Source organism: Bacillus seohaeanensis, assembly GCF_042684945.1.
Classification (GTDB): domain Bacteria; phylum Bacillota; class Bacilli; order Bacillales; family Bacillaceae_B; genus Rossellomorea; species Rossellomorea seohaeanensis.
On sequence record NZ_JBHUMF010000028.1, the window covers coordinates 1 to 85,509 of the forward strand.

Annotated in this window: 77 protein-coding genes, 1 riboswitch and 1 other annotated feature; of the genes, 27 read left to right on the top strand and 50 right to left on the bottom strand. The window is 36.8% G+C overall.

The features are described 5' to 3' along the window. Positions 1-139: 139 nt before the first annotated feature. The 5 genes from ACFSUL_RS10850 to ACFSUL_RS10870 form a co-directional block, all read right to left on the bottom strand. Complete coding sequence (locus ACFSUL_RS10850) at positions 140-1,075, bottom strand: ABC transporter ATP-binding protein (RefSeq protein WP_377935284.1); 936 nt, start codon at positions 1,073-1,075, stop codon at positions 140-142. After that, positions 1,075-2,145, bottom strand: a complete 1,071-nt coding sequence (locus ACFSUL_RS10855) for an ABC transporter ATP-binding protein (RefSeq protein WP_377935286.1) — start codon at positions 2,143-2,145, stop codon at positions 1,075-1,077. Before ACFSUL_RS10855 ends, ACFSUL_RS10850 begins: the two co-directional genes overlap by 1 nt. An 18-nt stretch (positions 2,146-2,163) precedes the next feature. Further along, positions 2,164-3,183: an oligopeptide ABC transporter permease gene (gene opp3C / locus ACFSUL_RS10860; protein WP_377935288.1), complete on the bottom strand. Its 1,020-nt coding sequence runs from the start codon at positions 3,181-3,183 to the stop codon at positions 2,164-2,166. Next, positions 3,183-4,112, bottom strand: coding sequence for an oligopeptide ABC transporter permease (opp3b, locus tag ACFSUL_RS10865; RefSeq protein ID WP_377935290.1), 930 nt, complete (start codon positions 4,110-4,112; stop codon positions 3,183-3,185). The genes opp3C and opp3b overlap by 1 nt, the downstream gene beginning before the upstream one ends. Positions 4,113-4,288: 176 nt before the next feature. Beyond that, entirely contained in the window at positions 4,289-5,941 is a 1,653-nt protein-coding gene (locus ACFSUL_RS10870) for a peptide ABC transporter substrate-binding protein (RefSeq protein ID WP_377935292.1), read from the bottom strand. A gap of 493 nt (positions 5,942-6,434) precedes the next feature. Between ACFSUL_RS10870 and ACFSUL_RS10875 the strand changes: the two genes are divergently transcribed. Together ACFSUL_RS10875 and trpS are read left to right on the top strand one after the other, a co-directional pair. Then, positions 6,435-6,818: a DUF3899 domain-containing protein gene (locus ACFSUL_RS10875; protein ID WP_377935295.1), complete on the top strand. Its 384-nt coding sequence runs from the start codon at positions 6,435-6,437 to the stop codon at positions 6,816-6,818. Positions 6,819-6,863: 45 nt separating this feature from the next. After that, positions 6,864-7,102: a binding site (T-box leader), on the top strand. A 50-nt stretch (positions 7,103-7,152) separates the two neighbouring features. Further along, on the top strand, positions 7,153-8,148 hold the full coding sequence (gene trpS / locus ACFSUL_RS10880) for a tryptophan--tRNA ligase (RefSeq protein WP_377935297.1): 996 nt from the start codon (positions 7,153-7,155) through the stop codon (positions 8,146-8,148). A gap of 55 nt (positions 8,149-8,203) precedes the next feature. On the opposite strand, the gene ACFSUL_RS10885 is transcribed toward trpS, so the two are convergent. The 9 genes from ACFSUL_RS10885 to ACFSUL_RS10925 all read right to left on the bottom strand — a co-directional run bounded on the left by ACFSUL_RS10885 (position 8,204) and on the right by ACFSUL_RS10925 (position 16,385). Further along, positions 8,204-8,944, bottom strand: coding sequence for a YjbA family protein (locus ACFSUL_RS10885; protein WP_377935299.1), 741 nt, complete (start codon positions 8,942-8,944; stop codon positions 8,204-8,206). 220 nt (positions 8,945-9,164) lie between these two features. Continuing rightward, the gene (locus ACFSUL_RS10890) at positions 9,165-9,386 is read right to left on the bottom strand and encodes a hypothetical protein (RefSeq protein ID WP_071413128.1); all 222 of its coding nucleotides are present in this window, start codon (positions 9,384-9,386) and stop codon (positions 9,165-9,167) included. Positions 9,387-9,574: 188 nt separating this feature from the next. After that, entirely contained in the window at positions 9,575-10,336 is a 762-nt protein-coding gene (locus tag ACFSUL_RS10895; RefSeq protein WP_377935302.1) for a DUF2268 domain-containing protein, read from the bottom strand. A 137-nt stretch (positions 10,337-10,473) separates the two neighbouring features. After that, complete coding sequence (gene fabF / locus ACFSUL_RS10900; protein WP_377935304.1) at positions 10,474-11,709, bottom strand: beta-ketoacyl-ACP synthase II; 1,236 nt, start codon at positions 11,707-11,709, stop codon at positions 10,474-10,476. Positions 11,710-11,971: 262 nt separating this feature from the next. Continuing rightward, complete coding sequence (locus tag ACFSUL_RS10905; RefSeq protein ID WP_377935306.1) at positions 11,972-12,907, bottom strand: beta-ketoacyl-ACP synthase III; 936 nt, start codon at positions 12,905-12,907, stop codon at positions 11,972-11,974. Positions 12,908-13,171: 264 nt separating this feature from the next. After that, a complete protein-coding gene (locus ACFSUL_RS10910) occupies positions 13,172-13,363 on the bottom strand; it encodes a ComZ family protein (RefSeq protein WP_377935308.1) in 192 nt (63 codons plus the stop codon). A 218-nt stretch (positions 13,364-13,581) separates the two neighbouring features. Beyond that, the gene (locus ACFSUL_RS10915) at positions 13,582-14,568 is read right to left on the bottom strand and encodes a BMP family ABC transporter substrate-binding protein (RefSeq protein WP_377935310.1); all 987 of its coding nucleotides are present in this window, start codon (positions 14,566-14,568) and stop codon (positions 13,582-13,584) included. A 115-nt stretch (positions 14,569-14,683) separates the two neighbouring features. Continuing rightward, entirely contained in the window at positions 14,684-15,430 is a 747-nt protein-coding gene (locus ACFSUL_RS10920) for a hypothetical protein (protein ID WP_377935312.1), read from the bottom strand. Positions 15,431-15,641: 211 nt separating this feature from the next. Continuing rightward, complete coding sequence (locus tag ACFSUL_RS10925; protein ID WP_377935314.1) at positions 15,642-16,385, bottom strand: hydrolase; 744 nt, start codon at positions 16,383-16,385, stop codon at positions 15,642-15,644. 416 nt (positions 16,386-16,801) lie between these two features. On the opposite strand from ACFSUL_RS10925, the gene ACFSUL_RS10930 reads away from it, so the two are divergent. Beyond that, positions 16,802-16,987 carry a YjzD family protein gene (locus tag ACFSUL_RS10930; protein WP_071413136.1) on the top strand — a complete coding sequence of 62 codons (186 nt, stop codon included), beginning with the start codon at positions 16,802-16,804 and terminating at the stop codon, positions 16,985-16,987. Positions 16,988-17,041: 54 nt separating this feature from the next. On the opposite strand, the gene clpB is transcribed toward ACFSUL_RS10930, so the two are convergent. Further along, the gene (clpB, locus tag ACFSUL_RS10935) at positions 17,042-19,648 is read right to left on the bottom strand and encodes an ATP-dependent chaperone ClpB (protein ID WP_377935317.1); all 2,607 of its coding nucleotides are present in this window, start codon (positions 19,646-19,648) and stop codon (positions 17,042-17,044) included. 280 nt (positions 19,649-19,928) lie between these two features. Then, complete coding sequence (locus tag ACFSUL_RS10940; protein WP_071413138.1) at positions 19,929-20,108, bottom strand: YjzC family protein; 180 nt, start codon at positions 20,106-20,108, stop codon at positions 19,929-19,931. Between the two features lie 248 nt (positions 20,109-20,356). Between ACFSUL_RS10940 and ACFSUL_RS10945 the strand changes: the two genes are divergently transcribed. Next, complete coding sequence (locus ACFSUL_RS10945) at positions 20,357-21,175, top strand: undecaprenyl-diphosphate phosphatase (protein WP_377935319.1); 819 nt, start codon at positions 20,357-20,359, stop codon at positions 21,173-21,175. Between the two features lie 141 nt (positions 21,176-21,316). On the opposite strand, the gene ACFSUL_RS10950 is transcribed toward ACFSUL_RS10945, so the two are convergent. Both ACFSUL_RS10950 and ACFSUL_RS10955 read right to left on the bottom strand, forming a co-directional pair. Beyond that, positions 21,317-21,598, bottom strand: a complete 282-nt coding sequence (locus ACFSUL_RS10950) for a metal-sulfur cluster assembly factor (RefSeq protein ID WP_377935425.1) — start codon at positions 21,596-21,598, stop codon at positions 21,317-21,319. A 103-nt stretch (positions 21,599-21,701) separates the two neighbouring features. Next, positions 21,702-22,472 carry an alpha/beta fold hydrolase gene (locus ACFSUL_RS10955; RefSeq protein WP_377935321.1) on the bottom strand — a complete coding sequence of 257 codons (771 nt, stop codon included), beginning with the start codon at positions 22,470-22,472 and terminating at the stop codon, positions 21,702-21,704. A gap of 337 nt (positions 22,473-22,809) precedes the next feature. On the opposite strand from ACFSUL_RS10955, the gene ACFSUL_RS10960 reads away from it, so the two are divergent. From ACFSUL_RS10960 to ACFSUL_RS10970, 3 genes are all read left to right on the top strand, one after another. After that, positions 22,810-23,622, top strand: a complete 813-nt coding sequence (locus ACFSUL_RS10960; protein WP_377935323.1) for a Cof-type HAD-IIB family hydrolase — start codon at positions 22,810-22,812, stop codon at positions 23,620-23,622. Between the two features lie 106 nt (positions 23,623-23,728). Next, on the top strand, positions 23,729-23,887 hold the full coding sequence (locus ACFSUL_RS10965) for a hypothetical protein (protein ID WP_377935325.1): 159 nt from the start codon (positions 23,729-23,731) through the stop codon (positions 23,885-23,887). Between the two features lie 2 nt (positions 23,888-23,889). Then, positions 23,890-24,087 (top strand): DUF3813 domain-containing protein, encoded by a 198-nt coding sequence (locus ACFSUL_RS10970; RefSeq protein WP_377935327.1) that lies wholly within the window; start codon positions 23,890-23,892, stop codon positions 24,085-24,087. Positions 24,088-24,220: 133 nt separating this feature from the next. Here ACFSUL_RS10970 and ACFSUL_RS10975 read toward each other — a convergent pair whose 3' ends face one another. Beyond that, positions 24,221-25,063 (bottom strand): YitT family protein, encoded by an 843-nt coding sequence (locus ACFSUL_RS10975; RefSeq protein ID WP_377935427.1) that lies wholly within the window; start codon positions 25,061-25,063, stop codon positions 24,221-24,223. A gap of 246 nt (positions 25,064-25,309) precedes the next feature. Between ACFSUL_RS10975 and ACFSUL_RS10980 the strand changes: the two genes are divergently transcribed. The 5 genes from ACFSUL_RS10980 to ACFSUL_RS11000 all read left to right on the top strand — a co-directional run bounded on the left by ACFSUL_RS10980 (position 25,310) and on the right by ACFSUL_RS11000 (position 30,536). Continuing rightward, entirely contained in the window at positions 25,310-26,167 is an 858-nt protein-coding gene (locus ACFSUL_RS10980) for a DegV family protein (RefSeq protein WP_377935329.1), read from the top strand. A gap of 87 nt (positions 26,168-26,254) precedes the next feature. Next, the gene (locus tag ACFSUL_RS10985) at positions 26,255-26,386 is read left to right on the top strand and encodes a DUF3941 domain-containing protein (protein WP_377935331.1); all 132 of its coding nucleotides are present in this window, start codon (positions 26,255-26,257) and stop codon (positions 26,384-26,386) included. 293 nt (positions 26,387-26,679) lie between these two features. Beyond that, complete coding sequence (locus ACFSUL_RS10990) at positions 26,680-28,251, top strand: IS200/IS605 family accessory protein TnpB-related protein (RefSeq protein ID WP_377935333.1); 1,572 nt, start codon at positions 26,680-26,682, stop codon at positions 28,249-28,251. A 231-nt stretch (positions 28,252-28,482) separates the two neighbouring features. Next, positions 28,483-28,974 carry a YajQ family cyclic di-GMP-binding protein gene (locus ACFSUL_RS10995; protein WP_377935335.1) on the top strand — a complete coding sequence of 164 codons (492 nt, stop codon included), beginning with the start codon at positions 28,483-28,485 and terminating at the stop codon, positions 28,972-28,974. A 206-nt stretch (positions 28,975-29,180) separates the two neighbouring features. After that, positions 29,181-30,536, top strand: a complete 1,356-nt coding sequence (locus ACFSUL_RS11000) for a CoA-disulfide reductase (protein ID WP_377935337.1) — start codon at positions 29,181-29,183, stop codon at positions 30,534-30,536. 212 nt (positions 30,537-30,748) lie between these two features. On the opposite strand, the gene ACFSUL_RS11005 is transcribed toward ACFSUL_RS11000, so the two are convergent. The 3 genes from ACFSUL_RS11005 to ACFSUL_RS11015 form a co-directional block, all read right to left on the bottom strand. Continuing rightward, positions 30,749-31,471, bottom strand: a complete 723-nt coding sequence (locus ACFSUL_RS11005; RefSeq protein ID WP_377935339.1) for an amino acid ABC transporter ATP-binding protein — start codon at positions 31,469-31,471, stop codon at positions 30,749-30,751. Then, positions 31,468-32,154, bottom strand: a complete 687-nt coding sequence (locus tag ACFSUL_RS11010) for an amino acid ABC transporter permease (RefSeq protein WP_377935341.1) — start codon at positions 32,152-32,154, stop codon at positions 31,468-31,470. The genes ACFSUL_RS11005 and ACFSUL_RS11010 overlap by 4 nt, the downstream gene beginning before the upstream one ends. Before the next feature lie 138 nt (positions 32,155-32,292). Beyond that, complete coding sequence (locus ACFSUL_RS11015; RefSeq protein WP_377935344.1) at positions 32,293-33,069, bottom strand: ABC transporter substrate-binding protein; 777 nt, start codon at positions 33,067-33,069, stop codon at positions 32,293-32,295. Positions 33,070-33,150: 81 nt separating this feature from the next. After that, positions 33,151-33,328: riboswitch (Lysine riboswitch) on the bottom strand. 188 nt (positions 33,329-33,516) lie between these two features. Here ACFSUL_RS11015 and ACFSUL_RS11020 point away from each other — a divergent pair. Beyond that, positions 33,517-35,178, top strand: a complete 1,662-nt coding sequence (locus tag ACFSUL_RS11020; protein WP_377935346.1) for a M20/M25/M40 family metallo-hydrolase — start codon at positions 33,517-33,519, stop codon at positions 35,176-35,178. Positions 35,179-35,743: 565 nt separating this feature from the next. After that, positions 35,744-36,619, top strand: a complete 876-nt coding sequence (locus ACFSUL_RS11025) for an SDR family oxidoreductase (protein ID WP_377935348.1) — start codon at positions 35,744-35,746, stop codon at positions 36,617-36,619. Positions 36,620-36,833: 214 nt separating this feature from the next. Here ACFSUL_RS11025 and ACFSUL_RS11030 read toward each other — a convergent pair whose 3' ends face one another. Then, positions 36,834-38,381, bottom strand: coding sequence for an alpha-amylase family glycosyl hydrolase (locus ACFSUL_RS11030; protein WP_377935350.1), 1,548 nt, complete (start codon positions 38,379-38,381; stop codon positions 36,834-36,836). Between the two features lie 361 nt (positions 38,382-38,742). Here ACFSUL_RS11030 and ACFSUL_RS11035 point away from each other — a divergent pair, with 361 nt between their 5' ends. Continuing rightward, a complete protein-coding gene (locus ACFSUL_RS11035; protein ID WP_377935352.1) occupies positions 38,743-40,500 on the top strand; it encodes an alpha-glycosidase in 1,758 nt (585 codons plus the stop codon). A 126-nt stretch (positions 40,501-40,626) separates the two neighbouring features. Then, positions 40,627-41,994: an MATE family efflux transporter gene (locus ACFSUL_RS11040; protein ID WP_377935354.1), complete on the top strand. Its 1,368-nt coding sequence runs from the start codon at positions 40,627-40,629 to the stop codon at positions 41,992-41,994. Positions 41,995-42,168: 174 nt separating this feature from the next. On the opposite strand, the gene asnB is transcribed toward ACFSUL_RS11040, so the two are convergent. After that, the gene (gene asnB, locus ACFSUL_RS11045) at positions 42,169-44,019 is read right to left on the bottom strand and encodes an asparagine synthase (glutamine-hydrolyzing) (RefSeq protein WP_377935356.1); all 1,851 of its coding nucleotides are present in this window, start codon (positions 44,017-44,019) and stop codon (positions 42,169-42,171) included. 633 nt (positions 44,020-44,652) lie between these two features. On the opposite strand from asnB, the gene ACFSUL_RS11050 reads away from it, so the two are divergent. After that, positions 44,653-45,216, top strand: a complete 564-nt coding sequence (locus tag ACFSUL_RS11050; RefSeq protein WP_377935358.1) for a DUF2777 family protein — start codon at positions 44,653-44,655, stop codon at positions 45,214-45,216. 175 nt (positions 45,217-45,391) lie between these two features. On the opposite strand, the gene ACFSUL_RS11055 is transcribed toward ACFSUL_RS11050, so the two are convergent. The 5 genes from ACFSUL_RS11055 to ACFSUL_RS11075 form a co-directional block, all read right to left on the bottom strand. Then, entirely contained in the window at positions 45,392-45,538 is a 147-nt protein-coding gene (locus ACFSUL_RS11055; RefSeq protein WP_377935360.1) for a hypothetical protein, read from the bottom strand. A gap of 23 nt (positions 45,539-45,561) precedes the next feature. After that, positions 45,562-48,474, bottom strand: a complete 2,913-nt coding sequence (locus ACFSUL_RS11060) for an EAL domain-containing protein (protein ID WP_377935362.1) — start codon at positions 48,472-48,474, stop codon at positions 45,562-45,564. Positions 48,475-48,945: 471 nt separating this feature from the next. Next, on the bottom strand, positions 48,946-49,317 hold the full coding sequence (locus ACFSUL_RS11065; protein WP_377935364.1) for a YisL family protein: 372 nt from the start codon (positions 49,315-49,317) through the stop codon (positions 48,946-48,948). 84 nt (positions 49,318-49,401) lie between these two features. After that, positions 49,402-50,304 carry a fumarylacetoacetate hydrolase family protein gene (locus tag ACFSUL_RS11070; protein WP_377935369.1) on the bottom strand — a complete coding sequence of 301 codons (903 nt, stop codon included), beginning with the start codon at positions 50,302-50,304 and terminating at the stop codon, positions 49,402-49,404. 111 nt (positions 50,305-50,415) lie between these two features. Next, positions 50,416-51,603, bottom strand: coding sequence for a DUF418 domain-containing protein (locus ACFSUL_RS11075; RefSeq protein WP_377935371.1), 1,188 nt, complete (start codon positions 51,601-51,603; stop codon positions 50,416-50,418). Between the two features lie 173 nt (positions 51,604-51,776). Between ACFSUL_RS11075 and ACFSUL_RS11080 the strand changes: the two genes are divergently transcribed. From ACFSUL_RS11080 to ACFSUL_RS11105, 6 genes are all read left to right on the top strand, one after another. Next, positions 51,777-51,998, top strand: coding sequence for a spore germination protein (locus ACFSUL_RS11080; protein WP_071413161.1), 222 nt, complete (start codon positions 51,777-51,779; stop codon positions 51,996-51,998). 10 nt (positions 51,999-52,008) lie between these two features. Further along, positions 52,009-52,239: a spore germination protein GerPB gene (locus tag ACFSUL_RS11085; protein ID WP_377935374.1), complete on the top strand. Its 231-nt coding sequence runs from the start codon at positions 52,009-52,011 to the stop codon at positions 52,237-52,239. A 127-nt stretch (positions 52,240-52,366) separates the two neighbouring features. After that, positions 52,367-52,996: a spore germination protein GerPC gene (gene gerPC / locus ACFSUL_RS11090; protein ID WP_377935376.1), complete on the top strand. Its 630-nt coding sequence runs from the start codon at positions 52,367-52,369 to the stop codon at positions 52,994-52,996. After that, complete coding sequence (locus ACFSUL_RS11095; RefSeq protein WP_071413164.1) at positions 52,977-53,156, top strand: spore gernimation protein GerPD; 180 nt, start codon at positions 52,977-52,979, stop codon at positions 53,154-53,156. Before gerPC ends, ACFSUL_RS11095 begins: the two co-directional genes overlap by 20 nt. A gap of 4 nt (positions 53,157-53,160) precedes the next feature. Continuing rightward, on the top strand, positions 53,161-53,574 hold the full coding sequence (locus tag ACFSUL_RS11100; RefSeq protein ID WP_377935379.1) for a spore germination protein GerPE: 414 nt from the start codon (positions 53,161-53,163) through the stop codon (positions 53,572-53,574). A gap of 82 nt (positions 53,575-53,656) precedes the next feature. Next, complete coding sequence (locus ACFSUL_RS11105; RefSeq protein ID WP_071413166.1) at positions 53,657-53,875, top strand: spore germination protein; 219 nt, start codon at positions 53,657-53,659, stop codon at positions 53,873-53,875. A 208-nt stretch (positions 53,876-54,083) separates the two neighbouring features. Here the strand turns inward: ACFSUL_RS11105 and addA are convergent, their stop codons facing one another. Together addA and addB are read right to left on the bottom strand one after the other, a co-directional pair. Further along, positions 54,084-57,842: a helicase-exonuclease AddAB subunit AddA gene (gene addA / locus ACFSUL_RS11110; protein ID WP_377935382.1), complete on the bottom strand. Its 3,759-nt coding sequence runs from the start codon at positions 57,840-57,842 to the stop codon at positions 54,084-54,086. Further along, positions 57,835-61,320 (bottom strand): helicase-exonuclease AddAB subunit AddB, encoded by a 3,486-nt coding sequence (gene addB / locus ACFSUL_RS11115; RefSeq protein WP_377935384.1) that lies wholly within the window; start codon positions 61,318-61,320, stop codon positions 57,835-57,837. The genes addA and addB overlap by 8 nt, the downstream gene beginning before the upstream one ends. A 426-nt stretch (positions 61,321-61,746) precedes the next feature. On the opposite strand from addB, the gene ACFSUL_RS11120 reads away from it, so the two are divergent. Then, entirely contained in the window at positions 61,747-62,919 is a 1,173-nt protein-coding gene (locus tag ACFSUL_RS11120; protein ID WP_377935386.1) for an MFS transporter, read from the top strand. Between the two features lie 55 nt (positions 62,920-62,974). Here ACFSUL_RS11120 and ACFSUL_RS11125 read toward each other — a convergent pair whose 3' ends face one another. The 6 genes from ACFSUL_RS11125 to ACFSUL_RS11150 all read right to left on the bottom strand — a co-directional run bounded on the left by ACFSUL_RS11125 (position 62,975) and on the right by ACFSUL_RS11150 (position 68,371). Further along, positions 62,975-63,508 carry a GNAT family N-acetyltransferase gene (locus tag ACFSUL_RS11125; protein WP_377935388.1) on the bottom strand — a complete coding sequence of 178 codons (534 nt, stop codon included), beginning with the start codon at positions 63,506-63,508 and terminating at the stop codon, positions 62,975-62,977. Positions 63,509-63,644: 136 nt separating this feature from the next. Then, positions 63,645-63,971 (bottom strand): hypothetical protein, encoded by a 327-nt coding sequence (locus tag ACFSUL_RS11130; protein ID WP_377935429.1) that lies wholly within the window; start codon positions 63,969-63,971, stop codon positions 63,645-63,647. 183 nt (positions 63,972-64,154) lie between these two features. Then, entirely contained in the window at positions 64,155-64,715 is a 561-nt protein-coding gene (gene lepB, locus ACFSUL_RS11135) for a signal peptidase I (RefSeq protein ID WP_377935390.1), read from the bottom strand. Continuing rightward, positions 64,712-65,356: a TVP38/TMEM64 family protein gene (locus ACFSUL_RS11140; RefSeq protein WP_377935392.1), complete on the bottom strand. Its 645-nt coding sequence runs from the start codon at positions 65,354-65,356 to the stop codon at positions 64,712-64,714. The genes lepB and ACFSUL_RS11140 overlap by 4 nt, the downstream gene beginning before the upstream one ends. 273 nt (positions 65,357-65,629) lie before the next feature. After that, entirely contained in the window at positions 65,630-67,615 is a 1,986-nt protein-coding gene (locus tag ACFSUL_RS11145) for a S9 family peptidase (protein ID WP_377935394.1), read from the bottom strand. Between the two features lie 162 nt (positions 67,616-67,777). Next, entirely contained in the window at positions 67,778-68,371 is a 594-nt protein-coding gene (locus ACFSUL_RS11150; RefSeq protein WP_377935396.1) for a competence protein ComK, read from the bottom strand. A 269-nt stretch (positions 68,372-68,640) separates the two neighbouring features. Between ACFSUL_RS11150 and ACFSUL_RS11155 the strand changes: the two genes are divergently transcribed. Further along, positions 68,641-68,880 (top strand): IDEAL domain-containing protein, encoded by a 240-nt coding sequence (locus ACFSUL_RS11155; protein WP_377935398.1) that lies wholly within the window; start codon positions 68,641-68,643, stop codon positions 68,878-68,880. 144 nt (positions 68,881-69,024) lie between these two features. Here the strand turns inward: ACFSUL_RS11155 and ACFSUL_RS11160 are convergent, their stop codons facing one another. The 3 genes from ACFSUL_RS11160 to ACFSUL_RS11170 form a co-directional block, all read right to left on the bottom strand. Beyond that, a complete protein-coding gene (locus ACFSUL_RS11160; protein WP_377935400.1) occupies positions 69,025-70,308 on the bottom strand; it encodes a M48 family metallopeptidase in 1,284 nt (427 codons plus the stop codon). 274 nt (positions 70,309-70,582) lie between these two features. Beyond that, positions 70,583-70,873, bottom strand: coding sequence for an AzlD domain-containing protein (locus tag ACFSUL_RS11165; RefSeq protein WP_377935431.1), 291 nt, complete (start codon positions 70,871-70,873; stop codon positions 70,583-70,585). A gap of 10 nt (positions 70,874-70,883) precedes the next feature. After that, the gene (locus ACFSUL_RS11170; RefSeq protein WP_377935402.1) at positions 70,884-71,612 is read right to left on the bottom strand and encodes an AzlC family ABC transporter permease; all 729 of its coding nucleotides are present in this window, start codon (positions 71,610-71,612) and stop codon (positions 70,884-70,886) included. Between the two features lie 104 nt (positions 71,613-71,716). Here ACFSUL_RS11170 and ACFSUL_RS11175 point away from each other — a divergent pair, with 104 nt between their 5' ends. Then, entirely contained in the window at positions 71,717-72,274 is a 558-nt protein-coding gene (locus ACFSUL_RS11175; RefSeq protein WP_377935404.1) for a helix-turn-helix domain-containing protein, read from the top strand. Positions 72,275-72,379: 105 nt separating this feature from the next. On the opposite strand, the gene ACFSUL_RS11180 is transcribed toward ACFSUL_RS11175, so the two are convergent. The 4 genes from ACFSUL_RS11180 to ACFSUL_RS11195 all read right to left on the bottom strand — a co-directional run bounded on the left by ACFSUL_RS11180 (position 72,380) and on the right by ACFSUL_RS11195 (position 76,839). Next, positions 72,380-73,156: an enoyl-CoA hydratase-related protein gene (locus ACFSUL_RS11180; RefSeq protein WP_377935406.1), complete on the bottom strand. Its 777-nt coding sequence runs from the start codon at positions 73,154-73,156 to the stop codon at positions 72,380-72,382. 130 nt (positions 73,157-73,286) lie between these two features. Next, positions 73,287-74,840: a fatty acid--CoA ligase family protein gene (locus ACFSUL_RS11185; protein ID WP_377935408.1), complete on the bottom strand. Its 1,554-nt coding sequence runs from the start codon at positions 74,838-74,840 to the stop codon at positions 73,287-73,289. A 252-nt stretch (positions 74,841-75,092) separates the two neighbouring features. Beyond that, the gene (locus ACFSUL_RS11190; protein WP_377935410.1) at positions 75,093-76,079 is read right to left on the bottom strand and encodes a lipoate--protein ligase; all 987 of its coding nucleotides are present in this window, start codon (positions 76,077-76,079) and stop codon (positions 75,093-75,095) included. A gap of 25 nt (positions 76,080-76,104) precedes the next feature. Further along, positions 76,105-76,839: an MBL fold metallo-hydrolase gene (locus ACFSUL_RS11195; RefSeq protein WP_377935412.1), complete on the bottom strand. Its 735-nt coding sequence runs from the start codon at positions 76,837-76,839 to the stop codon at positions 76,105-76,107. A gap of 312 nt (positions 76,840-77,151) precedes the next feature. On the opposite strand from ACFSUL_RS11195, the gene yhfH reads away from it, so the two are divergent. Then, positions 77,152-77,286, top strand: a complete 135-nt coding sequence (gene yhfH, locus ACFSUL_RS11200; RefSeq protein ID WP_084778467.1) for a protein YhfH — start codon at positions 77,152-77,154, stop codon at positions 77,284-77,286. Between the two features lie 88 nt (positions 77,287-77,374). Here yhfH and ACFSUL_RS11205 read toward each other — a convergent pair whose 3' ends face one another. The 6 genes from ACFSUL_RS11205 to hemE form a co-directional block, all read right to left on the bottom strand. Then, positions 77,375-78,136, bottom strand: a complete 762-nt coding sequence (locus tag ACFSUL_RS11205; RefSeq protein ID WP_377935414.1) for a FixH family protein — start codon at positions 78,134-78,136, stop codon at positions 77,375-77,377. Positions 78,137-78,575: 439 nt separating this feature from the next. Beyond that, positions 78,576-80,771 (bottom strand): YhgE/Pip family protein, encoded by a 2,196-nt coding sequence (locus ACFSUL_RS11210; RefSeq protein WP_377935416.1) that lies wholly within the window; start codon positions 80,769-80,771, stop codon positions 78,576-78,578. Between the two features lie 109 nt (positions 80,772-80,880). Beyond that, positions 80,881-81,456 (bottom strand): TetR/AcrR family transcriptional regulator, encoded by a 576-nt coding sequence (locus tag ACFSUL_RS11215; protein ID WP_377935418.1) that lies wholly within the window; start codon positions 81,454-81,456, stop codon positions 80,881-80,883. Between the two features lie 111 nt (positions 81,457-81,567). After that, positions 81,568-82,992 carry a protoporphyrinogen oxidase gene (gene hemY, locus ACFSUL_RS11220; RefSeq protein ID WP_377935420.1) on the bottom strand — a complete coding sequence of 475 codons (1,425 nt, stop codon included), beginning with the start codon at positions 82,990-82,992 and terminating at the stop codon, positions 81,568-81,570. Between the two features lie 149 nt (positions 82,993-83,141). Continuing rightward, positions 83,142-84,077, bottom strand: coding sequence for a ferrochelatase (gene hemH / locus ACFSUL_RS11225; protein ID WP_071413187.1), 936 nt, complete (start codon positions 84,075-84,077; stop codon positions 83,142-83,144). 85 nt (positions 84,078-84,162) lie between these two features. Further along, complete coding sequence (gene hemE, locus ACFSUL_RS11230; protein WP_377935423.1) at positions 84,163-85,194, bottom strand: uroporphyrinogen decarboxylase; 1,032 nt, start codon at positions 85,192-85,194, stop codon at positions 84,163-84,165. Positions 85,195-85,509: the final 315 nt, after the last annotated feature.

Consider the following 85,509-nt stretch of genomic DNA (forward strand, 5'->3'; position numbering starts at 1 on the left):
GGGAAGGTTGCGTGTTTTATTTTGCCTTCTATTGTGTGTTAACCCCAACAAATATTATAGAGCCATATACTAACACTATCCCCCTTTGAAAATAAAAAAGGTTTTCCCAAAAAATTTCTTGGGAAAACCTTAAAGACTTTTAATGTTTATACTGCGCTTGATACTGCTTAAATTCCTTTTCCGAACAGTAAACAAAATGCCCTGGTGCAACTTCGCGCATTTCCAACTTCTCAGCTTCGGTGTAGTTATGAACTGCAGGGTCATATTCCTTTCTGCTGCGTGTACGCTCATACTCAGGATCTGGAAGTGGTATAGCAGAAAGCAATGACTGTGTATAAGGGTGAAGTGGATTTTTATAAAGTGCATCACTTGGTGCTAATTCGACTAATTTACCGAAATACATTACACCGATTCGATCACTAATGTATTTCACCATAGAAAGGTCATGGGCAATAAACAGATAAGTCAACCCTTTTTCTTTTTGTAATTCCTTCAAAAGGTTTACAACTTGAGCCTGAATGGAAACATCCAGTGCGGAAATAGGTTCGTCTGCGATAATGAATTCAGGGTCTACAGCTAACGCACGAGCAATACCTATACGCTGACGTTGTCCTCCTGAGAATTCATGAGGGAAACGATTAGCATGCTCTCGGTTAAGCCCTACCGTTTCTAGCAACTCATGAACTTTTTTTCGACGCTCGTCCTTAGAAGAAGCTAACCCGTGAATATCGATGCCTTCCGCAATGATATCTTCTACTTTCAAACGAGGGTTTAAAGATGCATACGGATCTTGGAAAATCATTTGCATTTTACGGTTGAATTTTTTTAATTCGGCTCTTGATTTCTTACCATGTACGTCATCTCCATCAAACAATACTTGACCATCAGTGGCATTATATAAACGGATAATAGTACGACCGGTTGTTGATTTACCACAACCAGATTCACCAACAAGTCCAAGTGTTTCTCCACGGTAAATGTCAAAAGACACTCCGTCTACTGCTTTAACCATGTTCGGTTTACCAGGGTTAAAATGTTGTTTTAAATTTTTTATTTCTAATAATTTTTCTGCCATTATACTTGTACCTCCTCAACTAGCACTGGCTCCTTAAAGTTAGAAGGCATCTTTCTTTGTCTTACTTTTACAGCTTCAGGTGGCTCAACTTTAGGTGCATTCGGATGTAATAACCAAGATCTAACAAAATGTGTATCAGAGATTTGATATGTTGGTGGCTCTTGTTCAAAGTCAATTTGCAATGCGTATTCACTTCGAAGCGCAAATGCATCCCCTTTTGGAGGATTTAACAAGTCAGGTGGCGTCCCTGGAATAGCCGTTAATTGTACCTCATCATTTGTTTCTAAAGTAGGCATCGAACCTAACAGCCCCCATGTATACGGGTGACGTGGATCATAAAAAATCTCGTCTACTGTTCCACTTTCCACAATTTGCCCACCATACATAACTGCAACTCGATCAGCAACATTTGCTACAACACCTAAATCATGAGTGATAAAGATAATAGATGTTTCAATCTTATTTTGTAAATCTTTCATTAACTCTAAAATTTGTGCTTGTATCGTAACGTCTAATGCCGTTGTTGGCTCATCTGCAATTAAAATTTTTGGATTACATGCAAGGGCAATCGCAATTACCACACGTTGGCGTTGACCGCCCGAAAATTGATGCGGGTATTGTTTAAACCTTGCTTCCGGATTCGGTAGTCCAACGAGCTTCATTAATTCAATTGCACGTTTTTTCGCATCTGCTTTGCTCATGTTTTGGTGCTTCACTAACGGTTCGATAATTTGATTTCCGACTGTCATCGTAGGGTTTAAAGATGTCATTGGATCCTGGAAGATCATTGAAATATCTTTCCCACGAATTTTTTGCATTTCTTTTTCGGAAGCTTTCGCTAAATCTTTACCTTCAAAGATCATCTCACCATGCTTAATGTAGCCTGGTGGGTTCGGGATTAATCTCATTAACGCTTTTGTTGTAACAGATTTACCTGAGCCAGATTCTCCAACAATCGCAAGGGTTTCCCCTTTTTCTAGGTGAAAATCTACGCCGCGAACAGCTTTGACTTCTCCTCCATACGTATCGAAGGAGACATGCAGGTTTTTTACATCTAATATTCTGGACATATCAAATTCCTCCTTCTATTACTTACGCATTTTCGGATCTAGTGCGTCACGTAGACCATCAGCCAATAAGTTAAAACTTAAGATTACTAATGAAATTACCACTGATGGAATCATCATCATATGAGGGAAAGATTGAATCGAACGATACCCTTCATTAACTAGTGACCCTAATGATGCTAGTGGCGGCTGAATTCCCAGTCCGATAAAGCTAAGGAATGCTTCGGTATAAATTGCACTTGGAACCGTAAACATTGTTGTAATGATAACAGGTCCCATAACATTTGGTAATAAATGTTTAAATATTAATCGATTATTCGTAGCACCTAGTGTCTGTGATGCCAATACATACTCCTGATTTTTTTGTTGAAGAATTTGTCCACGGACAATCCGCGCCATCGTTACCCATCCGGTTATTACCATCGCCATCGTTATTGAAAATATTCCCGGATCAAATACGAGGATAAAGAGAATAACAACAACTAAGTTTGGAATACCTACTAATATCTCGACAATCCGTTGCATAATATCATCTATTCGCCCGCCATAGAAACCAGAAATTCCTCCGTAGGCGATACCAATTAAGAAATCAATTACAGCGGCAAGAACCCCGATATATAGTGAGATTCGTGTACCTTGCCATGTACGTGTAAATAAATCACGACCTAAGTCATCCGTACCGAACCAGTAGTTTTCCTCAATTTTGCGAGATTCATATACGTCAAAACCATCGCCATCCTTACCATCAAACCAAGGTATAAAAGATAGAGTTTCAATTTTAGGTGGTAATTTTGCATGACGTATATTTTGATCACTGTAATCGCGACCAGTCATATAAGGACCAACGATTGCCATAAGAATTAAAATGACTAGCATAATAAGTCCAGCAATCGCACCTTTATTTTTCAATAATCTAATCCAAGCGTCTTTCCAGAAACTCAAACTTGGTTTTTGTATTTTTTCCGCTGCCTCTCCGTCTGATAATTTTCGTTGGAAGAGGTCAGGACTAAGTTGATCAAGTTGCTTTTTGTTTTTTTCCATTATTTCTTCCCTCCAGCCAGACGTATACGCGGATCAATAACGCCATAAAGGATGTCCACTAAGAAAATGACACCAATAAACAGAACACTAAAGAATAATGTAGTACCCATAATTACTGTATAGTCATTCGTGTTAATGGAAAGAACGAATTGTTCCCCTAAACCAGGTACAGCAAAGATTCTCTCAACAACGAGTGAACCAGTCATAACTGATACTGTCATAGGTCCCATGATTGTAATAATTGGAATCATCGCATTACGAACTGCGTGTTTGAATACAGTTGCTGTTTGTGATATCCCCTTCGCTTTTGCTAGAAGGATATAATCTGAGCCTAATACTTCAATCATCTCTGTACGCATGTAACGTGCAACCGTTGCAACAACACTTACTGTAAGAGCTAGTGTTGGAAGTATCGTATGCTTGAATTCTCCCCAAAGAGCTACTGGCAGCCATTCAAGCTGTACCCCAACTACATATTGTAAAAGAGCTGCAAATACAAAAGATGGAATCGAAATACCAAGTACCGCCAGCACTGTGGCTCCGTAGTCCGCCCATGTGTTATGTTTTAATGCTGCAACAATACCTAATAGAATACCTACAATTGTACCTAGAACCATAGCTTGGAAGCCAAGTTGTGCGGAAGGACCAATGCGGTCACCGATGATAGCTGTTACCGGTCGGTTATCGTATTGGAATGACAGACCCAAGTCACCTTGCACCAGGTTTGTCATATAATTTACGTATTGCACAGGGAGAGGGTCATTAAGACCGTATTTATCCAGAATAATTTGTTGTTGTTCTGGAGATAACCTTTCTTGATTAGTGAGAGGCGATCCAGGAAGGAGCTTCATCAGAAAGAAAGTGGCAGTTGCAATTAAAAGCAAAGTTATGATCATGTAAACAACACGTTGAATTGTATATTTGACCATTCTTTAGCCCCCCTTTTTTATCTTTTTTTATTCCAACAATTATATTATATCCGATTTCGACGAATTTTCAATAAATTTATTAAATTGTGACTTTTTTCGACAATCAGTGGAAAAGGAGAGTATATGCTCCTCGCATATACTCTCCTTTTGAAGATTTTCTTCACTTATTGCGATTATTACTCAATATGTGTCCATTTGTAGCTGAAATCAGCACCGAATGAATGACGGTATAAATCTTTTACATATTCTTGTTGAAGGAATGATTTACCTTGTTGGAACATAGGACTGATTGCTTGATCTTCTTCAAGTAAGATTCTTTCTGCTTCTACTAATGCATCCCAACGAGCTTGCTCATCACTAAGAAGTGTAGATTTTGCATCTTGAACTAACTTGTCAAATTCTTCGTTAGAGTAGTCCATTTGGTTATGAGATCCACCAGTTACAAACATGTCAATGAACGTCATTGGATCTGGATAATCTGGACCCCAACCAGCGTAAGACATATCGTAGTTACCTTTCGTTTCTAAATCAAGTTTTTGCTTGAATGGTTGTTGAGAAATAGAAACACTTAAGCCTTCTAAGTTAGTTTCTAGTTCTTCTTTTAAGAATTCTCCGATTTTCTTAGAGCTTTCAGAATCATAGTTTAATAGCTCAATTTCAAAAGTATCTTTTCCAAGTTCTTCTTTTGCCTTAGCCCAGTATTCTGCAGCTTTTTCAGGATCATAGCCACCGAATTCACCAGCAGTTTCACGGTATTCTGTTCCATCTGGACCAGTAACGAAATCTTTTGGTACTAAATAGTACGCAGGCATAGAACCATTGTTCAATAGTACATCAACTAAACCTTGTTTATCATAAGCAGCATCAATTGCTTTACGTGCATTTACATTCGCAAATAATTCATTCTTCTGGTTTAAACGTAGGAAGTATACAGATGTTTCTGCATTAGTCATGAAGTCTTCATCATCTTTGAATTTATCAACGAACTCTGCATTAAGACCTGCAAGATCTACTTTTCCAGTTTCATAAAGATTAACTCCAGTTGCTACATCTTTAACGATATTAAAGTTAATTTCTTTAAGTTGAACTGTTTCAGCATCCCAATAAGAATCATTTTTAGAAAGTTGGAAGCTTTGTTCATGTTTCCACTCTGAAAGCGTGAATGGACCATTGTAAATTAATGTATCTGCCTCAAGGCCGTATTGATCTCCTTGTGCTTCAACAAATTTTTGATTTTGTGGCATGAAAGTTCCGAAAGTTAGTAACCCTTTGAAGTAAGGAACAGTTGTTTCAAGTTGTACTTCTAATGTTTTGTCATCAATTGCTTTAACACCTAGCTCTTCTACCGGAAGCTCACCAGCGTTTATTTTTGCAGCATTTTTAAGATCATACATAATGTATGCATATTCTGCAGCAGTATCTGGATTTAATGCTTTTTGCCAAGCGTAAACGAAGTCGTGAGCAGTAACAGGATCTCCATTTGACCATTCTGCGTCACGAAGTTTAAATGTGTATGTTTTACCATCTTCACTGATTTCTGGCTCTTCTGCAGCCATACCAAGAACCGGCTCATCATTTTCACCTAAACGATAAAGTCCTTCAAATACGTTGTTCATTACGTTGAATGAAACGGCATCTGTTGCAAGAACCGTATCCATTGATGGAATCTCTGCAGACTCAGTAAGATTAAGTACTTGTTCTTTTTTCTCCTGCTTATCGCCAGAGTCTCCGCTATCTTCTTCACTAGAATCTTCTCCGCCACCACAAGCAGCTAAAAAGGTACTAAGTGCAAGAAGCAGCACTAGAAGAAATGAAAACTTTTTCTTCATGATGAAATTGCCCTCCTCTTATATCTCATATTTATTTATCTTCTAATTTTCAGAAGATTTGTTACTTATTATACAACAACCAGAAATTATTGCAATAAAAATTTAACAGATTTTTTTAAAATTAGTAGATTCAAAGAAATAACCCTGTCATACCAACGTTCACATTTAATATATAAGGAAGTTTAATCATTACAATTATTACATTTATTACATTCCACTTGTTTTTAACTAGGGTTTTTTATATTATTTTTAACAAAAATTTATTTATTAATATAATTTTTATTAAAAACTTAGTATATTTATACTGATGCTATTTAATTATTAGTATCCTCTTAATTGTTTGATAATTAGTTGAACTTACAAGTTTCCATAAAGGATAGAAATCAGTGCAGTCAGGAGTTAAATAGATTAATTTCTTGTATATATATAAATGAAAGTTGAATTTGTTTCGATAAATACGGTATACTTTTATCAAAAATGGTTAAGGAGATTTATGAAAACATCCAAGTATTCTTTACTATTAATAGGTTTATTATTACTCTTTTCGATCAGCGCTCCATTTTTCCAAAGCGAACCTTATCACATTGCCTTAGTTAATAATTTTTTCGCGGTAGGAATGCTCTTCCTATGCTTAGGTGCATTTTTGTTTATAATGGAACAAGGATTTTTTAATGGCATTTCCTACGCCTTTAAACGATTTCGGAAGAATACCAAAAAAGGTAAATATGTTTCACAATTTGATGATCTAGATGAAACAAAAGAAATTTATGAAGAATATAACGTAAAAAGAAGTTATTCCATTACAAAACCCCTTCTTCTTGTAGGCGGAGGAAGTTTTCTGCTATCTTTGGTAGTGTCTTTTCTCTTCTTTACTTGATTTACGTTCCACTTTTTATTATAATTTTTTTACCTAATAAGTTTATAAAATGTGATGATAAAGAGTAGTACATTCATGTTTGAATTGTAGAGAGCTTGTGGTTGCTGAAAACAAGTATTCAGCTGAATGGAATGGACTTTGGAGCTTTACGGATGAAATGAAAGTAGTTCGTAACGATTGCCTTTCGTTAAGGAGGCCCATGTAAATGCATGGACTAAAGTGGTCTATAGTTATATATAGACACTTAGGGTGGCACCGCGGATCCAAAACCATTCGTCCCTATTTTCATAGGGACGAATGGTTTTTTATTTTTATTTTTAGGAGGAAGTTTAAGATGAAGACAATTTTCAGTGGAATTCAACCAAGTGGAACGATTACACTTGGCAACTACATTGGAGCGATGAAACAGTTTGTAGAATTGCAAAAGGAATACAATTGTTATTTTTGTGTAGTAGATCAACATGCAATAACCGTTCCTCAGGACAAAATGGAACTGCGTAAAAACATTCGCAGTCTTGCGGCTCTTTATTTAGCAAGCGGGATTGACCCTGACAAATCAACTTTATTTATTCAGTCAGAAGTTCCTGCACATGCTCAAGCGGGCTGGATGTTACAATGTGTATCCTATATTGGGGAACTGGAAAGAATGACACAGTTCAAAGATAAATCGGAGGGGAAAGAAGCAGTTTCTGCCGGTTTATTAACATATCCACCGTTAATGGCAGCAGATATTTTGTTGTATGGTGCAGATCTTGTACCAGTTGGAGAAGATCAGAAACAACACTTAGAGTTAACTCGTGACCTTGCGGAACGTTTTAACCGGAAGTACAATGACATTTTTACCGTTCCGGATGTGCGCATTCCCGAAGTTGGCGCAAGAGTTATGTCGCTTCAAGAACCAACAAAAAAAATGAGTAAATCTGATGCAAATAAAAAAGCGTTTATTACGCTATTAGATGAACCTAAGCAGATTGAGAAAAAAATAAAAAGTGCTGTTACCGACTCTGATGGAATTGTAAAATACGATAAGGAAAATAAACCCGGTGTTTCTAATTTACTTTCTATCTATTCTATTTTAGAAGGTACATCTATCGAAGAATTAGAAAAAAAATACGATGGAAAAGGCTATGGAGAATTTAAAGGTGACCTTGCAAAAGTTGTCATTGATACCATTAAGCCTATACAGGATAGATATTATGAGTTAATTGAATCTACAGAGCTTGATGATATTTTAGATAAAGGTGCAGAAAAAGCAAACTTTACTGCTTCTAAAATGGTGAATAAAATGGAAAAAGCAATGGGATTAGGAAGAAAAGCACGAAAAAAATAGACATTAATATAAAGAAGTCGCCAAGTTTATTATCATAATAAACTTGGCGACTTCTTTAATTTACTTTTGGCCTATTTTCCATTTCCCAAAGTTTTTCAAAAAATGGTTGTCCTTTTATTAAGTTCTCGCATAGTCTTGAATGTTTTTCTGTCCAGCCATCTTTTGTTTCTTCATAAAACATCTGCCAGATTTCTTCAAAATCCATTTGTTGTATTGCTCGGTATCGTTCTGGCGCCCACTCTGTGTACCAATACCTGATTTCAGATGTGTTTTTAGCACTATATAGTTGATCTAGTGCCATAAATAACAGTTGTTTCAACTGCCTCTCCTTACGTGTCAGTCCACTCATAATATGTGGACTAGGAGATAAAATGTGATAATCTTTTTCCTCTGATTGAATTGAATAGCAAATTTCCTCTTGACCTTCTACCATTTCATATACTAGTTGCTCTTGACGCGGTATCAATCTGCTTTTTCTAATTGGAATTGTATATCCAATCGTATCTACCGCGAGAATGCCTGTCCCATCTGTGACTACAAAACAATAATCTTGCTGAATTCGCTCATGATTTTTTCTTAAATATGCTTTTTGATATACATCATTTAATAGTTGTTGAGGTAACTCAGATAGATCATTCTCGATGTAATGAAACAGGGTAGTATTTACTTTTACTAGAGGAACTTGATCCAATAATTCAATAACGTCTTCCTTGCGCCATTCATGAAAATGGCAAACATTATATCCGTTTTCTTCACCTTCGAACCAATTTACCCATACATCATGAAGATACAACATGATTGACCCCTCACTTCAATCTCTATTTATCCCGCATTAACGAGCAGTCCCCCCACCTCAAGACTTGAGGAATCAGAGAAGCATTGGTGGAGGCGACTAGCCGCAACGCCCGATTAGTTCAACTAACAATCAGCGGGGAATCCCCATTGATTGAAGTTTCACTTTATCCATCAGTATAGGCAGATAAAAGTTAATTTATTCCTTAATAACCAAATCGATTTTAAAGTGTGTGATTATTTTTTTTCCTTGGAAAGTAAATAGCAATAGATATGATCATAATTCCAATAATAAACAGGTAACACTCTAACCTTGTCGATACAAAAAGAAGATAGTCAGTAAAGGTAATTCCTGTTGTGAGAAGGTTCAAATAGATGATTATACTAACACCGCCTGCTACAGCTAGTCCAAATCCAACACATAATAAAAACATTTGAAACACCATACCTTCCGCCTTTACCGCTTTATTTAGTGCTCGTCCTTATACGCTTTATTTAATTTTATGATTTGGAAAGGAAGATATGACAAATCCCCCCAATGAAGTAACTTCAAAACAGTGGGGATTTTTTGCCCCCACTATTTGTTGAGTAATAGTCGCTCGTACTTATGTTTTGGTGTAGCTCAGCATAATTTCTAAGGTATAAAATCTGTTGATGGTTTTCCTAATAAATCAGTAGTTTTCAACTTTTTCTTACTATTATATGTTTCAATTAAATAATACCCCACACAATACCCTAACATCCTCGGATATAGCCCCTTCCCTAACAGCAATTGATTGTGTTTTTCGTCCGTATTTTTAATATGTTGTTCCTTTTTAATATACTGTTTCCAGAATTGCTCTAATTGCCTAGGGGAATAGGTTTTTGTCCATGATGCTTTATATTTTTCTCCGCAATACTCTTCTACTGCATATTCAGCTAGGCCTTCAAATATAACAGAGTCTAATAATGTATATTGACGATCTTCCATTTTTAATTTGTTCATTCTTGTGCAATGATGGTACTCATGAACAAATAATGCTTCGTATTCTTTTTCCTCTAACCCTCCTGATAAAAAAAAGAAGATTTTATCTCGAAACGAAACACCAGATTTTCTAGTACGTGCCCGGAATAGACCACTCGTTTCTTGAACGGGAAATATATATATTGGTACATCAGGACCGTTCCATTGCTTTTGATATTTCTTTTCAAAATCCGAAAACAACTCCCATACACATTGAACTTGTAGTTGTTTAAATGTATGTTCCGCTTGACTTGATGGTCGAAACATTCCATGTTCTTGCAAATACTGATAGAAGGAAGATAATTCTTTTTTAGGTGCCCGAGTATTCTCTAGCAACGCCAAAGGCTTATAAAATGACTTTTCTAACCACTCTAAAGTCGGTACAACGGCCACAAGCATCCCCCTTTTGCAACTTTTAAACCATACTATGTAGAAGGTCCGTCCCTCGTCACTTTAACGCGTTCCCATAACAAGGGACGGACCTAAAAAAGCTAACTCGTAATCGAGTTAGCTTTTTGGTCTTATTTCTTTTAATATTTTTTGAATACGAGGGTTGCATTGTGACCACCGAATCCAAGTGAATTACTCATTGCATATTGGATTTCTTGTTTACGTGCACCGTTCGCAACATAATCAAGATCACAGTCAGGATCAGGGGTTTCGATATTAATAGTTGGTGGTAGAATTCCTTCTTTCAATGCTAATACAGAAAAAATTGCTTCTATTCCACCAGCTGCTCCAAGTAAATGACCCGTCATCGATTTAGTCGAACTCATTGCCAATTTGTAAGCATGTTCCCCAAACACTTCTTTCACTGCCATTGTTTCGTATTTATCATTATACTGTGTACTCGTTCCATGAGCGTTGATATATTGCAACTCTTCTGGACGTACACCACCATCATCAAGTGCCATCTTCATAGCTCTCGCTCCGCCTTCTCCTCCAGGTGCTGGTGCTGTAATATGGTAAGCATCACCTGTAGAACCGTAGCCGACAATTTCAGCATAAATAGGCGCACCGCGTTTTATAGCGTGTTCTAATTCTTCGATCACGACAATTCCTGCACCCTCTCCCATTACAAAACCATCACGGTTTGCATCAAATGGTCTTGAAGCTTTTTCAGGGTCAGTATTAGTCGATAACGCTGTGTTTGCACAGAAACCAGCTACCGACATTCTAGTAATAGGAGATTCTGCTCCACCAGTAATCATAGCATCAGCATCACCACGCTGAATGACTTTAAAAGCATCACCAATTGAGTTTGTCCCTGTTGCACAAGCAGTAACAGTACAAGAGTTAACTCCCTTTGCGCCTAATAAGATGGAAACCTGTCCCGTTGCCATATCCGGAATCATCATAGGTACGAAGAAAGGACTTACTCGGCGATAACCACGCTTTTGGAATGTTTCAAATTGATTTTCAAATGTTTCCAATCCACCAATTCCGGAACCAATCCACACACCTACTCGATGGGCATTTTCCTCATTAATTTCAAGCTTCGAATTTTCGATTGCCATCATGGAAGCTGCCACCGCATATTGTGTAAAACGATCCATTTTACGAGCTTCTTTACGTTCTACATAACTTTCTGGATCAAAATCTTTCAATTCTGCTGCAACTTTTGCAGGGTAGTCATCTGCATTTAGTCTTGTTAAAGGGCCGACCCCAGATTTACCAGCTACTATATTTTCCCAAGTTGTTTCTACATTATTCCCAAGAGGGGTTACAGCACCAATTCCTGTAACTACTACACGTTTCTTATCCATAATCGTTCATCTCCTTTGCATCAGATATATTCTTGCTTGTGATATTTAAGAAAAGCGGAAGCGCCTTGAACAGACCTGACAAGCATAAGACGAGCACCTCGGAAAGGCGCTCTTTGCCTTTTTGGGATGCTTGGCTTATGACCTCAGACGAGCTAGGCGCTGGAACCAGACATCAACGTAATCATTTTTATACTTTCTTATTTTGTAAGATAACCGGCATCTATTTCCGCCGATCTACTATATTTTTTAGTAAGATATTACTTTAGCATCCCCAACGCATTGCAATGGCACCCCACGTGAGGCCTCCACCAAAGCCGACCATCACTATAACATCATTGTCTTTTATTCTACCCGCCTCTAAATCTTCAACGATTGATATTGGTATAGATGCTGCTGAAGTGTTCCCATATTTATGAACCGTTTTTGACATTTTTTCAACTGGCAATTCTAGCCGCTGTCTTGCTGATTCCATAATACGTATATTTGCCTGGTGAGGTATAAGAAAATCTACATCCTCTTTTTTCAAACCTGCTTTTTCAATAACATTTAAACTTGATTCACCCATTTGGCGTACAGCGAACTTAAATACTTCTCTACCATTCATAAAAAGATGCGGGCCATCCTGGTATAAGTACTTGCCGCCCGAACCATCAGCACCAAGTTCAAAAGCTAGTATTCCTTTTCCCTCCGATACTGGTCCCATTACGACTGCACCAGCTGCATCACCAAATAATACTGCTGTGTTACGATCTTCCCAATTCGTAATTTTGGAAAGCTTTTCAACCCCAACAATTAGGATGTGTTTATAGGCATTATTTTCAATAAACTGTTTCGCCGTTATCATACCATACATAAAACCTGCACACGCCGCACTTAAATCCATTGCAGCAGCTTTTTTTGCTCCCAGTTTTTCTTGTAACATTGCGGAAACGGATGGAAACGGTTGATCAGGTGTGACAGTCGCAACTAAAATCATGTCAATATCTTCTGGATTAATTCCAGCTTTTTCAATTGCTTGCTTGGCAGCCTCATACGCCATATCTGATGTATCCACGCTATCATCTGCTATTCTACGTTCCTCAATTCCCGTTCTTGTACGAATCCATTCGTCTGATGTATCCATAATTTTTTCAAGGTCTTCATTTGTAACTACTTTTTCAGGAAGATAACGGCCGATTCCAATAATTCCTGTGTTCATTTTGGCATCCCCTGCTTTCCTTTTTATTTTTCAACTCAATTATCAGGTAAAAGAATTAGTTAATATTTTATTCATAACCAATGATTATTAGTAATTATTATGACTTGGTACTAATTTTACCATAAACAATCATTTCTGCAATTATTTTTTACTATTCTTCCAAAAATGAGTCAAACAACTATAATGAATAGTTGTAAATAATATTCAATAAAAAAGCTTGCCATAAACCATAAAACTGGCAATTGGCAAGCTTTTTACTAATAATTATTCTTCATTATGTAATGCATCCTGTTTTCCTAACTCATATGCCTCGTTCATTACTTTTGTAAAAAGAGACATAAATGGTTGAAGCATTTCAACAGAGACCTCAATCCCTGCTTCATCAAATTTTTGTTTTGCTTCTGGTAAGTATTTCATAGCTAGTTGCATAAATTGCATTGTTTTATCTTCGTTCATACTGTAAGCTCCTTTTTTAGCTCCAGCGGCTAGCTTGCTGGGAAAAAGATAAATCCACCCAAAGGCAAAAGGCGCCTTTTGGGCATTTCCTATTTTCTTCACGAGCTGGGCGAGCCGCTTCCGCTTTTCTTTTGTCTAGCTCCAGCGGCTAGCTCGTTGGGAAAAAGATAAATCCACCCAAAGGCAAAAGGCGCCTTTTGGGGCATTTCCTATTTTCTTCACGAGCTGGGCGAGCCGCTTCCGCTTTTCTTTCCATTTGGTAATTTTCCAGTTTCAATATACGTTTCGATATGTTTCTTCATTTCTTTTTTAAAGTCCTTGGAGATATCTGGACTAAATTTCCCCATTGATATTGCACCATCTTGAAAATCAAAATTAATATTTCCCGATGGCAGTTCTCCGTTTGAGAATTTTCTTGCTACAATTTCATATAGCTTGTCCGCATGTTGAACGGTACTTGTTAGTACAGTCGACTCACCTAAATCTGACTGGTCGGATACATAACCAATTGCATAAAGGCCTTCTTCTTTTATTTTTTCAATTACAGAAACATTATAACCGTCTCCTGCCGGATAAACAACATCTACATTATTTTCAATCATGGAGTCTAAAAGGTTTAAGGCTACTTTTTGATCGCCCCAATTATGGGTATACTCTAATCTTACCTCTATATCCTTGTTTTCAAACTTTGCTCCTTCTAAAAAGCCTTGAACTTCCGGCTGCCATTCATATGCAGCGATAACGCCTATTTTATCACTCTTTGAATAATGTGCAGCTGTCATTCCTCCAAAAAAGCCCATTGCATACCCAGCAAATTTTAAGCTTGTTGTATTTTTTTCTGTTGCTTCTCCATTAAAACTCACAAAATGTGTCTTTGGATAGTTAGAAGCTACATTATTAAAAAACTCATTATACTCACTACCATGACCGAAAATTAGGTTAACATCGTTTTCTTTATACTCTTTTATCGCTTGCTCCACAGCTTGTTTGGTGTGTATGCCCTCTTTGTAATATACGTCTACATCATAGTTTGATTGAATGGATAAAAGGCCTTTATAACCTTTCGTTCCCCAAACTCCATCATTTATTGTTTCAGGAACTAGTAAACCAACACTTTGTATCTCCCCAGAAGTACCAGCATTAGAGCATCCGGCTACTCCGATAATAAAAAGAAAGAGAAATGGAAATAAGATCTTTTTTGTCATATGCAGCAACTCCTTTAAAGGCGATGCAGCGTAAAAAATACGTTAAGAGCTATTACAATTTACCACCACTTCTATTTTACCTGTGACTACGGCTACTGAAAAGAGTTATTTCGGCTTATTCCATTTCTGCTAATTCCGACCACCTCTTTTGTTCTTGCAAAATTTCTTTTGGGGATAGGCTTGATTTGATTGTAAGTTTAATTCCCTTTTTCGTTAACTCTTTGCTTTTTGTGGGTATCGTATTAGAAGTTAACAAAGAAAGTGCTTCTTCCCAGCTGTTTTCCCCTTCGGACTCTAATTGATATGTTTTATGTGTAGTAGATTTCTCAACGATAATATTTGCTGCATCCTTTATATAAATCGCTGAAGATTCATCATCAACGTATTGTACCTTCTCCATATTGTCCACCTTATTCTTAAGAACTTGAGAATATAAAAATGCTGACGGTTGATGAGGGCCGTATAAAGTTGGAAGATAAATCGTCGTTACATTCCTACTACTATTGACAGACATATCTTTTTTACCAATAAGGATCGGAACCGTCGGAAACAGTTGCACAACAGATGAGTTGGAGTAATTTCCTTTTTTCAGCTGATCCGTCATTTTTTCTAAACAAGAAATATCCCCCTTCCCCAATAAATCATAATACGGGATAAATATTATGCTTTCCTCCGCTATTTTTTTATCCCACTCTAGGTATGAGTTGTACTCGACATTCGAATTTCTCCCTATTCCCATCCACTTATCCCCTGTACTTGGGCTATCATCTATAGCCGTTACACTCCAACCCTTTTCAAGAAGTACAGAACATAGTTCAAAACCAAGAAATTGTTGTGCAGCTAATACAACAGCATGATTCATACTACTTCACCACTTTCTATCTAAGTTCCGCTTACATGGAGTCCGTCTAATAATCCTTAGGCACAAAAACCTGTACTCTTTCCCAAAACGGCGCATTTCCTTTGAAGATAAGGCCCTCACGACGAAAATATGCTGTTATTTCAAGGATATGATTTTCATGCGTGAGTAACTAGGCCCAATTAGGCACAGAATTGACTTTTGGATTAGCCTTTTATAATACTTTTTCATGTAAAGTAAAGTAAGAGATAAATTTTCTGCCAATACTGTACCTCTTTTCCGGCAACACATAAAACAGGTCTGTCGGAAGAGAATTAGCTACTCTCTCTTTATATATTTTTTTTACGAGAGAAAATTGATTTTTATATCGATTAAGTGAAGTCCATTGTATAATATAAATTGGCAGTTCAAATTGATTGAAAACCATGTGGTCGTTTACTTCTTTCTTTATACTAGATAAACAATCTTTTTCTCGAATCTGAAACGCCTCTGAGACTTCTTTCACTAACTTCTTATAAAAGAATTTTTGCTCTCTCTCTTGCTGAAAATGCTCATATAGCGATACACAAGGGGAAAGTAATACAGCAGACCTTAAGTCATCTTTCATTTTGGGATAAAGATTTTTAAAAACTAATGCCCCCATGCCTTCTGCAAGTATATGAATTTTCCCATTAATAATTTCATTCCGCTTTACATGCTGATAAAGTCTTAGCGCAAGTTGAACAGCTTCATTACTCCCCCAGTTTGGACCAAATAGGTTCGAATAAAATACTAAATAACCCTTGTTTGTTAGTTCTTGAATCCATTCTGCTCTTCCATCCTGTTGTAGCCAAAAGCTGCTCTTCTCATCGACATAATGATGATGGTCCCCTAGCACCATTACAGCAAATCCATTTGGTCTTTCAGGGTAATGTATTCTGCACCATTGTTGATCAAGTTGAAATAGTTGCTTGCTCATCAGGAATTCTCCTTTTATTATCTAGTGAAAGATTACATCCTTCACCGTTGTTCTCCTTACACACTGATACAATACATATTATGTTAGCGGTCTGTTTTGGTAAGGGGATTAGCCTATTGAATAGTGAAACTTTCTAAATTGGGAGATTAACAGTATGCTTCTAACCAATAAAGTTATTTTCATTCATACTATTTATTAGTGTGTCTACACTGGTCATTAATACGGAGATATATTAATTCACAAACAACTATATAACAGGGGAGTAAAATTAGTTGGGAAGGCTTACATTTTTGATTTTTAGACATTTATTAATCACGAAAGCTATGGTAAGATTAGAAGGAAAAGCAGTAAGATTGTAATTTAATGTTCTTCACATCTTTACATAGATGAGTTAAAGAGAATCGAGGTGACAGAATATGAGATTTTTTTGGACCTTCTTTTGGACTTTGCTATTAACAGAAATGTTAAACTACGTTGTTAGTTCGATGAATGGTGCAGCGTTCCATTTAGAAACTGGAATTATTCTTGCGGTTGTAGCAACCATCTTAGTTTTTGTTGTAACGCTGATTCTTCCTAATGAGCCAGTTGAAGATCATAATTAATGGAACTAAATAAGGTCGAAAAAAGAAGCAGCCGAAGTGGGCTGCTTTTCTATTCTATGATTTATTATCTTGTTTTAATACAATACTTTCCTTTTCTTCGTCTATTATTAACTTCCCTTGTAAAGCCATCTCACCTTTAATAATTTCTCTTGCCAGTCTCGTTTCAATTTCACGTTGAATATACCTTTTTAACGGTCTTGCACCATAAATAGGGTCATAAGCAGACTTTGCAATGAAGTCTTTTGCTCCATCCGTCATTTCTATTTTAATATTCTGCTCCTTCAGCCTCCGTTGCAGCTCTTCTATCAGCTTTTCAATAATGCCCTTTATATTAGTTAAACTTAAAGGCTTAAATAACACAATGTCATCTATCCTATTTAAAAACTCTGGTCTAAACGATGCGCGTAGCTGTTTCATTACCAAGGTTTCCGTCTCTTCATCAATCTCCTCCGTCCCCTTATTTCTTTCTAAAAGATGGGAAGAACCAATATTGGATGTCATAATGATAACTGTATTTTTACAATCAATCGTTCTACCTTGAGAGTCTGTTATTCTGCCATCGTCTAAAATCTGCAAAAGAATATTGAATACTTCTGGATGCGCTTTTTCTATTTCATCTAATAAAATAACAGAATAAGGTTTTCTTCGAATTGCTTCTGTTAGCTGTCCACCTTCTTCATAGCCAACGTAACCAGGAGGGGCTCCAATCAGTCTTGACACTGCATGTTTTTCCATATACTCCGACATATCAATCCTAATCATCTGCTCTTCACTGTCGAATAATTCTTGAGCCAATGTCTTAGCAAGTTCCGTTTTCCCAACACCCGTTGGACCTAAGAAGATAAAGGAACCTATTGGTCTATTTGGATCTTTGATTCCTGCCCTTGCTCTGATGACGGCATCACTTACAAGTTGTACCGCTTCTTCTTGACCAATAACTCGTTCATGTAGAATACTTTCTAGTTTCAATAACTTTTCTCTTTCCCCTTCTACGAGTTTTGTTACTGGAATACCGGTCCACCTTGCAACAATATTGGCAACTTCTTCTTCTGTCACTTCTTCTCGTACAAGTCTCGCTTCTTGTTTTTGAGCTATTTCTTTCTCCATTTGCTGGAGTTCTTTTTCTGCTTCTGGTATAAGTCCATGCCTTAGCTCCGCAGCACTATTTAGATCATAGTCTTCTTCCGCTTTTTCCAATTGTCTGCGAAGCTTTTCTAGTTGTTCCCGTTTTTCTCGAAGTCTTTGTATCCCTTCTTTTTCTCTTTCCCATTTTGTCTTCATTATGTGAGCCTGCTCTTTTAAGTTTGCTAGCTCTTCTTGAAGGTTAGCCAATCGTTCTTTGCTAGTAGCATCTTTTTCTTTTTTCAGGGCAGCTTCTTCAATCTCTAATTGCATGACTTTTCGTGTGATTTCATCTAATTCGGTCGGCATTGAGTCAATTTCGGTTCGAATCATTGCACATGCTTCATCAATTAAATCTATTGCCTTATCCGGCAAAAACCGGTCCGATATATACCGGTCTGATAATGTAGCAGACGCTACTATTGCTCTGTCATGAATATTAACACCATGATGAATTTCAAATCGATCTTTTAGTCCACGTAAGATTGAAACCGTATCTTCTACGTTTGGTTCCTGTACAAGAACTTGCTGGAAGCGGCGTTCTAAGGCAGGATCCTTTTCAATGTACTTCCGGTATTCATTTAATGTTGTAGCACCGATACAATGAAGCTCTCCTCTTGCAAGCATCGGTTTTAAAATATTTCCTGCATCCATTGCTCCTTCTGTTTTTCCAGCACCGACAATCGTATGAAGTTCATCAATAAACAATAGGATACGTCCTTCGCTTTTCTTTACTTCTGTAAGAACAGCTTTTAACCGCTCCTCGAATTCCCCTCTGAATTTTGCACCGGCAACAAGTGAACTCATATCCAATTCAAAAATAGTTTTATCCTTAAGACCTTCTGGAACATCTTTTCGTACAATTCGTTGGGCCAGTCCTTCTACAATGGCGGTTTTTCCAACTCCTGGTTCTCCAATAAGTACTGGGTTGTTTTTTGTCTTTCGGGACAAAATTCGGATAACGTGGCGAATTTCTCCATCTCGTCCGATAACAGGATCAATCTTTCCTGAACGTACTTCCGCTACTAGGTCTCTTCCATATTTTTTTAATGCTTCGTATTTCACTTCCGGGTTTTGAGTTGTCACGTTTTCACCACCTCTTAATTCTTCTATTATTGTAAAAACTTCTTTTTCTTGCACATTCCTTTTATTTACGTATTCTGTTATGGCATGATGTTTTTGCTTAAGTACCGCAAGAACAATATGTTCAACGGAGAGATATTCATCCCCCATCGCTTTCTGAAGTTTTTGACCGTCAGAAAGCAATTGCTGAAAATCACTAGCAAAATACTGTCCATATTGAACATTTTCCCCTTTTACAGAGGGCTTTTCTGCTAGCTTTTCTTCGATATAAGATAAAAAATCCTCCGTACTGATCCCGGCTTTATGATAAATGGATGACAACAAGCTATCAGGATTCTTTAACAATACAGACCATAGATGCAAGGCAGTTACATCCGTATGCAAATGGTCCTTAGCTAATTGCTGTGCTTGTACTAAACCGTCTTGAACAGAATAGGTCATGTTTTCCATATCCATTTTCCCCTTCCTCATTTGACCTTTACTGACTATTATAAAATCATTATAATGTTTCCACCTTAAAAGAGAAAGTATTACACTTCTGAATCAGACATACCTAGTATCAGCTGTTATTGATAAACTGTATTTTCCCCATAAAAAAGAACGAATCATTTTAGATTCGCCCTTTTTCGGTACTTATTTCGCAATAACGAGCAGAGGTATGGGAGAACCTCCGTGGTTTGGGATTATTTTTATCCTGTATTAACGGGCAGTAAGCCCTACCGATTGAGGTTTCACCTTATGGTTTTCTTTTATATGTCCAAAGACGATTGTGATTAGAGGTTTCAGGAAAACGATCCCCAGCTTTTAATCTTACTTTTTTAGGGTTGTTCACATTGCTACCTGTTTCACCGATTTCTAAATATATACCATTATTAGGTGCTTTGTCTCCACCTTTAAATTGTCTTGATTGTCCCATATTACCCCTCCAATAAAAGAGCTTTTCTTTACATGCTGCCCTTTTAATTTTCTTCACTGAAGCGTGGCTTCTATAGTAGTTTTACACAACAGAGAAGGTTCATTCATGGAAATGCTGGGAAAACAGCCTTTATTTTTGATTAATAAAGAAGTTACGTTCCTATTACAATTTCGAAAACATCTTTACATTCTTTCCTTATATAGTGTTAAATATAAAATTGTGAAGAAAAAAATAGTTGGGGGAAAAAAATGGATACAGAGAACATTATTATCATAATAAAATATTTATTTTTAGGACTATTTCAAGGACTTACAGAACCTATTCCTATATCATCAAGCGGACATCTGCAATTAGCTCAATATTTCTTTGCAATAGATGATCCAAGTTTAACATTTGAAATTTTAGTAAATACTGCTTCTCTAATAGCTGTATTGATTATATATAGACAAGATATCCTACGGCTTGTTGTTAATGGTCTAGGCTACTTCAAACATAAGACAGAGGAAACAAAACGTGACTTTCATTTTATTATTTACTTAATTATTGGAACGATTCCAGCTGGGGTAATTGGAATATTATTTGATGATGTTATTGAAAAGTATTTATCTTCCATTACGACTGTTGCCGTCACTTTAATTATTACCGGTATCGCTCTTTGGTTAATAAGAAATTTACGTGGTCGCAAAATGGATGGCGATTTAACAGTAAAGGACGCAATCATCATCGGATTAGCCCAAGCAGTTGCCCTTATTCCCGGAATAAGCCGTTCTGGAGCAACAATTGTTGCTGCAATGGGGAGAGGTATGAACCAAGAAACTGCCATGCGTTATTCTTTCTTACTGTATATCCCAGTCAGTTTTGGTGTAATGTTGCTTGGAATCAGCGATTTAATAAATGATCCAAACCTTGCTTCCATGATGCTCCCTTACACACTTGCCTTTATCGGGTCTTTAGTTGCATCGTACTTCTCACTAAAATGGTTTATGAATATTATGGCTAAAGGAAATATTAAATACTTTGCAATTTATTGTTTTGTTGTAGGTGCATTGGTACTTATTTTTGTATAAGCGAATTCCGGTGAAACAATATTAGGAGACAATTTTTCCTGTACTCAGGATAAATTAGTCTCTTTGTACCGAGAGCAATCAACTTCAAACTAAACAAAAAACGGGACAAAGTGAACACATCACTTTGTCCCGTTTCTTTGTTTAGCGGATTCCTAATGCTATTTTTGCATATCTTGACATTTTTTCTTTACTCCAAGGTGGGTTCCAAACAATATCTACTTCTGTTTCTTTTACCTCTGGAATATCAGATAATGCTGCTTTTACTTGGTCAACGATTGTACCCGCAAGTGGGCATCCCATTGAAGTTAATGTCATCGTAACAGTAGTTACGCCATTATCGTCCATGTCTACACCATATACTAACCCAAGGTTAACAATATCTATCCCGAGCTCAGGGTCAACTACTTGTTCTAATGCTCCCATTAGATTATCCTTTAAATCTTGATCCACTATTACCACTCCTTTTCCTACATTCGCTGTAGTATTATCTTAACAAAGATATTAATAAACTTCCATTCATCACTATCTAATTTAGATAGTTGTCAAACCATTTAACAAGATGAAGAACTCCTTCTCTTGAGACTTTATGCCCCGCTCTTTCATCCGCCATAAAAAATAATTTGTCTTCATTATTAATATATGCCGGACGATTTCGCTCATAGAATGTATGTGCATAGTTAAACGGAACCATTTCGTCCTTTTTTCCATGCCAAAACATAACGGGGCGTTCATTTAGTTTCTCAGGATGAAGGCTTAAATCATACTTTTTAAGTTCAGAGTAAATATTTTCTAGTTCTTCCTCTGTAAATGGTAGGTGATATCCTAAAGAAGTAAAATAGTCAATTTGTGCTTTTGCAAAATCTAAATATGCCGGACTTCCCATTAATGAAACAGCAGTGTGGATCCAGGGATATTGAGTCAATGCTCCTAGCGTCACAATACCTCCCATTGAAGTTCCGCTTACTCCAATTAGATTTTCCTTTATAAGTCCTTTTCTTTCAAACTCATCGACAATAATTTTTAGTTCTCCAATAGTTGTTAAAACGATTTTCCAAAAATATGGGCTCAGCTCCTCTTCAGAAAATCCTTCCTCTCTTTCCCCATGATATAGGCAGTCTGGTAGAAGAACTCTAAACCCCTTTTCAGCTAGGTAGTAAGCATAGTGCAAGTTGTGTTCCTTTGCACTTGTAAAACCATGAATGAAAATAATGGTTGGTAAAGAATTATCTATTATATCCCCTTTTACAATATGTAATAAGGGGATTTCTTGTATATATGCTTTTTTTATATTTATCACTCGTTTATCCCTCCTGTTGCATTTCCGTTTTCTATGATATCCTATATTTGGCAGGATGTATAATATTTAGAACTGTATGAGTTTTCACTTCTAGACCTTATAAAAAATGGACAACTTATTTTTCATTAAGGTCTATACTCCATGCTTGTTCACGTTATTTTAGAATAAGGTTATTTTCGTAAAGTTTGTTGCTTTTCAACTGAAAACTACGTTTCACCAACTGAGTTGATTGGAGCGGAGTCTAGTGCCCATAGCGGAAATCAACGGGCAGAATTTATAAGGCAAAACAACAACGTATGAGAAAAGAGCCTAGATTAAAAAAATGGGGGAATTGACTATGGCTAAAGAAAAACACCTTATTGTTCTTGATTTAGACGGTACATTGTTAACAGATGAAAAGAAAGTATCTTTAAAAACAAAAGAAACGCTTTTTAAAGCTAAAGAGCAAGGACATGAGGTAATGATCGCTACAGGTCGACCTTACCGTGCAAGTGAAATTTATTACAAAGAATTAAACTTAAATACTCCGATAGTTAATTTTAATGGTGCTTTTGTTCATCATCCTTTACATACTGATTGGGGAATACACCATGAACCAATGGATATAAAAGTCGCAAAAGAAGTTATCGAAGCTTGTCAGGATTTTCATTTTCATAACATCATTGCCGAAGTAATGGATGATGTGTTTATGCACTACCATGATGAACGATTACTTAATGTCTTTATGATGGGAAATCCACGTGTTTCGACAGGTGATTTAAGAGACGTATTAAGTGACCATCCAACATCTATGCTCATTCATGCTGATGAAAATCATGTAAAAGAAATTCGAGATCATCTTGATAACGTTCATGCAGAAGTTATTGATCATCGTCGTTGGGCTGCACCTTGGCATGTAGTAGAAATTGTTAAATCAGGATTGAATAAAGCCGTCGGAATAAAAAAGGTAGCAGCTTCCCTTAATATTACACAAGATCGCATCATTGCTTTTGGGGATGAAGATAATGACCTTGAGATGCTTGAATATGCTGGAACCGGGGTGGCAATGGGAAATGCAATCGACCCTTTAAAAAATATTGCAAATGAAGTTACCCTCTCCAATGAAGAAGACGGAATCGCTTTGTTTTTAAAAGACCGTTTAGCACTTTAATGGTAGCAGTGGAAAATTTTCATCCTAGTAAAACCGATGTTTCGAGTCATACTAAAAAGGAACGCAATTGTTAGCGTTCACCAAGCTCGTAAAAGGGGTGGTTGTGTTGGGTAGAAGTAGAAGTAGTAAATCACGACGTTTTGTCCAGCAAGGTAAGGATGCTGTTTCTAAACATGATGACCGTATTCCTTACCATTTAACTTATGCCGAAGCCGAAGCGAAAAAGCTTTCTAATGTTCATGAATCCTCTCTTGGGGGGCATTGATAATGAGAAATGAACTTTTCGAACAGGCACGTCAATATGTCGAACTAGCGAAACTTGCTTCTTCACAAAATACCTCTGAAGATACGCAAACGGCAATTGGCAAGGCAAAAAACGCTTTGTCTTCTGCCTATGCTAATTCAACAGTAGCAGAGCAAAAACAACTACGGGAGCTGCAGGACGAATTGAACCAACTTTCCTAATACTGCTTGTTCTCGTAAACTCTGTATCAATTTACTGAGCTGCAATTAATAAGTGGGTTGACTCGTAGGCACCTTTTCCCTTGAGTCAACCCACTTTTACTATATCAGCACGATTAAAAATATGGATTTCGTCTTAATCTCTCCTAAAGAAACCAAATACACCTGTTGTTTGCACGATATTCGTAAAGGCAGTTGGATCGACTTCTTTTATAATATGTTCTAGCGCAAAAAGTTCATAACGAGTAATAACCATAATCATCATTTCTTTATCTTCTCCTGAAAAAGCCCCCTTAGCTGGAACGGTTGTAATACCACGAACCATTTTACTATGAATAGCTTCCTTTAATAATGATGCTTTTTTCGTAATTATCATGGCAGTCAGTTTCTCATGTCGAGTATGAATCGCGTCTATTACACGTGTTGTAGCATATAGTGTTACAAGTGTGTATAACGCTTTTTCCCACCCATATAGAAATCCAGCTGATATAATAATGATACTGTTTAACGCAAACAGATAGGTACCTACTGGTTTATCTTTCAAGCGAGAGAGCAACATGGCAACAATGTCCATCCCACCAGTAGACGCCCCCCATTTTAACGTTATTCCAACACCGATAGCTGCTAAAACACCACCAAAAACTGCATTTAAAAAAATGTCAGGCGATACATGGGTAATCGGTATTATTTCTAAAAAGAATGTTGTTAAAGCAACAGAAATAAAACTATGGATTGTAAAAGAACGGCCAACTTTTAACCATCCTAAAATTATTACTGGGATATTTAATAATAAAAGTAAAATACCTGTAGAAAGATTTAGTGGAGTAAAATCTGTAAAAATACTAGACAATAATTGGGCTACTCCAGTAAATCCACTAGCATAAACATTCGCTGGAATTAAAAAAAAGTTCATTGCACACGCATTTATAATTGCTCCAATCAATACGACAATTAACTTTTGCGTTTCTAACCACATCATCTCTTTCGACATTCGCATACCTCCTAAAATTTCACCTATTGAATGCAGATGGATTATCCCTTACGACTTGTTATCACGCCCCGTTTGGTTTATAACAGGTAGCCAAATGCATGAGTCCCCTAAATACTGTTACCCCTTACTATGCCCAACTAATCGTTAAATTTGATAAGTTCGTTTCTTGTTTATTGTCATTTTCCAAAAATATAGCTAGACTAAGGTTATAATGTTAAAAAAGGGTGATATTAAATGACTATACAATTGTTTGCCGATAGTGCTTGTGATTTGCCTACCGCTTTCTATGAAGAAAACAACGTAACTCTTCTTCCATTAAAAGTACATATAGATAATACAGAATACGAAGACATGATTACGATTCAACCTCAAGCAGTCTTTGAGAAAATTAAACAAGGACATATGCCGAAAACATCTCAAGTTTCGCCAGAAAAATTTCAAACAGAGTTTACAGAGCTGGCACGAAAAGGAGAAAAAGGAATTTATATATGCTTTTCCTCACAGTTATCGGGAACATACCAGACTGCTGTAATGATAAGGGATCAAGTAAAAGAGGAGTATCCAGACTTAGAATTGACCATTATTGATACGATGGGTGCTTCCCTTGGTCAGGGGTTAGTCGTAAAAGCAGCTGTCTCCGCACTTCAAAACGGAATGGACTACGACAGCCTTATTTCCCTAATAAAATTTAATAGTAATCATATGGAACATTTATTTACAGTAGAAGATTTAGAATATCTCGCTAAAGGCGGACGCGTATCTAAAGCTTCTGCATTTTTAGGAGGATTATTAAATATCAAACCACTTCTCCATGTAGAGGGTGGAAAACTTGTTCCAATTGAAAAACTTCGAGGCCGAAAGAAATTACTAAAAAGAATTCTCGAAGTAATGGAAGAGCGAGGAGAAAATTTATCCGAACAAACAATAGCTATTAGCCACGGTGATGACCTCGAGGCAGCAGAAGAAATGAAAAACATGATTGTTGAAAAGTTTGCTCCTAAAGACGTTTACATCAATATTATTGGAGCAGCTATCGGATCCCATGCTGGTCCGGGAACACTCGCCATTTTTTTCTTAAATAAAACATCATAAATTGCTCTTTTCCTGTTCATAATAAAGTCAAACAACTTCCATTAACATGGAGTTTTTAGTTCCTATTAGGAAGGGAGATATTTTATTATGAGCCGCACATCAGATAATGATAAAAAAGCTGTTGACAATAATGCTGTCCGACACGAAAAAAACATGGAAAAAGAAAAAAATCGAAAAGCTGGTAAGAATCAATATTCGAAAAAAACCGATCATCTCTAATTTTGTTCTTACTGCCTGAGTTTTTCTTAGGCAGTTTTTTTATTTTCTTTTACATACTCAAAAGTTGATTGAATTTCCTCTACTTGTCTATAATGAAATAAGATAATATATGGGAGATTGTAACAGAAACAGATAAATTAATGAAATATTATGAAAACTCGTGAAGTAGGCATTTCTTTTTGATATAATTTTAATTATAAAAGAAAATAGACAAACTTTAACCCCTTTAACAATTAACGCGGGTTGATAGTATCTATCAAATCGAAAAAATGATTGCCAGAGGTGAAAAGAGAATGAGAATAACACGTAGATTAGTCATCGATATTCCAAAACATAGCCGGTTAGAAGAATTAGATGATTTAATGCGTGTTTTCTGTTCTTCCAAACGGCATGCCTTTAAACGATTGTTAAACGGTGAAAAGAAAGGCAATTTAATCAAAAAAGTAAACGTTACCTTTCATTTGAATAAACGCTATGCAGAAGATGCTGTGATGCAAGCGGAACAAATTATACAAAGCCAAAAAGAACTTTTACCGTATCAAATCGAAAATGTAGAGGCAAAAATAGAAAAAACAGACAAAAAAATAGAGGATTATACAACAGGGAAAAAGCGACCAAAGAAATCACCGTTATCTTTGGTTATCAAGGGGTTAACCTCAAGATTAAATAAGCTAAATGAGAAAAGGAACCACTTCGTTCAATGCGTAGAAAAGAATACTATCCCTTCCGTTATTTTTGGGGGTAAGAAAAACTTTTATGCTCGTATGAAAGGGAAAATATCTAATCAGGAGTGGAAAGATCTGCGCTCCAATATGCTGTATGCTCGTGGAGATAAAGCCAAAAATGGGAACTTAAACACGCGTATTGTTTATGAGGAAAAGGAAAACCAATTTTATATAGAAATTGCCAACCCACTTTTAGGGGATGGCTCGACCAAAAAGGCTCCTCGTCTCCGTTACAAAATCCATATCCCAGAAAAGTATTTTGAAGAAATAGTAAACGTGGTCATGCCTGATGTTGCAGGTTATACACCTAAAAATAAGGTGAAATACAAGTATAAGCCTTATTCCATCGAAATTAAAAGAAAAAATGGTTGCTACTATATTCATCTAACTTATGACAAAGAATTCCGTGGGTCAGAAGTAAAAGGAAGAGTTCCTTTAGATGCAGCTATTACAAGTGGGATTGATGTGAATATTGACCTTGTCACCGTCTGTCTTGTGAATAGACAGGGAAATTTGCTAAACCATAAAACCTTTTATTGCCACGAAATGGAGTACGTTTCTTCCAATAGAAGAACAAATATTGCGGGAGAACTAGCAAAAGAAATCATTGATTTTCTACTTGAACAAAACGCTGGAGCTATTAGTTTAGAGGATATCAAACTGAAACAAGACCATGATACCAACAAGAGGACAAACCGTCTCCTCCATTCCTTTGCGAAAAATAAACTTCAATCAGCTATTATCTCAAGAGGACTAAAAAATGGATTTAAGATAAAGAAAGTAAACCCAGCCTACACATCGGTGATTGCTAGGTTTAAGTATAAGGATATGTACGGAATGTCTACGCACGAAGCTGCTTCTTTTGTTATCGCCAGAAGAGGATTAGGCTTGGATGAAAAAATACCAACATACCTTTTAGAATATGTTCAACGTATAGTCAAAATCCACGTAAAAAGTGCCCTAGGTTCCATGGAAGAAACCGAAAAAGGCACGGAAAGAGAAAAAATAAGGGAGAAAAAGTTACAAGCTGTTTTAACGAACATCAAGAATTTCAAAAAGAACCATCGTTGGAAGCTGTGGAGCGTCATTCATAAGACGCTGGAATACAACAATCAGGGAATAAAACTTAAGGAGGTGTAAACCTGGTTACTATAACTATTGGCAAGGAACTGACCATTAGTAGGAATGGTTCCTTGCCACCGGCTGGCTCTAACAGGGCACTTTGGGTTGCTTTACGCTATAGGTGTATGGCAGGAAAGTTGGTGTATTTCCTCCTAAAGAACGGAGTGAGAGTCTCCGCAGTAAGTCTCCTTTCCTGATTGTGAGGCGATTATAAGAATTCATTAGTTTTTAGTAATCAGGATGAGTGAAATGGCAAAAGAAAATTCATTTGATGTGGTGTCACAGGTTGATTTGTCAGAAGTACGAAATGCAATTCAAATTGCATTAAAAGAGATTCAAAATAGATATGACTTTAAAGGTAGCAAAAGTGACCTTTCATTAGATTCTGAAGATATTGTTTTAGTTTCGGACGATGAATATAAACTTGGACAATTGAAAGATGTTTTATTAAGTAAATTAATTAAACGAAATGTTCCAGTTAAGAATCTTGACTACGGAAAAATCGAGGGGGCATCTGGAGGCACTGTCCGTCAACGTGCGAAACTCGTTCAAGGAATTGACAAGGAAAATGCAAGAAAAATCAACACGCTTGTTAAAAATTCTGGATTAAAAGTAAAAAGTCAAGTGCAAGATGACCAAGTCCGTATCACCGGTAAAAACAAAGACGACCTGCAGCAAATTATGGCTTCTATTCGTGAAGCTGTATTACCTATCGATGTACAATTTATTAATTTTAGATAAAGGGAAACTTTAATCAGTCGGATTCTCTTTCATCCCCCATTGATTGTTAGTCCCGTTTCACTGTCAGTAAAGCCCCCATCTATGCTTCTTCGATTCTCTAAGCATATGTGGGGATTTACCGTCCGTTAATGAGGGATAAATGTTTGTTAAAGATTCGAATGGGTAAACTAAACCCATTCGACTTTTTTATTTTGAGGTGATGACAAATGGGACAAAAAGTTGTAGTTGTTGGCGGTGTTGGCGGAGGAGCCACTACTGCCTCCCAAATAAGAAAATTAAACGATGAGATTGAAATTGTTATTTTTGAGAAAACGGAATATGTTTCTTTCGGAGCTTGCGGAATGCCTTATTATATTGGAGATATTATTGAAGAAAGAGATCATTTATTTGCAGCAACCCCGGAAAGCCTTGCCAAAAAAGTAAATGCAAATGTAAAAGTTCGTCATGAAGTAGTAAGTATAGATCGTAAGAACAAAGTAGTAAAAGTAAAAGATCTTAAAAATGATCATTTATTTGAGGAACAATACGATTATCTTGTTCTAGCTCCAGGGGCTTCGGCAATAATACCAACAATTGATGGCTTACACTCCATTCCCCATTTTACCTTGCGTCACATTGAAAACATGGACAAAATCAAAGAATTTATCAACGAGAATCACCCAAAAACATGTAGTATTATTGGTGCAGGTTTTATTGGGTTAGAGGTTGCCGAAAATTTGAAGCATTTAGGAATAGATGTAACTGTTGTTGAAAGATCAGACCACGTATTAAGTATTATTGATAAAGACATTTCTGAGCGCATACTAAAAGAACTCGAAGAACAGGGTATTTCCATCCATATAGGAGATGCACTAGAAAAAGTACTTCCAAATAAAACTCTTTTGTTAAGCAGCGGTAAAGAACTACAAGCAGATTTTATTATCATGGCAGCTGGAATCAAACCGAATAACACGTTGGCAAAGGACGCTGGACTTCCTATTGGTGAATCAGGTGGAATCCAAACAAATGCATACATGCAAACAGAAGACCCATCAATTTACGCTGTAGGTGACGCCATCGAATCAATTGATTTTATTGATAAAAGTAAAAAACAAGTCCCGCTTGCATGGCCCGCACACCGGCAATCCTTTATTGCAGCAAAAAATATAACAGGAACAAAACAGCCCTTTGAAGGAATGTTGGGTACAGCGATTACAAAAGTCTTTGACTTAACGGTTGCTTCAACTGGATTTAACGAAGGTACATTAAAGCAGAAAAAACTTCCTTTTGCGACTGTCTACCATGAAGGAAAATCCCATGCAGGATATTACCCTGGAGCCAAAAACGTTTTAATTAAAGTTCACTTCTGTACCAAGACAGGAAAGATATATGGAGCAAATATTGTTGGTGGAGAAGGAGTAGATAAACGAATTGATGTCCTAGCCACTGCCATACTCGGAGGATTAACAATTACCGATTTACAAGCGATTGAAACATCCTACTCTCCTCCATATTCCTCTCCAAAGGACTTACTGAATATTGTTGGATATAAAGGAGAGCAGATATTGTTCGATCAAAAATAGTTAACTTAACTAGTGAATGTTAACCTCCAGTTTTCATTGTAGACCAAGGGAATCTGTCAAGTTGTTGATATAGATATAGAGATATTTACGACTAATATGTTCACATTTGTAGTTAATAAATTTGCATTTCCACTATCACCTGAATCTGTTCAACAAAAAAGAGTGCCTGTTTTTATTAATGTACTGCAATAAAAACAGGCACTCTCCAGTGTCTAGAAAATTTGGTTTAAAAACCGTTTTGTTCTTTCATGCTTAGGGTTACTAAATACTTCACTAGGATGTCCTTCTTCTATTATATTTCCATCACCTAGCATAACAATTCTGCTCGCAACTTCTTTAGCAAATCCCATTTCATGCGTTACAATGACCATCGTCATCCCTTCACTAGCTAGACCTTTCATAACTTGAAGTACTTCTCCAACTAGTTCAGGATCGAGCGCAGAGGTAGGCTCGTCAAACAACATTACTTTTGGTTCCATTGCTAAAGCTCTGGCAATGGCGACACGTTGTTGTTGTCCGCCAGATAATTGATCTGGATAAAAGTTCGCTTTATCTTGTAGTCCTACTTTATTAAGAAGCTTCATTGCTTTTGCTGAAGCTTCTTCTTTCTTTTCTCCTTTTACAAAGATAGGAGCTTCAATAATATTTTCTAAAACGGTTTTATGTGGGAACAAGTTGAAATGTTGAAACACCATCCCAACCTTTTCCCTTACTTTATTGAGGTTTGCTTTACCAGCTTCAATTTGTTCAGAATCAATTATGATATCCCCACCCTGTGCTACTTCTAGAAAGTTTAAGCAGCGCAATAGTGTACTTTTCCCCGAACCACTAGCACCGATTAAAACAACAACCTCTTTTTCCTTAATTTCTAAATCAATATTCTTCAGCACTTCTAGTTCACCGAAGGACTTACTCAGGCTTTTAATTTTAATCATTGAATTTTTACCTCCTTCGGTTTACTAACGTCAAACTTTTTCTCTATACGACTAGTAATCCATGTAAATATAAGTACAATAATTAAATAATAGATTCCCACGACAAAGTAGGTCTCAAACGGCATATAATTTTCCCCTTGTACACTTAGTGCCGTATTGTATAAATCCGTCACAGAAATATACGCTACTAATGACGAATCTTTTAAGCCAATAATAAATTGGTTGGCGAGTGGTGGAATTGATCTTTTGAAAGCCTGTGGAAAAATAATTCTTCTCATCGCAAGCGAAGAAGACATCCCAAGCGATCTAGCAGCTTCCATCTGCCCCCGGTCAATTGATTGGACAGATCCTCTAAATATTTCCGCTATATACGCACCAGTATGAATCCCCAACGCTAAAGCTCCAGCAGTAAAACTGTCTAGCATCACAATATTTGCAATACCATAATAGAGAAACATGATTTGAACGATTAGCGGCGTTCCACGTATAATTGAAATATAAATATCGGCAATACCGTTTAACAATTTACTAGAAGAAATTTTAAAAGCCGCAAAAATAAGTCCAATAACGGTCGCGAAAATGAGTGAAATTGCTGTAATAGCTATCGTCATCCAAGAGGCTTTTAAGAAAGCGAGTCCATGTTCACTTAGAATTCCGATAATGTTTTCAAAAAAAGTTAGCATTTCTTAATGAACCCCCTTTGTCTAGTTATAGCGGCTAGAGTTCGAGATTATTTTAAATAAAACAGCTGAGGGTAAAGAGCCCCCTCTTCTGTTTCCCTAAAAATACTCATCATCTCTAGGCAAGCCGCTTCCACTTTTCTAGTTTTCCATAATGTTTTCGTTGAACCATTTCATACTAATTTTTTCGTATGTACCATCATCTTTCATGGATTGAATTGCTTCGTTAATTTTTTCAATAAGTTCTTTGTTACCTTCATTTACCGCCACACTTATACGGTCCTCGTTTAGCAATTCACCAATTGCCTTAATCTTTAAACCTTTTTCGTTTTTCGCATTAATACCAACAATCTTATCGGTAATAACCGCATCTAAACGACCTAACTCCAGATCTTGAAGTGCATTGACGTCTGTTGGATATCCTTTTATATTCTCGGATAGCTCCTCCGCCATCTCTTTCCAAGTGCTAGATTGAATAACACCAATTGTTTTTCCTTCTAAATCTTCTTTCGACTGGATATCTTGATTGTCTTCTGCAACGAAGATTTGAGCACCTGATAAGTAATACGGTTCACTGAAATCAACTTGCTTGTCCCGTTCCGGTGTTGCTGACATGCTACCGATAATTGCATCATATTTGTTTGCTTTTAACCCTTGAATCATTGTTTCCCATTGGTTTGTAACAGGTTTTGCTTCCAATCCAATTCTTTTCGAAATTTCTTTTCCAATTTCAGCATCAAAGCCAGTCAACTCTCCATTTTCTTTATAATTTAATGGCGGATATTGCCCACTCATTGCAAAGGAAAAAGATCCTTCTTCCACCAGTTGCATTTCACTTGATCCACTACTCTCTTCACTTCCACATGCAGATAAGATAACCAACATCGAAGCTATTACCATAATCATGATTTTTTTCATTGATGTCTCCTCCTTAAAAAATAAAAAGACACCGCCCTAATAATATGACGGTGTCCTACACACCCTCATCAAAAAGCCCTTATTAAAGATAGCTCTCCACAAAATAATTGTGGCAGTTCTGCCCCTGTTTGAGTACAGCCCCAGCATTCTGAAAAAAGTGATTTCAAAAGCTTCGGCAATTTATCCTTTCACCTATTTTCATAGACTTCACTAAATCTCCAATAGGATACTATTATAAATCGCGACCTCTACCCCATCTAAGTTCTGTAATTGATGAGGATTTTATCTATTTAATTTTGCAACAATTACGATTATATAGAATCATTTTTTAGAATGCAATAGTATTTTGAAAAAACTTTTAATTGATAAAAAACACTTGACGTCCATTTATATTTTAAGATACATTTTTCTACAATAATAATTCACTAGAGAAAAGAGGAAATATTTATGTTGCCATGTCGTGAAGAAGTATTGGCCTTTACAAAACAATTAGTTAACATCGAAAGTATTGTTAATACGGATGGCGAAAAAGTTATTGCGAACGCTTTATACACGTTACTATCTTCTTTTTCTTATTTTACAAATAATCCTACACACTTGACTATGACACAAACGACTAATGATGATCGTGAAAGATACAATGTACTAGGGTTTGTGAAAGGAGCAAAGGGAAATAGTAACCGCACCGTAATCCTTATGGGGCATATGGATACTGTTGGAATTGATGACTTTAATCAATTAAAGGATCTTGCGTGTTCTCCTGAAGAGTTAATGGAAGTATTGAAAAATGAAGATCTGCCAGCATCAGCTAGGGAACATTTGAATTCTGGGAACTGGATGTTTGGTCGCGGTGTACTGGATATGAAGAGTGGCTTAGCAAGTCATCTGTATCTATTAAAATACTATTCCGAACATCCCGAGGAATTAGAAGGAAACATTGTCTTTTTAGCAGAATGTGATGAAGAAGATGGTTCTCATGGTGTGCTTTCCGCCCTAAATATTTTTAATAGTTGGAAAGAAGAACACCATTTTGAATATATTGCCGCAATCAATGCAGATTTCGTCTCACCGCGTTACGAAGGAGATGAAAATCGCTACATTTACAAAGGAACAGTCGGAAAACTTCTACCATCATTTTTCATTACGGGTGCCGAAACCCATGTAGGCTCTGCTTTCGAAGGATTGGATCCAAACTTCATCGCAGCCGAATTAACAAAACAAATTAACTATAATCCTGAACTCTCTAACGAAGCATATGGAGAAACGACAGTACCTCCTGTCTCGCTGAAGCAGACAGATTTAAAACCGTCCTATACGGTCCAAACCGCTTTATCAGCTTACGTATATTATAACTTTTTTATCCATTCCTGGTCACCAAAAGACGTGTTAGAAAAGCTTAAAGATCAGGCTTTCATTGCCTTTGAAAATGCTCTTACTACTTTTGAAGAAAGGTATAGAACATTTACATCTATGAGTGGAGAACCTTATGTGAATTTACCTTACAAACCAAGAGTATTTACATATGAGGAAATGGAACAAATGTTGATCCATGAAAATGGAGATACGTTCGTTACACATATGAACAAATTTAAAGAAACTCTTTTACAGGATACTGAATTAGACACACGGATGTTTGCTGCAAGAGTCGTGGAAGAGGCTTGGAAATGGATGAAAGATAAAAATCCTGCAATTATTCTTTTCTACTCATCCCTTTATTCTCCAAGGATTGAATTAACAGGGAAAACAGCTAATGAGTTAGCATTAATCAACTCATTAGATCAAGCAGTAGAAACGATGCAAACAAAGTACAACTATCCGATCGTTACAAGAAACTTCTTCCCTTACATTTCCGATATGAGTTTTGTCGCATTAAGCGATGATGAGGAAGGTATTAATGCGGTTTCTCAAAATAACCCTGGTTGGGGATCGAAACATTATGTTAACTATGAAGACATTCGAAGATTAAACGTACCTGTCATTAATATTGGACCCTACGGTGTCGATGCTCATAAAAAACTTGAACGTATGGAAATGACTTATTCTCTTGAAGTGGTACCAAATCTGACAAACCATGTTATCCAAAATCTTTTAACCACTATTGAAGACTAATGTGTATAAGAAAGGCTCGAGCGAATACTGAATACCTGAAACCATAACAATAAAGTGAACTTTAGAGCTTAAGAACGCAGTAGACTTTTTATGTAAATACTTTACCATTCATACTGTCGTTTTACCTGTGAAGTATGTCGAGACCGTTAGTGTTAGCAGCACTGCGGTCTTTTTATTTGGCTATCTTCTAAAATCTTGTTGTTTTTGACAACAGTCGAGAACATAGAGTGTGTTGGGGCGGAAAGGAACAGTCCATTATTGCCCAAAAACAACACACTCTACGAAAAACTCCCCTAGCGGCTGAAGCAAAGCTGCCAACACCTATGCCAAAGTAGTGTAGAATCCATTCATTTTGGTTACCCTAAACGATTTTACGATGCTTAAAAATACTTTTTCCCTTACAAACAACCTTTTCTTTATATATACTCTCTTCCTGAACCAAAAAATCTCTTTTCGGTAGTTAATAAAAAAACATAATGGGTAAACACTATTCTAAGATGATAGAAAAAGCCTAAAAATTATATAAGTTCTCTATTTTTATTTTTCTAAAAAAGGAGTGTTCTCTTTGTCACAACAACAAAAAAAAGGTCCAAAACAAACCTTCCCACCACAACATCAAGACCATCAACCAGGGACAGTTGAGGAAATGCAGCCTCAGCCGCAGCATATTAATGAACAATACAAAGGAAGCGGTAAACTTGATGGGAAAACTGCTGTTATTTCTGGGGGAGATAGCGGTATCGGACGTTCTATTGCCTGGTATTTCGCAAGAGAAGGAGCAAACATTGCGATTATTTACTTAGAGGAGCATAAAGATGCCAATAAAACAAAAGAGTTAGTAGAAGCAGAGGGTGTCAACTGCCTTTTATTTTCTGGTGATGTTGGAAGTTTATCGTTTTGCGAAGATGTCGTAAGGCAAACAATGAATAAATTTGGGAGACTAGATATTCTAGTAAATAATGCTGCGGAACAGCATCCGCAACAAAGCTTATTAGATATCACACCGGAACAATTAGAAAAGACATTTCGAACAAATGTGTATGGGTACTTTTACTTAGCAAAGGCTGCCCTTCCTCACTTAAAAAAAGGCGCTTCGATTATTAACACAGCATCAATCACGGCATATAAAGGCAATGAAACACTTATCGATTACTCTGCTACCAAAGGAGCAATCGTCAGCTTCACTCGCTCTCTAGCAAGCAGTATTGCTGCGGACGGAATTAGAGTAAATGGTGTTGCACCTGGACCAATCTGGACACCGCTTATCCCTTCAACATTTTCAAGCGAAAAAGTGAAAAACTTCGGAAGCAATACGCCTTTAGGACGGGCTGGTCAACCGTTTGAGCTTGGCCCTTCCTATGTTTATTTAGCAAGTGATGACTCTAGTTATGTTTCAGGGCAAATGCTCCATGTTAATGGCGGAACCGTTATTAACGGATAAAGGACATTTCTCGGAATTCCAATGGTTTTATTACTACTTGCAACATCAATATCCTGCCGGTGTCCCCACTTGATTAGGGTGTTAGTATTTTCATCACTTTTAAGAAAAGATTGGGGGCAGAGGCCTTTTCCTTATAAAGAAGCATGAAATAAACTGATTATTAGCCCTAAAAATAAAGGTACGAGGTCTGAATGTGACCACGTACCTTCCACAACTAATTATCAGATTTCCGTCTATTTCTTCCCCGCTTCCATACTAAATAAATGAAAGTAAGGAAAAGGACATAAACAATTGCTAAAGCACCGATAAACGAATAATTTAAACCGGACTTTTCAGCTAATGCATATACCTCTGCTTGCTCCCGATCAAGAATTAATGTATATTTTCCGTCTTCCTCTTTTACCATATCTTCCCCGAGAAGCCCTCTAAGTTCCATATCCTTCGCTAAATCTGCTGCATCAAGTTGGATTTCCTGTGATACAGAAGAGTTGTTAATTGCGACAACCAGTGTTTCCCCCTTATACTCTCGCTTAAAAATTCCCATGCCATCACTTTCATATAGCGGTTCTATTGTTCCTCTTGTGAGTGCTGGATATGTATTACGAAGTTCGCCTAGGTTTGTAATATAGTCCATTAACTCTTCTTCCGCTCTGAAATTCATCATTCGTCGATTATCCGGGGCTTCTCCACCATCTACTGCTATTTCAGTCCCATAATAAACAATTGGAATACCTGGTGTCGTGTACATATAGGTTAGTGCTAGCTTCCACCTTGTCCCTGGATGCAATTTATTTTGCACGATAGGACGGGTAAACCGTTCCATATTATGATTGTCAATAAAAGTTCCCATTACATATGGATCTTTATAAAGATTTTCATTTTCTTGCCAAAACGCAAATAGTTTGTCCAATGATTGATCCGTCTTTTGAAAAACAGATCTCATTTCTTCTGCTTGCGGAACCTTTACAAATCCATCAATACCAAGACCGTTATATTCTGCTATTTTTGTAGGATTTTCCTGAGACACTTCTCCTAATAAGTAAAAGTTCTTTTTAACCGATTTCACCTCTTGGGAAAACTCCTTCCAAAAGTCTTGGGGAACATGCTGAACATCGTCCAATTGATAACCATCTATATCCGTTTCCTTGATCCACCACTTTGCTGCGTCAGTTAGGTAGGCACGCACCTCAGGATTTTCCGTGTTTAAGTCAGGTAAATTATCTAGCCATGCATTGTGCAGGCTTTCCTCATTCTCGAAGTTCATTTCTTGTTTTTCGTGAAACCAATCCGCTTTTTCTGGATTGTTTACCCACGGATGTTCTGTTCCTACATGATTAACAACGAAATCTAAGATAACTTTTATATCTCGTTTATGTGCTTCTTTTACAAGCTTTTTAAAGGTTTCCATCGAGCCAAAATGTTCTTCCGGTTTATAAAAATCATTTATCCAATACCCGTGGTATCCAAGTTCTTGATTATCAAAAATAGGGGTTAACGAAATACTTGTGAATCCCATGTCTTTAATATAATCCAATTTGTCAATAATACCTTGGAAGTCTCCACCCTGATATGCTTTAGTATCTTTTGTATTTACCTCAAAGTCGTTGCTACTGTCACCGTTATTGAATCGGTCTACCATTAAAAAATAAATCGTTTCATCTTGCCACTTGCGTTCTTCTTTTTCAACTGCACCTGCACTTTGCGGGATAGCGTAAAAAAGAAGAAACGGGACTAAAATGAGAGATAATACTCTTCTTTTCATCTCCGCTCCTCCATATCTAAGTAAAAGCAGCAGATACCATGTTTGGTGCAACACTAAACTGCTTCTACTTTCATTAAATTATTGTTCACGCCTATAAGATTATCCTTTTGTACCCCTGGCCGTCAAACCATAAAACAAAGTATTTTTGGAAAACCTAAGATAACAGCGCAATTGACATAAATATTAATATAGATTGTGCAAAAACAGTTGTATATTTTGGCAGCGAATTGTTTGATACCATATCATATTAACAACCGAAATATGTTTTCGTTACACTACGGTCGCAGGTATTTTACGAACATATAGTGAAACCTTTTTAGTGGCAAACCTGCCTCTTATTTCCATACAAGGAGGAGTATCTATGTTATTAGAAGCGGTCTACCATAGACCAAAAGAAAATTATGCATACGCTCGTACAGCTAAAGAGCTACATATACGTATAAGAACGAAGAAAAATGATGTTGAACAAGTTACTCTACTACACGGTGATCCTTATAAATGGCAAGGTGGGAAATGGGTACATACAAGCACAAGCATGATTTTAACTGGATCTGATCAATTATTTGACTACTGGTTCACTCCAATTGAGCCAACATTCAGAAGGCTACGATACGGATTTGTTTTAAAATCAGGAAATGAGGAAATTTTTTATGGAGACAGAGGGTTTCATTCATCCCCTTCGTCCGACATAGGAGATTATTTTTGTTTTCCTTTTTTAAATAAAATCGATATACCCTCTACTCCTAAATGGGTAAAGAATACAGTTTGGTATCAAATTTTCCCTGAAAGGTTTGCTAATGGGAACAAGGAGAGTGATCCTGAAGGCACTCTCGATTGGGCAAGTACAGAACCTACACCGAATAACTTCTTTGGCGGAGACTTAGATGGTGTTATAGAGAAAATCCCTTATTTAAAAGAACTAGGAATTTCCGGGATCTACTTTACACCCATCTTCACTGCCTACTCCAACCATAAATACGATACAATTAACTATTTGGAAATCGATCCTCAATTTGGTACGAAACAAACATTAAAAAACTTGATTACGAAGTGTCATGATAATGGAATCAGAGTAATGTTAGATGCTGTCTTTAACCATAGCGGCTTTTACTTTCCTCCATTCCAAGATGTACTCAAGAATGGGGAAAATTCAATTTACAAAGACTGGTTTCATACACATGAGTTTCCGTTACAGACAGAGCCCGTTCCAAATTATGATACATTCGCCTTTACGCCTTATATGCCGAAATTAAACACAGAGAATAAAGAAGTTAAGGAGTACTTACTTGAAGTAGGGAAATATTGGGTGAAGGAATTTGATATAGACGGCTGGCGGCTTGACGTAGCAAATGAAATTGATCATCATTTTTGGCGTGAGTTTAGAAAAGAAGTAAAAAGCATTAAACCGGAGCTCTATATACTAGGAGAAATATGGCATGATTCCATGCCATGGCTGCAAGGCGATCAATTTGATGCAGTGATGAATTATCCCTTTACGACAAATCTTCTAAAGCTCTTTGCTAAAAGGACTATCTCTGCTAAACAATTTGTTGAAAACATGACAACTGTATTACATATGTATCCACAGAACGTGAATGAAGTAAATTTTAACCTACTAGGTAGTCATGATACAGCAAGAGTTTTAACAGAATGTGGGGAAAATTTAAATCGTGCAAAGCAACTTTTCAGCTTTCTACTTACTTTTATTGGAACACCTTGTATTTACTACGGCGATGAAATTGGATTAACGGGAGGTCAAGACCCTGGCTGCCGTGAATGCTTCCCGTGGGAAAAAGAGAAACAAAACTTAGAACTCCTTGAGCATGTAAAAACACTTATTTCTTTACGCAAAAAACATCCTTTATTAGCTAATGAAGGCATATTATCGTTTCTTCCTCTGGAGTTAAATGAATCCTGTATCGCATTTACGAAATCGAACGGTACTGATACAATTATTATCATTCTAAACTGTGCAGAGAACACTACTCGTTACCACCTTCCGTTTGATTTAAAAGGACGTAAGCTAATTGACCTTCTAAACGAAAAGGAGTTTGCTGCCGATTCAGATTCTATAGATGTCGAGTTACCTGGACTCGGTTTATCTATTATTAAAATATAAACTCTAGTATGTACCTCTACTCATTAAAAAGCGGGACAAAGTATCCTTAATAGGTTAATCATTCTTAGGGATTGATACGATTCATTAGTCCTTTTTTCATAAAACTAATAATTCAGGAGCGCTTCCATGACTAAAAAACAAAAAAATATGACTTTGTTCACCCTAACTTGGCCTATATTTATAGAAATATTTCTTCATATGTTAATGGGGAATGCTGATACTCTTATGCTTAGTCAATACTCGGATGAATCGGTAGCTGCTGTAGGTGTATCCAACCAAATACTCTCTTTAATCATTGTGATGTTTGGATTTGTTGCAACAGGTACAGCTATTCTTGTCGCACAACATTTAGGAGCAAACGAAAAGAAAACTGCTGGAGAAGTTTCTCTCGTTTCGCTTGCCGTAAATCTGCTTTTTGGTCTTTTATTAAGTCTATCGCTAGCGATTTTTAATAAGCCGATCCTCAAGCTTATGGACCTTCCTGAAAGCCTTATAGATGAGGCATCTTCTTATCTTGTCATTGTCGGGGGATTTGCATTTATCCAAGCACTTATTATGACAGCTGGTGCAATCATGCGAAGTTATAGCTTCACTCGAGACGTTATGTACATTACAATCGGCATGAATATCCTTAACGTCATCGGTAACTATCTATTTATTTTTGGACCGTTGGGCATTCCTGTACTTGGCGTTGAAGGTGTAGCCATATCTACCGCAGTAAGTCGCATCCTTGGCCTATTAGCTGGAATTATTGTCCTGTTAAAAAGAATACCAAACGCATTACCTTTTAAACGACTATTTAAACTTCCACACGTACATGTGAAAAACTTATTAAAAATTGGGGTTCCTTCTGCGGGTGAACAGCTTTCTTATAATGGCTCCCAGATGGTAATAACCTATTTTATCGCAGTGCTTGGCACAGAAGCATTAACAACAAAGGTATATGCCCAAAATTTAATGATGTTTATTTTCTTATTTAGTGTAGCTATAAGTCAGGGAACTCAAATTATTATTGGTCATATGGTTGGCGCAAGAAAATACGAGGATGCTTACCACCGGTGTATAAAGAGTTTAAAAATATCTATTATTATATCCTGTATTATGGCAATTATCTTTTCGTTTGCCGCTGAGCCCCTGCTTGGAATCTTTACAAATAATACCGAGATTATTGAACTTGGAAAAACATTAATCTATTTGACTATTATTCTCGAACCCGGTCGAAGTTTTAATCTTGTTGTCATCAATGCATTAAGAGCTACGGGAGATGTCAAATTCCCTGTCTACATGGGCATTTTATCCATGTGGGGTGTTAGTGTCACCATTTCCTATGTACTTGGCATTTGGGCAGGACTTGGACTCGTAGGAATTTGGATATCGTTTATTGCCGACGAATGGCTACGGGGAATAATCATGCTTAAGCGTTGGCAATCAAAAGCATGGATTCAAAAAGGCTTTATCCCTTCACCTGCTACCAAGGTTGCCTCCAATAAATAGAATAGTTTAATTAGAGTTTACTAATAAGTGCCTGATTTCTCCCATGGAACAAATAAAAGTATTTTGGGAGATATCAGGCATTTTGTTGTGTTAAACCTCTGTTGTTAATTGTTTATTAAGAATAATTAACACAACCGACCTACTAAAACCACTATACGATTCCAGTTTTGTCTTCTATCTTTCTTGAATATCAATATTGTAATCCTCAAACCAAACATGAATTTGCGCCAAATGAGCTAATAGCTGAGGACCTGTCATTAATTGACCAAACCATGGTGTTTGAAAAGCAGCTCCTCCACTTTCAACAATAGCATTAAGCTTTTTGTTATCAAATAACTCATGAAGGACACTCCCCTTATTACTGAGAATTTCTGTTAACCACTCTGTAACAAGTTTCGTATAAACAGGATGATGTGTTTTCGGGTAAGGACTTTTCTTTCGGTATAACACTTCGTTTGGCAGTGTTCCTTCTAACGCCTTACGCAAAATCCCTTTTTCTCTACCTTCATGCATTTTCATTTCCCAAGGGATATTCCAAACATATTCCACCAATCTATGATCTGCAAATGGGACACGGACTTCAAGACTTGCTCCCATACTCATCCGGTCTTTTCGATCAAGTAATGTTGTCATAAACCACAATAGGTTTAAATAGAATAATTCCCTTCTTTTTGTCTCTATTTCATTTTCACCTTCTAATAGCGGTGTCTCTGCAACAGATTTTTTATACTGGTTCATAACATATTCTTGTAGATTAAGTTTACTACTCCATTCCGCTTTTAAAAGTGATTGTCTTTCTGAAACAGATCTCATCCATGGGAAACCATTTCGATGAAAGTCGTCTTCTCGATGAAACCAAGGATAACCTCCAAATATTTCATCCGCACATTCACCTGACAATCCTACTGTAAAATCTTTCTTTATCTCCTTGCAAAACCAGAGCAGTGAAGAGTCTACATCCGCCATACCTGGAAGATCTCTAACGTGTACAGCCTCTGTTAAGTACTCTTTCAATTTTTCCTGACTGATAACAGAACTATGATGAATCGTGTTAAACTGTTTTGTCATCTTCTCTATCCATGGTTGATCTGAGTTTGGCTGGAAATCATTTGATTCAAAATATTTATCGTTACCTTCGTAATCAATAGAATAAGTATGAAGTTTTCCTTTTCCTTCTGCTTTATAAGCATCGGCAGCTACTGCTGTAATAGCACTTGAATCTAGCCCTCCTGAAAGAAAGGTGCAAAGTGGAACATCCGATACAAGCTGTCGTTTTATTGCATCTTTCACTAAAAATCCTACCTGTTCTACTGTCTCGTCAAACGTATCTTCATGCTTCTTGCTCTCTACATTCCAATATCTCCATATTTTCAAACCATCTTTTGAAAAGGTCATAGCATGTGCTGGCCTTAACTCCTTTACGTGTTGAAAAACACCTTCACCTGGAGACCGAGATGGACCCAAACCAAGAACCTCAGCAAGCCCCTGTCTGTCAATCACTGGCTTAACACTCGGATGGGCGAGCAATGCCTTAATTTCTGAACCAAACAAGAGACCTTCTCCGTTGTTTACATAAAATAATGGTTTCACACCCATTCTATCTCTGCCGACAAATACTTGCTGCTTCTCGCTATCCCATACAGCAAAGGCAAATATTCCATTTAAATGCTGCACACATTCTTCCCGCCATTCTATATAGGAAGCTAGTAGCACCTCGGTATCAGAATGACCACTAAATGTATAACCTTTTGTTAATAGAACTTTTCTTAGATCTTCTGTATTGTAAAGCTCGCCGTTATAACAAATGGTAAAGGTTGAATTAGCATGTTCAATGCTCATCGGTTGTTTTCCACGTTCCGGGTCCACTACAATCAAACGTTTATGCCCAAAAACAACATGCTGGTTACACCACATGTTCGTCTCATCTGGCCCTCTCTTTGACAAAGTTTCCGTCATTTTCTTTACTATTTCCAGCTCACTTTGCAGGTTCCTTTTATAGTGAATCCATCCAGTAATACCACACATTGTGAATCTCCTCACTTTCTCCCATAGACTAAAGGGAATTATAGCGCATGTTTATCATATGCAATCTTTAAAAAATGGTTAACCGTCTATACATTTCCAAATGAATGAAATATGCTAATTATGACAAGAAATAGTATAGGGGAAAAAAGAAACTTTCATTACCGACAGTTACTGTTAGAAAAATATAAGGTCATTTGTAATATTTTCAAAAAAAAATCGATTAGTACATTTTGTATCATCGTGCTTATTCAAAAGGAATAAAACACTTTTTTGTATATTGTTATTTTCATGATTAGGGAGTCTTCCTATAAGACACTTGATTAACAAGAGCTATACCCTGTCTCTTTACCAGGCCTTATAAGTGCAGGCTAGGAGGCTATAAGGTGTAAGCTTTTTATCTCATATCAATAAAATATTTTTACAAAAGGCTGTTTTCAAAAAATTTATTATTTTTAAGAGTGGATTGGAGCGAAAGATACTAGACTCCTGCGAGATATAGAGAAAAAGTCGAAATCCCGCAGGAGTTTAGTGCCTGCAACGGAAAGGAATGGTTCATTGCCCACCAACAACAAACTTTATGAAAACAGCCTCACAAAATAACTTAATTAAAAGAGACATAAGGAGGGAAAAGGTTTGAGTAACGCTTATCGACTAAATATGCTAAAATCTCAAAAGCGTTCTTATACGGAAGGGACTGTTCTTTTAGAAGATGGTATTTGGCTATTTTTTGAATCCGATATAAACGAGGAAACCGATTTAGATTTCTACGTAGACCAAGAAATTAACGTTTTCAAAAATGGTGATTGGATTAGCGGGGTACTGTTTGCAAATGGAGTCGTTGTTACACCGTTTGAGCGTTTCCACCTTGAATCCGGCGATTCTATCCAACTCAAAAAAAATATTCTTTACTCACTAGAAAAGCTTATAGATGATTTAAGTGATGATGCATTTGTACAATTTATTTCCACTTTAAATTCCTTAAACTATTCTATTTATGATTGTATATTTTGTCATAATCACCTAGCTTTCCTTGATGGAGAAACTGTTAAGCAGGGAGTAAATTTTATTAACTTTGATAATGAAGAACAAGTCTGCTCCGTTCAACATCACTTTACCTATTATAAAAAACAAAGAGACAGATTTGAGTTTACATTGAGCACCGGCAAACGACTTATCATAGAGAATATCCATTCTTAATGCGAACGCCTTGAACAATACCAACAATTAACCTCAAAGGGGGAAGGTACCGAAGTTCGACGTAGATTGTTTCAATAATACAGCAATCTATATGCGAACATTTCGGTATTTTTCGGAAGGCAAATAAAGCCTAGCAACGGTTTACAAAAAAGTCGTTGCTAGGCCTTACTACATACTATTCATCGATCTCGTTTTGCTTGCTACTTTCCACTATTTCTTGATTTGTCAAAACCGAAAAAGTTTGATTTTTCGATGCTGCATGAACAGATATGCCAAACCCAATAAATAAAGCAATTAATACAAACAAAAGTACAACTTCCACCAAACTTCCTCCAGTCATGTTTACTAATTCAAAATAAGATTTAACCTTTGCAGCCATTTTGTCATATCTTCTTGTTTCATCGGTTTTTCTATCAAATAGCCTTGGGCATAATCACATCCCAATTGACGTAATAATTCTAACTGATGTTTTGTTTCCACTCCTTCTGCCAACACTTTCATATTCAAACCTCTTCCCATTGTGGAAACGGATTGAACAATAGCAATATCCGGTGTGTGATCATTCATATTTTGAACAAACGATCTGTCTATTTTTAAAATGTGGACAGGTAGATTTTTTAAATAACTTAATGATGAATAGCCTGTCCCAAAATCATCAATTGCAATTTTAATACCTAAATCAGCTAAGGAATTCATCATCTTGAGCATATGTTGTGAGTGATGCAGCATTACCGTTTCCGTCAACTCTAGACATAAGCATTCCGGGGGTATCCCGGAAATAGATAGTGCCTCTTTTACATCCTGGAGAAATAATTCATTTTGGAATTGAATAGCAGAAACATTTACAGAAATATAAAACGGTTCACTATTATTATCTAACCATTTTTTCAACTGAATACATGATTGAACTAATACCCACTTCCCAATTTCATAAATTAACCCTGTTTCTTCCGCTAAAGGAATAAAATCAACTGGAGGAACAATTCCCCAGTTAGGATGCCTCCAACGAATTAACGCTTCGCATCCAATCGGTTTTTGATTGTCTACCGTAACTATCGGTTGATAGGTCATAAATAATTCATTACGCTCGATTGCTTTCCGAAGACTACTTTCCATTTCCACTTTTCGTATCGCTTCTTCGTTCATTTTCGTTGAAAAGTAGACAATGTCATTTCCTCCCTGAAGTTTTACCCTATTTAGTGCTGCATCGGCATTCCTCAACAACTCTGTTACTTCTTTTCCATCCTGTGGAAATATTCCAATGCCAATACTAGCCGTAATAAAAAATTCTTGATTTTGATAATAGGTTGGCATTTGGATTAGTTGAAGTACTTTCTTTGCTGTAGCTGAAACGGATTCAAGATTAGCAGCTTCTGTAAGAAGAATCGTAAACTTATCTCCACTAAACCTTCCGAGATAAGCACCCTTTGGTAATGATTTTGATAATCTCTCTGCCATTTTTTTGATTATATTATCGCCAGCAGTATGACCTAACGTATCATTTATTACTTTAAAACGATCCATATCTAAAAACATCACAGCTAACACTTTATTTTTCTTTTTAGCCTGATTGATCATTTCTTCAGCAATTTCTTTAAACTTTGTTTTATTTGGAAGTCCCGTTTCGGAATCATAATAGGCAAGCTGTGTAATTTTCTGTTCCGACTCATATTCTTTTGTAATATTTCGACCGATACCAAACAAACCAACACATTGATCGTTTACTGTAATTGGTACATTTTTAATTTGAAAATAATTTGGTTCTCCTAATTTGGAAGGAATTCGTAAATCATAGTATTGTGTTTTTCCTTTCAAGGCCCGTAAAAAATGCCGCTGGACTTTTGTTCTATCTTCGTTGGATACAAAATTGATTGCAGGCTTCCCGAGAACTTCCTCCGTACTATACCCAAATGTCTTCGTGAAAGAAGGGTTAATGGAATTAAACTTACCATTTAAATCCGTACTGTAAACAAAATCGGTGTTATTATCAAATAGTGAACGATAGTATTCCTCGGAAACTTGAATGCTCTCTGTTAATGATTTAATATCCCTTGCGGATGCCTTAATTAAGTTAGCCAAATTCACCTTCGTTTTTACTTCTGGTTTTAATTGAAATTCAAACTTTTTATCCGTTAACGGTTTTTTAATAGTTTCTGATAGTCCAAGATAGGACAGTGAATGAGCAAACACTTTCGGAATAGAATTTTCTTTTTGTCCTATCTCTCCATGTGAGAACAAGCCGGAAATAGGTGAAATTTCATTAAACATACGCATTTCTTGATGGGTAATGTCACTAATATACTTTTTTCGAGCAATACAATTGTATACAAAATGAGCGTCTAAAGGGTTTTTCTCTAGAAATTTTAGTTCTGTTAAGACTTTGTGCATAATCCCTTCAATATTCGCGAATGCAAAGGTAAGTTCCTGACCTTCTTCTACTGCATGACTTACTTCAATTGCTCCATCTTTTATCAATTTAATAACGTATACCGCTACTTTTTCACCTTTTTGATTTAATAAAAAAGGAAATTCAGCACCCGAGTTAGGAAGCTCCTCTACAAAATTCGCACCTAAATATTCCTCAAATAGTTGCACTGGTTTTTTCTCATTTATTGTATAGATAGTTTTTCCTTTAGCCTTTGTAATCGTAAAAGGCTGTCCAACCTCTTGCCATTGCTCGACAATAAAGGAGTATACCCGAAGATTCTCATTATTCAAGGAAACAGCAGCTACACCATTTTGTGAAACGGCATGATTAGTAAAAACATAGGCCGGCTTATCATCAGGAAGGTCGGCAGCCAGTGCACCGGCAACTTTTACGCCATCACTTTCTTTGTGTAACCCAGCAAGAAACTCGGAGATTTGAAGATTTAGGTGACTAGCTAATAGAATAATCGCTTTCGTGTCACATCTTGCTAGTTTCTGATAAAATTCAATACCTCTTTTTTGACTTTCCTGCGGTTTAGGCAATTCGATAAAACCTGTCGTTATCTCTGTCGTTTCAAATACAGTGAAGGTTAAAACTGGTTCGGAGACGAGATCGCCATTGAAAACTTGTCCATTAGAATTACAGCCAAGAAGTGAAACATGGGGAAGAAGGCGATGGATTATAGCTTGAAAATCCATTATGGCCTCAATTGAGTAAGAACCAACATACGCTTGAAGAAGAATGGATGGATATAAATGAAGCTTGTTACTGTGTATAAATTCTTTTAATTGCGTTTCAGACGTGTACACACACTGAAATGATTTTGCCAAGATGATACACCACACTTGTATAGTATTGGCTCTTTTCTCACAGATTATTGTTTTCACTTATGAATTTTGCCCGTTGATTTCCGCTACGGTCCCAAGACTCCTCGGGGAGGAATGGGAGCCTCTAGGGAAAGCGGAAGCGGCTTGTTCAGCTTGTGAAGAAAATAGGAAAATTCCCCAAAGGCGCTTTTTGCCTTTTGGGAATTTTATCTTTTTCACAGCGAGCTAGCCGCTGGAGCTAGACATCGGCTTCGCCTGCGGGATCTCCCACTTCCCTCTCTTCCCGCAGGAGTCAAGTACCCGCAGCGAGAATCAACTCAGTAGGGCCAACTTAATTTTCCGTTAAAAAGCAACAATCTTTACGAAAACAGCCATAGTATTATATACAAAATACCATAATTATTGGGCTTTGAGTATAATTATTTAAAAGAGACATAAAAGGAGTAATCACTCCCTTCATGTCTCTTTCATCAGTTAAGCAAATGGATGCAACCCTAGAGGCAATCTCAACCCTAAGTATAATACGATAATAAACGCAATTATTAGCTGCACCCAAAAAATTCCTGTACCTTTTCCTTTGTTCATTCGAACTAAAATCATTTCAAACATTGCAATAACCCAAATTCCTACCAAAGCTTTGATGCCATAAAGAGCCGGGTCAATTCCTTGGTGCTTGAAGAACATTAACACACCAGTCAAAATTATTAACAGGTAAAATAAACGCAAAATCATTTGCACGACTTTCATGCCTTTTTGTTTTCCTGCATTATGTAGTCCAAGTGCAACAATAAATAAGATTAACGCGATAACCCAAGTCGTAATATGGGCATGTGTATTATCAAACATTTTTACCTAATCCCTCCAAAATAGTAATCATACCTTTCCTATCTTAACATAGGTTGCCTCTAGGCAGGTAATAGTTAGCTGTTATTACTTTACCTTGTTTTTTAAATTCCCAAGTCGATCAATACTTATTTCTATTTCATCACCGGATTTTAAAAATTTGGGTGGCTCAAACCCTTTTCCAACACCAGCCGGGGTACCCGTTGCGATAATATCCCCTGGCTCTAGAACCATTCCTTGCGACAACGTAGAGATAACCGACGCAACCGAAAAAATCATGGAACTTGTATTAGAATCTTGACGTATTTCTCCATTTACAGTCGTTCTAATATTAAGTTTTTGAGGGTCTTCTATTTCATCCTTCGTAACGAGGTATGGTCCCATCGGGCAACTAGTATCTAGACTTTTGCCAATGAAAAATTGTTTATGCTTTTTTTGCAAATCTCTGGCCGTTATATCATTAAGAATCGTATATCCAAATACATAGTCTAATGCATCCTCTTCCTTGATTCCTTTCCCCTTTTTACCGATTACAACCGCCAATTCCCCCTCATAATCAAGCTGAGATGTAATGTTTTCATGTAATAAAAGTGTTTGATTATGTCCAGTAGCAGACGTTGGAGATTTCGTAAAAATCATTACATCCTCTGGAATATCCTTCTCACTTCCCATTTCAATAGCGTGGTCACGATAATTTTTCCCAACACACATTATATTTTTCTTTGGTCTTGTAATCGGAGAAAGCCACTCCATACCTTCAATAGGCAATAAAATGTCTTTTGTCTCTTCCAGCTCTTTCGCAAATGTCAGACACGTTTCTACTAGTTCAAAAAATTCTTCCCCTTGCTGGATTCCTTCGAGAAGCGTAGCTGGAATAGCTAAATCCTTTGCTTGCAATGCCACTGCAGGGATATTCCACACTGCATTTCCGTCCTCTGTTATAACACCATATGATTCGTTTCCATTCAATTGAAAGCTAACAAATTTCATTATTCCCACTCCCCTTGTTTTATTATCATCAATTAATATATATGAAATATTAATGGTGGTTATCTTGCAAAAGTTACTCTCTGTATCATCACAGGCAATTATCTTATTTTTTCACATATCTCTTTCTTTTACAGGACACTTTCTGCCATAGGTAAACATGCGCCATGCTTTCTCAACAGGTCCCTGTTTAAATTTTGCTAACCACATTTCAGACAAAATCACTTGCATCGCAAAAATCCCAATTGCTAGCAGCGTTCCTGTTATTAATGTTACTTGTCCATAGAGTCCTAGTCCATAAGAATAGAAGATAAGCGTACCTATAACTGATTGTAGTAAATAGTTAGTCAGTGACATTCTTCCGGCAGCCGCAAGAGGTCTAAACCATTTGGTTATTTTTTTATTGATTAATAATAAAGCAAAGATTGCCGCATAAGATACTGATAGGAAAGGACCGCCAAGAAAATCTTGTATGTAACTATAAGCAAGGTTAGGTTCTACTAAAATTGGTAATGACTTTATGCTAATCCCAAGAATTACAGCTACGATTAAGGTAATACTCCAACCTAAGCGATGATTTTTTACTTTCTCAAGAAGTTGTAATTTTCCTGCACCAGCTCCAATTAAGAGCATCGGAAGAATCGAAAGCATTAAAAAGAAAATATTGGCAGGTCCATTTACATTATACCAATCTTTCCATCGTTGTATAAAGATATCCTGAATACTTCCAGATCCATATGCTTGGACGGAGCTTTGTAGTGCTTGAATATCCGTGAAGTGTGTGACACCAGTTTCATCGACTAACGAAACTAAAAAAAGTAAAATACTAAAAAAAAGTTGCGGCAGAATAAAAGCTAATCCACCTATCCATAACAATACTTTTCCTGATAGTTTCATAAATAATAGCAATAAGAGACCAAATAACGCATAGTTTATTAGTATATCTCCTGACCAAATGACAAATGCATGAATACAACCAATTACGAGTAAACCAAGGAGTCTCCTTACTGCCATTGGATAAAACGATGTTCCTTTTAAACTTGAACGTCTCTGTTGAATCGCTAATCCATACCCAAACATCATTGCAAATAACGGATAAAAACTTGCTTGTACAAAAACATCTATCCACGGATAGAACATTTTATCATCCGGGTGTTGCCACCATGTATAGGCATCTGCATATAAAAATGGTGAGTGGAAAGAAATCATGTTAATAATAAAAATCCCTAATAGCGAAAAACCTCTCATAACATCTAAACTGATAATTCGGTCCGACTTTTCCACTGGCGAAAGACTAGTCATAGTAATATCCCCCATTATTTTTCTAAAGTTTCAATTTTCTTTTTAACGAAATGAATTTCATTATCGTTTTTACGTTTCTATTGTAACTGTTTTTTATGCATTAGGCGATAATCACGTTACTGTCCCATAAACATATAATACAAATAATCAATGCTTTAAAGGTGTGAGATTCGATGCCAGCAATAGTTGGAGTTGTTCAAGTAATAAGCATAGGTTCGAGCGGTGTTTTTCATATTGGAGATGTATTTAGTATTTGTCCAGTTTCAACGGCAAAAACCTTTGCAGGCGCCGGCTCATTCATTACAGGAGATGGTATTTCGGTATATAACGAAAAATCTCTTACGTATACCATTGATGATGAGGCTGTCGATCAAGGGATAAACTTTAACCTATGAGTGTGATGCTATGAAAATATATGTTCAACAAACCATCCAGATTCATAGTATTAAGATCGAGGGAATGTCTAATTCCTCCGTTTTCCAAATAGGGACATCAGGTCAAATTCAACCAGTGTCTAATTTATATAATACAGGCGGATACACAGAACCTGCACCAGAGCCTGAAAAAAATGGTGAAACTGCACCAGTCGATGGAGGGGAAGTACTAGTTCCACTCTCCTCACCGACAGCAGGGTAAAAGGAAATATTTAGCAGGGGCTAGTAGCTAGGTAACCCAATCGGACGTTTACTGCAGGTACCGGAAGAATGAGAACTTACCGTCAGTTAGCGCAAGATAATTAGTTAGAATGAAAAGAGGTGTTTCCATGAATCAGTATTATTATTCGACTGCTCAATTATACCAATATATAGAAAACTTAAATAGAAAAGTCACATCCTTAGAAAAAAACCTTACTACTCTCACTAAAGAAGTGCACGAACTTAGAGCAAAACCTTCTATTAATGTCGAAAGAATTGAATACAATTTTGACCAATTAAAAGTGGAAACATTAGATGGGACGTTAAATATCGGTCTTAGTCCAGGCGGATTAGAAGAAATTGAGGACTTTGCGGTCAATCAGGCAAATAAAGCGGCAAAAAATTCACGTGTCCCTCCTGAAAGCTACAAGGAAGTGCTAGATGGTTTACATTCCTATGTTGACAATGAAGTACCAACAATCATTTCCGATAATGAAACACAGTTAGAGCGCTCGCTAGATAATTCTTATTACCAAGTGATTCAAGAAGATATAAGAAAACAACTTCCAGAAAGATTAAATTTTTACTTGCAAACAATACCATTAAAAGAAAATGCAAGTGAAACAGAATTAAATGATTGGAAGACTACTATTCTTGCAAAAATGAAAAAAGATATTCAGAATGCTATTTTTACGTTTATTTCAAATATTCCAAACCACTTAAAGGGGTCGATACCGAATGAACCTGCAAGTGATTAATCGTGAATTATCCGTTGGTAAAATTGATGTTGGTGGAGTAGCAAGCGCCTCTCTAATGCTTGTTGGAGACGCAGATATCATCCAGTTAACCTCTGCATTCGACACTCCACCAGAATCGCTTATTATCGGACCTTTTGTTCCTTTGACTCCAAAAGGATAATTGTATGTTTAAAAGGCATTCAATTGTAGATGGTTTTAAATTAAGGACACTTAGTTTTAGCTCTGTATTAGAATTTGGCGATTCAAACACTATTTCGGCATTATCAAAAGTTTATGCTGTTCAAAGGGAAAAAGAGCTCTTCTATACCTCTGAGGGGAATTTTTCAGGCGAAGTTTTCACATCTCCTATCCCCCTCCCTCCTGTTCAGCCAACTGTAGCAATATCTAAAATAAACCAGGCACCTATCAGAGTAGGCACAATTGATATAATCGGGATTTCTTCCGCCTCGGTTGTGCAAATCGGAAATACAAAAAGTGCCTATTTAGAGGCCAGAGTTAAGAATATTCGCCAATTAAAAAACGGGAACGGATATAAAAACGGAAATGGAAACCAGAATAATGTCGGAAATAAATACTGAAGTAACAGATGATGAAGAACTATTTTTCATTTTTCTCATAAGGTTATAGTAGACTATTTTTTGAAAAAAGGGTGTATTCAACATGCCAGCTATTACAGGACCGATTCAAATATTAAGTGTGGGTGGGGGAAATGTACAATTTGGCGATACAGGCATTACCTCTCCGAAATCGGCCTCTAAAACTTTCTCAGGGTCTGGAGGATTAAACACAGGGCCTTTTCAAGTAACGTATAATGTTTTTAGTGCGACAACAACATTCGATTGCAATGCAGTGGACCAACCAATTACAGGAAATAACTAACAAGAAAAATGAAGAACACCAATTTGAGGTTACATGCTAAAGTTTATTTTGCTCCCCGCAAAAAAAAATGCCAGATTTGATTAATCCGAGTGAACTTATTATTCATTCGTTCGAATTAATCAACCTGGCTTTTGGATTTATTTCCCATTTAATTTTCCAGTAATAGATAGATGTTTTTGTAAGATGTGGGACTCATCCGCAACTTACATCAGAGCGATAAGATATGTGCACCATCAAAGAAATATAAATACTTTTCTTTTACAGGCTCTTTCCATATTTGTTCTAATGCTCTTGTATAAAGCTGTATTTGCACTTTATATCTTTTTTCTAAGACTGGTCTAGCCTCTTCAAACCCACCTTGATAGCGATCATGAATACCATCTGTTTTGTAATCGAGAAGAACAATCCCTTTATCATCTCGGAACACGCAGTCAATGACACCTTGCACAAGAATCGTTTCATTGCTTTCGTCCGTCTCATTTAATTCCTGAACAGGTACTGCCATACTGAATGGAATTTCCCTTTGAATATCTTGAGCGTTCAACAATCTTTCTCCAATTTCTGTGTTAAATAGACCAATAACGTTCTCTATATTTATAACTTCCTTTTGCTCCTCTGTTAATATCTCTTTGTGAACGAGATTATCTAAGAGCACCTCTATAGAAGCTATTGTTGGTTTATCTTCAAAAGATATATGCTGCATGACGGTATGCATCGCTGTCCCTATTTCTGCTGGAGATAACTTATTCGCTTGCATAAATTTTGGCCTATTATATACAGGCTTTTGCTGTCGTCGGATTAGTTCTTCACTTGCCGCTTCATCTCTAACTTCATACAATCTTTTTAGTTCTGAAACCGACTGCTTCGAACGTTGATTTGTCGCTTTCATAAATGGATAATCCCACGACAATCGATCCATTACCTCTTGCTTTTGCTCAGAAGAAACAGCAATTTCTTCTCCCTTTTTCACCTTTTGTTTCCATTCATCCAGTTCTTCATCTTCATTAACTTCTTCAACAGTAAACTGCGATTTATGAATAATATCGATTTTCCAACAGGATGGATGCTCACTAATATCCAAAGAAATATTTCCAGTTTCATTGTACAATCCGTGGCAATCACGGTGGCGAACTAATGAAGGACCAATCCAATCTAGGTAAGATTTCGCTTGCGACCGATCGAAGTCGGAAAGCAACCAATCTTTTTGCCACATTGCCTTTTTCCACTTTTCTAATGACTTTTCTGCATTTTTCACCGTTCCAACTAAAAACAACTTCTCCTTCGCTCTCGTCAATGCGACATATAGTACCCGCATTTCCTCTGAAATTGTTTCCATTCGTTTTTTTCTTTTAAAGGCGAGTTGAGGTAACGATGGATAACTAATTCTTTTCTCAGGATCCGTATATTTAGCAGCAAGACCAAGATCCTTATCCAATAAATAGGCTTGATTTAAATCCATTAGATTAAATTGTTTAGATATACCGGAAACAAAAACGATTGGAAATTCCAATCCTTTACTAGAATGAATTGTCATTAATCGCACAACGTCTTCTTGCTCACTTAATGCTCTAGCAACACCAAGATCATCTCCCCGTTCTATCATTCTGTCTATAAAGCGAAGAAAACGAAACAACCCTCTAAAAGAAGTTTCTTCATACTGCCTTGCCCGATCATAAAGAGCACGAAGATTTGCTTGACGCTGTTTCCCTCCAGCCATACCTCCAACAAAATCGTAAAACCTTGTATCCCTATAAAGCTGCCAAATCAATTCCGACACAGAGCCTTGTCTTGCTCTTGTTCTCCAAGTATTTAGCATGTGCGTGAATTCTGTAACCTTTTCCAATACTTCTTCTTGTTTTGAGCCATCCGGTTTCTTTTTCATAAACGTTTTGACTGCTTCATAATAGTTCCCAGCTTTAGAATGAAGGCGAATTAGTGCTAGTCCCTCCTCATCGATACCGACAATCGGCGACCGTAATACAGAAGCAAGTGGAATATCTTGATAAGGGTTGTCTATTACTTTTAATAATGAAAGCATAATCGCAACTTCAACTGCCTCAAAATAACCACTTGAAAGATTTGCATAAATGGGAATACCTTTAGCTTTGAATTCTTCCATAATTTCTGAAGCCCATGGCATACTGCGAAGAAGAATGACAATATCACGGTACTGAATAGGTCGCTCTGTTTGTGTTTTCGGATCAAAAACCAGTTTACGTTCCTCAATCATTTCTTTCACTTTAGAAGCCATATAACGTGCTTCTAATACAGATTTCTCGAGATCCGCCTCTTCAAATTTTGCTAATCCCTCTTCGTTTTCAGAAGTAGTTCCGCTATTGTCACTATCGTCCTGATCAATAATAGTTACTTCAACAGGGTATGATTTTCCCTCAGGATACGGTGCTCCTTTTACCAGCTCCGCTTCTTTACTATATTCCATCTCCCCGACAGAAACCCCCATTATTTGCTTAAATAAAAAGTTGGTACCATCTAGTATTTCTTTTCGACTTCGAAAGTTTTGCGAAAGATCAATTTTCATCCCCGTCCCTTGTGATACCGGTGTAAAACGATTGTATTTAGTCAGAAAAAGATTAGGTTCTGCAAGTCGGAAGCGATAAATGGACTGCTTCACGTCCCCAACCATAAACATATTTCCCTCTTCTTCTCTTTCTTCAGTAACCAATCGCAAAATAGACTCTTGAACCATGTTTGTATCTTGGTATTCATCTACAAGAACTTCTTTAAAATTTTTCTTGTATTGTAATGCTGCTTCAGAAGGGAGTAAATCTCCTTCCTCCGTTATCTCACTTGTTAATATTTCAAGACAATAATGTTCTAAATCTGCAAAGTCGACAAGTCCTCTTTCACTTTTTATTTCTTTGAAACGACGCCCGAACTCTTTTACCATTTCGACTAGAGTAGAAATAACACCCTTCATTTTCTTCATATCACCAAGAAAAGCTTCAGGTCTCCGGGAAAAAAACTCCTCTTGTAACTTTTCAATCATTTTCTTTCCCTGATCACGTAGTTTTTTTGCTTCTTCTACTAAGGCTTTTTCATACTCTTCCCCTTTGCAAGGCTTTAATCTAGTAAAATGGATATTTTGCATTTTTTCATAAAGCATTTGCCATGATTGTTGCTGGGCTACCAGAAGTCTATCAGCAATTTCTAGGTCATCTAAAAAGTTCTCTGCTCGTGGTGCTGGTCCTCCTGGTACTTTTGTTAGCTCATATGCTTGGTTAAAAAGCGTTTTTGCTCCTTGAAGCTGAAGTTGGATTTCTAGTTGTAAAGGAGGTATAAACGACAATTCATCAATAGTAAGTTCATCACTTATGTCATACATATCGACCAAGTCATCAAGCCAGTATTCAGGTCGTGGGTGAGATCTAGAAAAGTCATACAGCTTCCGAATCATATCTTGAAGTGCAGCATCACTGCGATCATTTGTAAATGTATCCACAAGACGGTAAAAGCTTTCATTATCCTCCTTGCCATATTCATCTTCGAATAGATCATCGAGAACTTCATCTCTTAATAGGTCCCCTTCTGTTGCATCTGCCATTCGAAAGCCTGGATCAATATCAATCATGTAATAATATTTTCTAATTACTTCTAAGCAAAATGAATGCAAAGTGGAGATAGATGCACGATTAAGCAAGCTTAACTGCTTTCGTAAATGTCCGGAATGCGGCTGCTCATCAATCGCTTTCTCCAGAGCTTGACCTATTCTGTGGCGCATTTCCGCTGCCGATGCATTCGTAAATGTTGCGACAAGCAATTCATCCACATCTAAAGGATCGTTTTGATTTAATATTTTTTGAATAATTCGTTCAACAAGAACCGCTGTTTTACCAGAACCCGCTGCTGCTGCAACAAGTATATCCTGCCCCTTCGCCCAAATAGCTTTCCACTGATCATCCGTCCAAGTTACATCAGTAGGTTTTTCAGGAATTGTTTTGTTAGTCATTAGTGTTGTCCTCCTCTCTCAATTTGTTTAAAAGATCTTGCGGCTTACTTGCTTGAAGCACTCTATAATCATTTTCCTCTAATGATTGATCAAATTGGCAAACGGAACGGAAAGAACAAAATTGGCAAGGCGTTCGGTCCTTTAACTTGTATGGCGAAATCTCTGTTGCACCAGAAATAATTCTGTTTCCAGACTCTTCATAAAGCTTGCGTACGTGTTTTCTCATGTAGTGGAAGTCTTCTTTAGACGCAGCTTTTGATTTTGATGATAATGTCCCGTCTTTTTTAATTCCAGCTGAAATAATGTCAGAACTTCCTGTTTCTAACGTCTGATCCATTAAACGAACAATTTCAGACTCCCCGAGCACAAGTCCTTTCATCTTAAAGCTTTTGAATATTTCATTTTCAATTTGGTCGAGTGTTAAGACTTTTTTACTGTTAACCATTGGATTATGAACATGGAAATATAGGACACCTGCAGGTAGTGCCTCTTGCCCGACGAGGCTACGAGAATTAGATAACACAATATCTAGATATGTCAGCATTTGCAGCGCTAATCCATAATACACTTCTGTCATATCCAGATCACGGGAACTAGATTTATAATCGACAACACGTAAATAGACACCATTCTCATCCTCCGCTTTATCTACGCGGTCAATTCTTCCTTGCAACTCCATTTTGGTGCCGTTACGAAGCTTAAACTGGAATGGAGGTAGTGCCTCTTGCGGACCAAACCCTAACTCAACACCAACTGGAACGAATCCACTTGCTTTTGCATGATCACTTAATATCATCGATGCACGGCTAATAATATGTTCCAATTTCTTAGCAATATAATAATAACGATTAGAACTTAGTAAGATTTGATGTTGCAGTTTAGGTGCGAGTGCCTTTACAGCTTGTTTTGCTAAATCAATACATTGAGCTTTTGATAACTGCGACCAGGTTAGCCCATTTTTTTGAACTTCCTCAGAAATCCACTTTAATGCACCATGGAACATTTCTCCGATATCCGGTGCCTCTAGCTTAAATAATTGACGTTCACGCAGTTTCAAACCATGACTTGCAAAATGGGAAAACGCACAACCGTGAAATAGTTCCATCCTGGAGACACTTGCCAAAATCGTGTCTCCATATAAATCCTTACTTGTTTCTTCAGACAATAATTTAGCTCTGTTTTCATAAAACAAGCTCGATAAAACATGTTTTGCTCTTTTATTCCAATTAGAGTCCTTCATATAAAAGTTATACACATCCCACCAGAAATCGTACATTGGATACTGGCGTTTCTTTAGCTGCAGCTGTGCTGTTAAATGAGATATCGTTACATTAGGGTTGGAGACATATTGCAACTGCTCCATTTCCGGTAGATCTGATGGTTCATTAATTAATAGTCTACCTGCACACGCTGGGACCATTTCTTTTATCCTTTTTATATATGGTGAAGGAAGTAACGCTTTTCCTTCTTCATTCGCAATTGGGTAGCTGATAAACAAATAGTCACTCGGTGTTGTAAAGGCTTTATAGGCAAGGAATTCTTCATCTAAAAGCCTCGTTCTACTGCTTGGTGCAATATTCATTCCTTTTTGCAGCAAGATTTCCCGGTCCTCATCAGATAAGACTCCATCATCGGTCAATTTTGCCGGTAGTACACCATCGTTTAAACCAATTACAAAGGCGGCTTTAATATCCGCTAACCTGGACTTCTCTAAATCAGCAACCATCACTTGGTCAACAGCTGGCGGTACTAAAGAAAATTTCATGGACTCCATACCTGCATCCAAAATAGTTGCAAACTTTTTCGTAGAAACTTCTTCTTCCCCAAGCATCTCGACAAATTGATCTAAAAGGTCCATAACAGCTTTCCACGCTTGGTCATGTTCTTTCGCAGCGATAAGATTTCCGCTTTCTTCTGCCTCAATACTTAATTTTTCAAGCTTTGCTGGAATATCAAGCTCCTCTAGGTATAAATAAAGCGTTTCGCAATAGTCTCTTCCTGTTTTTTGACGCTTTAATCTTTTTACTAAACGTAAAATGGGTGTTGTAATAAATAAGCGAAGTTCGTTTATTTCCTGCTCAATCTCTTTTTCCCTGTCTGTTTGAGGAACATCCGCATGCTCAAGGCCTCTAAAGCGACGATATGTCCAACGATCTTTTTTCGTCCATCTGTCTCCTTTAATTCCATAAGCAAGCACGTAGTTTTCCAGTCTGTCCATCTGCTCGCGCAAGTTCTCTGGTTTTCTTTTATACGGGAATAAAAGGTCCGTCTTCACTGCACGAAACACTGGTTCATATCGCCAATTCGTGTTCATAATTTCTAATGTTGATCGTATTAATTCAATCAACGGATGATTAAGCATTGTTCGCTTTTGGTCGATAAAAAATGGGATTTCATGATCATAAAAAACAGTTTCTAGTGTATCTCGATAATCTTGACCGTTCCGAACAAGAATCGCTATATCTTTGTATCGGTAGCCACTATCCCTTGCAAGTCTATTAATTTCACGAGCGACCCCTTCAACCTCTGCTCTCCTGTTAGCAGCTTCCATCCATTCAATATGAGAAGTTTTTTGCTTGAACTCTACAGCAGGTCTTTCGTCGAAATGGTTTTCTAAATGAACCAATGCCTTGTCCTTAAAACGAACGGTATTGTTTAAAACTACCTCCTCTTCGAAAGTAGCATTAGTTGTTTTCCCAACTTCAACAAGTGTTTCATAGGTTTCAGTAGTCATCCTAAACAAACTCATCTCACTGAAAGGAATTTCAGCCATCATTTGTTTATCCATTGTAAGAGAGATGGATATTCTTGAGCTATGTCGAATTAGCTGCTCAAGAATCCGATATTCCTGAGGTGTAAAACTATGAAAACCATCTATATAAATTTCAGCATTTTGCAGCAATAGCGATTGCTCAATTTTTTCGGCAAGCAGTTGAAAGTAATCTTCAGAATCAATATATTTGCCAAATAAACTTTCTTCAAACTTTTGATAAATCAGTTCCAAATCATGTAGCTTATCTGTAAGTACCTTTGAATTTTCCTTTTCTTTAAAATCAACTAATTCTTCCGGTGTAATACAGTATCGTTTAAATTCTGTGAGCATTGTTTCCACATGATTAATAAATCCCGGCTTGTCGGAGGCTTTTGAGAATATATGCAATTGATCTTTATTATCTTCAATGATTTTGCGGATCAACATATTTAAGCCAACATCAGAAAGATGATATCGACTCATCCCCCCTGTTTCCTGCAAAACCTTCCATGCAAGTCTAGTAAAACTAAACACTTGTGCGCGAATCATCCCGTTTAAACCAGGAGTATTGGCGAGATTGTGTTCAGATAAAAAAGACATTTGCTCTGGTACAACATAAATAATTGGTGGTCCGTTTGGTTGTTCACGGAGCTTTTGCTTCATTTCATCTAGCATATAATTGGTTTTACCTACACCGGATCGTCCAAGTATAAATCGTAGTGACATTAGTTCACTTCCTTTGTATAGTTAACAGCTTGAGGTCAATTGTCACCTCTAGTTTACTTCCACTTTTCTTTGTCTAGTTCCAGCGGCTAGGGGCTCGAGGGCTTTTCTGAAAAAACAGCTGAGGTTAAAAAGACAACCTCTTCTGTTTTTCCCGAAAAGCTTGTCGCCCTGCCCAAGCCGCTTCCTCTTTTCTATTTTAACCAAGGCCTTATTCGTTTTTTTGGATAGGTTCATTATAGTATAGATTTTATATATTTTGAGGGAATCCGCTCATTCTTTCTTTGGAAAAATTGGATATTTGATGAATTATTCGCAGAAGACACTCTCTGTCCTCATGAAGGAAAAAATAATTCCTTTGGTCAAATTAAATTTTATGCGGATGGGGACTTGCCGTATTTTCATACTTTAGTATAGGCAGGTGATTGCATGGAACAAAAGATGGCATTAACGTCTTTTTTGTTAGTATTTATGGGGATTATGGTAGCAAGTAATATATACACATTCATTCCAATTTACGAGGATATTGGGCAATCACTAAAACTACCAATGGAAAAAGTCGTTGTAGCTAGTAGCTCGTTTTCCTTTTTTTATGCGTGCGGTCTTCTTGTGTTTGCAAATATTGCAGAACGCGTTGGAAGAAAAGAGGTACTTGTTTATGGTTTGGCTACATCTGCAGTTTGTACAGTCCTTGTTGCTGTAGCATTTAATTTTGAATGGTTGTTTTTATCGAGAGGTGTACAAGGGTTCTTTTTAGGAAGCTTTGCTCCTGTTGCATTTGCGTATACGTACGACTTATTTTCAGGTAAAAGGCGGACTTTTTTGCTTGCACTTATTAATTCTGGTTTTCTTCTAGCTGGGATATTCGGACAGCTTGCCAGCGACTTTATTACGAGATGGAGCAGCTGGCAAATAGTATTTGTTGGTTTTGCAGCAATGTATTTTATATTGTTCCTACTTGGACTTCATTCACTTCCCAAAAATAAAGTATTAAAATCTCGTGAAGACAGGTCATTTTTGCGTTTAGTAAGGTTAATATTCCGGAAAGATTTATTATATTGCTATGGTATCGTTTTCACTTTATTAGCTTCTTTTGTCGCTTATTACGATAGCTTAACTAGATACTTAACATTGGATCCATCTCTTTTATTTACGATTCGCACTGTTGGACTAATTGGCGTACTACTGTCTTTATTTACTGGAAGACTAATTGAAAAAATTGGAGCATTCGGGACATTATTTCTTGGAATAGGCCTCGCATTTGTTAGTATTGGTATCTTATTTGGATTAACACAAGGAATGAATGCCCCCCTTCTGATCATCTCTTCTGTCCTGTTCGTTTCGTCTATCTCACTATTACTTCCGACAATTATCACATTTATCGGCCAATTAAGCATGGAGTTACGCGGTCAGGCACTTAGTTTGTACTCCTTTATTTTGCTAACCGGCGCCAGTCTAGCTCCTCTATTGATTATGCATTTCAGTTTCTTTCAATCTATTGTGCTACTACTCTCCTTTTTTGTTGTGGATTTATTTTTAGCCGTTAGACTGATAAAAACAATGAAAGGAACTAATTATAAACAATCAACACTCTTTGAATAATTACTTAAAAGGTCCGTCCCTCATTACGTTAAAGCATTGAGGGACGGACCTTAGTTTAGTTTTTCCATTCGCTGTGAAGAAGACCGTATAGTAGCATGTTGTGTCTTTTGCCGTCTCGTCTTAGGAATTCGCGGAATGTCCCTTCTTGTTTGAATCCTAGTGACTCGTACAAGTTTATGGCTCGCTTGTTGTAGTCAAATACAGTTAATTGCAAACGATGCAAATTTAATTCATTAAACCCGTAGGCTAATAGGCGTTGGAGTATTTCTTTCCCATACCCATTTCCCCAATAGCTTTTATCTCCTATCGCTATCGTTACCCATCCCACTCTATGACTCCATAAAATTCCTTCAATTTCTGCATAGCCAATAATTTCATCATTCTCTCTTAAACGAACAGCAAACCGGATAAAATTACTTCCGCTATCATTTATCCACTTTTTTACTTCCTCATCTGTTTTTGGTTTATATGGAAGTGCATCAAGCAGCCTTTGTAACTCTTCCTGATCGTTCCAATCTTTAATTTTCGCAGTATCTTTTTCATGAAAGCTAGATAAATATATTCTTTCTCCTGAAAGTAGCGATTTCATTTTATTTCCACCTCACTATTCAACATTCTATAAGGAAACATCTCTATTTAAAATTTTTATGATTCTGTTAGGACTTTATTTATCCCATCATAGCTTTTCGTAAAGTGAGACTTCAATTAGTTTCCTATCTAACACTTTATAGCTGCTTTGCTGTTTCTTTCCTTTTTACCTCTTCAATTTTATGAACAAACATTTGAAATACTTTTCTTTTCTCTTCTAAATCACGTATGTATTCTTTTAACTCACTGTACTTCTCTTCAAATGGTTTATGGTACATTTGACGAATTTTTTCAATAATCTCTTCATTTACTGTTGATTGAATTACTTGTTTCGTTATCCCATATTTATACGAGTAGACTTTTAATTCTTTTTTGACTTCCTCATATTCTTCGTCAATTTGCTCAAGAACACCAGAGATATCCTCTTGCCACTCATTGAGCGACTCTTCTAGATATGCTGCCATATCATTCATTATCACACCAACCCTATTTTATAGATTACTTTCATTATAACTCTCTCTTTTTACAGGCGGTTTTCTATAAAGTTACAAGGTTTTTTCATTGTATAAAAAAGTTCATTCCAATTCTAACTATTTCTCTACAAAAAAGAACCCTGCCTTCTTATGCAAGATTCTTTATTAAGCAGATTAATTTGTAAATTGTACACCCCATTCACTAAGGGGCCAGTAGCGTAAATTAACCTTTCCTACAACTTCCTCTTCATCTATAAAACCAAAATAACGACTGTCCATGCTGCCTCTACGGTTGTCACCCAGAACGAAAACTTTTCCATCCGGTACTGTCTTTTCACCTGTAATTTCTTTTAGTGTAAAATCTCCAGTCAGTTTATCATTTATCGTTTGTTTTTTATATTTATCTAGATAGGGTTCCTCGTAATACTTGCCATTAATATAAAGCTTGTCATCTTTATATTCAACAGTATCCCCTGGCAAACCAATGACCCGCTTTACGTAGTCTTCTTCTTCATTTGCATGGAATACGATAACATCAAAATGTTGAAGTTCACCGATTTGGTAGCCAATTTTATTAACTACGAGTTTATTTCCATCTTGTAGCGTGGGCATCATTGACTCGCCTTCTACTACGTAATTCGAAAAGAGAAAGGTACGAATGACTACAAAAATAATTAATCCTATCCCTAATGCTTTGACCCATTCTAATCCTTCTCTTTTAAGTTCTTCTTTCAATTTGATTCCTCCTGATTTTTACGTTCAAAACGGTGATGATCTCTTTCTAGCTTTTTATTAAGTCGAATTTCGACTTGTTTTCCGACTAGCCATAAGACAAAGATTACTCCAGCTACAATGGCGGTCCGTAAAGGTTGTTTTACTAAAGATATAATATCATAACCAATAAAACTTATGGTAAAAATCATAACCACTTTCCCTGTTAGGACAGCTAACATATATTGAGCAATGCTGATTTTTGACAGTCCCGCAACAATGTTAACCAACGCAGACGGTGTAAAAGGGAAACATAACAAAAGAAATAACGGGCCAAATCCATGTCGATCCACCCAAGTCGTCAGTCTTTTTACCTGTCGATTTCGACGTAGCACTCCAAAGAGTCTACCATGACCATATCTTCTTACGAGCAAAAATACTAACAATGCCCCTAGTGATGCTCCTACCCACGAAAACAAAAAACCTAGCCAAAGACCAAAAGCACTTGCGTTTGCCATAACAAAAACAACTAATGGCAAAAAAGGTAGAAAAGCTTCTAGCATTGGAAGCAATATTCCTGGTAGCGGACCAAAAGAGCGGTACTTATCTATAACATCCATAATATTTTCTAATGTAAATAAGTCTTTAAGCATGTCTATATTCATAATATATGTTTCCCCTTCGTCTGCCATGAACAAAACTCATATTTTAAAAAACTTCCTTACGTTTTTCCTCATTTTATCATAAAGTGAAATTTCAAACAGTGGTGAAGTTCCCACTATTTGTTAGTCCCCTTCTACTGCCCGTTAATATGAGATAAAAACTAACTATTTCCATATTATTCACACCGTGGCGTTTAAATAAACTTCCTTACAGTAGTAAAAAAGTTTCCTAGGTCTCCCATTAGAGAACTAGAAAACTTTCTTTCGCAACCCTTATTAAAGATACTCCTCAAACCATTCTATAATCGCCTTCAACCTTTCTACCCGTAGCGATGGCTTTCCTGTTCGAGACAAATTATGATTAGATTCAGGGAAACGAATAAATTTCGTTACCTTGTTCTCTCGTTTCAATCCTACATACAGTTGTTCCGCCTGTTCAATTGGACAGCGATAATCTTCTTCGCTATGCAAAATTAACAACGGTGTTTCTATATGCTTAATGTAGGCAAGCGGAGAATGCTTCCACAACTTTTCTACATCATGTAAATCGCTTTGAATTTGCCATTCGGAAAAATAATAACCAATATCACTTACACCATAGAAACTAATCCAGTTGCTGATCGAACGTTGAGTTACCGCAGCCTTAAAGCGGTCGGTGTGTCCAACCATCCAGTTGACCATAAATCCCCCGTAGCTCCCACCAGTTACACCTATTCTTTTCGAATCAATGAATTCAAACTCATCAACAACAAAATCAACAGCAGCCATCAAATCTTCATAGTCGTTTCCACCATAATCACCTCTAACTGCATCTACGAAATGCTGTCCGTAACCGTAGCTTCCCCTTGGATTCACGTACAAAACAGCGTAACCTTTGGCTGCAAGTAGCTGAAATTCATGAAAAAATGTATTCCCATACATCGTATGCGGTCCACCATGGATTTCAAGTATGAGTGGATACTTCTTCCCTTTCTCAAATCCTACTGGTTTCATCAGCCATCCCTGAATATCCAAGCCATCTTTACTTTTCATCCATAGTGACTCTGGTGATGATAGTTCTTTTTCCGCCAACCATTCTTTATTCATATCCGTAATCCTTTTTACTTCACCCGATGGAACATGTAGAGAGAATAGGTCTCCAGGTTCTGTCGGCCTGCTAAGTGCAATGAGCATGCTTTGTCTTTGTGCATCAAAAGCAAACTCGTAAATATGCTGTTCTTCCCCTAATAATGCAGGGTACATAGCTCCCTCTATATTTCCATAATACAAAATCGTGTTCCCATGGTCTGAAGCGATAAAATAAAAGCTTTCATTATCATTTGACCAAACAATTCCAGGATTTGTTACCCCTTGTAAACTATCAGAGTTCATGTAGTCACCAACAGGAAAGTCCATCACTTCTGTTAAACAACGATGCTCTTTAAGAGAGCAATCATACACCCATAATTTCGAATGTGTTGCATTTTCAAACTCTCGCTTATGACCGATGTATGCCACATACTTCCCATTCGGCGACCATGAAGCTTGTCCATAATATCCTTTTCCGTCAGTAATTTTTTGTAGCATCTTTGTTTCAGGGTCTAACAAGAATATATCTGATTGAAAAGAGAAATCCTTTTCCTCAGCATCATCTCCTGAAACAGTAATAAAATTCCCATCAGGCGACCATCCACATAACCCATAATCATTTTCATCATCTGTTATTCTTATATTAGTTTCAGTCTCCAATTCGAGTAATGCTATTTGCGAATGCTTATTATCGTGAAAACCTCGGTCATCCGATTTATACTTAAGTTGAGATGTAACAAATGGTTTTACCTCTTCCAATTCATTCGTTTTTTTCGAGACACTCAATTCTTTCCCCATTTCTAAAAACGTAGTGTAAGCAATTTTCCTCCCACATGGTGACCAAACTGGATTGCTTGCTCCACTTTCACAAAACGTGATTTGTCTCGCCTCCCCACCATCTCTATTCAAAAGAAAAAGCTGGTTTTTCCCGGAGCGGTTGGATACAAAAACGAGCTTGCTTCCATCAGGTGACCACTTAGGTAAAAATACTTTATCTTCCCCAAATGTCCATTGAACACGTGATCTCGTTTGTAAATTAATGTGATACAAATTTGATATGTAATCATTCTTATCTTTACTCAAATGTGTTTCTATGTAAACAGCTTCTTCTCCATTTGGAGCAAGTTCGGGAGCAGCAACAGACTTCATTCTATAAAGGTCTTCCTCTATAATTACTCTTGATAGTGATGTCATCTTTTAACTTCCTTTCTGTCTAAATGAAATAATTTATTCAATAAGAAATCATGTAAAAAAGTGTGAGAAAAACCCCACACTTCTAATTTTCACCACTTTTAACAGCTATCTTATCGATAAATCCCCCTCCTAAGAGGAAGGAGTACATTATGAATACTACATTTACTCAGACTCAGATTCACATTCCCCTTTCTTCTTTTGATTTTTCACAAGATAAAAAGTGTTTTTCCTTTTCGGTTTTCTTGTTTTAGATGTATGATCTAAAAAATATTTACTCTTCATCTCTCCTATCCTATCAACAAAGGCAAATTGTAATCTTGCTGTTCGCTGCAGTTGATTTTCGAAAGATCGGAAAGAAATTGGCACGATACAAGATACAAAGTTTTTGAAAACCACCTTTGTATGGCCTTGCTCCGTTTTATTATAAGTAAGAATATGACTAGGGGCTATCCAGATGCAGTTCTGCTTTGTTGGGGAGGTAGTAGGAAATACATAAATCGACATATGTGAGTCTATCATAATTGGGGGTTTATAGTTAATGCCAATTAATTTATGAGTCCCACTTTTTCTGCCATCATAAGAAGCCCCAAAGTACTCGCAACTGTTTTTAATAATATCAATCGGTTTAAACGGTGAGAGGAATGTTTCCTCCTTCTCATAGATCTTGCTATAGATTTTTTTCCCATATTTCCAAGGTTGTATCATCATAGTATGTGGATTAATTTCATACTCCTCAATAATTCTTAATTTACTCATTTTATTCCCTCCTTTGACAAAATTCAACAAACACTGTAACAAATTGTACCATAAGACCCTATTTTTTTCAAATAATTTCAAATATTCATCATATTAATGTTATAAAACTATTTACTTATATAGAAACATTTTAAAATTCATTAAGAATATTTCTGGTTTTATTGATTATTAACACAGGTTTAGAAATATTATCAGAATATTTAATTATTTTTGTTGAATATTTCGTGTTTTTTCCATATAATAATAAAAAGACTCAAGAGGTGATCGTAGTGGAAAAGAAAAAATCCTATACTGAGTTAACAAAGGCTTGTGCGATGACCCGACAGACGTCCAAGGGAAAAAGTGTTTTAGAGATTTATGTAGATATGGTAATCCATGAAAGTTTACTGACTACTAAGAGAAATGAAATTCTTGAGCAAATTAATACTTCGCTTGATGAACAAGACAAAGATAAATTCATGGAACTGACAGATGAATTAAAGGAACTTCAGGTTGGCTACGGACTATAAAGTGAACTCCCTTTTATGGGAGTTTTCTTTTTGTCCCGAATAAAATAAAACTTCAATCAGTGGGGGTGGTTCACTGCCCATTAATGTGGGATAAAAATATGAAAGGCTGCTTTAAAAATCTAAAGCAGCCAAACTTTATAACTTCTATGGAGTTTTTTCTTCCTTTTTCTCCTCTATTTCATATTCTTCTAGCATATTTAAACGCTCAAGCATTGTTGGATGTCCATATCGGAAAATCTTAACTAAAAGTGGTGGGTTCACTTGGCTCAAACCTACTTTAGATAGCTTTTGAAAAGAAGAAATCGCCGCTTCTTTATCTTGTGTCATTTCAATTGCGTAACGGTCTGCACGTGTTTCTTCATAGCGTGAGATCCAATTAGAGAATGGACTAACAGCAAACATAAGCATCGATGTAATCATTAAGAACAGTGGAAGTGAACTTAAATTGGAAACATCCGATATTTTCATTTCATCTGAATATTTACGGACAATCCAGTTCATCAACCTTGCTGCTATATATAAGCCAATAAACGATAGTACTATATAAATGGCAATCCCTATATAGATGTGCTTTTCAACGTAATGAGCCATTTCATGTGCCATAACAAAAAGAATCTCTTCATCTTCTAATTGTTCTAATGTCGTATCCCAAAGAACGATCCGAGAGTTAGACCCTATTCCTGTAACATAGGCATTTAATGCATTTGTTTTTTCCGACATGTCCACCTCAAAAACATGTTCTGCCGGAATATTTGCCCTGCTAGCTATATCAAGGATTTGTGCTTCTAGTTTCTTATCTTGCAAAGGATAAAAGTCATTATACAATGGATCAATCAAAACGGGTTGAACAAACATCATAAAAATACTAAACGGAACAGATAATGCCCAAGCTGCCAACCACCATCGCTTTTTAAACCGCTTAATTAACGCATAGAGCACGGACACAATAATAAAGGTCAGTAAGAAATTTACCCAAAAATCGGTTAATTCATCTTTCATCCACATCGAAAACGTCTGAGTAGATATGTTATAAGTTGTTGAAACTTTATACGAAATGAATTGAAAAGGAAAGATCGCGATATACGATACAAGCGAAAGCCAAAATAAATAAATGGCTGTTTGTAAAAAACCGACTTTCGTTGTTCCTTTCGCCCATCTTTCAAAGGCCCTCGATACACCAAATATCAATATAAGGAAGTAAAATAACCATTCATACGGTGTAGATAGGAAAAATAGGAGGTTTTTTATTGTCGAGAATTCCTCACTAAGCATTATCTCCCTGCTACTCATAAACGTTTCTGGATCAGCACTGCCCCCTTTATACATTTGAGGTAGTGTTGAATCGGCAAGATAAAACAAATACACATATAGAATGACGCCTAACAGTAAATAGGCGAATACTGACCTGAATGCCCATTTTTGAAGCATGTTCCTTCCTCCCTTCTCTTCTTTCTTTACTATATGTAATAACCCGTCCATACATTTAGAACTTTTCTATATAAAGTTATGATACATATGAAACTTTTCAAAAACAAAAATGCTGGCATCATTCTACCCCTAAATAGCCACACATAGACTGTTCCATTAGAGTCTGCATACGAATACTTTATTCTTCACACCAAAAAAGCCACAAAGAGAAAATCTCTCCTGTAGCCTATTCCGCGTTAACGGGCAGTAACTCCCCACTAATGGAAGTTTCACTTTATGTAAAGATAATCGAGTAAATGGATAAAACAGCTATTGCACCTAGGACAACAACAATAACATTAGCTCCTAAAAAGGCAAATAAAAATGCAGCTAGCGCACCCGTTATACCAAACCAGATATCCCCTTCTTGGATTAAAAGAATTTTCGGGAAAATAAGTGCACCTAAGACAGCATAGGGAACATTTTTTAAAACCCCTTGTAAAAACGGTGGCAATTCCTTCCCTTTAAATAAAAGAAATGGAACCATTCGGGGAATATATGTTACGACAGCCATCCCGATAATCATAATAAGAATGTCACCCCTCACTATTCTTTTCTCCTTTCTTTTTTATACTAGCGACCCATTCCACAATCACCGCAGAAACGAAAGTTGAAATCATAATAGCCCACCCTTCAGATAAATCCGTGGTAAAAAGAAAAACGCTATTAAGTGCAGCAGCAGTAGCGGCAAGAAAAACAACTTTTACACTTTTTTTCATTGAAGGAACAAGAAGCCCGACAAACATTGCATATAAAGCAACGGCCATACTTGCTTGCAAAAACGCTGGAAGTATTTCTCCAATAAAAAAACCAAGCCCTGTACTCACAGACCAGCTTGCATAAGAAATAACCATAACGCCGAAGGCATAGGCTGTTTTTACCTTTCCTTCTTTCACCGATATAACGGTAAATGTTTCATCTGTAACTCCAAAAGAGTATATAGCTTTTTTAAACAGGCGATCTTCCTCTAGTTTTTCACTAAGAGAAGCTGACATTAAAAAGTGACGAATATTTACAATAAAGGTCGTTAGTACAATTTCAAACACTCCAGTCCCCATCGCAAGCAAGCTTAGTGATATATATTGAGCTGCACCAGCATACACTAGTAAACTCATTAATACCGTTTCCATAAATGTTAGTCCCGTAGTTCTCGCTAATAATCCAAACGTTATAGCTACAGGAAAGTATCCAAGGGCAATGCTGACTCCTCCTTGAAGACCTTGTCGGAACGGGCCGGCACTTTTTGTCTCAACTAATGCCTCCATTTTCTTTCCACCTTCCTTTATACTAGAAAATAAGTTTAATATTTCAATAATTTATTATATTATACATATAGACGTTATAGTATACAAGCGAGGTTTAGTAAACTATGGAAAATCTGTCGATACAAGTAGGAGAAAATATACGAAGAATTCGCAAAGAGCGGGGATTGAGTCTTGAACAAGTGTCTGAGTTGACTTCTGTCAGCAAGGCAATGATTGGACAAATTGAAAGAGGAGAGTCAAACCCGACAGTAGCAATTTTATGGAAAATAGCCAACGGGTTAAAAGTCTCTTTTTCTTCTTTGTTAGAAAAATTAAACGCAAATGTTTCTGTTATCCACTATGAAGAGACCATTCCTATATTAGAGGATGACGGAAGATATATCGTTTACCCAATTTTCCCTTTTGATCCGATGAAAAAGTGGGAAAGCTTCCGTGTAGAATTGAAGCCTGAATGCTCTTATACGAATGAAGGGCACCCAAAAGGAGTCGAAGAATATATTACCGTTTTAGCTGGTGAATTAACAATAAAGATTGATAATGAGTATTATCAATTAAAGGAAGGAAGCTCCATCCGATTTGCCGCACATCACGGTCATCAGTATTTGAACCAGAAAAATAAAAAGGCTATATGCCAAATGATGATTTATTATGGTGGAAGTTAGGTTAGATAAAGTGAAACTTCAATCAGTGGGGCTTACTTCCCGTTAATGCGGGATAAAATAAGGGCAGCTCCGAAAGTGCCTAGCACTTTCGGAGCTGCCTTTCCCCTATTTCCCTTTGAACTCGGGTTTCCGCTTCTCGCCGAAGGCTAGCAGTGCTTCTACCCGATCTTCCGTTGGTATAGTAAGCTCATACGCTTTTCTTTCTATTTGCAGTCCTGTCTGCAAATCTGTATTCATCCCATTTTTCACGGCAAACTTTGCTTGTTGGAGAGCGATAGGCCCATTTGCAAGAATTTTCTCTGCAAACGAGTTAACTTCTTCCCAAAAACGTTCTTTCGTAACCGATTTGGTTACTAGACCAATTTCCACCGCTTCTTCTGCTGACAGCCTTTTCGCAGTTAAAATTAGCTCCAACGCCTTTGATTCACCAATTAACCTTGGCAAACGTTGTGTTCCTCCTGCTCCCGGAATAATTGCCAAGCTTGTTTCGGTTAATCCCATGGAAGTGCCGTTAACAGCAATTCGAAAATCACAAGCAAGGGCAAGCTCCATTCCTCCTCCAAATGCATAGCCATTCATGGCTGCAATTGTCGGCTGTGGCAACGTGGAGGCAGCTTGAAAAACTTCGCCAATTTTATAAACATTTCTTCTCACTTGCTCTTCCGTTAATGTTTTTCTTTCTTTTAAGTCTGCTCCAACACTGAAAGCTTTTTCTCCAGCTCCTGTAAAAATAACCACCCGTATATCAGAGTTGATTCGAAGTGATTCAACGACACTTTCAAGGCTAGCTAGTGTATCGTAATTAAAGGCATTCATTGCCTCTTTTCGATTAATTGTAACGATTGCTAAATGCTCTTTTATCTCTAATAAAATACTATCCATAACCTACTCCCTCCTAGTTTGTTTAATAGAAATAATTCGACACCTCTAGTTGAAAACCCTTTCAATAAACAGAAAGGAAAAGAGACTTTCCGAATAGTTGCAAACACTTATCGGATAGTCTCCTTTTCTATTATCCTTGTAAAACTTGATCCTTCAATGATCTTCTTAAAATCTTCCCTGTTGTATTTTTAGGAAGTTCTTTTAAAAATTCAATTGATGCCGGGAGTTTATATTTTGCTAAGTGCTCCTGACAATAAGCAAAAAGCTCTTGTTCTGTAATGTTTTCATCTTTTCTTACAACATAACAGGAAACCGCTTCTCCCCGTTCAGGGTCCGGTATACCAATTACTGCTGCCTCCACAATACTTGGATGATTGTACAATACCTCTTCTACTTCTCGAGGATACACATTGAAACCACCAACATTAATCATATCCTTTTTACGGTCTACAATATAAAAATAGCCATCCTCATCTGTCCTAGCAAGATCTCCTGTATATAACCATCCATTTTTAATTGTTGCTGCTGTTTCATCTTCCATTTTATAATAACCTTTCATGACATTCGGACCTTTTACAATAAGCTCTCCGACTTGTCCTGGAGGAACTTCTTCTCCTAACCCGTTGACCACCTTATTTTCAACGTTCATAATGCTCATTCCGATAGATCCGGGCTTGCGTGGGCGATCAAGTGGATTGAAGCACGTAACAGGGGACGCTTCAGATAATCCATATCCTTCCGAAATTACGACATTAAACTTTTGTTCAAAGTTATTCAAAAGTGCAACCGGCAGCGATGCTCCTCCTGATATGCATAGACGTAAAGAAGCAAAACTTTCAGGCTTTCCTTCTGAATATTGATAAAGGAAATTAAACATTGTAGGCACACCAGCAAAAACAGTAGGTTCATACTTTTCCGCTATATCAAAAATTTCCTTCGGACTAAATTTCGGGACAATTAATAATGTAGCACCTTTCATCAGCGGTGCATTCAATACGACAGTTAAACAAAAGACATGGAACATTGGAAGCGTCGTAATGACTCGATCCTCTTCATTTATTTTCAAATAACCTGCTACATCAATTGCGTTGGAGTATAAATTTTTATGTGTTAGCATAGCACCTTTTGGCTTACCAGTAGTCCCTGATGTATACAGAATAAGTGCAACATCTTCTTCCTTTAAGTCGGGAGCTTTGAAATCTAAATAACCACTTTCCACCACACTTGTAAATGATTTCATTTTTCCTGCTGCTGAAAGCTGAGATAAATCCACACCTTTTGCTCGCTCATCCCCTGATTCACAAACAATATAATTCTCTACTTCTGGAAGTGCGTGATGCATCTTTTCAATTAACGGCACAAGTAAATCTAATGTTACAATCGCTTTTACATCGCCATTTTTAATAACATAACTAATTTCATCCGGTGTGTAGATTGGATTAATCGGAATAACCGTTAAACCTAAGCGTATAGCACCATACAATCCAATGACAAAATGCGGTGAATTGCCTAAAACTAATGCTATATGATCCCCTTTTTTCAAGCCTAACTGCTCCAAACCACTAGCAAACTTCGTGACTTCTGCATTCAATTCACCGTATGTACTAGACTGGCCCATAAAGTAATACGCTGGTTTAGAAGCATTAATTTTTGCTGTTTCATCTAACCGTACTGATAAATTCATCTTAACCCCTCCTCTTTTTGTTATGAATGAATACTCATTCACATAAAAATAAAAACTTTCAAAATATATTTTATATAAAGAAAAATTTAAATACAAGGGAATAACCTTCTATCCTTTTAAAATAAACTTTATTCATACCATCAACTTCTGTAAAATCCCAGTGTCTCCTTGTTAATCTTTAAGCCAAACAACAAAAAAGCTGACACCTTTTGATAATTCAAAAAGTATCAGCTTCTATGTGTAATAATGCGATTAATAGACTAGATTAACAAATTCTTCTTTCGTAACCTTTCCGAAATAATAAGGGATATCAACCCCTTCTAATGCCTTTTCTATTTCTGCACGTTCGTATCGAAGATTAGTAAGTTTATTTTCAATCTCACTTACATCTCCTACACCGAAGAAGTCTCCGTAAATTTTACAATTCTCAATAATACCTTTATTTACATCGAGGCGTACATCAATTTGTCCGACTGGAAAACGATTTGAATGCTGAAGATTGAATTTCGGTGATTTTCCATAGTTCCATTCCCAATTTTGATAACGCTCTTCTGATAACTGATGAATTTTCGCCCAGTCGTCTTCTGTAAGCACATATTCTTGAACATCTTCTTCATTAAAAATATATTCAAGCAACATAGAGCGGAATTCTTCTATTGTTATTTTTTCTGATAAAAACTCGGAAATATTAGCAACTCTGCTTCGAATCGATTTAATTCCTTTTGACTTAATTTTGTCTTTTTTCACTTTAAGTGCAGAAACAACGTTTTCTATTTCAGAATCTAACATTAATGTCCCATGACTAAACATACGACCTCTAGTAGAAAATTGTGCGTTTCCAGAAATCTTTCTTTCCCCAACAACTAAGTCGTTCCTTCCGCTCATTTCAGCATCTACACCCAATCGATGAAGAGCCTGAACAACAGGTTCTGTGAACTTTTTAAAATTATGGAAGCTTTCCCCATCATCTTTTGTAATAAAGCTAAAATTTAAATTCCCTAAGTCGTGGTAAACGGCTCCTCCTCCTGAAAGACGACGTACAACATGAATTCCATTGGCATCAACATATTCTGTATTAATTTCCTCAATGGTATTTTGATTTTTCCCAATGATAATCGAAGGCTCATTTATGTAAAAAAGTAAATACGTTTCATTAATATCTAGATTTTTCAATGCATATTCTTCGATTGCTAAATTAATTCTTGGATCGGTAATTCCTTTATTATCAATAAACAACATGTTTTTGTTCCTCCTACACTTTAAGTTAAATCTCGACTGTTAGCCCTTTATGGGCTAGCAATGTTTGCCCTGTAAAAATCGATTCTGCCTCCGTTTTTAATTGATCCATATCCCCGAATTGAGGCAGGTGCGTTAATACTAATTTTTTCACTTTAGCTTCTTTTGCTATTCTGGCTGCTTCTAAACTTGTCATATGTCCTGCACCGCTTCCATCCATATCTCCATAGAAATTAGATTCTGCTAATAACAGGTCTGCTCCCTTGGAAAACGGAATGAAAGATTGTTGAAACGCGGAATCTGCTGTATACACAATAACCTTCCCTGCCACTTCAATTCTCATGCTGTAACAAGGTACTGGATGCTTTGTACGAAGAAATGAAATCATGTAAGGGCCCACTTTCAAAGTAGAGGATGGATCATACACTTTCCCTTCCATTACATTTTTATAAGAAAGCTTCGAAAAGGCATCTTTATCTTCGTTATGAGCATATACCGGTAACATATTTCCTTGTTTCCCCAAATAAGATTGGATTAACAAAGCGTGTTGTAGTACACCAATATCCGCAATATGATCCGGATGGTAATGCGATAATACAACAGCATCAATATCAGTTGCAGAAATATAGTTTTGCAGTAAAGACAATACTCCACTACCACAATCAATTAGTAACGTAAAACCATCATGTTCTAACAAATAACCGGAACTCGCTTCATTAGCCTTGGGGTACCCACCCCATTGTCCTATGACAGTCAGCTTCATGTTATCTTCCTCCTCTGTATATCAATCAGAAGGTCTTTGTTGGCGCATGCCCTCGCTCATTAACTAATGTCCTAACACAGCGGCACCACATCGTGTTGTTGTATAAAGTACACAACTTCTTCCCTTCATTGAAAAGGGTTATCACTTATAACATTAACTATACTCCATTGTGCCTATTTTTTCAGCTTTTTGATATTAATTACAAAAAAACATTGACGAGAATAAAACTGTTATAATACAATATAATAAATTAAACAAAGTTATATAACACAACTTGTCCAAAGGGGAAAAAATTTACGGAGGGTGATCGACTTGTTAACCAATGTTGTAGAATTCTTTAAAAATTTACCGCCTAAATCTTGTGCTCAATGTGGAGCTGAAATCGAAGAACAACATGAATGTTACGGAATTTATTGCGAAAAATGCACAACAGATCATGAATTTTAGTAAAAAAAAGCAGAGGACGCACAATAACGCGTCCTCTGCTTTTTTTTAGTTCCAACAGTTAAGCTTCTTGATGGTGTTTTATTTTTTCCTATTTTACTTCCACCATTTCCATTATGTGACTATGAATGTCTTCCCCTTTTGTTACATGAATATTAATATGATACATACCTTCTTTTTTAAATGAGTGTTGAACACTATATTCTCCAGCATTTTCTGTAGAACTTAAATCGATCCACTCATGTTTTTCGACCCCGTCCTGGATAATTTCGAATCTTACTTCTGCTTCTTCTAGCGGTTGTTCTTCATTTTCCACCTGCACTTTAAATTGTGCATCTTCGTTCACTTTCAATTCATCAGGTTTTTCTAAACTAATTGTAACAGGCTGGTGTTCTTCTCCATGTTCATGATTTTCCTCCTCATGGTTATGGGTTTCTGCTTCAACATTGCCAACATTGATTTCCGTTTTAGGCATTGTGTGCATATCACGAGCTGTTACATGGACTTGAATAGTATATATTCCGTTTTCCTTGAAATCTTTCTCTGCAGTATAATTTCCATTTTTCGTATGTTTACTTTCTAGCATTTCACTATTATCTTTATCCCCATTTTTCCACACTTCATATTTTACTTCGCTTGCATCCTCAACATTTTCTTCTCCTTGTGTTACGTGAGTAGAAAATGTTACCGTTTCATTTGATTTAGCTGTTTCTGGGACTTGTAGGTCAGCTTCAATAGGAACTACCTTTTCATTTGAACTACCACTGTTTTCTTCTTTATCATTAGATCCACATCCGCCTATAATTAGCATTAGTGCTGATAAAACGATAATAACTGTAATTTTACGAAACATGCACACTTCCTCCTTGAGTATTAACTAGTTTACGATACCTACTGTACTATAAAATGCTTGCTATAAATCATCTATTTTTGACTAGAGTATGACAAACCTTTTGTTTTTTTAAAAAAGCTGTTTTCGTAAGGCTCTTTTCTCATAGATTGTTGTTTTTACTTATAAATTCAGCCCGTTGATTTCCGCGGGAAGAGAGTCAAGTGCCCACAGCGAGAATCAACTTAGTAGGTTAAACTTAGTTTTTCGTTTAAAAAAACATCCCTTTAGAAAATAGCCTTTAAAAAAGAGGAATTATTCTTGGAACAGTCTAAACAACTACCATTCTTAACCAATAACTGTATTTTCAAACTCTTATAGTAGAGGAAAAATGGCAATACTTATTTTCTACAATACTAGAAAAAGAACCGCTCTATATAAAGAACGGTTCTTTTTCCTGTTATTACATTTCTTCTGCAAGTTTGCCATATTTCTTTTTAAATAAAACAGTAAGGAAAAGAACTGTAATGATAAGAAATACTACTAAAAAGCTAGCCAATACTCTAAGGTTTTGCCACATAAATGCGAAATCACCAGTGGAAATTACAGCTTTAAAACCTGCTACAGCGTAACTCATAGGCAATAATGCATGTATAGGCTGTAGGGCACTTGGTATTAATTCAAGTGGGAAGGTTCCTCCACTTGTCGTTAGCTGTAAAATTAAGATGATGATGGCAATGAAACGACCAGGGTCTGCTAATATCGTAACGAGTGTTTGAATTATTGCAAAGTACGTCAAACTTGTCACAATCGCAAAAAGATAAAATAATGGGATATTTTCTACTTGCAAATCAAGACCAATTAATAAAATGGAGCAAGCCAGTACAGCCTGTATAATCCCTACTGAAGCTAAAACAGCATATTTTCCAAGGAACCACTGTATTCCACTTGATGGTTTATCCGCGGGCTCTTTTAATGAATACACCATCGTTACTACTAAAGCTCCAACAAAGAGACTGAGTGATAAGAAATATGGGGTAAACCCTGTACCATAGTTTGGAACATTATTGATTTCCTTTTTATCTACTCCAACAGGAGAGGCAAGCATATCATAGGTATCATCATTTGCATCTACACTGTTTGCCTCTTGTGATGCATCTTGCAGTTGATTATTAAATTCTGTTGTTCCATCAGATAATTTGTTCGTACCATCCACTAATTCTGATGAACCGTCTGCTGCCTTTTCCGATCCATTTGCTAATTTAGTAGACCCACCGTACAATTCGTTTAATCCTGTATTAAGTTTACTTGCTCCGGTGGCTACCTCAACTGAACCTTGACCAGCTTCTGCTAATTTTTCATTCAACAGTCCGAAATTTTTCACTAATTCATTTTGACCAGTGATAAGTTGATCGGAACCCTCATCAAGTTTCTGCATCCCTTTTTGCAAGGCGATAACCCCATTGTGGATTTTTATCTGACCTTGATTTAATGCCCCAATACCATCTGCCAATTGTCCTGTTTTTTCTTCTAACTGGCTAGCACCAGCACTTAGGCTTTCTGTTCCTGTTGCCAATTCTTGAGAGCCTTTATTAAGCTTGATTAGTGCACCTTGTAACGCAGTCTTTTGTTCTTCTGGAAGACTTTCCAACAATGGTTGTAATTGTGATTGTAATGCAGAAAGTCCTGCGTTCAATTCTTGAGCACCAGTATGTGCAGATTGTGCACCTGTATTTAATTCTGCTAACTTCGCATTAATAGTTTCTACTCCCGAATGAATGGTTGCTGTTTTTGAAACAGCATTGTCCGCCCCTTTCTCTATCTCTTGAATACCTGCAGCGGATTCATCAATTCCTGCTGCTAACTCACTGATTCCATTTTTGGACTTTACAGCACCTTCATCTAGAAGTTGATACTTTTCAATTAGCTGTGTAAGCCCTGCAGAAACTTTTGATGAACCTGAAGCAAGATCAGCGGCACCGTTTCTTGCATCCGCCAAACCATTATTAAATTCAACATTTTTCTCTGCTAAAACAAGTAAATTTTCCTTTAGTTCTTTTGCACCTTTTGAGAGATCCATTGCTCCATTATTTAATTCTCCTGCATTATCACTTGCAGTTTTAAATCCATCACCCATTTCCTGAATTTTATCAAACATTGTTTCCGCATATGTTTCCGTAACCGATTTTGATAAACTAGCCTTTATTTCCTTTATTGCATTTTCGCCAATTTGTGAGGATAAAAAGTTAAAACCCTCATTAGGAACATATTTTAACTCCAGTTTTTTAGGTTGATCCTCCAACAATGTCGCTGCATTTTCAGAAAAGTTTTCAGGAATTTCTACAAGCAAATAATATTCTTGTCTTTCAAGATTCTTATATGCTTCTCCCCTTTCAACAAAGTGAAAATCAAACTGATCACTATCTTTGAGATTTTCTATTAGATCAGAGCCTACTTCAAGACTTTCACCATTAAACTCTGCACCATTATCATTATTGACAACCGCTACAGGCAGATCACTTAATTGGCCATAGGGATCCCAGAAGGCCCATAAAAACATTCCACTATACATTATTGGTATAAATAAGACTGCAACGATAGGAATAAGTAATTTACGATTCCTAAAGATCGCTTTGAATTCCGCCAAAATAGATTTCATTCCATTCCCTCCATCAATAGTCACTGACTAATTTACCCATTTAGTCAGTGAAAACAAAAATAAAATGACCATTATGTCCACATAGTCATTACAGACATAAAATAAAGGATTACCCTTTTGATAATCCTTTAAAAATATAAAGTTCGAATAAGTCGGCAATTTCATCTTTATCCAATGGTCCATGAACTTTCTCCCAGTCAAATATTAAGGAAACATACAACCTTAACATAATAAAAGCAGTTAATTCAGGGTTACATTTTTTAATTTTCCCTTCTTTAATTGCATCATTAATTTTTAAACTCAAGAAATCTATTACTACCTTCTCGACTTTTTGGATTACTTCTATTACAGCTGGTGTCCCCATTTCTTTTGCCTCTTGGTAAAGTTTGATCGTAAGTTGATGTTCTTTGCGAAACTCAAGAATACGAAATAACGCCCGATGGACATTTTCAAAAAAAGAGACTTTTGGATTAATCGTTTCCTCTGCTGCTACTTTCATTTCATTAATTAGTGATGAAATAATTTCATCGAATAATTCTTCCTTATTTTTAAAAAAGGTATAAATTGTTCCCTTCCCTACATTTGCAAGCTTTGCAACTTGATCCATTGTCGTTGCTTTATAGCCAAAAAGAGAGAAAGACTTTGATGCTGCTTCAATAATTAATCTTTTTCGGTCTACTGACAAGTTTCACTTCACCTCTGACTACATGACTATTTATGAAATCCAGTCATTTATTGAACAAAACTAATTCTACTGCAACACACAAAAAAAAGCAAGATGTTATCTCTATGTTTTTTACTCCATAGACGATGACACCTTGTTCAGAACCCTCTCTACCGCCTTTTCTGCTTGTTCAATGCAATCAGGGATTCCTAATCCTTCAAAAGAGCTTCCAGCCACAAAAACACCAGGAAGTTTTTCCGCTAATTCGCGGTTCAGCTTTTCTAATCGTTCTTTATGACCGACAGTATATTGAGGCATTGCTTCTTTCCATCTAGTTACAATGGTAAAGTTAGGGTTAGTAGAAATACCCATAATTTTATTTAAATCTTCCAATACTATCTCCTCAATTTGTGCATCTGACAAGTCTACAATCATTTCATCCCCCGCTCTTCCTACGTAGCACCTTAACAAGACATTACCTTCTGGAGTAGTATGCGGCCATTTTTGATGTGTCCATGTACATGCATTAATACTAAAATCACTGTTGCGAGAAACAACAAACCCCGTTCCTTCCATATCCTTTTTAATAGCATCTGCAGGAAAACCCATTGCAACCGTCGCCACTGAGGTAGATGGCATTTCCTGAAGATGATTAAAAAACGCATATTTTGAAAACATGCTAGAAAGGACAGAGTGCGGTGTCGTAACGATAACATTGTCTGCCTCGATAACTTCTTCATTATTGCACTTTAACAAATAAGAATCACTTGTTTGCTCAATTTCTGTTACCTTTATTCCCTTACGTACTGTTACCTCATCTAATAAGTTTTCAATAGTATTTACAAGAGACTGTAATCCTGACTTTAGTGTAAGAAAAGCACCCTTTTTCTCTCCTGTTCCAGTTTGGATTTTCCTGTCTTGGTCGGAAGTTTTTTTCATCCCAAGAATTAAGCTACGGTGGTTTTTCTCTGCTTCGTAAAATTGCGGAAAAGTTGACATTAAACTTAAACGGTCAATATTACCAGCATACATTCCTGATAGTAACGGTTCGATAAGATTTTCCACTACTTCATCGCCAAGTCGTCTTCTAAAAAAGCCACCTAGAGACTGATCACCATCCAACCCTGATCGCGGTATGACAAAATCTGCTGCTGCCCTCATTTTCCCAGTAAGTGAGAATAGACCCGTTGAGATAAATGGACCAACTTGAGTAGGAATTCCCATAACTGCCCCACCTGGCATTGGATGCATCTCTCCATTTATAACCACATAAGATTTCCCTATTGGATTACTGATTAATTCTTCTTTTAACCCGACTTCTTCCACTAATTTTGTAGCACTTATTTTTCTGGTCAAGAATGAATCTGGTCCTCTTTCAATCACATAACCATCTTTTTTCACTGTTTGTATCTTCCCACCAAGTCGATGGCTTGCTTCAATAAGCTGAATTTCTATAGACTGCTTATTTTCTTTCACCTGTTTTTGTAAATAGTACGCTGCTGCTAACCCTGTTATACCACCGCCAATGATTACTACTCTTTGCTTTCTTTCCAACACGGTCATCACCTTCTTTATTAAAAATTCCGAATTTTATTAAGGTGAACAAAAATAACGAGAGGACTGACCTTGGAGGTATTTCCATTACAGTCAGTCCTTCATGTATTTATATAGAAGTTCTTCCTTACGTTTGTAGGTAAGAAAAGAAATTATTGCTCATTTAGATTTTTAAGAACTACTGTTGCCAATGCATCAATAAATTCGGGTTTACTATTAGGCATTTCTGGACGGTAGTATGCCGCACCTATTTCATCTGTTACGACTTTACATTCATAATCATTATCGTATAAAACTTCTAAATGATCGGCAACAAAACCTACAGGGATATAAACAAATGCTTTGTACTGTTTTTCTTCATATAAGCTTCTAGTTAAATCTTGTACATCTGGACCTAACCAAGGATCTGGTGTATTCCCCTCACTTTGCCAGCCAACTGCATATTCTGTGATTCCTGCACCTTCAGCAATAAGTTTTGCTGTTTCTTCCAATTGAGATGGGTAAGGATCACCATTCTGCAAGATTTTCTCAGGAAGACTGTGGGCAGATACGATGAGTACAGCATTATTTCTTTCCGTTTCTGACATAGATGCATATGTTTCTTTTACCTGTTTCACCCAATAGTCAATAAATTTGGGCTCATCATACCAACTTTCTACAGAAGTAATCGTAGGACCTCCAAGTTTTTCAGCAGTTTCTTTTGCTCGTCCATTGTACGATTTCACACTGAACGTTGAAAAGTGAGGAGCCAAAACGATAGATACAGCTTCTTCTAAACCATCTTTATGCATCGCTTCTACCGCATCTTCTACAAACGGCTCAATATGTTTTAAACCTAAATACATTTTAAATTCAATATCGTCCTGCATCGAGTTCAGCTGCTCTTCTAGCTTTTTCCCTTGGTCCATTGTTATTTGAGCAAGCGGTGAAATTCCGCCAATCGCTTCATACCTATTTTTTAAGTCATCAAGTAATTCTGGAGAAGGCTTTCTTCCATGACGTATATGCGTATAATACCGTTCTATATCTTCTTCTTTATATGGAGTTCCATAGGCCATTACTAATAGACCCATTTTCTTTTTTGCCATTTTTATTCACCTCATCATTTATGTCGTTCTATCTATATTTTGTCACGTTACCATTGTTGGCTCCAATTTTTTGCTTTATACAATGTTAACGTGCTGTGTATTCGTGAACGAATGCAGCAAGACGTTTTAATATGTCAGGATTCACTTGCGGGAAAACACCATGACCAAGGTTAAATATGTAACCAGGATCCATCATTCCTTGATCAAGAATTTCCTTCGCTCGCTCTTCTATTACTTCCCAAGGAGCTAACAATATTGCAGGGTCAAGATTTCCTTGAACTGGTTTTGTAATACCCATTTCTCTTGCCTCTTTAATTGGCAATCTCCAATCTAACCCTACTACATCTAAAGGAAGACTATGCCATTCCATTGCTAAATGACTCGCTCCTACGCCAAACATAATTAATGGAACATTTTCCTTTTTTAATTCTATAAAAATTTTCTCCATAATTGGCTTTATAAAAACTCGATAGTCCTGCCTATTCAATGCACCAACCCATGAATCAAATATTTGAAACGCTGATGCTCCTGCTTTAATTTGTGCTCTTGCATATGTAATAGTCATATCTGCTAGCTTGTCCATTAATGCGAACCACGCTTTTGGTTCTGCATACATAAACGCTTTTGTCTTGTTATAATTTTTCGATGGACCACCTTCGATCATGTAGCTTGCCAACGTAAATGGTGCACCCGCGAAGCCAATAAGCGGTACAGATAATTGTTCCTCTGTCAAAAGCTTGATTGTGTCAAGCACATAAGGAACATCATTTTCCGGATCTATTTCTCCAAGCTTTTCAACGTCTGCTATCGATTGAATTGGATTGTCAATTACAGGACCAATTCCTGATTTTATCTCGACTTTAACGCCGATTGCAGGAAGAGGTGACATAATATCTTTGTAAAGAATTGCTGCATCCACATCGTATTGTTCAACAGGTAGTCTTGTTACATAAGCTCCTAGTTCCGGTTGATGTGTAATTTCAAATAGTGAATATTTTTCCTTGATTTTGCGATATTCAGGCTGTGAACGCCCCGCCTGTCTCATATACCAAACTGGAACATGCTCCGTTTTTTCTCCTCTTGCTGCTCGTAAAAATGTATCATTAAAATTCTTCATTCCTTTGATTATCCACCTTTCTCCATGCATGCTAAAGTAACCCCATTGTATTACAAATGGAATAGAATCAAAAATAATTGACCACTTACACTTGATTGAATACTAATCTTTATAGACACGTGCCTACGACGTGCAAACACGGAATTATAACCTTTTAACCATTATCACTATAGACTTTTTAAAAAGAAAAGTATAGCTACCCATTCCAAATGTCATAAAATTGCCGATTTTCCTTGACAAAATATTGTCTAACAAGAAAAGCGGAAGTGGCTTGCCCAGAGGCGACAAGCATAAGACGAGCTTCCCAGAAAGGCG

Bases quoted from the DNA above. Each gene is read 5' to 3' on its own strand.
- ACFSUL_RS10850 (WP_377935284.1), bottom strand. From the start codon at position 1,075: ATGGCAGAAAAATTATTAGAAATAAAAAATTTAAAACAACATTTTAAC.
- ACFSUL_RS10855 (WP_377935286.1), bottom strand. From the start codon at position 2,145: ATGTCCAGAATATTAGATGTAAAAAACCTGCATGTCTCCTTCGATACG.
- opp3C (WP_377935288.1), bottom strand. From the start codon at position 3,183: ATGGAAAAAAACAAAAAGCAACTTGATCAACTTAGTCCTGACCTCTTC.
- opp3b (WP_377935290.1), bottom strand. From the start codon at position 4,112: ATGGTCAAATATACAATTCAACGTGTTGTTTACATGATCATAACTTTG.
- ACFSUL_RS10870 (WP_377935292.1), bottom strand. From the start codon at position 5,941: ATGAAGAAAAAGTTTTCATTTCTTCTAGTGCTGCTTCTTGCACTTAGT.
- ACFSUL_RS10875 (WP_377935295.1), top strand. From the start codon at position 6,435: ATGAAAACATCCAAGTATTCTTTACTATTAATAGGTTTATTATTACTC.
- trpS (WP_377935297.1), top strand. From the start codon at position 7,153: ATGAAGACAATTTTCAGTGGAATTCAACCAAGTGGAACGATTACACTT.
- ACFSUL_RS10885 (WP_377935299.1), bottom strand. From the start codon at position 8,944: ATGTTGTATCTTCATGATGTATGGGTAAATTGGTTCGAAGGTGAAGAA.
- ACFSUL_RS10890 (WP_071413128.1), bottom strand. From the start codon at position 9,386: ATGGTGTTTCAAATGTTTTTATTATGTGTTGGATTTGGACTAGCTGTA.
- fabF (WP_377935304.1), bottom strand. From the start codon at position 11,709: ATGGATAAGAAACGTGTAGTAGTTACAGGAATTGGTGCTGTAACCCCT.
- ACFSUL_RS10905 (WP_377935306.1), bottom strand. From the start codon at position 12,907: ATGAACACAGGAATTATTGGAATCGGCCGTTATCTTCCTGAAAAAGTA.
- ACFSUL_RS10910 (WP_377935308.1), bottom strand. From the start codon at position 13,363: ATGAACGAAGATAAAACAATGCAATTTATGCAACTAGCTATGAAATAC.
- ACFSUL_RS10915 (WP_377935310.1), bottom strand. From the start codon at position 14,568: ATGACAAAAAAGATCTTATTTCCATTTCTCTTTCTTTTTATTATCGGA.
- ACFSUL_RS10920 (WP_377935312.1), bottom strand. From the start codon at position 15,430: ATGAATCATGCTGTTGTATTAGCTGCACAACAATTTCTTGGTTTTGAA.
- ACFSUL_RS10925 (WP_377935314.1), bottom strand. From the start codon at position 16,385: ATGAGCAAGCAACTATTTCAACTTGATCAACAATGGTGCAGAATACAT.
- ACFSUL_RS10930 (WP_071413136.1), top strand. From the start codon at position 16,802: ATGAGATTTTTTTGGACCTTCTTTTGGACTTTGCTATTAACAGAAATG.
- clpB (WP_377935317.1), bottom strand. From the start codon at position 19,648: ATGGATATGGAAAACATGACCTATTCTGTTCAAGACGGTTTAGTACAA.
- ACFSUL_RS10940 (WP_071413138.1), bottom strand. From the start codon at position 20,108: ATGGGACAATCAAGACAATTTAAAGGTGGAGACAAAGCACCTAATAAT.
- ACFSUL_RS10945 (WP_377935319.1), top strand. From the start codon at position 20,357: ATGGATACAGAGAACATTATTATCATAATAAAATATTTATTTTTAGGA.
- ACFSUL_RS10950 (WP_377935425.1), bottom strand. From the start codon at position 21,598: ATGGGAGCATTAGAACAAGTAGTTGACCCTGAGCTCGGGATAGATATT.
- ACFSUL_RS10960 (WP_377935323.1), top strand. From the start codon at position 22,810: ATGGCTAAAGAAAAACACCTTATTGTTCTTGATTTAGACGGTACATTG.
- ACFSUL_RS10970 (WP_377935327.1), top strand. From the start codon at position 23,890: ATGAGAAATGAACTTTTCGAACAGGCACGTCAATATGTCGAACTAGCG.
- ACFSUL_RS10975 (WP_377935427.1), bottom strand. From the start codon at position 25,063: ATGATGTGGTTAGAAACGCAAAAGTTAATTGTCGTATTGATTGGAGCA.
- ACFSUL_RS10980 (WP_377935329.1), top strand. From the start codon at position 25,310: ATGACTATACAATTGTTTGCCGATAGTGCTTGTGATTTGCCTACCGCT.
- ACFSUL_RS10985 (WP_377935331.1), top strand. From the start codon at position 26,255: ATGAGCCGCACATCAGATAATGATAAAAAAGCTGTTGACAATAATGCT.
- ACFSUL_RS10990 (WP_377935333.1), top strand. From the start codon at position 26,680: ATGAGAATAACACGTAGATTAGTCATCGATATTCCAAAACATAGCCGG.
- ACFSUL_RS10995 (WP_377935335.1), top strand. From the start codon at position 28,483: ATGGCAAAAGAAAATTCATTTGATGTGGTGTCACAGGTTGATTTGTCA.
- ACFSUL_RS11000 (WP_377935337.1), top strand. From the start codon at position 29,181: ATGGGACAAAAAGTTGTAGTTGTTGGCGGTGTTGGCGGAGGAGCCACT.
- ACFSUL_RS11005 (WP_377935339.1), bottom strand. From the start codon at position 31,471: ATGATTAAAATTAAAAGCCTGAGTAAGTCCTTCGGTGAACTAGAAGTG.
- ACFSUL_RS11010 (WP_377935341.1), bottom strand. From the start codon at position 32,154: ATGCTAACTTTTTTTGAAAACATTATCGGAATTCTAAGTGAACATGGA.
- ACFSUL_RS11015 (WP_377935344.1), bottom strand. From the start codon at position 33,069: ATGAAAAAAATCATGATTATGGTAATAGCTTCGATGTTGGTTATCTTA.
- ACFSUL_RS11020 (WP_377935346.1), top strand. From the start codon at position 33,517: ATGTTGCCATGTCGTGAAGAAGTATTGGCCTTTACAAAACAATTAGTT.
- ACFSUL_RS11030 (WP_377935350.1), bottom strand. From the start codon at position 38,381: ATGAAAAGAAGAGTATTATCTCTCATTTTAGTCCCGTTTCTTCTTTTT.
- ACFSUL_RS11035 (WP_377935352.1), top strand. From the start codon at position 38,743: ATGTTATTAGAAGCGGTCTACCATAGACCAAAAGAAAATTATGCATAC.
- ACFSUL_RS11040 (WP_377935354.1), top strand. From the start codon at position 40,627: ATGACTAAAAAACAAAAAAATATGACTTTGTTCACCCTAACTTGGCCT.
- asnB (WP_377935356.1), bottom strand. From the start codon at position 44,019: ATGTGTGGTATTACTGGATGGATTCACTATAAAAGGAACCTGCAAAGT.
- ACFSUL_RS11065 (WP_377935364.1), bottom strand. From the start codon at position 49,317: ATGTTTGATAATACACATGCCCATATTACGACTTGGGTTATCGCGTTA.
- ACFSUL_RS11070 (WP_377935369.1), bottom strand. From the start codon at position 50,304: ATGAAATTTGTTAGCTTTCAATTGAATGGAAACGAATCATATGGTGTT.
- ACFSUL_RS11075 (WP_377935371.1), bottom strand. From the start codon at position 51,603: ATGACTAGTCTTTCGCCAGTGGAAAAGTCGGACCGAATTATCAGTTTA.
- ACFSUL_RS11080 (WP_071413161.1), top strand. From the start codon at position 51,777: ATGCCAGCAATAGTTGGAGTTGTTCAAGTAATAAGCATAGGTTCGAGC.
- ACFSUL_RS11085 (WP_377935374.1), top strand. From the start codon at position 52,009: ATGAAAATATATGTTCAACAAACCATCCAGATTCATAGTATTAAGATC.
- gerPC (WP_377935376.1), top strand. From the start codon at position 52,367: ATGAATCAGTATTATTATTCGACTGCTCAATTATACCAATATATAGAA.
- ACFSUL_RS11095 (WP_071413164.1), top strand. From the start codon at position 52,977: ATGAACCTGCAAGTGATTAATCGTGAATTATCCGTTGGTAAAATTGAT.
- ACFSUL_RS11100 (WP_377935379.1), top strand. From the start codon at position 53,161: ATGTTTAAAAGGCATTCAATTGTAGATGGTTTTAAATTAAGGACACTT.
- ACFSUL_RS11105 (WP_071413166.1), top strand. From the start codon at position 53,657: ATGCCAGCTATTACAGGACCGATTCAAATATTAAGTGTGGGTGGGGGA.
- addA (WP_377935382.1), bottom strand. From the start codon at position 57,842: ATGACTAACAAAACAATTCCTGAAAAACCTACTGATGTAACTTGGACG.
- addB (WP_377935384.1), bottom strand. From the start codon at position 61,320: ATGTCACTACGATTTATACTTGGACGATCCGGTGTAGGTAAAACCAAT.
- ACFSUL_RS11120 (WP_377935386.1), top strand. From the start codon at position 61,747: ATGGAACAAAAGATGGCATTAACGTCTTTTTTGTTAGTATTTATGGGG.
- ACFSUL_RS11125 (WP_377935388.1), bottom strand. From the start codon at position 63,508: ATGAAATCGCTACTTTCAGGAGAAAGAATATATTTATCTAGCTTTCAT.
- ACFSUL_RS11130 (WP_377935429.1), bottom strand. From the start codon at position 63,971: ATGGCAGCATATCTAGAAGAGTCGCTCAATGAGTGGCAAGAGGATATC.
- ACFSUL_RS11140 (WP_377935392.1), bottom strand. From the start codon at position 65,356: ATGAATATAGACATGCTTAAAGACTTATTTACATTAGAAAATATTATG.
- ACFSUL_RS11145 (WP_377935394.1), bottom strand. From the start codon at position 67,615: ATGACATCACTATCAAGAGTAATTATAGAGGAAGACCTTTATAGAATG.
- ACFSUL_RS11150 (WP_377935396.1), bottom strand. From the start codon at position 68,371: ATGAGTAAATTAAGAATTATTGAGGAGTATGAAATTAATCCACATACT.
- ACFSUL_RS11160 (WP_377935400.1), bottom strand. From the start codon at position 70,308: ATGCTTCAAAAATGGGCATTCAGGTCAGTATTCGCCTATTTACTGTTA.
- ACFSUL_RS11165 (WP_377935431.1), bottom strand. From the start codon at position 70,873: ATGATTATCGGGATGGCTGTCGTAACATATATTCCCCGAATGGTTCCA.
- ACFSUL_RS11170 (WP_377935402.1), bottom strand. From the start codon at position 71,612: ATGGAGGCATTAGTTGAGACAAAAAGTGCCGGCCCGTTCCGACAAGGT.
- ACFSUL_RS11175 (WP_377935404.1), top strand. From the start codon at position 71,717: ATGGAAAATCTGTCGATACAAGTAGGAGAAAATATACGAAGAATTCGC.
- ACFSUL_RS11180 (WP_377935406.1), bottom strand. From the start codon at position 73,156: ATGGATAGTATTTTATTAGAGATAAAAGAGCATTTAGCAATCGTTACA.
- ACFSUL_RS11185 (WP_377935408.1), bottom strand. From the start codon at position 74,840: ATGAATTTATCAGTACGGTTAGATGAAACAGCAAAAATTAATGCTTCT.
- ACFSUL_RS11190 (WP_377935410.1), bottom strand. From the start codon at position 76,079: ATGTTGTTTATTGATAATAAAGGAATTACCGATCCAAGAATTAATTTA.
- ACFSUL_RS11195 (WP_377935412.1), bottom strand. From the start codon at position 76,839: ATGAAGCTGACTGTCATAGGACAATGGGGTGGGTACCCCAAGGCTAAT.
- ACFSUL_RS11205 (WP_377935414.1), bottom strand. From the start codon at position 78,136: ATGTTTCGTAAAATTACAGTTATTATCGTTTTATCAGCACTAATGCTA.
- ACFSUL_RS11210 (WP_377935416.1), bottom strand. From the start codon at position 80,771: ATGAAATCTATTTTGGCGGAATTCAAAGCGATCTTTAGGAATCGTAAA.
- hemH (WP_071413187.1), bottom strand. From the start codon at position 84,077: ATGGCAAAAAAGAAAATGGGTCTATTAGTAATGGCCTATGGAACTCCA.
- hemE (WP_377935423.1), bottom strand. From the start codon at position 85,194: ATGAAGAATTTTAATGATACATTTTTACGAGCAGCAAGAGGAGAAAAA.